99 protein-coding genes and 1 pseudogene (2 of these 100 running past the window's edge) are annotated in these 115,343 nt (G+C 53.1%); 46 read left to right on the top strand and 54 right to left on the bottom strand.

The features are described 5' to 3' along the window. Positions 1-874, bottom strand: the 5' portion of a protein-coding gene (locus Q3O59_RS06730; RefSeq protein ID WP_305944843.1) for an ATP-dependent 6-phosphofructokinase. Its footprint begins 122 nt before the window's first position; only the first 874 of its 996 coding nucleotides appear in the window; it begins with the start codon at positions 872-874; its stop codon lies beyond the left edge, outside the window. A 213-nt stretch (positions 875-1,087) separates the two neighbouring features. On the opposite strand from Q3O59_RS06730, the gene Q3O59_RS06725 reads away from it, so the two are divergent. Continuing rightward, positions 1,088-2,041, top strand: a complete 954-nt coding sequence (locus tag Q3O59_RS06725) for a DMT family transporter (protein ID WP_305944842.1) — start codon at positions 1,088-1,090, stop codon at positions 2,039-2,041. Between the two features lie 31 nt (positions 2,042-2,072). Here the strand turns inward: Q3O59_RS06725 and pyk are convergent, their stop codons facing one another. Both pyk and Q3O59_RS06715 read right to left on the bottom strand, forming a co-directional pair. Continuing rightward, positions 2,073-3,509 (bottom strand): pyruvate kinase, encoded by a 1,437-nt coding sequence (pyk, locus tag Q3O59_RS06720; RefSeq protein ID WP_305944841.1) that lies wholly within the window; start codon positions 3,507-3,509, stop codon positions 2,073-2,075. Between the two features lie 124 nt (positions 3,510-3,633). After that, positions 3,634-4,491, bottom strand: a complete 858-nt coding sequence (locus tag Q3O59_RS06715) for a MurR/RpiR family transcriptional regulator (RefSeq protein ID WP_305944840.1) — start codon at positions 4,489-4,491, stop codon at positions 3,634-3,636. Between the two features lie 262 nt (positions 4,492-4,753). On the opposite strand from Q3O59_RS06715, the gene zwf reads away from it, so the two are divergent. From zwf to Q3O59_RS06675, 8 genes are all read left to right on the top strand, one after another. Next, positions 4,754-6,220 carry a glucose-6-phosphate dehydrogenase gene (zwf, locus tag Q3O59_RS06710; RefSeq protein ID WP_305944839.1) on the top strand — a complete coding sequence of 489 codons (1,467 nt, stop codon included), beginning with the start codon at positions 4,754-4,756 and terminating at the stop codon, positions 6,218-6,220. Between the two features lie 9 nt (positions 6,221-6,229). Beyond that, a complete protein-coding gene (pgl, locus tag Q3O59_RS06705; RefSeq protein ID WP_305944838.1) occupies positions 6,230-6,916 on the top strand; it encodes a 6-phosphogluconolactonase in 687 nt (228 codons plus the stop codon). 9 nt (positions 6,917-6,925) lie between these two features. Beyond that, positions 6,926-8,776 (top strand): phosphogluconate dehydratase, encoded by a 1,851-nt coding sequence (edd, locus tag Q3O59_RS06700; protein ID WP_305944837.1) that lies wholly within the window; start codon positions 6,926-6,928, stop codon positions 8,774-8,776. Continuing rightward, positions 8,769-9,755, top strand: coding sequence for a glucokinase (locus Q3O59_RS06695; RefSeq protein WP_305944836.1), 987 nt, complete (start codon positions 8,769-8,771; stop codon positions 9,753-9,755). The genes edd and Q3O59_RS06695 overlap by 8 nt, the downstream gene beginning before the upstream one ends. A 5-nt stretch (positions 9,756-9,760) precedes the next feature. Continuing rightward, positions 9,761-10,414: a bifunctional 4-hydroxy-2-oxoglutarate aldolase/2-dehydro-3-deoxy-phosphogluconate aldolase gene (locus tag Q3O59_RS06690; RefSeq protein WP_305944835.1), complete on the top strand. Its 654-nt coding sequence runs from the start codon at positions 9,761-9,763 to the stop codon at positions 10,412-10,414. Positions 10,415-10,592: 178 nt separating this feature from the next. Next, entirely contained in the window at positions 10,593-11,438 is an 846-nt protein-coding gene (locus Q3O59_RS06685; protein ID WP_305944834.1) for an HDOD domain-containing protein, read from the top strand. 63 nt (positions 11,439-11,501) lie between these two features. Continuing rightward, complete coding sequence (locus Q3O59_RS06680; RefSeq protein ID WP_440132269.1) at positions 11,502-13,349, top strand: DUF885 domain-containing protein; 1,848 nt, start codon at positions 11,502-11,504, stop codon at positions 13,347-13,349. Positions 13,350-13,403: 54 nt separating this feature from the next. After that, the gene (locus Q3O59_RS06675) at positions 13,404-14,342 is read left to right on the top strand and encodes a glutaminase (RefSeq protein WP_305944832.1); all 939 of its coding nucleotides are present in this window, start codon (positions 13,404-13,406) and stop codon (positions 14,340-14,342) included. On the opposite strand, the gene Q3O59_RS06670 is transcribed toward Q3O59_RS06675, so the two are convergent. Then, positions 14,339-14,929 (bottom strand): hypothetical protein, encoded by a 591-nt coding sequence (locus Q3O59_RS06670; RefSeq protein ID WP_305944831.1) that lies wholly within the window; start codon positions 14,927-14,929, stop codon positions 14,339-14,341. The genes Q3O59_RS06675 and Q3O59_RS06670 overlap by 4 nt on opposite strands. Before the next feature lie 123 nt (positions 14,930-15,052). Here Q3O59_RS06670 and Q3O59_RS06665 point away from each other — a divergent pair, with 123 nt between their 5' ends. From Q3O59_RS06665 to Q3O59_RS06655, 3 genes are all read left to right on the top strand, one after another. Then, complete coding sequence (locus tag Q3O59_RS06665; RefSeq protein ID WP_305944830.1) at positions 15,053-16,063, top strand: endonuclease/exonuclease/phosphatase family protein; 1,011 nt, start codon at positions 15,053-15,055, stop codon at positions 16,061-16,063. Positions 16,064-16,142: 79 nt separating this feature from the next. Further along, positions 16,143-18,017 carry a propionyl-CoA synthetase gene (locus tag Q3O59_RS06660; RefSeq protein WP_305944829.1) on the top strand — a complete coding sequence of 625 codons (1,875 nt, stop codon included), beginning with the start codon at positions 16,143-16,145 and terminating at the stop codon, positions 18,015-18,017. Between the two features lie 96 nt (positions 18,018-18,113). Continuing rightward, entirely contained in the window at positions 18,114-18,620 is a 507-nt protein-coding gene (locus tag Q3O59_RS06655) for a DUF1543 domain-containing protein (protein WP_369812369.1), read from the top strand. Here the strand turns inward: Q3O59_RS06655 and ggt are convergent. From ggt to Q3O59_RS06640, 3 genes are all read right to left on the bottom strand, one after another. Then, entirely contained in the window at positions 18,575-20,317 is a 1,743-nt protein-coding gene (ggt, locus tag Q3O59_RS06650) for a gamma-glutamyltransferase (protein WP_305944828.1), read from the bottom strand. The two genes, Q3O59_RS06655 and ggt, sit on opposite strands and share 46 nt — an antisense overlap. A gap of 99 nt (positions 20,318-20,416) precedes the next feature. Continuing rightward, the gene (locus Q3O59_RS06645; protein ID WP_305944827.1) at positions 20,417-21,511 is read right to left on the bottom strand and encodes a rhomboid family intramembrane serine protease; all 1,095 of its coding nucleotides are present in this window, start codon (positions 21,509-21,511) and stop codon (positions 20,417-20,419) included. Further along, entirely contained in the window at positions 21,512-22,123 is a 612-nt protein-coding gene (locus tag Q3O59_RS06640) for a hypothetical protein (RefSeq protein WP_305944826.1), read from the bottom strand. 184 nt (positions 22,124-22,307) lie between these two features. Between Q3O59_RS06640 and Q3O59_RS06635 the strand changes: the two genes are divergently transcribed. Then, positions 22,308-23,660: an ABC1 kinase family protein gene (locus tag Q3O59_RS06635; RefSeq protein ID WP_305944825.1), complete on the top strand. Its 1,353-nt coding sequence runs from the start codon at positions 22,308-22,310 to the stop codon at positions 23,658-23,660. On the opposite strand, the gene Q3O59_RS06630 is transcribed toward Q3O59_RS06635, so the two are convergent. Further along, a complete protein-coding gene (locus Q3O59_RS06630) occupies positions 23,603-24,322 on the bottom strand; it encodes an SGNH/GDSL hydrolase family protein (RefSeq protein WP_305944824.1) in 720 nt (239 codons plus the stop codon). The genes Q3O59_RS06635 and Q3O59_RS06630 overlap by 58 nt on opposite strands. 230 nt (positions 24,323-24,552) lie before the next feature. Here Q3O59_RS06630 and Q3O59_RS06625 point away from each other — a divergent pair, with 230 nt between their 5' ends. Then, on the top strand, positions 24,553-25,203 hold the full coding sequence (locus tag Q3O59_RS06625) for a MarC family NAAT transporter (protein ID WP_305944823.1): 651 nt from the start codon (positions 24,553-24,555) through the stop codon (positions 25,201-25,203). Here the strand turns inward: Q3O59_RS06625 and ppk2 are convergent. Further along, positions 25,187-26,335: a polyphosphate kinase 2 gene (ppk2, locus tag Q3O59_RS06620; protein WP_305944822.1), complete on the bottom strand. Its 1,149-nt coding sequence runs from the start codon at positions 26,333-26,335 to the stop codon at positions 25,187-25,189. The genes Q3O59_RS06625 and ppk2 overlap by 17 nt on opposite strands. Positions 26,336-26,503: 168 nt before the next feature. Here ppk2 and Q3O59_RS06615 point away from each other — a divergent pair, with 168 nt between their 5' ends. The 5 genes from Q3O59_RS06615 to Q3O59_RS06595 all read left to right on the top strand — a co-directional run bounded on the left by Q3O59_RS06615 (position 26,504) and on the right by Q3O59_RS06595 (position 30,449). Next, positions 26,504-27,172, top strand: a complete 669-nt coding sequence (locus Q3O59_RS06615) for a substrate-binding periplasmic protein (protein ID WP_305944821.1) — start codon at positions 26,504-26,506, stop codon at positions 27,170-27,172. A 332-nt stretch (positions 27,173-27,504) separates the two neighbouring features. Then, positions 27,505-28,407: an alpha/beta fold hydrolase gene (locus tag Q3O59_RS06610; RefSeq protein WP_305944820.1), complete on the top strand. Its 903-nt coding sequence runs from the start codon at positions 27,505-27,507 to the stop codon at positions 28,405-28,407. Positions 28,408-28,413: 6 nt separating this feature from the next. Next, complete coding sequence (locus Q3O59_RS06605) at positions 28,414-28,932, top strand: RNA polymerase sigma factor (protein WP_305944819.1); 519 nt, start codon at positions 28,414-28,416, stop codon at positions 28,930-28,932. Further along, entirely contained in the window at positions 28,919-29,515 is a 597-nt protein-coding gene (locus Q3O59_RS06600; RefSeq protein ID WP_305944818.1) for a hypothetical protein, read from the top strand. Before Q3O59_RS06605 ends, Q3O59_RS06600 begins: the two co-directional genes overlap by 14 nt. A gap of 403 nt (positions 29,516-29,918) precedes the next feature. Then, positions 29,919-30,449: a CIA30 family protein gene (locus Q3O59_RS06595; protein ID WP_305944817.1), complete on the top strand. Its 531-nt coding sequence runs from the start codon at positions 29,919-29,921 to the stop codon at positions 30,447-30,449. 3 nt (positions 30,450-30,452) lie between these two features. Here the strand turns inward: Q3O59_RS06595 and Q3O59_RS06590 are convergent, their stop codons facing one another. From Q3O59_RS06590 to gyrA, 10 genes are all read right to left on the bottom strand, one after another. Continuing rightward, on the bottom strand, positions 30,453-32,177 hold the full coding sequence (locus Q3O59_RS06590) for a potassium/proton antiporter (RefSeq protein ID WP_305944816.1): 1,725 nt from the start codon (positions 32,175-32,177) through the stop codon (positions 30,453-30,455). A 24-nt stretch (positions 32,178-32,201) separates the two neighbouring features. Beyond that, positions 32,202-32,900, bottom strand: a complete 699-nt coding sequence (gene pyrF / locus Q3O59_RS06585; protein WP_305944815.1) for an orotidine-5'-phosphate decarboxylase — start codon at positions 32,898-32,900, stop codon at positions 32,202-32,204. A 9-nt stretch (positions 32,901-32,909) separates the two neighbouring features. Then, positions 32,910-34,049 (bottom strand): tetratricopeptide repeat protein, encoded by a 1,140-nt coding sequence (locus Q3O59_RS06580; RefSeq protein WP_305944814.1) that lies wholly within the window; start codon positions 34,047-34,049, stop codon positions 32,910-32,912. 3 nt (positions 34,050-34,052) lie between these two features. Beyond that, complete coding sequence (locus Q3O59_RS06575; RefSeq protein WP_305944813.1) at positions 34,053-34,295, bottom strand: lipopolysaccharide assembly protein LapA domain-containing protein; 243 nt, start codon at positions 34,293-34,295, stop codon at positions 34,053-34,055. A gap of 39 nt (positions 34,296-34,334) precedes the next feature. Further along, the gene (gene ihfB, locus Q3O59_RS06570; RefSeq protein WP_228590252.1) at positions 34,335-34,622 is read right to left on the bottom strand and encodes an integration host factor subunit beta; all 288 of its coding nucleotides are present in this window, start codon (positions 34,620-34,622) and stop codon (positions 34,335-34,337) included. A 61-nt stretch (positions 34,623-34,683) separates the two neighbouring features. Then, entirely contained in the window at positions 34,684-36,360 is a 1,677-nt protein-coding gene (gene rpsA / locus Q3O59_RS06565; protein WP_305944812.1) for a 30S ribosomal protein S1, read from the bottom strand. A gap of 100 nt (positions 36,361-36,460) precedes the next feature. Beyond that, positions 36,461-37,147 carry a (d)CMP kinase gene (gene cmk, locus Q3O59_RS06560; RefSeq protein WP_305944811.1) on the bottom strand — a complete coding sequence of 229 codons (687 nt, stop codon included), beginning with the start codon at positions 37,145-37,147 and terminating at the stop codon, positions 36,461-36,463. A gap of 138 nt (positions 37,148-37,285) precedes the next feature. After that, positions 37,286-38,566 carry a 3-phosphoshikimate 1-carboxyvinyltransferase gene (aroA, locus tag Q3O59_RS06555; RefSeq protein WP_305944810.1) on the bottom strand — a complete coding sequence of 427 codons (1,281 nt, stop codon included), beginning with the start codon at positions 38,564-38,566 and terminating at the stop codon, positions 37,286-37,288. Further along, positions 38,563-39,645, bottom strand: a complete 1,083-nt coding sequence (gene serC / locus Q3O59_RS06550; protein ID WP_305944809.1) for a 3-phosphoserine/phosphohydroxythreonine transaminase — start codon at positions 39,643-39,645, stop codon at positions 38,563-38,565. Before serC ends, aroA begins: the two co-directional genes overlap by 4 nt. A 69-nt stretch (positions 39,646-39,714) precedes the next feature. Further along, positions 39,715-42,342: a DNA topoisomerase (ATP-hydrolyzing) subunit A gene (gene gyrA, locus Q3O59_RS06545; protein ID WP_305944808.1), complete on the bottom strand. Its 2,628-nt coding sequence runs from the start codon at positions 42,340-42,342 to the stop codon at positions 39,715-39,717. Positions 42,343-42,548: 206 nt separating this feature from the next. Here gyrA and ubiG point away from each other — a divergent pair, with 206 nt between their 5' ends. The 4 genes from ubiG (at position 42,549) to yfaE (ending at position 47,333) form a co-directional block, all read left to right on the top strand. Then, entirely contained in the window at positions 42,549-43,274 is a 726-nt protein-coding gene (ubiG, locus tag Q3O59_RS06540) for a bifunctional 2-polyprenyl-6-hydroxyphenol methylase/3-demethylubiquinol 3-O-methyltransferase UbiG (protein ID WP_369812359.1), read from the top strand. A 323-nt stretch (positions 43,275-43,597) separates the two neighbouring features. Next, positions 43,598-45,877 carry a class 1a ribonucleoside-diphosphate reductase subunit alpha gene (gene nrdA, locus Q3O59_RS06535; protein WP_305944807.1) on the top strand — a complete coding sequence of 760 codons (2,280 nt, stop codon included), beginning with the start codon at positions 43,598-43,600 and terminating at the stop codon, positions 45,875-45,877. Positions 45,878-45,936: 59 nt separating this feature from the next. After that, positions 45,937-47,067: a class Ia ribonucleoside-diphosphate reductase subunit beta gene (nrdB, locus tag Q3O59_RS06530; protein WP_305944806.1), complete on the top strand. Its 1,131-nt coding sequence runs from the start codon at positions 45,937-45,939 to the stop codon at positions 47,065-47,067. An 11-nt stretch (positions 47,068-47,078) separates the two neighbouring features. Further along, positions 47,079-47,333 (top strand): class I ribonucleotide reductase maintenance protein YfaE, encoded by a 255-nt coding sequence (yfaE, locus tag Q3O59_RS06525; protein WP_305944805.1) that lies wholly within the window; start codon positions 47,079-47,081, stop codon positions 47,331-47,333. Between the two features lie 7 nt (positions 47,334-47,340). On the opposite strand, the gene Q3O59_RS06520 is transcribed toward yfaE, so the two are convergent. The 5 genes from Q3O59_RS06520 to Q3O59_RS06500 form a co-directional block, all read right to left on the bottom strand. Continuing rightward, positions 47,341-47,925 carry a YceI family protein gene (locus tag Q3O59_RS06520; RefSeq protein WP_305944804.1) on the bottom strand — a complete coding sequence of 195 codons (585 nt, stop codon included), beginning with the start codon at positions 47,923-47,925 and terminating at the stop codon, positions 47,341-47,343. A 135-nt stretch (positions 47,926-48,060) separates the two neighbouring features. Continuing rightward, a complete protein-coding gene (locus tag Q3O59_RS06515) occupies positions 48,061-49,839 on the bottom strand; it encodes a bifunctional metallophosphatase/5'-nucleotidase (protein WP_305944803.1) in 1,779 nt (592 codons plus the stop codon). 60 nt (positions 49,840-49,899) lie between these two features. Beyond that, positions 49,900-50,817 carry an oxygen-dependent tRNA uridine(34) hydroxylase TrhO gene (gene trhO, locus Q3O59_RS06510; protein WP_305944802.1) on the bottom strand — a complete coding sequence of 306 codons (918 nt, stop codon included), beginning with the start codon at positions 50,815-50,817 and terminating at the stop codon, positions 49,900-49,902. Positions 50,818-50,912: 95 nt separating this feature from the next. Further along, on the bottom strand, positions 50,913-51,437 hold the full coding sequence (locus tag Q3O59_RS06505) for a YaeQ family protein (protein WP_305944801.1): 525 nt from the start codon (positions 51,435-51,437) through the stop codon (positions 50,913-50,915). A gap of 84 nt (positions 51,438-51,521) precedes the next feature. Continuing rightward, the gene (locus Q3O59_RS06500) at positions 51,522-52,163 is read right to left on the bottom strand and encodes a LysE family translocator (protein WP_305944800.1); all 642 of its coding nucleotides are present in this window, start codon (positions 52,161-52,163) and stop codon (positions 51,522-51,524) included. Positions 52,164-52,352: 189 nt separating this feature from the next. On the opposite strand from Q3O59_RS06500, the gene Q3O59_RS06495 reads away from it, so the two are divergent. After that, the gene (locus Q3O59_RS06495; RefSeq protein ID WP_305944799.1) at positions 52,353-54,860 is read left to right on the top strand and encodes a TonB-dependent receptor; all 2,508 of its coding nucleotides are present in this window, start codon (positions 52,353-52,355) and stop codon (positions 54,858-54,860) included. A gap of 43 nt (positions 54,861-54,903) precedes the next feature. Here Q3O59_RS06495 and Q3O59_RS06490 read toward each other — a convergent pair whose 3' ends face one another. Continuing rightward, on the bottom strand, positions 54,904-55,467 hold the full coding sequence (locus Q3O59_RS06490; RefSeq protein WP_305944798.1) for a GNAT family N-acetyltransferase: 564 nt from the start codon (positions 55,465-55,467) through the stop codon (positions 54,904-54,906). Positions 55,468-55,672: 205 nt separating this feature from the next. On the opposite strand from Q3O59_RS06490, the gene Q3O59_RS06485 reads away from it, so the two are divergent. Next, positions 55,673-58,237, top strand: coding sequence for a TonB-dependent receptor plug domain-containing protein (locus tag Q3O59_RS06485; protein ID WP_305944797.1), 2,565 nt, complete (start codon positions 55,673-55,675; stop codon positions 58,235-58,237). Positions 58,238-58,298: 61 nt separating this feature from the next. Here the strand turns inward: Q3O59_RS06485 and Q3O59_RS06480 are convergent, their stop codons facing one another. From Q3O59_RS06480 to ribA, 3 genes are all read right to left on the bottom strand, one after another. Next, the gene (locus tag Q3O59_RS06480) at positions 58,299-58,670 is read right to left on the bottom strand and encodes a hypothetical protein (RefSeq protein ID WP_305944796.1); all 372 of its coding nucleotides are present in this window, start codon (positions 58,668-58,670) and stop codon (positions 58,299-58,301) included. An 84-nt stretch (positions 58,671-58,754) separates the two neighbouring features. Then, positions 58,755-61,793, bottom strand: coding sequence for a D-2-hydroxyglutarate dehydrogenase YdiJ (gene ydiJ / locus Q3O59_RS06475; RefSeq protein WP_305944795.1), 3,039 nt, complete (start codon positions 61,791-61,793; stop codon positions 58,755-58,757). 88 nt (positions 61,794-61,881) lie between these two features. Further along, positions 61,882-62,463: a GTP cyclohydrolase II gene (gene ribA, locus Q3O59_RS06470; RefSeq protein WP_305944794.1), complete on the bottom strand. Its 582-nt coding sequence runs from the start codon at positions 62,461-62,463 to the stop codon at positions 61,882-61,884. A 106-nt stretch (positions 62,464-62,569) separates the two neighbouring features. Here ribA and Q3O59_RS06465 point away from each other — a divergent pair, with 106 nt between their 5' ends. After that, a complete protein-coding gene (locus tag Q3O59_RS06465; protein ID WP_305944793.1) occupies positions 62,570-64,417 on the top strand; it encodes an ABC transporter ATP-binding protein in 1,848 nt (615 codons plus the stop codon). A gap of 78 nt (positions 64,418-64,495) precedes the next feature. Here the strand turns inward: Q3O59_RS06465 and Q3O59_RS06460 are convergent, their stop codons facing one another. Both Q3O59_RS06460 and ppsA read right to left on the bottom strand, forming a co-directional pair. After that, positions 64,496-66,037, bottom strand: coding sequence for an alanine/glycine:cation symporter family protein (locus Q3O59_RS06460; protein WP_305944792.1), 1,542 nt, complete (start codon positions 66,035-66,037; stop codon positions 64,496-64,498). A gap of 162 nt (positions 66,038-66,199) precedes the next feature. Then, on the bottom strand, positions 66,200-68,575 hold the full coding sequence (gene ppsA, locus Q3O59_RS06455; protein WP_305944791.1) for a phosphoenolpyruvate synthase: 2,376 nt from the start codon (positions 68,573-68,575) through the stop codon (positions 66,200-66,202). Between the two features lie 132 nt (positions 68,576-68,707). Between ppsA and ppsR the strand changes: the two genes are divergently transcribed. Further along, positions 68,708-69,517: a posphoenolpyruvate synthetase regulatory kinase/phosphorylase PpsR gene (ppsR, locus tag Q3O59_RS06450; protein ID WP_305944790.1), complete on the top strand. Its 810-nt coding sequence runs from the start codon at positions 68,708-68,710 to the stop codon at positions 69,515-69,517. Between the two features lie 60 nt (positions 69,518-69,577). On the opposite strand, the gene Q3O59_RS06445 is transcribed toward ppsR, so the two are convergent. Both Q3O59_RS06445 and Q3O59_RS06440 read right to left on the bottom strand, forming a co-directional pair. Beyond that, on the bottom strand, positions 69,578-70,927 hold the full coding sequence (locus Q3O59_RS06445; protein ID WP_305944789.1) for a class II 3-deoxy-7-phosphoheptulonate synthase: 1,350 nt from the start codon (positions 70,925-70,927) through the stop codon (positions 69,578-69,580). Between the two features lie 125 nt (positions 70,928-71,052). Beyond that, positions 71,053-71,529, bottom strand: a complete 477-nt coding sequence (locus Q3O59_RS06440) for a low molecular weight protein-tyrosine-phosphatase (RefSeq protein WP_305944788.1) — start codon at positions 71,527-71,529, stop codon at positions 71,053-71,055. A 167-nt stretch (positions 71,530-71,696) separates the two neighbouring features. Here Q3O59_RS06440 and Q3O59_RS06435 point away from each other — a divergent pair, with 167 nt between their 5' ends. Further along, positions 71,697-72,353, top strand: a complete 657-nt coding sequence (locus Q3O59_RS06435; RefSeq protein ID WP_305944787.1) for a response regulator transcription factor — start codon at positions 71,697-71,699, stop codon at positions 72,351-72,353. Between the two features lie 3 nt (positions 72,354-72,356). Here the strand turns inward: Q3O59_RS06435 and Q3O59_RS06430 are convergent, their stop codons facing one another. The 5 genes from Q3O59_RS06430 to Q3O59_RS06410 form a co-directional block, all read right to left on the bottom strand. After that, positions 72,357-73,136, bottom strand: coding sequence for a CsgG/HfaB family protein (locus Q3O59_RS06430; protein WP_228589591.1), 780 nt, complete (start codon positions 73,134-73,136; stop codon positions 72,357-72,359). Then, entirely contained in the window at positions 73,133-73,519 is a 387-nt protein-coding gene (locus Q3O59_RS06425) for a curli assembly protein CsgF (protein ID WP_228589592.1), read from the bottom strand. Before Q3O59_RS06425 ends, Q3O59_RS06430 begins: the two co-directional genes overlap by 4 nt. A gap of 3 nt (positions 73,520-73,522) precedes the next feature. Continuing rightward, the gene (locus Q3O59_RS06420; protein ID WP_369812368.1) at positions 73,523-73,885 is read right to left on the bottom strand and encodes a curli production assembly/transport protein CsgE; all 363 of its coding nucleotides are present in this window, start codon (positions 73,883-73,885) and stop codon (positions 73,523-73,525) included. Between the two features lie 70 nt (positions 73,886-73,955). Further along, positions 73,956-75,506, bottom strand: coding sequence for a hypothetical protein (locus Q3O59_RS06415; RefSeq protein ID WP_305944785.1), 1,551 nt, complete (start codon positions 75,504-75,506; stop codon positions 73,956-73,958). A gap of 59 nt (positions 75,507-75,565) precedes the next feature. Further along, positions 75,566-75,976 (bottom strand): curlin subunit CsgB, encoded by a 411-nt coding sequence (locus Q3O59_RS06410; RefSeq protein ID WP_305944784.1) that lies wholly within the window; start codon positions 75,974-75,976, stop codon positions 75,566-75,568. Between the two features lie 294 nt (positions 75,977-76,270). Between Q3O59_RS06410 and Q3O59_RS06405 the strand changes: the two genes are divergently transcribed. The 4 genes from Q3O59_RS06405 to Q3O59_RS06390 all read left to right on the top strand — a co-directional run bounded on the left by Q3O59_RS06405 (position 76,271) and on the right by Q3O59_RS06390 (position 82,669). Then, a complete protein-coding gene (locus tag Q3O59_RS06405; RefSeq protein WP_305944783.1) occupies positions 76,271-78,763 on the top strand; it encodes a S8 family serine peptidase in 2,493 nt (830 codons plus the stop codon). Positions 78,764-78,868: 105 nt separating this feature from the next. Next, positions 78,869-79,777, top strand: a complete 909-nt coding sequence (locus Q3O59_RS06400) for an AAA family ATPase (RefSeq protein WP_305944782.1) — start codon at positions 78,869-78,871, stop codon at positions 79,775-79,777. A gap of 13 nt (positions 79,778-79,790) precedes the next feature. Then, the gene (locus Q3O59_RS06395; protein ID WP_305944781.1) at positions 79,791-80,729 is read left to right on the top strand and encodes a DUF58 domain-containing protein; all 939 of its coding nucleotides are present in this window, start codon (positions 79,791-79,793) and stop codon (positions 80,727-80,729) included. Continuing rightward, positions 80,723-82,669 carry a transglutaminase TgpA family protein gene (locus Q3O59_RS06390; protein WP_305944780.1) on the top strand — a complete coding sequence of 649 codons (1,947 nt, stop codon included), beginning with the start codon at positions 80,723-80,725 and terminating at the stop codon, positions 82,667-82,669. Before Q3O59_RS06395 ends, Q3O59_RS06390 begins: the two co-directional genes overlap by 7 nt. 75 nt (positions 82,670-82,744) lie before the next feature. Here Q3O59_RS06390 and Q3O59_RS06385 read toward each other — a convergent pair whose 3' ends face one another. The 4 genes from Q3O59_RS06385 to Q3O59_RS06370 form a co-directional block, all read right to left on the bottom strand. Further along, positions 82,745-86,017: a S41 family peptidase gene (locus Q3O59_RS06385; protein WP_305944779.1), complete on the bottom strand. Its 3,273-nt coding sequence runs from the start codon at positions 86,015-86,017 to the stop codon at positions 82,745-82,747. Positions 86,018-86,214: 197 nt separating this feature from the next. Then, positions 86,215-87,405, bottom strand: a complete 1,191-nt coding sequence (purT, locus tag Q3O59_RS06380; RefSeq protein WP_305944778.1) for a formate-dependent phosphoribosylglycinamide formyltransferase — start codon at positions 87,403-87,405, stop codon at positions 86,215-86,217. Continuing rightward, complete coding sequence (gene gnd, locus Q3O59_RS06375) at positions 87,405-88,934, bottom strand: NADP-dependent phosphogluconate dehydrogenase (RefSeq protein ID WP_305944777.1); 1,530 nt, start codon at positions 88,932-88,934, stop codon at positions 87,405-87,407. Before gnd ends, purT begins: the two co-directional genes overlap by 1 nt. 197 nt (positions 88,935-89,131) lie before the next feature. Further along, entirely contained in the window at positions 89,132-89,965 is an 834-nt protein-coding gene (locus Q3O59_RS06370) for a hypothetical protein (protein WP_305944776.1), read from the bottom strand. A gap of 124 nt (positions 89,966-90,089) precedes the next feature. On the opposite strand from Q3O59_RS06370, the gene Q3O59_RS06365 reads away from it, so the two are divergent. Continuing rightward, positions 90,090-90,683 carry a hypothetical protein gene (locus tag Q3O59_RS06365; protein WP_305944775.1) on the top strand — a complete coding sequence of 198 codons (594 nt, stop codon included), beginning with the start codon at positions 90,090-90,092 and terminating at the stop codon, positions 90,681-90,683. Between the two features lie 154 nt (positions 90,684-90,837). Here Q3O59_RS06365 and Q3O59_RS06360 read toward each other — a convergent pair whose 3' ends face one another. The 12 genes and pseudogenes from Q3O59_RS06360 to malQ all read right to left on the bottom strand — a co-directional run bounded on the left by Q3O59_RS06360 (position 90,838) and on the right by malQ (position 103,046). After that, on the bottom strand, positions 90,838-91,497 hold the full coding sequence (locus tag Q3O59_RS06360) for a hypothetical protein (RefSeq protein ID WP_305944774.1): 660 nt from the start codon (positions 91,495-91,497) through the stop codon (positions 90,838-90,840). A gap of 5 nt (positions 91,498-91,502) precedes the next feature. Next, positions 91,503-91,743 (bottom strand): annotated as a pseudogene (locus tag Q3O59_RS06355) (type II toxin-antitoxin system RelE/ParE family toxin). Next, positions 91,740-92,012, bottom strand: a complete 273-nt coding sequence (locus Q3O59_RS06350; protein WP_305944773.1) for a CopG family ribbon-helix-helix protein — start codon at positions 92,010-92,012, stop codon at positions 91,740-91,742. Before Q3O59_RS06350 ends, Q3O59_RS06355 begins: the two are co-directional and overlap by 4 nt. Before the next feature lie 175 nt (positions 92,013-92,187). Then, positions 92,188-92,496 (bottom strand): type II toxin-antitoxin system RelE/ParE family toxin, encoded by a 309-nt coding sequence (locus Q3O59_RS06345; protein ID WP_305944772.1) that lies wholly within the window; start codon positions 92,494-92,496, stop codon positions 92,188-92,190. Continuing rightward, positions 92,484-92,741, bottom strand: a complete 258-nt coding sequence (locus Q3O59_RS06340) for a type II toxin-antitoxin system Phd/YefM family antitoxin (protein ID WP_000861987.1) — start codon at positions 92,739-92,741, stop codon at positions 92,484-92,486. The genes Q3O59_RS06345 and Q3O59_RS06340 overlap by 13 nt, the downstream gene beginning before the upstream one ends. A gap of 293 nt (positions 92,742-93,034) precedes the next feature. Continuing rightward, complete coding sequence (locus Q3O59_RS06335; RefSeq protein WP_305944771.1) at positions 93,035-93,547, bottom strand: GNAT family N-acetyltransferase; 513 nt, start codon at positions 93,545-93,547, stop codon at positions 93,035-93,037. 186 nt (positions 93,548-93,733) lie between these two features. Then, positions 93,734-94,267 carry a hypothetical protein gene (locus tag Q3O59_RS06330; protein WP_305944770.1) on the bottom strand — a complete coding sequence of 178 codons (534 nt, stop codon included), beginning with the start codon at positions 94,265-94,267 and terminating at the stop codon, positions 93,734-93,736. A gap of 97 nt (positions 94,268-94,364) precedes the next feature. Further along, positions 94,365-95,834 carry a P-loop ATPase, Sll1717 family gene (locus Q3O59_RS06325; RefSeq protein ID WP_305944769.1) on the bottom strand — a complete coding sequence of 490 codons (1,470 nt, stop codon included), beginning with the start codon at positions 95,832-95,834 and terminating at the stop codon, positions 94,365-94,367. Between the two features lie 99 nt (positions 95,835-95,933). Further along, positions 95,934-96,272, bottom strand: a complete 339-nt coding sequence (locus Q3O59_RS06320; protein WP_305944768.1) for a hypothetical protein — start codon at positions 96,270-96,272, stop codon at positions 95,934-95,936. 248 nt (positions 96,273-96,520) lie between these two features. After that, complete coding sequence (gene glgX / locus Q3O59_RS06315; protein ID WP_305944767.1) at positions 96,521-98,584, bottom strand: glycogen debranching protein GlgX; 2,064 nt, start codon at positions 98,582-98,584, stop codon at positions 96,521-96,523. Then, complete coding sequence (gene glgB / locus Q3O59_RS06310) at positions 98,581-100,776, bottom strand: 1,4-alpha-glucan branching protein GlgB (protein ID WP_305944766.1); 2,196 nt, start codon at positions 100,774-100,776, stop codon at positions 98,581-98,583. The genes glgX and glgB overlap by 4 nt, the downstream gene beginning before the upstream one ends. A gap of 77 nt (positions 100,777-100,853) precedes the next feature. Further along, positions 100,854-103,046, bottom strand: a complete 2,193-nt coding sequence (gene malQ, locus Q3O59_RS06305) for a 4-alpha-glucanotransferase (protein WP_305944765.1) — start codon at positions 103,044-103,046, stop codon at positions 100,854-100,856. Positions 103,047-103,218: 172 nt separating this feature from the next. Between malQ and gap the strand changes: the two genes are divergently transcribed. Continuing rightward, positions 103,219-104,223, top strand: a complete 1,005-nt coding sequence (gap, locus tag Q3O59_RS06300) for a type I glyceraldehyde-3-phosphate dehydrogenase (RefSeq protein ID WP_305944764.1) — start codon at positions 103,219-103,221, stop codon at positions 104,221-104,223. Positions 104,224-104,229: 6 nt separating this feature from the next. Next, on the top strand, positions 104,230-105,096 hold the full coding sequence (locus tag Q3O59_RS06295) for a D-hexose-6-phosphate mutarotase (RefSeq protein WP_305944763.1): 867 nt from the start codon (positions 104,230-104,232) through the stop codon (positions 105,094-105,096). Between the two features lie 53 nt (positions 105,097-105,149). On the opposite strand, the gene Q3O59_RS06290 is transcribed toward Q3O59_RS06295, so the two are convergent. After that, positions 105,150-105,515, bottom strand: a complete 366-nt coding sequence (locus tag Q3O59_RS06290; protein WP_305944762.1) for a hypothetical protein — start codon at positions 105,513-105,515, stop codon at positions 105,150-105,152. Positions 105,516-105,850: 335 nt separating this feature from the next. On the opposite strand from Q3O59_RS06290, the gene ccoN reads away from it, so the two are divergent. The 11 genes from ccoN to ttcA form a co-directional block, all read left to right on the top strand. Next, positions 105,851-107,281 carry a cytochrome-c oxidase, cbb3-type subunit I gene (gene ccoN, locus Q3O59_RS06285; protein ID WP_305944761.1) on the top strand — a complete coding sequence of 477 codons (1,431 nt, stop codon included), beginning with the start codon at positions 105,851-105,853 and terminating at the stop codon, positions 107,279-107,281. A 10-nt stretch (positions 107,282-107,291) separates the two neighbouring features. Further along, a complete protein-coding gene (gene ccoO / locus Q3O59_RS06280; protein ID WP_228590835.1) occupies positions 107,292-107,903 on the top strand; it encodes a cytochrome-c oxidase, cbb3-type subunit II in 612 nt (203 codons plus the stop codon). Between the two features lie 5 nt (positions 107,904-107,908). Then, positions 107,909-108,100, top strand: coding sequence for a cbb3-type cytochrome oxidase subunit 3 (locus tag Q3O59_RS06275; RefSeq protein ID WP_305944760.1), 192 nt, complete (start codon positions 107,909-107,911; stop codon positions 108,098-108,100). Beyond that, positions 108,093-109,073, top strand: a complete 981-nt coding sequence (gene ccoP / locus Q3O59_RS06270) for a cytochrome-c oxidase, cbb3-type subunit III (protein WP_305944759.1) — start codon at positions 108,093-108,095, stop codon at positions 109,071-109,073. The genes Q3O59_RS06275 and ccoP overlap by 8 nt, the downstream gene beginning before the upstream one ends. Before the next feature lie 66 nt (positions 109,074-109,139). Continuing rightward, positions 109,140-109,625, top strand: a complete 486-nt coding sequence (locus Q3O59_RS06265; protein ID WP_305944758.1) for a FixH family protein — start codon at positions 109,140-109,142, stop codon at positions 109,623-109,625. 6 nt (positions 109,626-109,631) lie between these two features. Then, positions 109,632-112,025, top strand: a complete 2,394-nt coding sequence (locus tag Q3O59_RS06260; protein WP_305944757.1) for a heavy metal translocating P-type ATPase — start codon at positions 109,632-109,634, stop codon at positions 112,023-112,025. Next, on the top strand, positions 112,022-112,237 hold the full coding sequence (gene ccoS / locus Q3O59_RS06255; RefSeq protein WP_305944756.1) for a cbb3-type cytochrome oxidase assembly protein CcoS: 216 nt from the start codon (positions 112,022-112,024) through the stop codon (positions 112,235-112,237). The genes Q3O59_RS06260 and ccoS overlap by 4 nt, the downstream gene beginning before the upstream one ends. Then, positions 112,224-112,901, top strand: coding sequence for a sulfite exporter TauE/SafE family protein (locus Q3O59_RS06250; protein WP_305944755.1), 678 nt, complete (start codon positions 112,224-112,226; stop codon positions 112,899-112,901). The genes ccoS and Q3O59_RS06250 overlap by 14 nt, the downstream gene beginning before the upstream one ends. Positions 112,902-112,935: 34 nt before the next feature. Continuing rightward, positions 112,936-113,652: a fumarate/nitrate reduction transcriptional regulator Fnr gene (gene fnr / locus Q3O59_RS06245; RefSeq protein ID WP_305944754.1), complete on the top strand. Its 717-nt coding sequence runs from the start codon at positions 112,936-112,938 to the stop codon at positions 113,650-113,652. A gap of 119 nt (positions 113,653-113,771) precedes the next feature. Beyond that, a complete protein-coding gene (gene uspE, locus Q3O59_RS06240) occupies positions 113,772-114,701 on the top strand; it encodes a universal stress protein UspE (protein ID WP_305944753.1) in 930 nt (309 codons plus the stop codon). Between the two features lie 104 nt (positions 114,702-114,805). After that, positions 114,806-115,343 carry the 5' portion of a tRNA 2-thiocytidine(32) synthetase TtcA gene (ttcA, locus tag Q3O59_RS06235; RefSeq protein ID WP_305944752.1) on the top strand. The gene runs 377 nt beyond the window's last position, so only the first 538 of its 915 coding nucleotides appear in the window; it begins with the start codon at positions 114,806-114,808; its stop codon lies beyond the right edge, outside the window.

Genomic DNA, 115,343 nt, shown 5'->3' with positions numbered 1-115,343 from the left:
AGTGCGCTCCTTTTAACAGTTGCTCCACTGCATAGGCTCCCAGCTTGGTTGCCAGAATGCGATCGGCGCCAATCGGTGAACCACCACGTTGGATATGGCCCAGTACACATGCCCGGCATTCAATGCCAATGGCTTTGGTGATGGCTTCGGCCAAAGCCGTGCTGCCACCGGGATAGCAATGTTCGGCCACCACCATGATGTAGCTGCTTTTGCCTTTCACCAGCTGGGCATTTTGAATCGGGCGAGTCACTCGCTCAAGATCGTCCGGGGTCAGTCGTCCCAGCTCTGGGCAGATAATTTGCTCGGCACCACTGGCAATGCCAGCCGACAGTGCGATAAAGCCGCTGTGCCGGCCCATTAACTCCACCAGGAAAATGCGCTCAAAGGCATCGGCGGTATCGCGAATTTTATCTATCGCATCCAAAGCAGTATCGATGGCGGTGGCGTAGCCGATGGTGGCGTCGGTACCATCGACATCGTTATCAATGGTACCGGGCAAGCCCAGGATTTGCCCGGAGTAATGCTGGGCAATGGCCAGAGCCCCTTTAAAGCTGCCATCCCCCCCAATAACCAACAAGGCATCGAGTTGCAGTTGCTGCAAGGTTTGTGCTGCCGCTTTGGGCCCTTGCTCTGTATGCATGGCGGGGCAACGGGCACTTTTTAAAATGGTGCCTCCCAGATGAATGATGTGTTGCACATGGTAGGGCAATAAGGTGCGGTATTCCCCCTCAATCAGGCCGTTGTAGCCATGCGAGAAACCGATGACGTCAATCTGATGGGCGGCGGCTGTCAGCACGATGGAGCGGATGCAGGCGTTCATACCCGGCGCATCGCCTCCTGAGGTGAGGATCCCAATACGACGAATGCTGCTCATGCTAACTCCTGATGTCTCGTTCATGCTGGCAGTATAGCAAAAGCAAACCTTGCTGGCTTGATCTGCCGCAAGTCGCATTAAAGCTACAGTTTACTGAAATTAAGCGACATTTTCTCTGCAATCAGCGACAATGGTAGGGTTTATACCTAAGTGACTTCTGAAACTCGCATCTTGAGGTTGCTTAGGTATATTTACCTAAAACAGGTTGCTGATATGCATCAGGTCTCTGGCCGTGCTTTGCTGGGTTTTAGCCTGGCTTTGACCACCGCCGTGTTGTGGGGCGTTTTGCCCATTGTATTGAAAGTCTTGCTGGATTTTCTAACCGCCAGCACCCTGACCGGTGTCCGCTTTTTAGTGGCGGCTTTGCTGGTAGGGCTTTGGTTACAGGCTCAGGGGCAATGGCCCAGATTGTCCTTGTTAAGCCGACAGGGGATCCTGCTGCTGCTCATTGCCATTGCTGGCTTACTGGCCAACTACCTGATGTACATGTCGGGCCTGAACTACTTGACTGCTGAAACCGGCCAGCTGTTGATCCAACTGGCGCCTTTTCTGATGATGCTGGGCGGCGTGTGGCTCTTTAAAGAGCGCTTGCAGTTGTGGCAAAAAGTTGGCGCCCTGGTACTGCTGATTGGTCTGCTGCTGTTTTTTAATGAGCGCCTTGTTCCCTTGCTTACCAGCGTCAGTGAAGAAAGCTGGGGGCTGCTGTTGATTATCGGGGCCGCAGTGACCTGGGCGGCCTATGCGCTGGCACAAAAGCAATTGTTGGTGCATTACAGCTCACAACAAATCATGGTGTTGATTTACTGCGCCGGTGCTTTGGTGTTTATGCCCTTGTCCGATTTGCAGCCGCTGTGGCATCTCTCGCTCTGGCACTGGCTGTTTTTGCTGTTCTGTTGCCTCAATACCGTGGTTGCCTACGGCGCTTTTGCCGAAGCATTGCACCACTGGGAAGCCTACAAAGTCAGTGCCGTACTGGCGATAACGCCTCTGGTGACCATTCTGGTTGCCAAAGGGCTGCATGCACTGCAACCCGACTGGCTAAGGCCGGAGCCACTGAATGGCTGGGCCATTCTGGGCGCTTGTCTGGTGGTGACGGGATCGATGATCACCGCCTTATCACCGCTTTGGCGTCAGTACTTCCATCGCAGCATAAAAAAAGCCACCTGAAGGTGGCTTATTAAATCGATGGGTCTAGCGGCTACTTAACCTGAACAATTTTGCAGGTATTGGACGCGCCTATGGTTTCCATCTGATCGCCATGGGTCAGAATCACCAGGTCGCCACTTTTTAGCTCAGCCTTGGATGCGATGCATTGAATGGCGCTGTTGGCCAGCTCTTGCGCCGGGATGGTCCGGGTATCAAAGAATGCCGGATAGACGCCCCGGTACAACGCCAGTTTGTTCAGCGTTTTTTCATGGCGAGACAGGGCATAGATGGGCTGGGTCGAGGTGATGCGCGACATCAGCTTGGCAGTGTACCCCGACTCCGTCAGAGCTATGATGGCTTTGATGCCTGGCAAGTGGTTGGCAGCATACATGGCCGACATGGCAACGGTTTCACTGACCTCACTGAAGGTTTCGTCGAGCCGGTGTTTGGATACTTTAATGCTGGGATGTTTCTCGGCACCAATACAGACCCGTGCCATGGCATCGACGGTTTCAGCAGGGTAGGCGCCAGCGGCGGTTTCTGCCGACAGCATCACCGCATCGGTGCCATCAAGCACCGCATTGGCCACATCCATCACCTCTGCCCGGGTTGGCATCGGGCTTTCGATCATCGATTCCATCATTTGTGTGGCGGTAATCACAATGCGATTTAATTGACGGCTACGGGCGATAATGCGTTTTTGCTGGCCGACCAATTCGGCATCGCCAATCTCAACCCCCAGATCGCCACGCGCGACCATCACAGCGTCGGAAGCCAGAATGATGTCATCCAGGGTAGCGTTATCAGCAACGGCTTCTGCCCGCTCAACTTTGGCCATAATGCGGGCCTCGGAGCCGGCTTCTTTCGCCAGTTCACGCGCCAGCCGCAAATCGTCACCACAGCGTGGGAAGGAAACCGCCAGGTAATCGACATCGATTTCCGCAGCCAGCTTGATGTCATTTTTGTCTTTTTCGGTCAGGGCAGGGGCGGTCAAGCCACCACCCTGGCGATTGATGCCTTTGTTATTGCTCAGCTTGCCAGCCACGGTGACTCGGGTATGCACTTTGCTGCCATCGACACCCGTGACTTGCAGTTGAATACGGCCATCGTCCAGCAACAGCACATCCCCTGGCTGAACATCCTGCGGCAGCTCTTTGTAGTCGATGCCGACCTGCTCAAGGGTACCGGCGCCCTTGGGTAAAGAGGCATCCAACGTAAAAGCTTGATCCTGTTGCAGTACCACAGCGCCATCGGCAAAGGTTGAGACACGAATTTTGGGGCCTTGCAAATCGCCGAGAATGGCGACATGGGTGCCGGTTTTGCTGGCAGCACTGCGTACCATGGATGCACGTTGCCGATGATCGTCGGCAGTGCCGTGCGAGAAGTTAAAGCGGAAAACCGTCGCGCCCTTGCGGATCAGTTGCTCAATGGCTGCTTCAGTATTGGTCGCCGGCCCCAGGGTGGCTACGATTTTAGTTCTTCTTGGCATCAATGGCTCCTGAATAGAAGAGGAAGGCTAGTGGTAACTAGTGTAATGTAATTTTATTACAGAATACAGCGTCGGTAGGAAAATAAATAACGACAGCAGACCACTGATCGGCTGTCGTTGTGGTTTAGGCTGGACTATCTTTCTTCTCAAAGCGAGAGCCACGCAGGCTGTCTTTGACCTTTTTCAGGTTTTCACGGAATTTAGAGCCACGCCGCAAGGTAAAGCCAGTGGCCAGAATATCAATCAGTACCAGCTGGGCGACCCGCGACGCCATTGGCATGTACATGTCGGTATCTTCCGGCACATCCAGTGACAGCACCAGGGTGCACTCGCGCGCCAGCGGGCTGTCGTACGCGGTCACCCCTATCACGGTGGCGTCGTTTTCACGGGCAATGGCCGCAATATCGCATAGATTTTTTGTGCGGCCGGTATGGCTGATGCATACTACGACATCGCCTTCCGCACTGTTAATGGCGGACATGCGCTGCATCACAATGTCATCGAAACAGACCACAGGCACATTGAAGCGAAAGAACTTATTCTGAGCATCGTGGGCCACCGACGCTGAGGCGCCAAGACCAAAGAAAGAAATCTTCTTGGCTTGTGTCAACACATCGACTGCCCGATTGATGGCATTGATGTCGACATTGTGGCGAGCGGAGTCCAGCGCTGCCATGGTGGACTCAAAGATTTTGGCGGTATAGGCCTCGGGCCCGTCTTCTTCTTCCACGTGCCGATTGACGTAAGGGGTGCCATTGGCCAGGCTCTGCGCCAAATGCAGTTTAAAGTCTGGGAAACCTTTGGTATCAAGCCGACGGCAAAAGCGATTGACCGTCGGCTCACTGACATCCGCCATCTTGGCCAGAGCAGCTATACTGCTATGAATGGTCGTTTGCGGATTAGCCAGGATCACTTCAGCGACTTTGCGTTCAGACTTACTGAAGTTGGCCACGCTATTTACTATTTTTTCAAGGACATTCATTCGATGCTTCCTGAGTAATCGACCTAACCGTCAATCGCGATGTAATGAATGTTGTTATACATCCAAAGCCGGTTACAGAAAAGTATTTATTTTACCACAGTTGTCGGCATAAAACCCATCTTAGCTGGTCAACTGCGGGTATAATAAAGTCACTTAAGCATATTTGTAATTAAATTACAATAAGTCGGGTTTACAACGGCAAAACGCTGCGCTAGTATGCGGCTGTTGTTGTAAAATTACATCTTTAGCATGGGACTCCATTATGTCATCTGCCGCAAAAGCCTGTGATCTTCTGTTGTTTGGCACCAAGGGCGATCTGGCTCGCCGTAAATTACTGCCTGCTTTGTATCAGTTGGAAAAAGCCGGATTAATGCACGATGACAGCCGGGTTGTTGGCATAGCAAGGGATGAGCTGGATCAAACCGCTTATCAGCAGTTGGTGCGGACCAACCTGGAAAAGTTTATTAAGAAAGAGCCCATTGATGAAGCTGTTTGGCAACGCTTTGAACAGCGGCTGCATTATGTTCAGCTGGACTTATCCTCCGCCAAAGCTTATCAGAAGCTCACCACTGTGGTGGATCCAACACAGCGCATACCGGTCAGTTATTTTGCGACTCCGCCGGCGCTGTTTCCATTAATTTGCGCGGGTCTGCACTCTGCAGGTCTGGCGGATGAGCCGGCACGTGTGGTACTGGAAAAACCCATTGGCCATGATCTGGAATCTTCGCGCCAAATCAATGAACAGGTTGCGCAGTACTTTGCCGAGTCTCAGGTGTATCGGATTGACCACTACCTGGGCAAAGAGACGGTGTTGAACCTGTTGGCACTGCGCTTTGCCAATGCCATTTTTGCCTCCAACTGGGATCACAATGCCATCGACCATGTGCAAATTACCGTGGCCGAAGAGGTTGGTGTCGAAGGGCGCTGGAGTTACTACGACGATGCCGGCCAGATGCGCGACATGGTGCAGAATCATTTGCTGCAAGTGTTAACGCTGATCGCGATGGAGCCGCCAGCCCGGCTGGATGCCGACAGCATTCGGGATGAAAAACTCAAGGTATTAAAAGCCTTGCGACCCATCGACATCAGCAATGTGCACGATAAAACCGTGCGTGGCCAGTACACAGGTGGCTATGTGGCCGGAGGCGCTGTGCCAGGCTACCTGGATGAAGAGGGCGCGCGCAGCAACAGCAGCACCGAGACTTTTGTTGCGATAAAAGTCGATATCGACAACTGGCGCTGGGCTGGTGTTCCCTTTTATTTGCGTACCGGCAAGCGGATGCCGGAAAAACGCAGCGAGGTGGTGATCAGCTTCAAGCCGCAGCCGCACAATATTTTCCACGAAACTTACAAACAGCTGCCCGCCAACAAACTGATTATTCGCCTGCAACCCGATGAAGGGGTCGAAGTGCAGGTGATGAACAAAATCCCGGGGCTGGGTGAGAGCATGCAATTGCGCCAGACCAAGCTTGATTTGAGCTTTGATGAAACCTTCAGTTCGAAGCGCATTGCCGATGCCTACGAGCGGCTGTTGCTCGAAGCCATGCTGGGCAATCAATACCTCTTCGTACGTCGTGATGAAGTCGAGCATGCCTGGCGCTGGGTTGATGGCATCCTTGATGCCTGGAAGGCCACTGGCGAGCCACCGAAAAGTTATCAGGCTGGCAGCTGGGGGCCGGTGTCGGCCATTTCATTGCTGGCCCGCGATGATCGCAACTGGGACGAATAGGAGCTTTTGATGCAATTTCACCGTTTTGAACACAGTGCCGCCCTGAATGCCGACTTTGCCGAGCGCTTGATTGCCATTTTATCCGAGGCGGTGGCAGAGCGTGGTCATGCCTTTTTGGCGGTCTCCGGTGGCCGTACGCCGCAGGCCTTGTTTGCTCAACTGGCTAGCACTGAGCTGCCCTGGCACAAAATCACCATTACCCTGGCCGATGATCGCTGGCTGCCAGCCGATGCCAAGGACAGCAATGAGCGACTGGTCAAATCGGTGTTGCTGCAAGACAAGGCCAGTCAGGCCAACTTTATCAGCCTGGTGACGGCGGATGCCAAAGCGGAGCAGGGGGCGGATACCATTGCGCAGCGTCTGGCAGCGGTGCCAACTTTTGATGCAGTGATACTGGGCATGGGCGAAGATGGCCATACCGCATCGCTGTTTCCCTGCAGCAAAGAACTGGCCGAAGGACTTAGCACAACGGCCGATGCGCTGGCTGTGAATCCAACCACAGCGCCTTATCAGCGGATGTCCTTGTCGAAACAGCGGCTGTTGAACAGCCGCCACCTTTTCTTGCATCTGGTCGGTCCCGCTAAATTGCCGGTACTGAACCAGGCCGTTGCCGGAGATGACGTCATGCAGATGCCAATCCGCGCTTTCTTACAGCAGCCTGGCGTCGATATCCAGGTGATGTTCGCTCCCGAATAGAGGTTATTTATGCATCCTGTCATTCAACGCGTTACCGATCGTATTGCCGCCAGAAGCGAGCACAGCCGGGCCGTTTATCTGCAGCGAATTGAAAAAGCCCGGCTAAAAGGCCCGCATCGTGGTTCCTTGTCGTGCGGCAACCTGGCGCATGGTTTTGCCGCTTGTGGCAAGGACGATAAGGCGGATCTGCGCAGCCTGACCAAAGCCAATATTGGCATTATTTCATCCTACAACGACATGCTCTCGGCGCATCAGCCTTACGAACATTATCCGGCTTTAATCAAAACTGCGACGCAGGAGGTTGGCAGTGTCGCCCAGTTTGCCGGCGGCGTCCCTGCGATGTGCGATGGCGTCACCCAGGGCCAGCCGGGGATGGAACTTAGTTTGATGAGCCGCGATATTATTGCGATGGCGGCGGCAGTTGGCTTATCCCACAACATGTTTGATGGCGGCCTGATGCTGGGGATCTGCGACAAGATTGTGCCCGGTTTGTTGATGGCCGCCTTTAGTTTTGGTCATTTGCCCTTTGTCTTTGTTCCGGCCGGGCCAATGCCGTCTGGTATCCCAAACAAAGAAAAAGCCCGGGTTCGTCAGTTGTTTGCTGAGGGCAAGGTGGGGAAAGAAGAGCTGCTGGAAGCCGAGTCTGCTTCTTACCATGCTGCTGGTACCTGTACCTTTTACGGCACCGCCAACTCCAATCAGCTGGTGGTTGAAATGATGGGCCTGCATTTGCCTGGTGCATCCTTCGTCAACCCAGGTACCGCCTTACGGGATGAGCTTACTAAGGCTGCAGCCCGTCAGGTGACCCGCTTAACGGATCTAGGCACCGATTACCAACCCATCGGCAAGCTGATCGATGTGAAGTCCATCGTCAATGGCCTGGTCGGGCTGTTGGCGACTGGCGGTTCAACCAATCACACCATGCACCTGATTGCCGTCGCACGTTCGGCCGGTTATCTGGTGAATTGGGATGATTTTGCTGAACTGTCCAGTGCCACACCACTGATCACCCGGATTTACCCCAATGGTCAGGCTGATATCAATCACTTTCAGCAAGCCGGTGGCATGGCCTACTTGATCCGAACCTTGCTGGATCATGGTTTGCTGCATGAGGATGTGCAAACCGTTGCTGGCTTTGGCTTACGTCGTTATACCCAGGTGCCTGAGCTGCTCGATGGCAAGCTGGTTTGGGTTGACGGACCTGAGCAATCGCTCGATAGCACAGTACTGACCTCAGTCGATAAACCATTCAAAAGCCATGGCGGCCTTGAGGTGCTGTCCGGCAACTTGGGCCGGGCTGTGATGAAAACCTCGGCACTGCGCGATGGCACCGAAGTCATTACCGCCCCGGCGGTGGTGTTCTCCAGCCAGCATCAGCTTGATACCGCTTTTAAAGCTGGAGAGTTGAATAAAGATTGCGTGGTGGTGGTGCGCTTTCAGGGCCCGAAAGCCATTGGTATGCCGGAGCTGCACAAGTTAACGCCACCACTGGGGGTGTTGCAAGACCGGGGCTTTAAAGTCGCTCTGGTGACCGATGGCCGGATGTCCGGTGCTTCTGGCAAGGTTCCAGCAGCCATACATGTCACGCCAGAGGCCGTTGAAGGCGGCCTGCTGGCCAAAGTGCAAGATGGTGATTTGATCAAAGTCGATGCTGAACAAGGTGTGTTGGAGCTGTTGGTGGATGCGGCTGAGCTGGCAAAACGTCCTCTTGCTGAGGTTGACCTGACCGAGAGCTATGCCGGCATGGGGCGTGAGCTTTTTAGCGGGTTACGGATGCAGTTGACGGGTGCAGAAGAGGGCGCTTGCGCTCTTTTTGCCAGTGAGCAGCACTTGCAATCAGATGGAGGCGAGCATGGCTGAAGCTAAGTACGCCATTGTTGCCGATATTGGCGGTACCAATGCCCGCTTTAGTCGGGTCAATCTGCAGGATCTGAGTCTCGATAAGGTGCAGGTATTTGCTTGCGCTGACTTTGCCAGCCTGGCTGATGCATTGCAGCACTACCGCGAACAGCAACAATTGCAATTGCTTCGGGATGTCGCCATTGCCATCGCCTGCCCAGTGCAAGGCGATGAGGTCCGGATGACCAACTTTCACTGGCAGTTCTCGATTCAGGCGATGAAACAGCAGTTGCAGCTTTCAACCTTGCTGGTGATGAATGATTTTACCGCCGTTGCCATGTGCTTGCCGGTGGTGCAGCAGGGGCAATCGGTGCAAATTGGTCAGGGCCAACCGCAACAAGGGAAGCCTATGGCGGTATTGGGTGCTGGCACCGGCCTGGGAGTCGGTCATTTGCTGCCCCTGACTAGTGGCCTCTATCTGCCATTGCCGGGTGAGGGTGGCCACACCGACTGGGCTCCTGTGACAGAGCAGGAGTGGGTCATTCATCAGTTTCTGGCCGCTAAATACGGTCATGTCTCACCAGAGCGCTTGTTATCCGGGCCCGGGCTGGAAGATCTCTATCTGGCCATTGCGGACTATCAGCAGCGTGAGGTGGAGCCTTTATCCGCCGCAGCCATTACCGCAGCGGCTGAACTAGGTGACGATGCAGTGGCCGTGGCCACGCTGGATCAGTTCTTTGCCAGCCTTGGCAGCTTAGCCGGCGATCTGGCGTTAACGCTCAGTACTGCTGGTGGCGTCTTTATTGGCGGTGGCATTGTCCCTCGTCTGTTGCCTTTGCTGGAGCGCAGTGCCTTTCGCAACCGTTTCGAGCAAAAAGGCCGTTTTCAGGCCTTTAACCAGGCGATTCCAACCTATGTGATCACGGCCGAGCAACCTGGCCTAACCGGTGCAGCTTTGTATCTGAAGCAAACCATGACTCAACAAACTCAGAGCGACTAACAATTATGGCATTTGAAAATTGGCAACTGGATCCAGCTACCTTGTTTGCGCAAGGCCCCGTGGTACCGGTGATCGTGATCAATGATTTAGCAGAAGCGGTTCCGATGGCAAAAGCACTGGTCGCTGGCGGTTTACGGGTACTGGAAGTCACCTTACGCACCCCGGTTGCGATGGATGCGATTCGGTTATTGAGCCAAGAGGTACCGGACGCTATTGTCGGGGCGGGTACCGTGACCTCGTCGGAGCAATTGCAGCAGGTCATCGATGCCGGTGCTCGTTTTGCCATTAGTCCTGGAATGACCCGGGAGCTGTTGCTGGCTGGACGGGAGTCCACCATTCCGCTGATTCCCGGGATTGCCAGCATCTCCGAGTTGATGGAGGGTCTGGACCTTGGCTACACTCATTTTAAATTCTTCCCGGCTGAAGCCGCCGGTGGCGTCAAAACGCTGAAGTCCATTCATGGTCCTTTCTCTGAAGTTCGTTTTTGCCCGACAGGTGGCATTAACGACAAAAACTTTCTCGAGTACTTGGCATTGCCAAATGTCTGCTGTGTAGGCGGTTCCTGGGTACTGCCAGCGGATGCCATTGCCGCAGGCGACTGGTCAAAAGTCACTCAGCTTTGTCAAGATGCGCTGGCACTGGCAGCACAGCGCTCGTAGCCCGGGGCCTTGCAGGCCCCTCAAGCCCAATTTTTTTATTTTCAACCCACCTCGAATTTTCACGGACCCGCTCTCGCCGGGTCTGTGCTAATCTGTTATTCTTCAAGTCTTTTCATCATTTTCCTGTCAGAAGACTATACTGAATAGCAGCTGGCCAACCAAAGCAGAGACTTGTTTGATGAACGCACTACAATACGCTGAAAATGTGACCGAGGTATTTGTTTTCCCAGATGCTTATTTGCGGGTCAAGCAACTGCTGGAGTCTGAGCGGGCCGACATGGATGAGGTGGCCGAGGTGATTCAGTTGGACCCTTCGCTTGCCAGCAAAATTTTAAAGCTGGCCAACAGTGCCATTTACAACTTACCGAAAAAAATCGATACCATCAGCAAAGCGCTGGTCGTGCTGGGTGGTGAGACCATCTACAATCTGGTGATAAGCTCAGCCGTTATCAGTGTAACAGAGCAAGTGCAAAACCCGGGCATCGACATGGACCGGTTCTGGGAGCAGAGTGTTCATACGGCGTTAATTGCCAGAGCCCTTGGCAACAAAGTGGCTCCGCGGCAAAGTGAACAGCTGTACGTGTCCGGCTTGCTGCACAATATTGGCGAGTTGGCGCTGTGCCAGCAAGATCCGGAACTGGCCAAAGCCTGCGCCGGGTACAGCCGGGAAGAAAAGCCCTGGCAGTGCCAACGTCGGGTGCTTGGCTTTACCTACGCCGAACTCAGCGCTGCCTTGCTGCGCCTGTGGCAGCTGCCGCCCAGCATCATTGAACCCATTGCTTTGCAGCATCAACCCGACAAACACTTGCGCCAACCTGCCGTCTTGTTACTGAACATTTCTTCTCGCCTGGCGCTTAGCAATGTGCAGCCTGACTTGTACAAGCAAGCCAACCTGTTGGACCCCTTTATTCTTGAGGTGCTAGGAATCATACAGCCAGACTTGCGCGCAGCCCTGGATTTCTGCAATAGTGAAGCACTCTATCTTCTTTCTGTGTTAAACCCCAAGGCCGGCATGTTGTATTAAGTGGTTGCAGGCGCTGGTTTACAGTGGACAGTGACAACTTACCTTAACAAGGAATTACTTATGCTGCGTCATACTTTGCTTGTCAGCTCGCTTGCTCTGTTGCTTGCTGGTTGCCAACCTGCACCACAGTCAGATGCATCGACTGCACCCGATTTTGCTCAGTTGCAACAGCAAGAAACGAAACGGCTGAACCAATGGTTTGATGCTCAGTACGAGCAACAACTGCAGTACAGCCCATTGATGCTAACTTTTTTGGGACGCAAAGACCGGCAGTTTGATGTCGATGACATGAGTCAGGCAGCGCAAGATGCGCAGTTGGCAAGAGCCGCTGCCAGTGTTAAAGAGTTGACCGAAAACTTCGACCGTTCGCTGCTTTCTGAAGAAGCGCAAACCTCTTATGACCTGTGGTTGCATCAGTACCAACAAATGGAAGCTGCGGCTGAATTTCGTCAGCATGGCTATTTGTTCAATCAAATGCAGGGTTTGCACAGCATGTTACCGCAAATCCTGATGAGTTTTCATCAGGTTGACAACGAAGAAGACATGCGGGCTTTTATTCAGCGGATTGAGGGGATCAGTGTCGCCATTCTTCAGGTTTTGGCCCAGGCTCGCATGAACAGCGAGCAAGGTATCAGAGCGCCTCGATTTGCCTATGAAGGCGTGATCGAGCAGGTTGAAAACTTACTTCGTGGTCAGCCCTTTGAATCCGATTCCGATGTGGATTCGCCGCTGTTGCAAAATTCACGTCAAAAAATAGCCAACTTACAGCAGCACGACAAATTGACGGATGAGCAGGCTCAGGCATTTAGCAGCCAGACTGAAGCAGCTTTAATCAGTTATTTTCAACCTGCCTATCAGGCATTGTTGGAGTGGCTGCAACAAGAGTCGGAACTTGCTCTGGTGAATCCTACCGGGGTCTCGCGTCATCCAGACGGTCTTTCCTACTACAACCATATGCTGCAGGTATCAACCACGACGACCATGACTGCCGATGAAATCCATCATTTAGGCTTAGAGGAAGTATCCCGCCTTACCGCAGAAATGGAAGCCATCCGTGAAAGTGTAGGCTTTGATGGTGACCTGCAGCAATTTTTTGAGTTTATCCGAACCGACGACCGCTTTTTTTACCCGGATACGGATGAAGGGCGTCAGGCGTACATTGATGATACCGAGGAGTTTTTAGCGTTTATCAATGAACGCTTGCCCGATTATTTCGGTATTTTACCCAAAGCTGATTTAGTGGTGAAGCGTGTAGAGCCCTTTAGGGAGCAACCTGGAGCGGCTCAACACTATTTCCCCGGCACACCGGATGGAAGCCGTCCTGGCATTTATTATGCCCATTTATCCGACATGCGGGCGATGCCAAAAAATGAAATGGAAGCCATTGCTTATCATGAAGGTAACCCTGGTCATCACATGCAAATCTCCATTGCCCAAGAGCTTGAGGGAATTCCGCGCTTCCGTACCCAGGTGAACTTTACTGTGTATGTGGAAGGCTGGGCCCTGTATGCCGAGCTGTTGGCCAAAGAGATGGGTGCTTACCAGGATCCATACTCCGACTTTGGTCGCTTGGTTACTGAAATTTGGCGAGCCGTCCGGTTGGTGGTGGATACAGGGCTGCATGCCAAGGGGTGGACGGAAGAAGAGGCCATTGCGTATTTTCAGCAGCATACCCCAATCCCATTGGAAGCCGTTCGTTCAGAAGTTCGGCGCTATTTGGTGATGCCTGGGCAGGCGACCTCGTATAAAATCGGCATGATTCGCATACAACAACTGCGCACCCAGGCTGAGCATGCCTTGGGGGATCGTTTCGACATCCGACAATTTCACGATACCATTCTCGGTGGCGGGGCCTTGCCTTTGGATCTGCTGGAGCGACGTGTCGAGCAGTGGATAGCGAGTCAGGTCTAACAAACTACTCTGTCTGGCCCACTCTGTGGGCCTGAGTTAATCTTTGGGAGTTAGATGGAAGGCACACCAAAACAACCCTCCAATTTATCGCTGCTGTTGCAAAGCCTGCTGGAGGAAGCTCTGCAGCTGCCGGAGCAGGGCAAAGTCGCCGATTACATCCCGGCGCTGGCAGCAGTCGACCCCGAGCAAACCGCCATAGCAGTCGCCACTCTGGATGGGCAGTTGCATACCGCCGGAGATGCGCAACAGCCTTTTTCCATCCAAAGTGTCTCGAAGATTTTTGGTCTGGTTCTGGCGATGAACCGGCTCGGTGATGCGCTTTGGCAGCGTGTTCATATGGAGCCTTCCGGTCAGCCATTTAATTCCATCGTGCAGCTGGAATGGGAGCATGGCATACCGCGCAATCCATTCATCAATGCCGGCGCTATTTTAATTGCCGATACCTTGGTCAGCCATTATTCGGCCAGCAAAGCAGCGCTGTTGACCTTTATCCGTAAACTGGCCGGAACTGAGCAGATCTGGGCCAATACCAGCGTTTATCACTCGGAAAAGGAGCATGGCAATCGCAATGCGGCTTTGGCTTATCTGATGAAAAGTTTTGACAATATTGAGGCTGAAGTACCGCAGGTACTGGATCATTACTTTTACCAATGTTCGGTAGAGATGAGCTGTCAGCAACTGGCCCGAAGCTTATTGTTTCTGGCCAACCGGGGAGAGGATCCGATCAACGGTCAAAGCGTCTGTTCCCGGCGTGATGCCCATCGTGTCAATGCCATTTTATCCACCAGTGGCATGTACGATCAGTCCGGTGAATTCGCGTTTACCGTCGGCTTACCGGCCAAAAGTGGTGTTGGCGGTGGTATTGCCGCCATCGTGCCGAATTACGGTGTAATAGCGGCCTGGAGCCCGGCACTGAATACCTTTGGCAACTCCTGCCGGGCGATGTTTCTGGTCACCCGGCTGGCAGAGCGCCTGGGCTTGTCGGTGTACTAGTCTTCGTAACCCCAGGGTGTGGGAGGTAAGTCCACCGGCTGCGTCAGATCAAAGTCCACCCGCAGTTCACGACCGGGACGGGTCAGACGGTAGGCAAAAAACTCACCGGGGTAAATGAACATATGCCAGGTATTGCCCACCGATTGAGGCGTGCGGCGGCGAATAAAGTCTTCTTTGGAAAAAGCATCGGCCGGGAATGACTGGGCATTGGGCCAGCCCGCATCGACGGTATGGCCACCGTACATGGTGGCGTCATCGTGGCTGCCGTCCGGCATCCGGTGATCGTGTTTTAACTGAATACCCGAACCGGTTTTGGTCAGGATCCAGGTGCGCGAATGGTTGTCACCCACATGAAAAGGGATTTCCAGCCGGTTTTCGCTGCAGCGCCGAACATGCATCACCAGGCGATTTTCCTGAAAGCTTTCAATGCCGGTAAAGTTGGCTTCGGTAACCCGGCCTTCAAAGGCCTGGCCGCAGTAGCGGGCAATGTGGTCAAAAAACTGATCCTGAGCCGGGATTGGCAGGCTTTGGGCGAATAGCTGGCTGCTGGCAACCAATGTCAGACTGACCGCAAGTTGTTTTACCATGGACGGACATTTCCTTTATAGTTAGAGTGACTTTTAGCGCATGGTACCCAGTCTGCAGCTGAGGTGCAAATGCTTGGTCAGGTGTTCAAGCGCTTTTCATTCATAGGATCCTTGGGTTCCATCATGTCGATTCCTTTTCGTATTGCCAGTGTTAATTTGCTGAACTACATCGAGCCGCCGCTTGCCAGCTACGAGTACGATGCCATCTACAGCCAGGCGCAGTGGCAGCAAAAGCAGCAGTGGCTGCAGCAGTTTATTGAGCATCAGCAGCCCGATATCATCGGTTTTCAGGAAGTCTTTAGCTGCGACACCCTGAAACAACAATTGCATACGCTGGGTTACCCGTATTTTGTTGTGGTGCAACAGCCTGAGCTGCTGGCCGATTACATCTACCATAAACCGGTGGTCGCTCTGGCATCCCGCTATGAAGTAACGTCCTGTGCGGCACTAAACGCAGATACCGCCTTGCTCAATGCAGCAGGCTTATCCGGTTTGCACTTTAGCCGGCAGCCTTTGCGGGCAACCATTCAGCTGCCGGTTTTCGGGGCGCTGGATTGCTGTGTGGTGCACTTGAAGTCGAAACGTCCCCAGTTGGATACTGCCTTATTGCAAGACGATCATGACAGTGCATTGCAGGCCGCTTTTGGCCGCTGGGCAGCAACGGTACAACGGGGAACCGAAGCGCACCTGTTGATGCATGCGCTCTACCAAAGGCGGCAGCAGCAGCGCTTACCACTGGTGTTGATGGGGGATCTAAACGATACCCTAAGCGAGTCCTCGCCTTTATCCATTCTTAGCGCTGCCGGCAATCTTTGGCAGCAGCAGGCTCAGGCCAATGGCCTGGTGGCACCGGCCTGGAATCCAATTCGCTTGCATGATGCATTTTTATTGGCGAATCAACAGCAAAACACCCCCAGTGCCGCGCGGCCCGCTACCCATTATTACGGCTCTAAAGGCTCGGTGCTGGATTACATCTTGTTGTCGGACGAATTTGATGGTCAACAGCCGGGGTGTCGGGCCGATGTGGTGCGTTACGCTACATTCGATAAACACTTGGTGCGGCCGGATTACAGCCTGGATGCTTACAGCAGTGACCATGCACCTGTGCTGGTGGAGTGTACGCCCATAGTCTAAGTTTCAAAGCCAAGATTCTGCAGTAAAGTAGCCTTACAACGTTTAAGGTTTCCCATCAGCAGATGGATGGAGCAAGGCTATGACAAGCTATCAAGCACACTATCAGACGGCGATGGCCGATCCCGAAACTTTTTGGCTGGAACAGGCGCAGCAGCTGCCCTGGTTTCAGCTGCCTGGCAAAGCTTTAGAGCAAGTATCCGCCAACCGCTACCGCTGGTTTGGCGATGGCAAGCTCAATTGCAGCTATCTGGCACTGGACCAGCATGTGGCCGCCGGCAGAGGCGGGCAAAGTGCGTTGATTTATGATTCGCCGGTCACCAACACTCAGCAATGCTACAGCTACAGCCAGCTGTTGCAGCAAGTTGAGCAATGCGCCGGAGCCATGCAGCAGCTTGGCGTGACCCAGGGCGATCGGGTGGTCATTTACATGCCGATGATCCCAGAAGCAGTGATTGCCATGCTGGCAGTGGCGCGGTTGGGCGCCATTCACTCAGTGGTGTTTGGTGGCTTTGCTGCCCACGAGCTGGCAATACGCATTGATGATGCCACCCCTAAGCTGATTATCAGCGCCAGTTGCGGCATTGAAGTCAGCAAGGTCATTCCTTACAAACCGCTGCTCGATAAAGCACTTGACCTGGCCTGCCATCAGCCACTGGCCACCTTGATTGTGCAGCGTTCGCAGCTAACCGCTGAATTGCAGCCGGGGCGCGATCACGACTGGCAGCAGGCTCTAACCAAGGCAAAACCGGCCGAAGCTGTGCCGGTCGCCAGCTGCCATCCGCTCTATATTTTGTACACCTCGGGCACTACAGGTAAGCCAAAAGGGGTGGTGCGCGATCACGGCGGTTATGCGGTGGCACTGAACTACAGCATGAGCGCAATCTACAATGTGCAAGTCGGCGATGTCTTTTTTGCCGCTTCCGATGTTGGCTGGGTGGTGGGGCACTCCTACATTGTCTATGGCCCTTTGATTGCGGGCTGTACCACAGTCTTGTACGAAGGCAAGCCAGTGATGACACCGGATGCTGGTGCTTTCTGGCGTTTGTGTCAGCAGTATCGGGCCAAGGTGTTGTTTGCCGCACCAACGGCGTTTCGGGCCATTCGTAAAGACGACCCCGAAGCTCAGCTGTTACAACACTACGATTTAACTGCGCTGGAATGCATCTTTATGGCTGGGGAACGACTGGATCCGGCGACGTACGACTGGACCACTGAAAAAACCGCTAAGCCCGTGGTTGATCACTGGTGGCAAACCGAGACCGGTTGGCCGATTTGTGCCAATTTGATGGGCATTGAGCCTTTGCCGGTCAAACCTGGTTCGTCCTCGGTGCCGGTGCCCGGTTTTTGCATTGAGGTGCTGGATGACGCGGGTAGGGCAGTGCCGGCCAATCAGCAAGGCAACATTGCCATTAAACTACCGCTGCCGCCAGGTTGCCTGCAAACCATCTGGGGCAATGATGAGCGCTTTGAAGCAGGTTACCTGAGTAACTTCCCAGGCTACTACAGCAGTGGGGATGGTGGTTACATTGATGAGGACGGGTATGTCTTTATCATGGGCCGCACCGACGATGTGATTAATGTGGCTGGTCATCGTTTATCAACCGGCGAAATGGAAGAGATCATTGCAAGGCATCCGGCGGTGGCTGAATGCTGCGTGATAGGCATTGCCGATGCATTAAAAGGCCAGTTGCCCTTTGGCCTGGTGATGGTGAAAAATGGCAGTCTCATTACACCAGAACAGTTGGAGCAGGAGCTGGTTGCCATGGTGCGTGAAGATATTGGCGCTGTGGCTTGCTTTAAGCAGGCTAAAATCGTGCAAAAACTGCCGAAAACCCGCTCCGGTAAAATTTTGCGTAAAGTACTGCGCGAGATAGCAGATGGTAAAACACCACAAGTGCCATCCACCATTGAAGACCCAGGCTGTCTGGACGAGATCCGAATGCATTTGCCATGAACTTCGCCACAGCTCTGTGCAATTGGCAGCGCATGCTTAACTGGCTATACTGCCGCAAAAACAACAGGGGACTGTGCTGTGGATTTATTTATGGTGATGCTCGGAGGCTCGCATCCAGGTGCCAACACCGAGCTGCATGATGTGGTCTTTGCGGCAGGTGAAACGCTGGAGCAAACTTACCCGCGGCTTCGACAGCTGTGGTTTGCAGAGCCTAAAGGGCTGCACATGGACGCCTGGATGCGGGTGCGTAACCTGGATGGATTTCAGCTGCAGCTGGTGCAAGAGCCGGTTCAGCAGGCATACAAGTTGTTCTTTTTAAACCTGGGTGGCTATCACGACGCCGTCTTTGGTGAGGACCATCGCTACTTGCTGGTGGTTGCCAAAGACAAAGCCGACGCCAAGCAAAAAGCCAAAGCCCGGCAGCTGGCCAGCTGGGACAAGCCCCATACCGACCATGTGTTTGCTGTCGATCAGTGCCTGCAGGTCAACCAGGTGGGAGACTACTTTGTACAGCTCACTCCAACCAGCCAGCCTGACGATCTACTGTTTGAAAATGTCTACATTGTACTGCCAAGCACCGATGTGGCGTCCGGCTCTGTCTGATTTGGCTCTTCTTTTACTTTCGCCGACTCAACCAACAGAGCCAGGCCACGTCCTCTGGGATCAGCGACGGCTGTGATGGTCTCTGCTGTGCGCTGAATAGCCTGGATATCACCCAGGCTCCAGCGCTGCAAATGCAGCCGATAGCCCATAGCGCCGAGTTGCTGCTGGACCTCGTTACTCAGCAGCTGGTAAGGTTCGATGGCGATTTGATCCTTAGGCAATAACTGATGGTGAAAACGCGGCGCCGCCACCGCATCTTCGAGCGACATACCGAAATCATACAGGTTGTTGATCACCTGAAAGACCGAGGTAAAAATGGTGGAGCCACCCGGAGTGCCAATCACCAACCGCACTTCGTTCTCTTGCACCAACAAGCTCGGCGTCATCGAGGACAACATCCGTTTCCCCGGTTCGATGGCATTGGCATCGCCACCCACCACTCCAAAGGCATTGGGCACCCCTGGTTTGATGGCAAAGTCATCCATTTCGTTATTCATTAAAAAACCCGCGCCTGAGACCACCACACCGCTGCCAAAATCCAGATTAAGGGTGTAAGTATTGGCCACCGCATTGCCGGCATGATCGACTATGGAAAAGTGTGTAGTTTGAGGGGACTCTAAACCGGGTAGGACATCTTCTGTGACGGAAATAGCCTTCGGGTTAATTTCACTGGCCCGACGCGCCAGGTAATCGGCCGCCAACAGTTGTTGCTGTGGTACCCGGGTAAATGCCGGATCGCCCAGGTAATCGGCTCTGTCGGCAAAGACCCGTTTTGAAATCTCGGCCAGTAAATGGACATACTGCGCCGAGTTATGGTCAACCCCTGCAAAGTCGTGCTGGCGATGCTGCTTTAAACTGAGCAACTGACTTAGCGCAATGCCGCCAGAGCTTGGCGGTGCCACCGTGATTAACTGATAAGCACGCCAGGGAAAAATCAGCGGTTCACGCCAAAGGGCCTGGTAACTGGCCAGATCCTCGAAACTTATCAAACCGCCACCACGCTGCATTTCTGCCACGATCAGCTCAGCCGTTTTCCCTTGGTAAAAATCGTCCGCTCCCTGCTCAGCAATACGGCCTAAGGTTGCTGCAAGCTCGGGTTGCTGAAATAACTCACCTGGGGTCATGCTGGCAAAGTAATCGGCAAAATTGGTTTTGCCTTGATAACGCTCCAGCGCACTACCACCGTATTGCTGCAAAGTCTCCGGCACCTTAAAACCGTGTTCTGCCAGCTCAATGGCCGGTTGCATTAAATCCGCCCAGGGCAGGGAGCCAAAACGTTGGTGCGCTTGCCACATGCCCATCACAGTACCGGGGACCCCGGATGCCAGGTGCCCGATCAAACTCAGATTATCAATCACCTGGCGATCATCATCCAGGTACATATCGCGGTACGATGCCGATGGCGCTGTTTCCCGGTAATCAAGATAATAAGGCTGCCCCTCAAACCAAATCACCATAAAGCCACCACCACCGATATTGCCGGCTTCAGGATAGGTCACCGCCAGACTAAAGGCGGTTGCGATGGCCGCATCGACGGCGTTGCCACCTTGCTGCAGAATACGCCTGGCCGTTTTTGCGCCATAGGCATCCGGGCTGGCAACGGCGGCCGTTTGTGGTGTCACAGCTGACAATGGTGCTGCCGCTGTGACAGCAGAAGTCCACCCAATAACGCAGCCAAACAAAGCAAGTTTTAACATCGATTCAGCCTTCGCAAAAAAGATTCTGCTTTATGTATACGCATTTTAGGCCAATTTCACCAGTCGACTTTTGGCGCAGTGCACAAGGATTTTTTGGAATCAGCGGAGAATCCGGGCCTCCGGCCGCTGCAGTAAACAAAGCAGTGGGTTGTTTTGCAGTACATGGTGCCGGTAAGAGTAACCAATCATTAAACCTGCGACAAAACCACCCAGATGAGCCCAGTAAGCAACCCCCATATCATCAAGTAACAAGCCGAAGATATTCATGGCTACCCAAAGGGCAAAGTACCAGCTTGGGGACAGCTTTTTTTGCCAGACAACAAACATAAAGGTCAGGCTGGCATGCCGGAACCAGAGTAAGTACATGCCAAACAAGCCAGCGACAGCACCACTGGCACCTACCATCAACAACTCTTGACCCACCATGACTCTGGCGGCTAATTCGACCAGTGCAGCCGCAATGCCACAGAGCAGATACAAGCCTAAAAACCGCCAACGGCCGAGGGCATCTTCCAGATTGTCACCGATGATCCATAGGAAATACATATTGCCAAACAAATGCCACAAACTGCCATGCAGGAACTGATAACTGATAAAGCCCCACCAGCTCTGGCCTTGCAAAATATCCATCGAAATAAAAGCAAAGTGACTAAAAACCCACTCTGTGTGGGCATTATTAAAGCCATACAGCAAATAAATAAGGCAATTCAATGCAACCAGCGACCAGGTCAGCCAGGGGGTTCGATGCGGCTTAATGTTGTATTCTTTTGGCATCTGTGTAAAAAACTGAAACAGCCAACTCTTGCGACACACCTTTTGGTTCAAAATGGCCAAGGCCTGCTGCAGTTTGGGTGCCGCCAATACCTGCCGGACATCCCCGCCATCAACCCAGCTACCGTTGCAATTGGGGCATGAATCGACCGTAACCAGGTACTCTTTCAGTAGATGGAACTGCTGCATTGGCACATCGCAACGGTGACAGTGGTATTGATGTTGCTTTAACGGCTCTGCAAAGCCTTGCCGCACACAGTAATCGTCAGTTAAACCGTGTTTGTGACGAATGGCCTCACTTAACTCTTCATCATCAAACCAGAGACCATCGCAATTCGGGCAATGATCCAGCTCCTGGCCATGCAATTCTATATGTTGTAAGGCCACCTGCGGGCATCGAGGGCAATAGAGAGTTGACGCCATTTAATTCACCTCCACATTATTCGCTTGCAACAGTGCCATCAGCTCCGCCAGATCTTGCTCAAACATCGGAAAAACAACCTGTTGCATATGCTGAATTTGTTGCTCCAGCAAGCCTGCGGCATAATTTCGACCATAGACATTCTGAGTGATTTTTTGCTGGATATCGTTCACCTGACGATAGAAAGCCCTGGACTCCCGTAACAGCTCAGGTGGCGTTTCCAGAGTGGCATTGGAAAACTGCATGCTCTGCCAGATAAACTGGTCCAACTGCAGGGCGTAACACTGAGCTGCCGAGCGGGTGCACGGCACCGACAACGACTCGATGTAGTCTTGCAGCAGCGCTACATTGTCTTCCAGCTCGTGGTGGAGTGACTTTCGTAAGTAATAATTATTTTTATCGCTTTGGATTTGTTCAAAATTAACCGCCTGCGCCAAGCCCTGTTGGCCAGCAAGGTAGACGCCTAGTACCGTGGCAATAATCATAAAAACCTGGCTAATCCAAAAACTTAGTGTTGACACCTCGCCTTGCTGCAATGGCAGCTTCTTGCGCAAACGCTGTTGCTGATCCATGGCGAGTTTGGTGGTGTTGGTCAGCGGATCCCTGTTGGCCATCTAACGTCCTTGATATTGTAAAAACTGCGGCAAAGGCTGTTTAAAGTATTAAAACATCGATTTTAACGATATTGTGACTTATGTTCAAATGGATACTCAAAGGGGATCAACCGAAACGATCAAGTGGGCTACTAGCTTGTCCATTCCGTACAACAGCTATCACAGAGCTCTAATAAGAGGTGTTATGTCTTCCAGTAGTAAAGTCCCAGCCGGACGGCTGGCACGTTTGGGCGGATTCGCCAGCTTAGCCGGTAAGTTGGCGGGTGGCATGTTGGCTGAAGGTGCTAAACGCCTGGCAAAAGGTGAGTCCGGTAGCCGGATGGAGTTGCTATTAACACCATCCAACCTAAAACGCGTAACCAGTCAGCTGGCACACATGCGTGGTGCGGCTATGAAGCTTGGGCAGTTGTTGTCGATGGATGCAGGGGATTTATTGCCCACGGAATTAGCCGATATGCTGGCCCGGTTGCGCGACAATGCCAATCCGATGCCTCCCAAACAGTTAGCAGCAGTGCTTAAAGCCGAGCTTGGCGAAGACTGGCAGCGTCATTTCGCCGATTTTACCTTCAAACCCATGGCTGCAGCCTCAATAGGTCAGGTGCATCGCGCCGAGCATGATAATGGCACACAACTCGCTGTTAAAGTGCAGTATCCAGGGGTTCGGCAAAGCATCAGCAGCGATGTGGATAATGCGGCAACCTTGCTGCGTATCAGCGGTTTGCTGCCTCAGGGCGTCGATTATCAAGCCTTGCTGAATGAAGCCAAAGTGCAGCTGAGCCGTGAAGCCGACTATCTGCAGGAAGCTGCTTTTATGATGCGGTTTCAACAAGCCCTTAGTGATTCACCAGATTTTTTGTTACCTACACCATGGATGGATTTATGCCGCCCGGGTGTGCTGGTGATGCACTATGTTGAAGGCGTGCCGGTAGAAAGCCTGCAGTCTCAGCCTCAAGCTTTGCGCGATAAGGTGGTGACACAACTTTTTAGCCTGCTGTTTCGTGAACTGTTTGAGTTTCAGTTGGTGCAAACTGACCCCAACTTTGCTAATTACCGCTACAACGAAGAAACAGAGCAACTGGTACTGCTGGATTTTGGTGCTTGTCGGGAATATATCCAGGCTTTTAGCGATGCGTATCGACAATTATTCGCAGCCAGCCTGCAGCACGATCAATCCGGCATGGATCAAGCACTTACCACCATTGGCTTTTTTAGTGAGCAGATTGCGTCAGAGCAACGTCTGCGGGTGCTGGAATTGGTGAAACTGGCCTGTGAGCCACTGCAGCAGGATGCTCCCTTTGATTTTGGCCAATCCGATCTGGCGTTGCGCCTTCGTGAAGCGGGCACGGCGCTTAGTTTTCAGCACAACTACTGGCATACACCACCAGCCGATGCCATTTTCCTGCACCGTAAAATTGGTGGCTTGTACTTGCTGGCTGCTCGATTAAAAGCCTGTGTCAATGTGCGCGCTTTATTGCAGCCTTATTTGCATTCAGGCTCAGGTACAACCATGGCATCGGCAACCAGGGCGGCCCAGTGACTGGCTCCAGCGGGAGATGGGTGAAAGCCATCCTCTGCCAGCATGCTGCGCTCAAGCACAGCAGGGGCGTTAACTAAGCTGGCTTTGGGCCAGTCGGCAAGCACCTGTTCCAGCTGCTGGTTCAGAGCACTGGCTTTTAATCCCAACCAATAATTCAGCGGTGCGGGCAGGGCGCCAAAATGTTGCATGGGCGGAATGGCTGACAACAACACCCTGGGGCCATCGAATCGATGCTCAATCAGTTGAAGCAGGGCGTTCATTCGTGCCCGGTAGCGCCTTGAGGGGCAAAGCTCGGTGACATCATTAACCCCGATAGAGACCACCACCCAGTCCAAAGTCGAGGCCGGCAAACCTTGAAGCTGCTGGTAGAGCTCAGCACTGTTGAGGCCGGTTGAGGCATGCAACTGCCAGCGCACTTCGGCTTGCCCGGCCAATCGGTTAACCAGCTGCCCTGCCAGTGCTTGCTGTTGCTGGGTGCAACCAACCCCGGCTGCCGCTGAGTCACCACAAATCAGTAAACGCAGCTTTTGTCCCTGCCCAAGAGTGCCAGCCCGATCACCGCAGGCCTCGGGTAAGCGCAGTGCTTGCTTGCGAACACGCCTGCCTTGCCACAATAGCAGCGGCCAACAACCGATAGCCAGTCCCCAAAATTTCCAATGCATGCTGATTACCCAACGTCTTGTTTATCGGGCATTCTAACAAAAAGCCCCCTTGCTTTAGTAGCTAAAGTCGATACAATCGGTAGAACAAATAACAATAGAACAAGGATTTAGGTATGAGTGAGCTGTTTTTTCTGGTGCCTGCAGTGATCCTGACCATCGGGCTGGTCATTCTGGTGCGTCGTTATCAGAAATAAGTACGAGGGCCAGCTGAAGTTAAGCCGGAGCCTGAGATGTTTGAACTGATCATTATTACCGTGGCAGCTTTGCTGCCGATTGTGAATCCATTCAGTACGGCGCCACTGTTTCTGGCAATAACAGAAGGGTACGATCAAAATACCCGCAATGAGCAGGCATTGCGTGGTGTGCTCTACATGATTGGTATTCTGACCACATTTTTGGTGGCAGGCAGCCTGATTATGAACTTCTTCGGCATCTCCTTGCCTGGAGTACGTATCGCTGGTGGCATTTTGATTGGCCGGGTCGCTTTTCGCATGCTGTATCCACCGGACATGGTCGACTTAACACCTGATGAAAAGCGGGAAAGCCGTAAAAAAGACGATATTTCATTTTTCCCGCTTGCCATGCCAAGCTTAAGCGGTCCCGGCTCCATTGCGGTGACCATCAGTCTGGCAACCTTGTCGACCAACTGGTGGCAATACCTGGCCATTTTTCTCGGCATCCTCGGTATTGCAGGCATTGTGTTGCTGACCTTACGGCTGGCAGGCCAGCTTCATGGCTTGCTCGGGGTGAATGGCACCCATGCCATGACCAAGATTATGGGCTTCTTGATGTTCTGCATTGCCATCCAGTTTATTGTTAATGGCATTACCGACCCCGAGTTATTGCAACTGTTTCGCAGTGGTCTTAGTCAGGACGCTTGATGCCATGGCTGGCTGCGGCCCGGCTGACGATCAGTGGGTCCAGCTTACCAAGGCGCCGAATGTCTTTGTTCGGGTAGTCGAATTGGCTGAGTACATAGCGCATCGCATTTAAGCGAGCACGCTTTTTGCAATCCGACTTTACCACTATCCAGGGAGATTCAGCCGTATCAGTGTGCAAAAACATTGCCTCCTTGGCTTGGGTGTACTGCTCCCATTTATCCAGCGAGGCCCGATCTACCGGACTTAATTTCCACTGCTTCAATGGATGGGACTCCCGCTCGACAAAGCGACGCCGTTGTTCTTCTTTGGTGACAGAAAACCAGAACTTAATCAAATGAATGCCTGAGCGCACCAGGTTGCGCTCAAAATCAGGTGCCTGGCGAATAAACTCGCGGTACTCTTCGTCACTGCAAAAATTCATCACCCGCTCAACCCCGGCCCGGTTGTACCAGGAGCGGTCAAACAACACAATTTCACCAGCGGTTGGCAAGTGCTGCACATAGCGCTGAAAGTACCATTGCCCCTTTTCTGCCAACGTCGGTTTATCCAAGGCCACTACCCGTGCACCCCGAGGGTTCAGGTGCTCCATAAAGCGCTTGATGGTACCACCTTTGCCCGCTGCGTCCCGTCCTTCGAACAGAATCACCACCCGGGCACCGGTTTCTTTGACAAAGTGCTGCAGCTTAAGCAGCTCAACTTGCAGGTTGTACTTTTGCTTTTCATAGCTTTTGCGACGTAAGCGGTTTTGGTAGGGGTAGGGGCTTTCTTGCCAATTTGGCTTAAGGGCTTCATCGGAAAGGCTATCCAGCTGAGCCGTTTTTGCAAACTCTTCGCGCAGCAGTACCTTTCGAAGTAGGGCCACATCATCCGGTGAGGCCCCTCCAACAATAGAATGCAGTTGAGCACTCAGGGTTTCTAAGGAGTGCTCATTATCCAGAGCATCACTTCGCTCTGAAATATCACGCAACACCACCTCCAGAGAAGCTTGTGCGCCACTGACTTTTTCTTTACTGCTTTCCTCTGCAATGGCTGCTGGAGACAGATCGGGCAGGGTATCGCCGGAGCTTACTTTTTGTCGCTCATTTTTTGTTGATTGCTTACTAGACAGATTAGGCACAACAGACTCCTTCATTTATCTGACTAAATTATAGAGCAATCCGCTAAATGGTTATTGATCAGGGTCAGAGTTATGCATTAGGCTATACTGATGCTTAGGCGTTGCGTTGCAATTGGATGGATTGTGCTGAGTACTGGACGCGTTCTTACTGCACTTGCTTTTATACTGCTACCTACAGGGAGTGTGGCCGCCAATGCAACTTTGATTTGGTGCTTAGGCCATTTACCCAATCGGGTGCAATACGAGTCCGACAAAGCACCCAGCGGGCCTGAAGTTGATTTAATGAAAGACTTTGCCGCCCGGGTTGGCATGACGCTGGAGTACACAGTGCCAACACCCATTCCCCGTTGTTTGCAGCAGCTACAGCGCGGCCAGGTCGATATTGTAGCAGGCTTGCTATTTACTGCTGAGCGCAATGAGTTGTTTTATTTGCTGCCTTACGATGCCGCAAGACCAGAGAGTTGGTTTATTCATAAAGACAACCCGATTGAACAAAATGACAATCTGCGTCTTACCTTTGTGGATGGCCGCATCTATTCTGCCAATCTGCAGGAGCGCTATGCAGCTGCCGGCTATCAGCTGCTAAACGCAGACAACCTGGATGATGGGCTGGCGATGCTGCTGTTTCAGGAAACCGATGTGCTAGTAGGCCCTGAGCACATAACTTTAGGCAGAATTGCCAGCAATCCACGCTTTCAACACACCCTTATCCTTGCGCCGCAAGACTACCAACCCAACTTTGAAGCCCATATTGCCATTTCCCGCACCGGGCGCTACGCCGGGCAAAAAGAGTTGTTTAGGCAAGTACTGGAACAAATGCGCGCCGAGGGACGGCATCGGTTGTATGAGTAGATAGCAATTAGCTTAAGAGAAAGCTGGTTGTGTTTATTGTTGCCTGCAAGATGCCGTGATGGTTGGGTGTTTTGCTGGCTGCAGTTAGCTATTTCTATCTCGGCTACTTTACGGTAATGCCGCCGTTCGACCCTGCAAATCCAACCAGTCATCTATCGCCTCTCATTTGTTTTTTTGGGACGATACCATGCCGCAGCAACGGAGCAACAACAGCTCCTAAAGAGTTGGCGGCCGATTCGCCCCCTAAAATATTTTTTCGGCAGGTGTAAGAAATTTTGCATCTCGGTACTAACTGTAGTGACAATTTCATCAAATCACAGAGGTTAGTAATTATGAAAAATAGCATTTTATACATCTATCCTATCTTTCTAGTGTTGCTTTTACTACTTGCCAGTGCTTCGTTCGCCTGTGCAGCAGAATCCAAAATAGAATTTAAAGTCGAAGTGAGCGGCAGCGGTAAACCGATCATCCTTATTCCCGGCTTGATTAGCAGTGGTGAAGTCTGGAATGAAACCGTTGCTGCACTTTCCGATTATCAAACCCATGTATTCACCATGCCCGGGTTTGCTGGTGTTCCAGCAATAATGAACGAGGAGCGCTATTTAACAGCGTTTAAACAAGGTATTGTGGGGTATATCGAGTACAACAAATTATCTGATGTGACACTCATCGGCCACAGTATGGGTGGCTTTCTCAGCTTATGGATTGCTGCAGATTCGCACCCTGCAATAGAAAAAATCATTGTCGTAGACGCACTTCCTTTCTTAGCCGCCGCTTGGAATCCCCAAGCACAAACCGGCTTTAATGAAGCATCTGCGCAACAATACTTGAACTCATTCTTAGAAATGGATGAAGAAGACGAGTATGCTGGACGATTGATGATGGCTCGAACCATGACGGCAGATCAGGCAAAATGGGAAATGCTTGCGAAATGGGCCCTAGACTCGGATCTTAGAACCGAAGCATGGGTCGTGACTGAAATGATGGGCATCGACCTGCAAAATGAAGTGGGCAACATTCAAGTTCCCGTGTTAGTAATGGGGGCATATCAGGAAAATCCGCAATTTCCCGCGTATACACTTGAACGTATGGAACAAATATATTCAGGTCAGTACCAGCAAGTATCGGACCTCCAGCTCAAAATTGCAGAAAACTCAGGACACTTCATTATGTATGACAAGCCAGAATGGATGATCGAGAAAATGCGTACCTTCCTGAGTAAGCAGAACCAATAGAAAATCATGAGCAAAAAAGAACAAGAAAGGCTTTTTGACCAAGTTATTCAAGCCAATAGGGGACGCTTGTATCGAATTTGCTATGCGTATTTGCATGACAAAAGAGAGGTTTCTGACTTATATCAAGAAATTTTGATGGGGATATGGATGTCCCTCAATCAGTTTCGGAAAGAATCAAGTGTTTCAACCTATGTGTACCGTATCGCTGTGAATACTGCCATTAAGTTTGCAACAAAAGCCGCAAAAGAGCCTAAAATGCAAGATGATTCAGTACTTGCTGAGCTTCCAGTAATTTCAGAAACACCAAGTTATGAACAAAAGGAACAGCGGCTCATGCAAATGCACACCTGTATACAACAGCTAAGCGACACAGATCGAATATTGATCTCACTGGTATTAGAAGACCTTTCTTACCAAGAAATAGCAGATATTCTCGGCATGACTATTAATTTGGTCGGTGTAAAAATTAACCGTGTTAAAAAACGTATTACGAAACTAATGGAGGTTCACTATGGACCCCTTTGAGCAATTTAAAAGTGATTGGAAAAATCAGGATGAAGCGGCAAACGTTGATTTAGAGTACTTGAAAAACAAAGCGCATGCTGAAATTAAACGTCAACAGCGAAAGCTTATTTTTGCCAACCTATTCACCTCTGTGGCTTTTGCAGCCGTATTTATTGTACTGGCTTGGATTTGGACCAGCATGCCAGAGCGCTCAACCTATTTTTATATCAGTCTCATCGCCATGAGCGTTCTTTTGCTCATTACCTTAATTGGTATTTGGGCTGGCGTTCAATTCAAGAACGAAAATGCATACCAATCACCCAAAGCCTATGTAAATCAACACTTAAAGAAACTCAAAATTCGCAAATTTATGCTTGAAAAATTCATGCCGGTCTATCTCGTACTCCTGCTAGGTACATTTTATTTGTATTACGCGGATATACTTAGCGGCGCATCCCCGCGGTTTATTTTGAGTGCTTACGGCATGACAACCGCTTACTTCGCGATAATGTATGCGTTCTCACGAAAGAAGCTACATAAGAAACTCAAAGAAATCGAGACCCTACGTGCAAAATTGCACCGCTGGAGGCAGGAGCTTGATTGAGTAAAGCGCTTGAAAAAGTTACACGGAATTATCGCCATATGAACTGATGCAGGCGCATCTGTTCACAGAGTCACGGCTAGTTGAAACTGCACATGGCTTTGATTGAAAGGCGTGATGAACGAGCGGAGGGTATTTGGGTTGTTAGCTTATCTGACTCAGGCATTTGATTTAACATAATATACATTATGAGATATTGCATTCATGTCTATCTCAGCCAATTCCTTAGCACATTTGGCTGCTTCTGAACTCATTGAGCCAAATCACGCTTAGCTTCGTATTGATCATAAATCGATTGGGATTTAAGTTAAAACGACAACGAGGCCTTGCTATGGCAACCTTGCTTCGAATCTGTTGTTTATGCACTTCATTGCTGTGCTTTGTCGCTCATGCAAACAGAGTTTCTATGCCCGAACATCAAAATATGCCTGGCACTGTTCAATTGAGCTTTGCCAAAGACTTTCAGCACGTCCAGCTGGTGCACGATACTGTGATGGGCGGACGTTCCAGCGGCGCTGTTCAGCCATTGGACGATGATGCTGCACTGCGTTTCAGTGGCCAGCTATCGCTGGCCAATAATGGTGGCTTTGCTTCGGTGCGCTTTAATTTAGCGGAGCCTTTAGCACCGCTGAATTATCAACGTATTTTGCTGCAATTGGCAGCCGATGGTCGCCGCTATCAATTGCGGTTAAAAACGCCTTTTATCCCCACGGGGGTCGCTTACGTCGCTGAATTTGATAGCCAGCAATCCAATCGTCATTACGAATTTCGCCCGGCAGATTTTGAAGGACGCTTTCGCGGACGACCTGTGCGAGGCTTACCGCCTCTGCGTTTTGCCGATATTGACCAGCTCAGCATTATGCTGGCTGACAGAACGAGCGGTGATTTTGAAATCCTGTTGTACAGCATTGAGTTCTCAGCCCTGCAATCCATCTAGGATTCAAGAGTCGCCAGGCTTGATACCAACTTGCTTGACCTTGCCGTCATCCGTCATTTGACGCACCGTTAAGATCAGTGAATCCAGCTTAACCTGATCGCCAACCACAACCCGGCGATGGAAACGCTCGGTGATGTAATCCGCCAATGTGATGCGGCTTTCGTGCTCAGGCAAACTAATGCTGTAAAACGCATCCAACTCATCCAGTGTAATATCGCCGTTCAGGACGAAATCACCAAAGAAGTCACTGTCCGTCAATGATCCTTTAGTTGGCGCACTGGCCAGCACAGCACTGATGGCCGAAACATCTTTTAACCGGCACAGCACCAACACACTGTCACCACATTGAAACACCGGCTCTTCACGGCTTTGTAGCCACTCGCCATGGCGAATAACTCCAAGAAAATCAGCAGATTGTGGAACCGTAAAGTCATGCCAGCACTTATCCAGCATCGGTGAGTCCGCGGTTAAGTCAAAAGCGATGACTTCAATTACCTCATTGCTAGCAATGGCATCAAGCGGCATGGTCTGATCCGGGCCGGACTCTTTCGGTACCTCCAGTTTTAGCCAACGGGCCACCGGTGAAATGGTCCAGCCCTGAAACACCAGCGAGACAATCACAATGACAAAAGCAACGTTGAAGTACAGATGCTCATCCGGCACGCCCGCCAGCCAGGGAAAAAGCGCCAGAATGATGGGCACAGCACCACGCAGCCCTACCCAGCTGATAAACAGCTGATCTTTAGCCGGAAAGTGAAAGGGAATAAGGCTTAGGAATACCGCCAGCGGCCGGGCGATGAAGATCAGCACTGCAGCAATCGCCAAGGCTGGTAGCAAATGTTCCAACAGCTGACTGGGCACCACCAACAAGCCCAGCATCAGGAACATCACAATCTGACTGAGCCAGGCCAGGCCATCATGCACCCGCAAAATATAGAGCACCTGGGGCAAGCGCGCATTGCCAACCAGATACCCCATCAAATACACCGCCAAAAAACCACTGCCTTCAAATTGCGTGGTCAGGGCAAAAACCGAGATGCAGCAAGCGACGGCCAGCAATGGGAAAAAGGCAAAACTGAGTGGCAGTTTGCGGCATAAAAACACAAACAGGCGCCCTGCTCCATAGCCAATGGCACCACCGATAATGGCCTGTTTTAAAAAGACGATCAGCACCGACCAATCAAGCGCAGTGTACTCAGCCAGAACCCCAACCAGGGTGACTGTCAGCATCACCGCCATCGGATCATTGCTGCCAGACTCGATTTCCAGCGTTGAAGCGACCCGCTCTTTGATCCGTATGCCACGCGACTGGAAAATGGAAAAAACTGCCGCAGCATCGGTGGAGCTAAGAATGGCGCCTAGCAGCAAGCCCTGCAGCCAGTGCAAGCCCAGCAACCAGGCAGCGGCGAGACCGGTAATGGTGCAAGTAACCACAACGCCCAGTGTTGCCAGCATGGCGGCTGGCGCCAGAGCAACCCGAAAACGCTCGGGATGGGTTCGCATGCCGCCATCAAACAAAATAATGACCAGAGCAATCGAGCCAATCAGAAAGGCAACTTGCGGGTTATTAAAGGTGATGCCAAGCAGGCCCTGTTCACCGGCCAGCATGCCGATGATCAGGAAAACCAACAGGATAGGAGCCCCAATACGGGCCGAAATAAGGGTAGCGACGATGCTGATTAAAAAGAGCGCACCGATCACCAGAATCGTCAGATTAATGGCTTCCACGCGTTAAGGCACCCTCCCCTGTGTTCAACTTAGCTCATTCAGTATAGCCTCTAGTGCCGCAGCCGGATCGGTGGCTTTGGTAATAGGACGGCCAATCACCATGTAATCGACGCCGGCGGCATTGGCCTGCGCCGGTGTCATGATTCGGCGCTGATCGTCCTGGCTGCTGCCAGCAGGACGGATCCCCGGTGTAACCAGTTTGAATCCCTGCCCCAATTGCTGCTTTAACATAGCGGCTTCATGCGCCGAGCACACCACACCATCCAGACCGCTGCTGTGCGCCAGGGACGCCAGCCGTTGCACCTGCTGCTCCGGTGTTTGCTGGATACCAAGCTCAAGTAAATCACTTTGTGCCATGCTGGTCAGCACGGTGACGCCAATCAACAAAGGTTTATCGGCACCAAAGCCTTCCAGGCTGTTCACTGCGGCTTCCATCATGCGGCGGCCACCACTGGCATGAACATTGACCATCCAGACACCAAGATCCGCCGCCGCCGCAACGGCTTTTGCCACGGTATTGGGTATGTCGTGAAATTTTAAGTCCAGAAACACATCAAAGCCCTGCTGGTGCAGGCGTTTGACAAAATCCGGGCCAAAATGGGTAAACATCTCTTTGCCAACTTTCAGGCGGCATAAGCCCGGATCCAATTGGCTGACAAAGTTTAAAGCGGCTTGCTGCTGGTCAAAATCCAGCGCAACCACCACCGGGTGGGTAGCAGACATGGCAACTCCTTAACGACCATCAATGCCACTGATTGGTTCCACCGTCTCCCAATGCTGGCAGGATGGGCACAACCAGTAGTGCTGCCGGGTTTTAAAACCACAATTGCGGCAGCTGTACAAAACTTTTTTATCCAGATAATTGGCGACCAGCTCAGTCACCGACTCCAGCGCATCCGCGCCTTGAGCTGTGCTTTGTTTACGCTGCTCAAGTAAGGTGCGGAACAGGCGAATATTTGGTTGTTGTTGCAGCTTATCGAGTAGCAATTGCTCAGCCGCTTTGTCCGACCCATGCTGCAACAGCCAGCCCGCTAACTCGATGTGGGCACTGATGTTGTTGTGCTTATGGCTCAATTGCGACAACAAGGAGTACCAGTCTTCATCCGATACCTGACAGCGTTTCGCCAATGGTAGAATATCGGCTGCCCACTGCGGCTTGTCATGCAAAATGGATTTGTATAAGGCAAATGCTTGTTTCGGCTGCTGATTGGCAAGCAACAGCTCTGCCAGCTCGAATCTGGGCCGTATTGCTTTGGGGTATTGCTCAGCCAGGCTTTGCAGCGCCTGACTGGCTCGGTCTTCCTCTTCTTGCTTTAATTGCTCGCAGCCGATGTTGGCCAACGCCAGCCGTAAGCTGTTTGAGCTTGTTGCAGCAACCGCATCCGTTAACTGCAAAGCTTTGCCCCATTCATGGGTGCTGATGTAAAGGGCAATCAAGTGCTTTAACGAAGCTTCTTGCAACGGCTCTTGCCGAACCAGCGGCACCAATAGTTTTTCTGCCCGATCGTACAGGCCTGCCGATTGGTAATCCTTAGCAAGCTCAAACTGGATCTGCCGGGCCTGAGATTTTGGCAGTTTCAGTTGATGCAGTTTTTCATGAATGCGGATGGCTTTGTCCCAGTCACCCCGCCGGCGAAATAAATTGGCCAGTGCCAGGTAGGTATCAATGGTGGCTGCTTCAATATCCAACAAATGCAGCAATTGCTCAATCGCTTTATCTTCCTGATCAGTCAGCAGAAAATTAAGGCCAGAGGATAAGTTTTTGGTGATGTTGGTGCGGTCTTTCAGTTCCTGATGTTTGACACTGTTTCGCCCCATAAACCAGCCATAGGCAGCGGCGACAGGCAGTAACAGAAACAGAAGCTCCAGCATGGATTAAGACGTCGAGGATGAGGGCTGCTTTCGCTTTTTAAAGCGGCGGCCTAAACGAAACAACAGCATCAGCACGATACCGCTGACCAAACCCAGAATTAAAAAAGAGACGGCAACATCGACCAGTCGCAGTTGGTATTGAACGAACAACAGATCCAATTCGACATGCTGCTGGTTTGCTGCACCAAATAAAAAGCCTGTCACCAGCACCAAAGCGATGACAAGGACATAAAGCAGATTAACCAAGGTTCACTCCGTAGAACGAGGGCTTTGCAGCAAAACGCATTAACGGATGTTGTCTTTTACCCGATCACGCAACTCTTTGCCTGGTTTAAAGTGTGGTACGTATTTACCGTCCAGGTCGACACGCTCACCCGTTTTTGGGTTGCGGCCAATGCGAGGGGCACGGTAATGCAGCGAAAAGCTGCCAAAACCACGAATTTCAATGCGCTCATTGACAGACAATGACTGCGCCATTTGCTCTAAAATTTCTTTGACCGATGACTCCATATCCTTGACCTGGATATGAGGAAAATCCGTTGCCATTTTCTCAATCAATTCAGATTTCGTCATACTAACTCCTAACGGTCATAATGTGGGCTGACCATACAGCCAGCCCACAGTCGCAGCCTAATTACTGATCTTTTTGAGCAGCTTTAAAGGCTTCCGCCATGGCATTGGCACCAAAGTCAGATTCTTCCTGCTTATTGATGCTATCCAGAGCTTCTTTTTCTTCCGCTTCGTCTTTCGCACGGATAGACAGGCTGATCACACGGTTCTTGCGATCCACACCCATCAGGCGCGCTTCAACTTCTTCTCCAACTTTCAGAGCTGAGGTTGCATCTTCGATGCGCTCACGAGCGATGTCTGATACACGGATGTAGCCTTCAACGCCACCTTCCAGTGCAACGGTTGCGCCTTTGGCGTCAACAGCAGTCACTTCACCTTTAACAATAGCACCTTTCTTGTTGTCAGCAAGGTAGTTATTGAATGGATCGTCATCCAGCTGCTTGATACCTAAAGAGATACGCTCGCGCTCTGGGTCAACTTGCAGGACCACAGCATGCACTTCGTCGCCTTTCTTGAATTCACGAACGGCTTCTTCGCCAGTCGCATTCCAGGAAATGTCAGACAAATGAACCAGGCCGTCGATACCACCGTCCAGACCGATGAAGATACCGAAGTCCGTGATGGACTTGATCTTACCGCTGACGCGATCGTTCTTGTTGAAGCCTTTAGCAAACTCTTCCCATGGGTTTGGCTTGCACTGTTTCAGGCCCAGAGAAATACGACGACGCTCTTCGTCGATTTCCAGTACCATCACTTCCACAGAGTCACCCAGGTTAACAACCTTGGATGGGTGGATGTTCTTGTTGGTCCAATCCATTTCAGACACGTGTACCAGACCTTCAACGCCTTCTTCGATTTCAACGAAGCAGCCGTAATCTGTCAGGTTGGTGACGCGACCAGTGATTTTGGCGCCTTCTGGGTAACGTGAAGCGATAGCCGCCCACGGATCTTCACCCATTTGCTTCAGGCCCAGAGAAACACGTTGCTTCTCACGGTCGAATTTCAATACTTTCACCGGGATTTCATCGCCAACATTGACGATTTCGCTTGGATGCTTCACGCGCTTCCAGGCCATATCGGTGATGTGCAGCAGGCCGTCAACGCCGCCCAGATCTACGAAAGCACCGTAGTCAGTCAGGTTCTTAACGATACCCTTAACTTCCATGCCCTCTTCCAGGTTTTCCAGCAGTTGCTCGCGCTCTGCGCTGTTCTCAGACTCGATCACGGCACGACGTGAAACCACCACGTTGTTGCGCTTCTGATCCAGCTTGATTACTTTGAATTCTAGCTCTTTGTTCTCCAGGTGCAGGGTGTCACGTACTGGACGGACATCAACCAGAGAACCAGGCAGGAATGCACGAATACCATCCACTTCAACCGTGAAGCCACCTTTCACTTTACCGGTGATCATACCGTGTACAGTTTCTTTGTCTTCACAGGCTTTTTCCAGACGCAGCCAGGACTCATGACGCTTGGCTTTTTCACGCGACAGCAGAGTTTCACCGAAGCCGTCTTCAATGGCATCCAGAGCCACATCGATGATATCACCGACATTGACTTCCAGCTCACCGCTGTTGTTCTTGAACTGCTCAACTGGGATGGCAGCTTCAGACTTCAGGCCTGCATCGACCATAACGACGTCTTTTAAAACAGCAACAACAGTGCCTTTAACAATGGCGCCTGGGCGAGTTTCGATGGCTTTGAGGCTTTCCTCAAATAATTGTGCAAAATTTTCAGTCATAGGTTAGTTTTCAACATGTTTGCTCCACATTACATCCTGTGCAGTGGGGTTACCAGTTTGTCCCGGCCGGTTCCGTGGCACGGGATTTTTCACTCAGTTATCAGACGAGTTTCAGCTTGCTTTGAGCATACTGATAGACTTCGTCCAACACCTGGGTAATGTCTTTATCCGAGGAATCCAGCACCAAGGCATCGGCTGCTGCCACCAAAGGCGCAGTGGCTCTGTTGGTATCGCGCTCGTCTCTTGCCTGGATATCGTTCAAAAGGTCGCCGATTTTAACATCGAAACCCTTATTTTTCAACTGCAAAAAGCGTCGTTCCGCCCGAACCTCGGCACTTGCCGTTAAAAATATTTTAACCTGGGCCTGAGGGAAGACCACTGTGCCCATATCCCGGCCATCGGCAACCAGGCCGGGGGCCTCTTTGAATGCCCGTTGACGGCGCAGCAAGGCTTCACGCACACGTGGCAAAGCCGCTACTTTTGAAGCCACAGCACCAACTTCCTCGGTACGGATGGTTGAACTGACATTTTCACCTTCCAGGATGATTCTTACCTCACCATCGTCATCGATGCTAAATTGCACATCAAGATGTGCCGCCAGCGGTTGGACCGCAGCTTCGTCTTCGGGATCGATTTGATGGTGAATGGCAGCAAGCGCCAATACCCGATAGATAGCACCACTGTCCAGAAAGTGCCACCCCAGTTTTTCTGCCAATAATCGGCTTAGGGTACCTTTACCGGAGCCACTTGGTCCATCAATGGTAATGACCGCAGCGTCTTGTTGCATTCAGGCCTCCAGGGACTAATCATAAAATTCAGCGGCATAGTATACAGCCTTTTGGGGCATATTGCCTGTGAAGTTTTTTCATCAAGCCACTTAGGCCCTGCCAGCAGGCAAGACCTAAGTAACTGAAATAAAGTTAAACTAACTTGAAAGTGACTGAAACAAAGTGAAGTAGTTTGGAAAGGTTTTGCGGGTACACTCTGGGTCTTCAATCGTCACTGGTGTGTCGCTGAGCGCTACCAGCGAAAAACACATCGCCATACGGTGATCATCGTAGGTGGCGATGCTGGCATGCTGCAGTTTGGCCGGAGGCGTAATCGTCAGGTAATCCTGACCTTCTTCCACCAGGGCTCCGACTTTTTTCAGCTCGGTTGCCATGGCCGCCAGTCGGTCGGTTTCTTTCACCCGCCAGTTGTAGACATTGCGGATACAAGTTGGCCCTTTGGCAAAGAGTGCCGTTGTGGCGATGGTCATGGCTGCATCCGGTATGGCGTTAAAATCCATATCAATGCCATGCAATTCGTTACGCGTTACCTGGATAAAGTCGTCTCCCCAATCGACATCCGCGCCCATTTTTTCAAGCGCATCGGCAAAATGAATATCGCCTTGCACCGCATGACGACCAATGCCGGTCACTTTGACCGTCCCACCGCGAATGGCAGCCGCCGCCAAAAAGTAGGAAGCCGAAGAAGCATCTCCTTCCACCAGGATGGTCCCCGGGCTTTGGTAACGCTGCTGGCCACGAATGGTAAAACGCTGGTAACGGTCGTTTTGAACACTGACACCAAAACGGGCCATCAGTGCCAGCGTAATATCAATGTATGGCTTGGAAACCAGCTCGCCAACGATTTCGATGGTGCTGTCGTTTTCCAGCATTGGCGCTATCATCAGCAAGGCCGTCAAAAACTGACTGGAGATGCTGCCATTGACCCGGGCCACACCGCCTGGCAGGGTCTGGCCACGGATGGTCAGCGGCGGAAAGCCCGGCTCTTTTTCGTAGTCGATGTCGGCTTGCCATTGCTGCAAGGCCTCGACCAGATGACCTATCGGACGCTCGTACATCCGTGGTTCACCTTTTAAATGGGCGGTGACCTCGGATGCCGCCAAGGCTGCCGTTAAAGGCCGCATTGCTGTGCCGGCATTGCCTAAGAAAAGTTCTACCGGCTCGGCACTTTTGAAAAAACCGGCCAGGCCGTTGACCAGGCACTCGGTCCGATCGGCGCTGAGCTGATAAGACACGCCGAGCTGCTTCAACGCCGTTAGCATGTGACGGATATCGTCGCTATCCAGCAAGTTGGTGATACGGGTTTCACCTTTTGCCAGTGCCGCCAGCAACAGCACCCGGTTGGAAATGCTTTTCGAACCCGGTAAGTGCACGGTGCCCTCGACCCGGGCGATGGGATTTAAAGTCAGGCTGTTCATCCGTGGCTCCGCTCAAAATCCTGCATAAATGCAATCAGGGCGTCAACGCCAGCCAATGGCATGGCATTGTAGATACTGGCCCGCATACCACCAACCAGGCGATGCCCTTTTAAAGCCAGCAAGCCGGCAACTTCCGCTTCTTTGACAAAGCGATCGTTTAAGGCATCGTCGGCCAACATAAAGGGCACATTCATCCAGGAGCGTACCGCCGGGTCGACATCATTGCGGTAAAAGGCACTTCGGTCGATATACTGATACAGACGCTCTGCCTTAGTCTGGTTGTGCTTCGCCATTGCATCCAGCCCCCCTTGCTGCTTCAACCATTGAAACACAAGGCCAGCCAGATACCAGGCAAAGGTTGGCGGGGTATTGAACATGCTGTCGTTTTTAGCGGTTAATGCGTAATCCATAATCGCCGGGATGGCTTTGTTGGCAGCACGTTCCAGCAAATCTTCACGCACGATGACCAGGGTCAGACCAGAAGGACCGATATTTTTCTGGGCGCCGGCATAAATCAAGCCGAAGCGGCTGACATCAATAGGCCGCGACAAGATGGTGGACGACAGATCGGCCACCAGCGGTACCTCGGTGTCAGGCAAGTCGGTAAATTCCAGGCCATCCACTGTCTCGTTCGGGCAAAAGTGCACATAATCGGCTTTGGGGTTGAGCGCCCACTCCGACGGATGCTGCAAACTGCGCAGCTCACCGACACGCTGACGAATGTCCAGGCTGCGGATACGGCCGAATTTGGCAGCCTCTTCGGCAGCTGCCTGAGACCAGGAGCCCGATACCAGATAATCGGCTTCGCCCGTCTGACTTAACAGGTTTAGTGGCACCGCAGAAAATTGCCCTCGACCACCGCCGTGCATGAAAAGCACCTTGTAATGATCCGGAATGCACAACAAGTCGCGCAAGTCTTGCTCTGCTTGTTCAGCAACGGCCATAAATGCCTTGCTGCGATGGCTTAACTCCATAACCGAGCAGCCGTGCTGCTGCCAGTTGATAAACTCAGCTTGTGCCTGCTGCATTACTTCGGCTGGCAACATTGCCGGGCCGGCACAAAAATTGTAAGTGGTCATGCTGTGTTTTTACTCCACACTCCTCGCCTGAAACAGAAACGAGCGCTAATGCGCTCGTTCACCTGAGTGTTATACCTGGTCGTTATCGGCCGCTTGATCCGGCGCACTGCCGGGTTCGGCCTGGTTGTCTGTGGCTACCTCACCATCCTCGGCGGGCAACTCTTGTTCTTCAATTTCGTCGATGCGCTGCACCCCAACCACTTGCTCATCGCCAGAGGTACGGATCAGGATCACGCCCTGAGTATTGCGCCCGACTTCAGAAACTTCCTGTACCCGGGTGCGAACCAGGGTACCTTTGTTCGAGATCAGCATGATTTCGTCGGATTCATTCACCTGAACCGCACCGACCACCATGCCGTTGCGCTCAGAGACTTTGATCGAGACCACCCCTTGGGTGGCACGGCTCTTGGCCGGATACTCGCTAAGCGCCGTTCGTTTGCCGTAGCCATTTTCCGTCACAGTCAGCACAGCTCCATCTCCTTGCGGAATAATGAGGGACACCACAGTGCCATTGTCACGCAGCTTGATGCCGCGAACACCGGTTGCAGTCCGCCCCATTGCGCGAACCTGGCCTTCATCAAAGCGCACCACTTTGCCATCATCTGAGAACAGCATAATCTCGCTGTTGCCATCGGTCAGACCAACACCAATCAGCTGATCACCTTCATTCAGGTTCACCGCAATGATGCCGCTGCTGCGTGGCCGTGAGTAATCGGTCAACGGGGTTTTCTTCACCGTGCCTTTGGCGGTGGCCATAAAGACAAACTTGCCTTCTTCGTACTCGCGGACCGGCAATATGGCGGTAATGCGCTCATCGGCCTCCAGAGGCAGCAAGTTGACGATTGGCTTGCCGCGAGAGATGCGGCTGGCCTGTGGCAACTGATACACTTTGAGCCAGTACAAGCGGCCCCGGTCAGAGAAACACAAAATGGTATCGTGGGTGCTGGCAACCAACAGCTGATCGACAAAGTCTTCATCTTTTACCTTGGTAGCGGCTTTGCCTTTACCACCACGACGCTGTGCTTCGTAATCGGTCAGAGGCTGATACTTGGCATAACCGAGGTGTGACAAGGTCACGACTACATCTTCTTCAGTGATGAGATCTTCTAAGTTGATATCCAGCTCGTTTTCCAGGATTTCTGTCCGACGGGCATCGCCGTATTGCTCTTTGGCGGCATTAAGCTCTTCGCAAATCACTTCCATCAAACGTTCAGAGCTGGCCAGGATATGCAGCAACTCGGCAATCAGCGCCAGTAGATCTTTGTACTCGGCCAGGATCTTTTCGTGCTCAAGACCGGTCAATTTGTGCAAGCGCAAATCCAAAATGGCCTGAGCTTGTTGCTCGGTAAGGAAGTAGTGGCCATCGCGAATGCCGTAATGCTCTTCCAACCATTCAGGGCGAGCGGCATCTTGCCCTGCCCGCTCTAGCATGGCACTGACACTGCCCAGCTGCCAGCTGCGCTCGGTCAGAGCCAGTTTGGCCTCGGCCGGGCTGGCAGATGTTTTGATTAACTCAATGATTTCATCGATGTTGGCCAGTGCAATGGCCAGGCCTTCTAAGATATGCGCCCGATCGCGTGCTTTGCGTAAGTCGTAAACGGTGCGGCGTGTCACCACCTCACGGCGGTGCAACACAAAGCACTCCAGCATCTCTTTCAGGCCCAGCAGTTTCGGCTGGCCCTGATCCAGTGCGACCATGTTGATGCCAAACACCGTTTGCATCTGGGTATTGGTGTAAAGGTGGTTGAGCAGCACATCGCTGGACTCACCACGCTTGAGTTCAATGACAATCCGCATGCCGTCTTTGTCGGATTCATCCCGCAGCGCCGAAATACCTTCGATGCGCTTTTCTTTCACCAGCTCAGCGATTTTTTCAATCAGCCGTGCTTTGTTCACCTGATACGGCAGCTCGTTGACAATAATGGTCTCGCGGCCAGTTTTTTCGTCGGTTTCAATCTCGGTACGAGCCCGGATGTACACTTTACCCCGACCGGTGCGGTAGGCTTCTTCAATGCCTTTGCGACCGTTAATAATGGCTGCAGTTGGGAAGTCTGGTCCCGGGATCAGTTGCATCAGCTCAGGGATGCTGATCTCAGGGTTGGCAATCAAGGCCAGACAGGCGTCAATCACTTCAGTTAAGTTGTGCGGCGGTATGTTGGTGGCCATACCGACGGCGATGCCTGAGGAGCCATTGATCAGCAAGTTCGGCAAACGGGTCGGCAGAACGCCTGGGATTTGCTCAGTGCCATCGTAGTTGGGCACAAAATCAACCGTCTCTTTGTCAAGGTCGGCTAAAAGCTCGTGGGCAATGCGTGCCATCCGTACTTCGGTGTAACGCATGGCCGCTGCTGAGTCACCATCGATGGAACCAAAGTTCCCCTGGCCATCGACCAACATGTAACGTAAGGAAAAAGGCTGCGCCATACGGACAATGGTGTCGTAGACCGCACTGTCACCGTGTGGGTGGTATTTACCGATGACGTCACCGACTACACGGGCCGATTTTTTGTAAGGTTTGTTCCAATCATTGCCCAGCTCTTTCATTGCGAACAGAACCCGGCGATGCACAGGCTTTAAGCCATCCCGCACATCCGGCAATGCCCGGCCGACAATGACGCTCATGGCGTAATCAAGGTAGGAGTTCTTAAGTTCGTCTTCTATATTGATGGGAACAATTTCTTTTGCCAGCTCTGTCATAATCGCGCTTTTTCCCTTAAATCATGGAGATAACCCGCATTTATCGCCGTTCTTAGTTGCGGGGCAACATCGGATTCTACCACAGAAAATTGCACTTGCCATGGCCCTTTGGCCCTGTTGACTGAAAAGTAAACGACGACCCGAGCTTTGCTTGCAGTGGACCGGCGTCGGCTTATAATAGCGAAAACTTCTAGGAGACCTGCCTGATGGCCGACAGCCCCACCCAGCACAGCAATGTTGATGCTGCTGAAATCGCTAAATTCAATGAAATCGCCACACGCTGGTGGGATCCGGATGGTGAATTTAAACCGCTGCATTTACTGAACCCGACCCGGCTTGGCTACATCAGCGATCAAGTGGGTGGTTTGTTCGGTAAGCAAGTCATTGATGTTGGCTGTGGTGGCGGTATCCTGGCGGAAAGCATGGCCCGGGTAGGTGCTGAGGTAACCGGCATTGATATGGCCGATGAAGCTCTGATGGTCGCCAGGCTGCACGCGCTGGAAGCGGGCCTGAAGGTTGATTACCAACAAAGCACAGCCGAAGACTTTGCCGCGCGCGCGCCAGGCCAATACGAACTGGTCACCTGCATGGAAATGCTGGAGCATGTACCCGAACCTGCTTCGGTCGTCCAGGCCTGTGCCAATTTGGTAGCGCCCGGCGGCACCGTGGTGTTTTCAACCATCAGCAAAAGCTGGAAAGCCTATGCCATGGCGATTGTCGGTGCCGAATATCTGTTGCAACTGGTGCCCAAAGGAACGCACGATTACAGCAAATTTATCCGCCCCTCGCAGCTGATGCGTTTTGCCGAGCAGGCTGGTCTTACCATTACCGCTGCCACTGGTCTGCATTTCAATCCGTTGACACATCACTTTAAGCTTGGGCCGGGCCTGGACGTCAACTACTTTGTGGTGGCAAAAAAACCATCAATCTGATGCTTATTTAACTGGTCAGACAGGCGAATAAGAATAGTTTTTTTCGCGTAAAAATAACTTGCATTTGGGCGAAGCCAGTCAGGCGTTGGCTTCGCTGCCTTCAATCGAAATACTGTAGCAAACCCCGTACCAAAACTGTGGTTTTTTCTGACTTGCAAAACCGGCAAATCCACACTATCTTGTGATCCAGTTAGCCGCCACCCCTATATATTGTGTATTGAAGCAGCAGTTCGGGGTGAAAAAACAACCGGGCTCAATCGTCTTTGCGAGAGCAATCAAAGCGGCAGCACCTTTAAACGGACGCAAAAAGTGGGTATTTCAGCATGACAACATTGTATGTGACGAAGCGGGATGGCAGTCGGGAGCCATTGGATCTGGATAAAATTCATCGGGTCATCACCTGGGCCGCTGAAGGATTGCAAAGTGTGTCGGTTTCACAAGTGGAGCTAAAGTCGCACATCCAGTTTTACGATGGCATCAAAACCGAGGATATCCACGAAACCATCATCAAGGCCGCAGCCGATCTGATTTCCAAAAGCACACCGGATTACCAGTACCTTGCTGCCCGTCTGGCCGTCTTTCACTTGCGTAAAAAAGCCTATGGTCGCTTTGAGCCGCCAGCCTTGTATGATCACATTGTGCGGATGGTTGAAAGCAGCCGTTACGATCAGCACCTGCTGCAGGACTACAGCAAAGCCGAAATTGAACAACTGGACAGCTTTATTGACCACAGCCGCGATTTAAATTTCAGCTATGCAGCGGTCAAACAGCTGGAAGGCAAATACCTGGTACAAAACCGGGTCACAGGCCAGATCTTTGAAAGTGCTCAGTTTCTGTACATGCTGGTCGCTGCTTGTTTGTTTGCCAATTACCCGAAAGACACCCGGCTGGGCTATGTCCGCCGTTTTTACGATGCCATTTCGTTGTTTAAACTGTCGTTGCCTACCCCGATTATGGCCGGTGTTCGCACCCCAACCCGCCAATTCAGTTCTTGCGTACTGATTGAGTGTGGTGACAGCCTGGACTCTATCAATGCTACGGCCAGTGCTATTGTGAAATACGTCAGCCAGCGTGCCGGTATCGGCATCAATGCCGGCCGTATTCGTGCACTCGGCAGCCCTATTCGTCATGGTGAAGCTTTCCATACCGGCTGTATTCCGTTTTACAAGCACTTCCAGACCGCGGTGAAAAGCTGCTCGCAAGGCGGCGTGCGCGGTGGTGCCGCAACCTTGTTCTACCCACTCTGGCATTTGGAAGTTGAATCCTTGCTGGTGCTGAAAAACAACCGTGGTGTCGAAGAGAACCGCGTGCGTCATCTGGATTACGGCGTGCAGTTCAACCGGCTGATGTACCAGCGTCTGATCAAAGACGGCTTCATTACCCTGTTCAGCCCATCGGATGTCCCAGGACTGTACGATGCGTTTTTTGAAGATCAGGAGAAGTTTGAACAGCTGTATGTGCAATACGAAGCCGATGACAGCATTCGTAAAAAGCGCATCAAAGCGGTCGAGTTGTTTACCCTCTTTATGCAGGAGCGCGCCAGTACCGGCCGTATTTACCTGCAGAATGTTGATCACTGCAACACCCACAGCCCCTTTGATCCGAAAGTAGCTCCGGTGCGTCAAAGCAACCTCTGCCTTGAGATTGCACTGCCCACCAAGCCGCTGCGCGATGTCAACGATGAAGAAGGTGAGATTGCGCTTTGTACCTTGTCGGCTTTCAACCTGGGTGCCCTGGACAACCTGGACGAGCTTGAAGAGCTGTCGGATTTGATCGTCCGAGCACTGGACAGCCTGCTGGATTACCAGGACTACCCTATCCCTGCAGCTCGCAATGCCACCATGGGACGTCGTACCTTGGGCGTTGGCGTGATCAACTACGCCTACTACCTGGCCAAAAATGGCGTGAAGTATTCGGATGGTTCGGCCAATGGTTTGACGCACCGCACCTTCGAAGCCATTCAGTACTACTTGCTGAAAGCCTCCATGCAACTGGCCAAAGAATTCGGTCCTTGCCCTAAGTTTAACGAGACCACCTACGCCCAAGGCATTATGCCAACCGACAGCTACAAAAAAGAACTCGATGCCGTCTGCAGCGAGCCGCTGCAACTGGATTGGGATCGTCTGCGTCAGGATGTGATGGCGTTCGGTTTGCGCAACTCTACTTTGTCGGCTCTGATGCCATCGGAGACGTCGTCGCAGATCTCCAATGCCACCAACGGCATTGAGCCACCACGCGGCCATGTCAGTGTCAAAGCCAGTAAAGATGGCATTCTAAAGCAGGTCGTACCCGAGTACGAGCGTTTAAAAGATCAGTACGAACTGCTGTGGGATATGCCTGGCAACGATGGCTACCTGTCGCTGGTCGGCATTATGCAGAAGTTTGTCGATCAGACCATTTCGGCCAATACCAATTACGATCCGAACCGCTTTGACGGCGGCCGGGTGCCGATGAAACTCTTGCTTAAAGATTTGCTGACGGCATACAAGCTCGGCGTCAAAACCCTGTATTACCACAACACCCGTGATGGAGCAGCCGATGCACAGGAAGACATTCCTGAAGCAGAAGACGATGGCTGCGCTGGCGGTGCCTGCAAAATTTAAGCTGCATGGCGGGCCTGATTGGCCCGCCTTTTTGATGGATTGAGGAAGAGAACCACGCCATGGCGTACACCACTTTTAATCGTGAGATTAACGATCAAATGAAAGAGCCGATGTTTTTCGGCAACCCTGTCAATGTCTCCCGTTACGATCAACAAAAATACCCGATTTTCGAAAAGCTGATCGAAAAACAACTGTCTTTTTTCTGGCGTCCGGAAGAAGTGGATGTCAGCAAAGACCGCATTGATTTTCAAAATTTGCCTGAGCACGAAAAACACATCTTTTTAAGCAACCTGAAATACCAAACCTTGCTGGATTCGGTGCAGGGGCGCTCGCCCAATGTCGCCTTGCTGCCGCTGGTGTCCTTGCCGGAGCTGGAAACCTGGATTGAAACCTGGGCCTTCAGTGAAACCATCCACAGCCGCAGCTACACCCACATCGTCCGCAACATCAGCGCCGAGCCGCACAAGGTGTTTGATGACATCATGCTCAATCAAAACATCATGGAGCGGGCTGAAGATGTAACGCGTTACTACGATGATTTGATTGATTCGTTTAATTTGTACAACCTGTGTGGCTCTGGCAGCCATACTGTCAATGGTCAGAGCAAAGCTGTCAGTCTGCGTGATTTAAAGAAGAAGCTTTACCTCTGCCTGATGTCGGTCAATGTGCTGGAAGCCATCCGCTTCTACGTCAGCTTCGCCTGCAGCTTTGCTTTTGCCGAGCGTGAGCTGATGGAAGGCAATGCCAAAATCATCAAGCTGATCGCCCGCGATGAAGCCTTGCACCTGACAGGTACCCAGCACATGCTGAACATCATTGCCGCCGGTGAAGACGATGCGGAAATGGGTGAGATTGCCAAAGAATGCGAACAAGACGCCATCGCTATTTTCCATAAAGCCGCCGAGCAGGAAAAAGCCTGGGCCGCCTATTTGTTCAAAGATGGCTCGATGATAGGGCTGAACAAAGACATCCTGTGTCAGTACGTTGAGTACATCACCAACATTCGGATGCATGCGATTGGATTGAAACCCATTTACCCGACCAATCAAAACCCCATTCCCTGGATCAACGCCTGGTTGGTATCGGACAACGTGCAGGTTGCGCCGCAGGAAGCTGAAATCAGCTCTTATCTGGTGGGACAGATTGACAACCAGGTCGACAGCAGTGACTTCGGTGATTTTGATCTGTGATTTAATGCCGCATGGCTAAAGTGCAGGTAAACGCTGAGCAAAGCCTGGAGTTTAGCAACCAGCCCAATCTGCTGATTGCGCTGGAGCAGGCCAGGTTCAGCGTGCACTATCAATGCCGCGAAGGCTATTGTGGCGCCTGTCGCTGCCACCTACGCTCCGGCCAAGTGCGTTATCTGCAAGAGCCCCTGGCCTTTGTCCGGCCAGGGGAGTTCTTGCCCTGTTGCAGCGTTCCGGTTGGAGATATTGCCATCGAGCTGCCGGGGTAACAGCCGTTTACTGACGGATCCCTTCCACAGTCAAGTCTAGATACACATGAGTCGCCGCTGGGCCAAGGTCATAATTAATCCCAAAGTCCCGCAATGCAAATTTAGTGGTCCCGGAAAAACCAGCCCGATGGCCGCCCCAGGGATCTGTGCCCTCGCCCATTTTTTCAGCATCAATCACCAGCGCCCTGGTGATGCCATTTAATGTCAGCTCACCATGCACAGCAAGGCGTCCATCGTCGGTTGCTTTAATTTGTGTGCTGCGAAAATGCGCTTCTGGATGGGCTGCTACATTCAAGAAATCCGCACTGCGCAGATGCTGATCACGCTCCTGATGGTTGCTGTCAATGCTGCTGGTATCAATGGTCAAGCCGATATGGGCAGTGGATAAATCCGCAGCATCGTAATGAAAGCTGCCAGTGAACTGATTAAAGCGGCCGTAAAGCCAGCTAAAACCAAGATGATTCACTCTAAACTGAATAAAGGCATGAGCACCTTCCGTATCAATATGATAATCAGCAGCCTGAGCGACACGAGGTGAAAAGCTCATTGCAGAGCCTAGCAGGATAACTGAAGCAACTAATGCAGCTTTCATCGAAATACTCCGTAATTTAAAAGACAGCATCAGTCTAGCCTACGGAAAAATAGACAAATAGTGCAAAATTAGAGGGTTTTCTTTCGATTTAGTCGCATCATCAGCCAGATCAATGACCGATGATGCGCACGGTTTTTATGGAAGTTTAATGCCTTGGGTGCTGTGCAAACTGGAGTCAGGACGCGATAACACCCCCTGCTCACGGGCAAAATCAATAAAAGCCTGAGCGTAATTAATGTAGGTGTCCTGATACCTATCCGCCGCCATCACCCGGCCAAAGGTTGCCCAGCCATCCTGACCGGAGGCAATAAAGCTGTTGGTCACGACCAGATACGATGTCTCGGGTTGCAACGGCTGCCACCGCCCTTCCCGCTTCACTTCAATAGCGCTTACCCGCTGATTTTTTGGCTTGGTCAGATCGACATCAAACCGAATGCCGGCGCCATGGGGGTAACCGCCGGTGGATGCACCCGGTGTGATCGAGTAATCAATGGCATCTTCCAGCACCTGCTTAATCTCATGTCCAAACATCTGCAAGTGGATCAAGGTATTGGAGAAAGGCAGCAGCTGATAGACCTGCGCAATGCTCAGTGGGCCGGCTGGCAGGTCGGTGCGGACACCACCGGCATTTTGCAAGGCAATATCGGCCTGGCGGCTTTGCTGCAAAAATGCCTGACTCACCACGAAATGCAAGTCGGACTGGTTGGCCGTGCCGCAGCTCTCTTCACGTGGCTCGCCGGGATCCATCCGGCACAAACGCTCTGGCAGGTAGGCAATGTGTTGTGCGGCCAGCTCATCAATACGGGTACTATAAAACTCCAGCAAAGATTGCAAAGCCGGATCCGGCTCAACCAGACTCAGGACCTCAGAGTCAGCAACAAATGCCAGCACCTCTTGCCGCTGCTTATCACTGAGTGGCTGTCCATCGCGGTTGAAATTATCGCCAATCAATAAATGCGGCCGGCCTTCACACCGTTTTACCCGATCCCCTTCAAAGTGTACGATAAGCTCCCCAACCACTTGTGAGTAATCTTTGCCCTGCACGATGCAGACAGGAGCACCGTCCAAATTGGTCACCACCGTCGGGTAGTCGCCGTCGGCGGTCAGGCCAATCGGCGCAAAGTCGCCCAATAGGCTGTGCGAATCGCCGCCGACGATCACATCGACTGCCGGTAATCGCTGCGCCAGCAGAATGTCGTTCAGGTAACCGTAGTGGGTCAACAGCACAAACTTGCCAATGCCTTGCTGCTGCAATTTTTCAATGTAATCACGGGCTGTTTCAAGCTCGTCTAAAAATGCGGTGGTTGGCAAAGGCTGGGACGATTGGCGGGTTTTCTGGGCGATGGTCAGGCCGATAATGGCGACCTGATGGCCGGCCACCTCCTGAATCACGAAGGGCTGAAACAGTTCCCAGTCATGGTTTGGAGCCAGAGGTGTGCCAACTTTGGGGCGAATGTTGGCCGATAGGATCGGGGTTTGACACTGCTCATCGTGCAGACTCTGAATAAAATGCGCCAGATGGGCATCGCCATCATCAAACTCATGATTGCCCAAGGTAAAAGCATCAAAGCAAACTTCGCGCATAAAGTGGGCATCGGCATCGCCCTGAAACAAGCTGTAGTAAAGATCGCCGGTAATGGCATCACCGGCATGCAAGCGGAGCAGCTCTGGATGGCGTTGTTGCAGCTGTTGCAATTTGCTGGCAACACGTGGAAAGCCACCGACCTCCACTTCCGTTGTCTGCCCTGCCAGCCGCAGTGATAACTGCTGCTTGGGCGCGAGGTTGGAGTGATGATCATTGATGTGGGCAATAACCAGGGTTAAATCCTCCGCTTGCTGAGGCTCTGTCGGCAATTGGGTGCATCCGGCCAGCGGCAACAACAAGCAAAGATAAAGCAAACGAGAAGGTAGCATAGCCTATCCAATAAAAAGGCCAGCATCAGGCTGGCCGTGTGACACTATGATGACAGTAAATTATGGCTCAATTTTACCGTCACGAATATGTTTTTCACCGCGAGCTTTGGCCAATTGCACTTGTTTTTGTCGCTCAGCAAAGGCCGCTTTTTGCTCCGGGCTGGTTTTATCGTGGCAATGCGGGCAACTTAAGCCTTTGATGTAATGCTCAGACTGCATGTCTTGCTGCGACAACGGCATCCGACAAGCATAGCACTGGTCATAACTGCCCTGCTCCAGGCCGTGCTTCACCGCGACCCGCTGGTCAAAGACAAAACACTCGCCTTGCCACAGACTCTGCTCGGCAGGGACCTCTTCCAGGTATTTTAAAATACCACCATCCAGATGGTAGACCTCATCAAACCCCTGCTCTTTCAAATAAGCCGTCGACTTTTCACAGCGGATGCCACCGGTACAAAACATCGCCACTTTTTTATGCCTGGCTGGATTCAGATTGTTGGCAGCCCACTCTGGAAACTCCCGAAACGAGGTGGTATTTGGATTGACGGCATTTTGAAAGGTGCCAATAGCCACTTCGTAATCGTTGCGGGTGTCTATCACTATGGTATCCGGATCGCTGATTAATCGGTTCCAATCCTCACCTTTGACGTAGGTGCCGACGATGTGTTGCGGGTCGACATCCGGTACCCCCATGGTGACAATTTCTTTTTTCAGCTTGACCTTGGTGCGGTAAAAGGCAGGCTCTTCGGCAAAGGATTCCTTGTAGCTTAACCCATCAAAACGACCTTCTGCGGTAAGCCAGGCTTGCACCGCGTCAATACCGGCTCTGGAGCCACATATGGTGCCATTAATGCCTTCTTCGGCCAGCAACAAAGTGCCTTTCACCTGGTTTTCTACCAGCAGTTGATACAGCTTATCGCGCAGCTGTTGATAATCGGGTAAACGGACAAATTTATACAGGGCAGCAACAACGTACATAATCAACCTTCTGTGCTTGGCTGGATCGCAAATCCAGTGCAACTAACTGAGGGCGGCGATTATAGCGCTTTTTCCCCGACAGGCAAAGGCAGGCTTTAATGCGCGTGCTGACAATGAACAGACAACTCCAGGTGCTGGTCGCCATCGGTCAGCAGAATGCTGTCTTCCTCCCGCCAGACACTGAGTTCCATGTGAGGTTTGAACATGTCGCACAGTTGCAACAATTGTTCAGGCTGCACCACACAGCAGGATGCTTTGCGCTGATAGTGACCTTGTTGAAATTGCTGCTGTTCCTCCGGGCTTAAAAACAGCAGCACCTGCTCCGACAGATGGCAAGCACGGCGCAGGTATTTCTCTTCCAATAAGTCCACGCTGGCCCAAAGTTGAAAGTGTTGTTGCTCGTCCTGTACATAAAGATCAGGATCTTTGCCACGCCGGTGCTGAGGTGCCATCTCAGCGTTTTGTTCATAAAGGCTCAGCCAGGCCAATACCCTGCGGGCAAAATGCTCAGCGGGCTCTTCCGGGTAAGGCGACAAATAGTGGCGTTGCTGCGCAAAATGATGATGCTCTGCGCAGCTGTAATTCAAATCCAGTTTGATGACTTTGGCATTCATCAACATGGGGTTTGCTCCTTAACGCCTTTACCTCTGTATCGGCTACTAGGGTTTAGACTCTAGTGCCCACTATTATGGATTTAGCAACAGCTATAGATTCAACAACAGCTGCCAAATCAGATGCAAAGCCAGTGCCAACAGTAGCAGGCCCATGGCGCGATCAAACCAGTAGCCTTTCAGCAATAAAAAACCGCGCACCCGAGACTGGGTTAACAAAAAAGATAGCAAACAAAACCACAAGGTGGTAGCCACCGCCATGTAACCACCATAAAACAGCTTGATGCCAAGTGAGGTTTCCGACGAAATCACTACCGCAAAGAGTGACAGAAAAAACAGGGTTGCTTTGGGATTCAGGCCATTGGTGATAAAGCCGGTTACTAAGGCTTTTCGCCTGGGTAACGACGGCTCGACCTGTTCTTTGGCCATGGCTTCAGCCGGAGACACCGGCTGAGAGCGCAGCGCCTGAATACCCAAATAGCTCAAATAAAGTGCGGCCAACACGCTAAAACTCAGGTAAAGCCAAGGCGTGGTTTGAATCAACAAACCAATACCGACCAGAGAATAGGTGACATGCAACAGAATCCCCAAGCCAATGCCACAACTGGCGGCCAGCGCCGCTTCTTTGCCAAAACGAACAGCGTAACGCAGCACGATGGCAAAGTCCGGCCCCGGGCTGGCTACCGCCATCAGATGCACCGTGGCAATCAGTAAAAATTCCGACCAAAAGCTCATAACCAGACCCTAAACAAAGTGAGCCGGCATTGTAGCTGTTGGCATTTGTTCAGACAAACCCTTGCTACTTTATCGAATAAATCAGTGCATTCAGCGGTTTTACCAAGGGACGCTAGCAGTTCTTCTTGCAGCAGCCCATAGAAACTGTAAAATGTTATAACATCACAAGAGCAACTTAAGGGAAAACCAATGCGCCAAGCGAGATCCTTTTTTAAACCTTCAGCCCTCGCCCTGATGATTGCCTGCAGCTTTTCAGCGCAAGCGTCTGCTGGCCAAGCCATTACAGGTGTTGTTAAAAACGCTCAAGGCGAGCCAGTTCGTAACGCCCGCATTCATGTGCATGGCCGCCAGCAGTACATTTTTACCGATGCGCAAGGCCAGTTCCGTTTATCAGCACCAGCCAATGCCGAGCTGCACATCACAGCACCAGGCTTTGACGGTCAGTACATTCAAATCGCCGACCCTGCCAGTCCTCTGGCCATCACCATGCAACCTGGCGGCCAAATTGAACGCATCATTGTCTCGGCTTCAGGCATCCATAAATACAACCTGGATATGGCTACACCGGTGTCGGTTTTGACTGGCGAGCAATTGTCGCGCCGCACAGAGCCGACCATTGGCGAAACTCTGAAAAAACAACCTGGCGTGCATGCCAACTACTTTGGCCCTGTCGCTTCAAGCCCGGTGATCCGCGGCCTGGATGGCCCGCGCGTGCGCATTTTGAACAATGGTCTGGATACCGGCGATGTGTCACGTACTGGGCCTGACCACGCCATCATGGCCGATGCGCTGACCACTGAGCAAATCGAAGTCTTGCGTGGCCCGGCCACCTTGCTGTACGGCAGCGGCGCCATCGGCGGTGTGGTCAATGTGGTGGACAACCGGATCCCTCGGCAACTGCGCCCGGAAGCCGATACGGTGGTAGAAACCCGTTTTAACTCTGTGTCCGACGAAAAAGCCATTGCCGTCAATCACGATGGCAGCCGCAACCAAGTCGCCTGGCATCTGGATGGGCTGCATCGTCACGCCGATGATTACAAGGTACCGCATTTTACCAACAGCGATGGCGAGCACAGCGATCACATCGACAACAGCTGGGTAGAAACCACCAGCCTGAATGCCGGTGTCAGCTACATTGGCAGCCGAGGTTTACTGGGCTTTCATGCCGGTCGCACCGAGTCGGAGTATGGCATTCCCGGGCACGACCATGCACATGGCCATGATGGTCATGATGACCACGACGATCATGGTCACGACCACGGCCATGATCACGGTCACAGCAGTGATCACGGCCATCATGATGACGACGTTTTTGCCAAAGCCCGGCAGAATCGCTTTAATCTGGCTGGTGAAATCTACGATCCGCTGGCAGGTATTGAAACCATTGCCCTAAACCTTGGCTACACCGATTACGAGCACAGCGAAATTGAAGATGGTCATGTTGCGACCTTTTTCAGTAGCAAAACTCTGGAATCCCGGTTAACCGTCGAACATGAACCTCTTGCTGGCTGGCATGGGATCTTTGGCTATCACTTGCTGCGCAATGATTACAAAGCATCCGGCGAAGAAGCCTTTACTCCCAATACCGAAACCACCAGCCATGCTCTCTTTGTGCTGGAAGAAAAACGCTTTGGAGACTTGACCCTGCAGCTGGGTGGCCGCCTGGAGCGGGTGAAATACCACGCCGATGGCATTGAGTTTGGTCATCAGGACCATGATCACAGCCACAGCCATTCTCATGGTCATGACCACGACGATCACGAGCATGTAGAGGCCAGCTTTACCGCGTCCAGCTTATCGGCCGGTGTGGTATGGGAGTTCCAACCGGGCTTCTCCTGGGCTTTTGCTGCCAGCCGCTCTGAACGCGCCCCGGGTGCATCTGAGCTGTATGCCAACGGCGCGCACCTGGCAACCGGAACCTACGAGCTCGGCTTGGCGTATGTTTTTGATCATCACGATGGCGACATTGAGCCCAACCGGGATCGCTTTTACAAAGAAGTGGCCAATAACTTTGATCTGACCTTCCGCAAATTCGATGGCAATCTCAGTTTTACCTACAACTTCTTTTACAACAGAGTGAACAACTACATCTATCTGACAGATACCGGTCTGAGCATGGACGATCTGGGTGGTCATGGCCATGACCATGGCCACTCGCATGATCACGGTCACTCTCACGACCATGGCCATGATCATGGACACTCGCATGATCATGGTCATTCGCACGACCATGGGCATCATGATAGCTTCCCGGTACTGCAATACCGGCAGGATAATGCCATCCTGTATGGTTTTGAGTTTGAAATGGGTTATTACCTGGATCAGGCGCAGTCGCTGCACTTATTTGCCGATCAGGTCCGGGCCAAAGTCCGCGGTGGCGACGACCTACCCCGTATTCCACCGATGAAACTGGGTGCCGAGTACCGTTATCAAGCGCAAAACTGGAGTGGTGAAATTGGCCTAACCCGTTATGCCAAACAAAACCGGGTCAGCTCGCTGGAAAGCCGTACTTCAGGCTACACCATGCTGGATGCCACCCTGAGCTACTTCTTCGATGTCAATGACGTTGAGATGACGGCCTTTATCCGGGGCACCAACCTGACCAATCGGCTTGGTTTTGTCCACAGCTCCTTTATCAAAGACGATGCGCCTTTACCAGGCCGTGCTATTACTCTGGGCTTGCGTGCCCGCTTCTGATAGCATTTGAGCATCCGCCAACGGCCTCCTTTGTGAGGCCGTTTTATTGTTCGAAGGTCAATACCATTTCTGCCGCAGTGCAGTGGCACGCCTCGCCGCAGACCGGGCAATCGTAGCCCGCGCTTTGGCGCGATAACGCCAGCCACTTATCCGGATGCACGGCCAACAGCTTGCCGCCAGCACGGCTGAAGTACCGCACCGCACTGTTGCCTGGGCTTTGCATCCACAAGTGCGCCAACCCCGCCAATGCGCCTTGTCGTTTCAACACCTCAATGGAGGCGCGCAACATACGGCTGCCAATGCCCTGCCCCTGATACGCCGGATCTACCGCCACCGACTTAAAGTACGCCATTTGCTCCGCTGGTACCGGCCAGAGTTTGGTACTGCACCAGTGATCGGGCTGCCAGTTGCCGGGGGCAAAGCTAAGCCGGTAACCCACTAAGGTTGCATCCTGATAGACCACAAAGTTTGCATTCAAGCCCGAAGCAAGCCCAAGCTTTGCCATTTCTGACAAGCCATCGGCACTGAGGTAGCCAGCCCCATGCACGCTGTTTGCCAGGGCCAACAAAGCCGCCGCATCCTCGCTCTGGTAAGGCTTTAGCTGCATTCATTCATCCTTTTCATTGTTCATCAAAACCAATAGTAGCAGATCTGAATAAACAACCGATGTCTATACCCATAACAGGAAAACTCGACCAAATGCCATTATTACGGGATAGACAAGTTAATTTAAATCACCTATGTTAACTACGGGAATAACAATAACAAGCCCACATCACAACAATGAATCAATGAAACCAGGAAGAACAACTATGAAAACAAAAAACTACAGTCGTTTGTCGACTTGCATTCGTTGCGCCCTAGCCGGCGTGACCACCCTGGCCCTGAGCAGTCCGGTCTGGGCCGATGCCGATGACAGTGCGGAGGCAGCACAACAAGAGCGGGTTGAGCGCATTGCCGTAGTCGGTAGCCGTTCAGCCCCCCGCTCAGTGGCTGACTCGCCAGTACCTGTGGATATTATCGGTGGCGACGAGCTGATGAAAACCGGCAGCACCGACATGCTGAATATGATGACAACCACAGTACCATCGATGAATGTTCACTCCCACCCGATCAGCGATGCCGCTACCTTGATTCGCCCAATGAACCTGCGAGGCTTGTCTTCCGACAGTACTCTTATCTTAGTGAATGGCAAACGTCGCCACCGCTCGGCGGTGATTACCATGCTGGGCGGCGGTTTGAATGATGGTGCTCAGGGCCCTGATATTTCGGCTATTCCTGGCTCTGCTATTAAACAAATTGAAATTCTGCGGGACGGCGCTGCGGCCCAATACGGCTCGGATGCCATTGCCGGTGTGGTTAACTTTGTACTCAATGACCGGGACGAAGGTGGCTACATTGAAGTGCGCCGCGGCGAATTCTATCAGGGCGATGGCACCTCCAATGAAGTCAGTGCCAATATCGGTATGCCGCTAACGGATGCTGGTTTTTTTAATGTCAGCGCCCAGTACAAATCGTCCGACCCAACCAGCCGCAGTGTGCAGCGTGGCGATGCATTGCAACACATTGCCGATGGCAACCCCAATATCCTGGAACCAGCAGTGCAAATCTGGGGCTCGCCAAAAATCAGTGATGACATTGCCATCTTTGCCAATGCAGGCCTGGACTTAGGCAATGGCCATGAAGCTTACTTATTTGGTAATTACTCGGATCGGGATGTGCTCGGTGGCTTTTACTACCGTGATCCCTATACCCGCGGTGGTGTTTTCTCCAACGATGGTGGCGAAACCCTGATTGTTGCCAATACCAATCCAGCTTTGGGCACTTGCCCGACGGTCTCTTTGGATGATACAAGCTTTACCGCAGTCAACAGTCAGGTGCAAAACTTACCTGCGCACTGTTTTACCTTCTTTTCCATGTTCCCCGGTGGCTTTACCCCCAACTTTGGTGGCAGCATCACCGACACTTCTCTGGTTGGCGGCACCAAAGGAGAATTTTTATCCGGCTTCTTAGCCGGTACCATGTACGACTTCAGTGCCACTGTTGGCCGCAGCGAGTCCAGCTTTAGCATCGTCAATACCGTCAATGCTTCCTTAGGCCCGGATACACCAACAGAATTTGAGCCTGGCCGTTACATCCAGTTGGAAAAGCACTTTAATGCCGATTTTTACCGCTTTGTCCCGGTCGGTCTGTATGAAGATTTAGCCGTTGCCGGGGGTTTGCAATGGTCGCAGGAAAGTTTTGAAATTGTGGCCGGTGATGTCGCCTCCTGGGAAATTGGTCCCTACATTAATGATGGTTTAAGCATTGGCTCCAATGGTTTCCCAGGCTTTAAGCCAGACGATGCCGGTGTCTATACCCGGAATCACTGGGCAGCCTATGTGGATGTTGAAGCCGAGTTTACCGAGCATTTCCTGGCTGGTTTCGCGCTGCGGCATGAAAACTACGCAACCTTTGGCACCACCACCAATTACAAGTTGACCGGTCAATACCGTCTGACCGATGATTTGGCCATTCGCGGCTCAACCAGCACCGGCTTTAGAGCCCCTACAGTGGGTCAAGCCAATATCAGTAATGTCCGGACTGCCGTTGCCGAAGGCGAGCTGGTGGATATCGCGCTGTTATCCCCGACCAATCCGGTGTCGCAACTCTTTGGTGCCAGTGAACTGACTCCAGAAACTTCAACCAGTTATGCTTTCGGTGTGGTTTACTCCGGTTTTGACTTTTTCATGACCGCAGATATGTACCGCATTGATGTGGATGACCGAATCAGTCAGTCTGCTGAAATCCCCATTACCGAGGCTGAAAAAGAGCAGCTACGCGCTTCGGGCATTCGTGGGGTCGATTCTTTGTCGTTAATTTCGTTCTATACCAACGACTTCTCTACCCGCACTACAGGTCTGGATGTGGTGATGAACTACGGTGCCAACTTACTGAATGGCCGCTCAACCTTTAGCCTGGCCTACAACTGGAATAAAACCGAAGTCACCAAGTTTTCCGATATTACCGGAGCTTTCAAGGTGTCACGCTTGGAAAAAGACTTGCCACGTCATCGTGCAACCCTGGGCTGGAATCAGCAATGGAACGATGTGTCGATGTTTGTACGTGGTAACTACTTTGGCAGCTTCCAGGGCGTTCATGCTGACTCTGATGGCCTGAACGTGGATGCTTCAGCAAAAGTGACCTTCGATGTTGAGGTCAATTACGCGATCAACGATGCATTTTCAGTTGCAGTCGGTGCGCAGAATGTCTTTGACACCAAACCCGAGCGTTTGCCTGCAGACATGCAACGCATTCTGGGTGCAAAGTACTTTGAGACCTCGCCTATGGGGATTAATGGGGGTTACTGGTATGTCCGGGGCCGTTACAGCTTCTAAGCTGAGTCCTGTTTGAAAAAAAGCCTCCACCTGGAGGCTTTTGTTATTCACAACTTGGGTATCAGACTTCAATATTGATGGTGGTACCGACGCGCTCACCCAATAAGTTCAGGTTACCGGTAGGCTCAGCCTCTTCTTGCTCGGGCTGCTCTGAAGCACGAATGATGCCACTAAATTGCTGTTCCAGCCGTTCCAGCAACTCGGTTGGTGGCAAGCTGGACCGGGCCAGTTCAGCGCGGTTTTGCGCCTGACCAGACTCCAGCTCCAACTCACGGGCGGTTTGCGCCATATCCCGCGCTTCTTTACGCTTTTCATCGGCTTGTGTTTTCAGCTGCTCGGCTTCGCGCTCAGCTTGTTCGGCAACCCGCAGTGCCATTTGCTGTTTCAGCTCTGCAAAAGCTGCAGAAGTCACCGAATTGGTTGCGCTGATCATCTGGCCCCCTCACCGGCCTGAGACTGCCCGGTACATACTCTATTACTGTTTTAGTATAGGTGAAAATACCATGATGTTCAAAATTCAACCAATCGCTTGCAACAGCTGCTGCAGCGGATGTTTCGGCTTAGAGCCGGCCAGTCGCTTGACCTGGCTACGACACGAAAAGCCAGTGACCAACACCTGATCAACGCCAAACTGCTGCAACGGCGCTTGCCAGCTCATGGCAAACAAAGCTTTGCTGTTTTCCAGGTTTTGCTGTTCGTGACCATAAGTTCCCGCCATGCCGCAGCAGCCAACAGAGACAGGCTTTAATTCCAAACCGGCTTGGCTAAAAATCTGCTGCCAGCTCTGCTCGGTCTTGGGCAGTGCCGTTTTCTCGGTGCAATGCGCCAACAAGGCAAAGCTGCCCTGCTGTTTTGCCGTTGGAATAGGTTGCTGAGCCAACCACTCATGGAACAAATCGACCTGGTAGTTGCCACGCTTGTCGCCAAGCAACTTTCGGTACTCATCGCGGTACACCAGCACCAGCGAGGCATCCAGCCCCAGCATGGGCACTTCAAATTGATGCAGCTGGTTCAAAAAGTCGGACGCTTTGCTGGCTGTTTTGACAAAATCGCGTAAAAAACCTTTCACATGCTGGGGTTTGCCATTGGGCAAAAATGGCAGCAGCATCGGGGTTTTGCCCAACTTTTCCAGCAGACTCAGTGCATCTTCCACCAATTCGGCTTCGTAGAAGCTGGTAAATGGATCCTGCACCAACAGCACCATGCGGGAACGCTCATCAGCGTTTGCTTGCTGCAAACGGTTCAGGTCAAAGGTATATCGCTGCTGCAAGCGGTTGGCAAGGCTGGGCTCAGACAACAGCGGCGTATCGACATAACCGACGGTGGCGGCTAATGAGCGCTGTACCCAATTGCGACGTAAAAACCAATTGACCAGCGCTGGTGCTTTCGCCAGCCAGGGCGCCGTCCGCTCGATGTTGGCCACAATGTAGTCTTTAGCCGGTCGCAGGTAGCGGCCATGGTACAACTGCAAAAAGCGGGCACGAAACGAAGGCACATCGACATTGATAGGACACTGGCTGGCGCAGGCTTTGCACGCCAGGCAGCCATCCATCGCCTCTTTCACCTCGTGCGAAAAGTCGGCTTCCCCCTGCCTCGCGGCCCAGCTGTTCTTGAGTCGCTGCCAAAAGTTGACACCAGCCGCCCCGTGCTGCAAACGTTGCTCCGTGGCCAGGATATCCACCCCCTGCACTTCGGCCAACCGCAACCATTCGCGCATCAGCCCGGCCCGTCCTTTCGGGCTGTGGCGGCGATCCTTAGTGACCTTGCTGGACGGGCACATCGGCGAGTTGGCATCAAAATTAAAGCACAAGCCATTGCCATTGCAGTTAAGGCTGCTGTCAAAGCTTTCCTTCACCGCCACCGGAATTTGCCGGTCAAACCAGGCCCGTTTCGGGCCATCGACACTGACCAGGCTGTCGGCACTTTGCAGTGGCGTGCAAATTTTACCGGGATTGACTCTGTTGTAAGGATCAAAGGCCCCTTTTATCTTGCGCAGTTCATTAAACAGCGTCTCGCCGAAAAATTCCGGCCCGTATTCACTGCGGTAGCCTTTGCCATGCTCACCCCACATCAAACCGCCGTATTTGGCGGTTAGGGCCACCACCTGATCGGAGATGCTGCGCATGAGTTTTTCCTGCTCAGGATCGCACAGGTCTAAAGCCGGCCGTACATGCAAAACACCGGCATCAACATGACCAAACATGCCATAATGCAGGCCCTGTGCATCGAGCAGCCGGCGAAATTCCAGTATAAAGTCGGCCAGTTTTTCAGGCGGAACCGCCGTATCCTCGGCAAAGGCAATCGGCTTCTGGCTGCCTGGCGTATTGCCAAGCAAACCGACCGCTTTTTTGCGCATGGCGTAAATATGGCCAATGGCCGTGGTGTCGTAGGTCAGCTGATAGCCGATAATTCCGTGCTCGCCGTTGGCCATGGCAGCATCCAGCCGCTCGGTCAAGGCGGCAATTTTCTGCTCTATATCGGCCTGATCTTCGCTGTTGTACTCCACCATATTGAGCCCCTGCATGGTTTTGCCAGGGACATCGGTGATGAGCTCTTCTACCTGCTGCCAGATAATGTCGTTGCGTGCCAGATCCAGCACCTTACTGTCGACCGTTTCGACCGAGGTCGCTTGCGCTGCCACCAAAAATGGGGCATTGCGCAGCGCGCTTTCAAAGCTGTCGTACTTGATGTTCAGCAGGCATTTGTGGCGCGCTATCGGCGTAATCGACAGTTTGGCTTCGGTAACAAAGCCCAAAGAGCCTTCAGAGCCGGTAATAATGCGTGACAAATCAAACTCGGTCAGATCGTCATTGAACACATGCTCCAGATCGTAGCCGGTTAAAAAGCGGTTTAAACGGGGAAAGGTTTGCAAAATCTGCGGCCGAAAATCGCGGCAGCTGGTCAGCACCTGACGATAGATCTGGCCAATGGTCCCCCCCTGACTGGCCTTTTTCTCGGCTTCCACCACCGGCTCCTTGCTGGTTTTCAGCACCGAGCCGTCCATCAAGACGGTGGTCAGAGCCAGGGTGTGATCGCTGGTTTTACCGTAGACCAAGGAGCCCTGACCGGAGGCATCGGTGTTGATCATGCCGCCAATGGTGGCCCGGTTCGATGTGGATAAGTCTGGTGCAAAAAAGAAGCCGTATGGCTTCAGAAAGGCATTAAGCTGATCTTTAATGACACCACTTTGCACCCGCACCCAACGCTCTTCAACATTGATTTCCAAAATAGCGCGCAAATGGCGGGACAAATCAACCACCAGATGCTCGGTCAGGGATTGGCCATTGGTGCCGGTGCCACCACCGCGCGGGCTGAACTTTAAATGACGAAAGCTGGAGGTTTGCGCCAGGCTGGTCAACAGCACCACATCCTCGCTGTGCTTTGGCAGCAACACCGCCTGAGGCAAGCTTTGATAGACGCTGTTATCGGTGGCAACCGCCAGCCGACTGCCATAGCTGGTTTCGATATCGCCGGCAAAGCCAGCGGTGCGCAAGGCCTGACAAAAAGCGCGGACACTGGGATCCAGTGCGGCTTCAGGAGCAAAATTTGGGATCATAATGCAAGCGTTATCAGTTCGGATGGTGACCCGCAGTATACCATCAACTGCGGGCTTTTATTAACACCCGAAAGGCTTTCGGCTGCTCTTAAGGCATATGGCCCAGTTTGGCCGCCTTGGTCGCCAGGTAGCGATGGCTGTGTGCCGTGGTTTTCACCCGGTGTTGCACCCGCTCTAACACATTGACACCGGCTTCGCGCAACGCTTTCAATTTGCGCGGGTTGTTGGTGAGCAAACGCAACTGGCCGATACCCAGCAAGCGCAGCATTTCAACCGCAATGTCGTACTCGCGCATATCTGGCAAAAAACCAAGAATTTCATTTGCTTCCACGGTATCCAGGCCTTTATCCTGCTCGGCATAGGCGCGAATTTTATTGATCAAGCCAATACCGCGTCCTTCCTGACGCAGGTACAAAATGGCTCCGCGACCCTCTTTGGCAATTTTTTGCATCGCAGCTTCCAACTGCGGTCCGCAATCGCAGCGCAGGCTGAATAGTGCATCCCCAGTCAGGCATTCGGAGTGGACCCGGGCCAACACCGGCTCGTCAGTGCTAACATCGCCCAACGTCAAAGCCACATGCTCTTTGCCATCCGGGGCTTCGAAGCCATGCAATTTAAATTCAGCAAAAGGAGTCGGTAACAAGGTAGAAGCAACCAGTTTCAGGGACATGTCAGCTCTCAAGACAAAATCGAACGGCGCTATACTAGCACAAAGTGACCCTTTTTATCCTCCACTGCGTTAAAATAGCGAGCCCAGTTGGTAAGAGAATAGCCCGATGCTTGGATGGTTTGAACGCCTGACCCGCCCTTTTCCACCGCAAGAGCCGCAGCAACCGCCTAAAGGCCTGGTGGCTTTCTGCCGTCATTACACCCGGGGCATGGAAGTCTCCTTGCTGGTAATGGCGCTGCTGTCGGCAGTCACCGCCGTGCTGGAAGTGATGCTGTTTAGTTTTATGGGGCAGTTGGTGGACTTTCTGGTGGGGCAAGAGCCCGAAACTTTGTTGCAGCAGGAAGGGCGCACCTTGTTGTGGATGGCAGCCGTCACTGTCATTTTACTGCCGCTGCTGGCTTTTTTGCATTCTGCGGTGGTGCATCAAACCTTATTGGGCAATTATCCAATGTCCATCCGCTGGCTATCGCACCGCTATTTGCTGCGCCAAAGCCTGAGCTTTTACCAGAATGATTTTGCCGGCCGCATTGCCACCAAGGTAATGCAAACATCTCTGGCCGTGCGTGAAACCGTAATGAAACTGCTGAATGTGATGGTCTATGTGCTGGTGTACTTTGGCGCCATGCTGTATTTCGTCGCCGCCTCCGATCCACGACTGATGTTACCGATGCTGGTCTGGCTGGCTTGCTACATTGGTTTGCAGTTTTACTTTGTCCCCCGCTTAAAAGACGTTGCCAGCCGCCAGGCGGATGCCCGCTCCGAAATGACCGGCCGCATCGTTGACAGCTATACCAACATTGCCACCGTGAAGTTGTTTTCGCACACGCAGCGTGAAGAAAGCTACGCCAAAGACAGCATGGCAATTTTTTTAAAGCCGGTGTACCAACAAATGCGCTTGGCTACCTGGCTTAATGTCTCGGTGCAAAGCCTGAACTACCTGTTGGTATTTTGCATTGCGGCCTTGTCAATCTGGCTGTGGAGCTTAAGTGCCATCAGTGTCGGCGCCATCGCCATTGCCGTTAGTCTGGCATTGCGGTTAAACGGCATGGCGCAATGGATCATGTGGGAAGTCAGCAGCTTGTTCGAAAACATCGGTACAGTCGCCGATGGCGTCGCTACCCTGGCACAGCCAGCTTCGGTGCAGGACAGCCCAAATGCAGCAGATTTGCAGGTTACTGCCGGCAGCATTGAATTTAAACAAGTAAGTTTTAACTACGACAAAGTCGCCGATAGCAGCAGCCGGCCAGCGGTGTTGGACCAACTGGACCTGAAAATAGCGCCGGGCGAAAAAGTGGGCCTGGTTGGCCGTTCCGGTGCCGGTAAGTCCACCCTGGTTAACCTGTTGCTGCGTTTTTACGATCTGGAATCTGGCCAGATTCTCATCGACGGCCAGGATATCCGGCAGCTGCGACAGGACAGTTTAAGGCAGCAGATCGCCATGGTGACTCAGGATACCTCCTTACTGCATCGTTCGGTGCGGGACAACATCAGTTATGGCAAACCCGACGCCAGCGAGCAGGACATTCTGCGCGCGGCCGAGCAAGCTGAGGCATTGGACTTTATTGCTGAACTGACCGATCCCAAGGGCAATGTCGGGCTGGATGCTCAAGTAGGCGAGCGTGGTGTCAAGTTATCCGGTGGCCAACGTCAGCGCATCGCCATTGCCCGGGTGCTGCTGAAAAATGCGCCCATCCTGATTCTGGACGAGGCCACCTCGGCACTGGACTCCGAAGTTGAAGCCGCCATTCAGGCCAGTCTGAACAAACTTATGGCAGGCAAAACCGTCATTGCCATTGCCCACCGCTTGTCCACCATTGCCGCCATGGACCGTTTGATTGTGCTGGACGCCGGCAAGATTGTTGAACAAGGCAGCCATAGTGAGCTGATTGCCAGTGGCGGCATCTATGCGCAGCTGTGGGCACATCAAACCGGTGGTTTTATTGGGGTTGATTAGGACCACGACCGAAAAAGCAATGGGTTATAAAAAAAGCCCCTGATTTGCAGGGGCTTTTTTGTGGGTCCTTGTCAGCTATCAGGACTCGCTGGTTTTCGCATCCGGCTGTTCGGCAGCACTCTTAGCGGCTTGCTGACGCTTGGCCAGTCGCTGCTCCCAGAAGGTCGCATTTTTAATACCCAGTTTGACCGGATCGAAGGTGATATCGCCACCCGCTTTTTGCTGCTGCTCGTAATCACGCAGGCACAAAATAGCCGGTTTGGCGACAAAGAAAATCGCCAGGATACCGACAATGTTGATCCAAGCCATCAGACCGACGCCAATATCGCCAATGTCCCAGATGTAACCGGCCGCATTGACCATGCCGTAGGACACCATCGCCATAATCACAATTTTTACCAGCACCAGAGGGATGTTGAACTTAAAGTAACGGTTCAGGTAGGCCACATTGGTTTCAGCGATGTAGTAGTACGCCAGAATGGTGGTAAAGGCGAAGAAGAACAAGGCCACACCGACAAAGCCCTGACCAAAGTTGCCAAAGACACTGAACAGCGCCATCTGAGTAAAGGCAGGCGAACCGATTTCTGTTGCTGCATCAATGTTCTGCACAATAAAGCTGCCATCGGTCAGCTCACCAACCACATTGTATTGTTGGGTAATTAAGATCATCAAGGCGGTGGCGGTACAAACGAACAAGGTATCGACATAGACCGAAAAGGCCTGCACCAAACCTTGCTGTGCCGGGTGGTCCACCTCGGCGGCAGAGGCCGCATGGGGCCCAGTGCCCTGGCCGGCTTCATTGGAGTAGATCCCCCGCTTCACGCCCCAGCCAATGGCAGCACCGAAGCCTGCTTGCGCCGTGAAGGCATCGCTGATGATCAGAGCAAAAATGCCGGGCACCTTGTCCATGTTTAAAAACACAATGATCAAGGCCATCACAATGTAGCCCAGTGCCATAAAGGGCACCACGATTTGGGTGAAGTTGGCAATGCGCTTGATACCACCAAAAATGATGAAAGCCAATACAATCAGAATCACCGCAAGGGCAACCAATTTATTGGTACCGACTTCACCAAAGCTGGTCACCACCATGTTGCCATCGCCAAAGACCTGCGTGAAAGCGTTGCCAACCGCATTGGCCTGCACACCTGGCAAGAAAACACCGCAGGCAATGATGGCCGAAAGTGCAAACAGCACCGCCAACCATTTTTGGCCCAGACAGCGCTCAAAATAATAGGCCGGACCACCGCGGTACTGGCCATCTTCCTCTACTTTGTAGATTTGACCCAGCGTTGATTCGGCATAGGCGGTGCTGGCACCTAAAAAGGCCACCACCCACATCCAGAAAATGGCGCCCGGGCCACCAAAACCGATAGCGGCAGCGACACCGGCAATGTTACCAACCCCGACCCGCCCCGATAACGAGACCGCCAGAGCTTGAAAGGATGAGATCCCTTTGGAGGAGGCGTTGCCACTAAAGAGCAACTTGCACATTTCTTTAAAATGGCGGACCTGAGCAAAGCGCGTCAGGACCGAGTAAAAAAGCCCGGCCCCAAGACACAAATAAATCAAGGCATCACTCCAAATGACGCCATTGACTGAGCTGACGAAAGCTTCCATGAGATTCCCCTGAAAACAGTGATTATTGTTATGGATCCGGCTGCACCAAAAAACCAAACAGCCGGGGTCGTACTGAGCCTTACTCTGCCACAGAACCGGCCTTTGTACCAGTTCCATCAAAAGTCAGGGCGCTTAAAGCGCCCTGAAAACGAAGACTTAGCTTTAATTGCCGTATTTGTCGGCCAGATAAAGCCAGGTTTCCACCACGGTATCCGGGTTCAAGGACACACTGTCGATGCCCTCCTCCATCAACCAGGCAGCAAAATCATCGTGATCGGATGGCCCCTGACCGCAAATGCCAACGTACTTGCCCTCGGCTTTACAGGCGCGGATCGCCATCGACAACAGCTGCTTAATAGCAGGGTTGCGCTCATCAAACAGATGGGCAATCAAGCCGCTGTCTCTGTCCAGCCCCAGGGTCAACTGAGTTAAATCGTTCGAGCCAATGGAAAAACCATCAAAGTACTGCAAAAACTCTTTCGCCAGCAGCGCATTGGAAGGCAATTCACACATCATGATCAAGCGCAGACCATTGTCGCCCCGTTTCAGGCCGTGTGCGGCTAACAGCTCCGTCACTGCCTTGGCTTCTTCTAAAGTGCGAACAAAAGGAATCATCACCTCAATGTTGGTAAAGCCCATGCTGTTGCGAACCCGCTTCAAGGCTTCGACTTCCAGTGCAAAGCAATCACGGAAATCCTCGGAAATGTAGCGCGACGCCCCACGGAAACCAATCATCGGGTTTTCTTCGTGCGGCTCGTAGCGGCGTCCGCCAATTAAGTTGGCGTACTCATTGGATTTAAAGTCGGACATCCGCACAATGACCTTTTCCGGCGCAAAGGCACAGGCCAAGGTCGCAATGCCTTCGGTCAGCTTGGCAATGTAGAACTCGGTCGGGCTGCTGTAGCCGGCGATCACCTGATCGATGCTGGCTTTGGTGTCGGCATCTTGTTGCTGGTAGTTGATCAGGGCCTTGGGGTGGACCCCTATCATCCGGTTGATAATAAACTCCAACCGGGCCAGGCCGACACCTGCATTGGGCAGCCTGGAAAAGGCAAAGGCCCGCTCCGGGTTGCCAACATTCATCATCACCTTCATCGCCAAATCCGGCATGCTGTCGACGCTGGTTTGCACCCGTTTAAAGTCCAGTAAGCCCTGATAGACAAAGCCGGTGTCGCCCTCGGCACAGGAGACGGTCACTTCGGCGCCATCGGCGATTTTATCGGTGGCATCGCCGCAACCGACTACGGCCGGAATGCCCAGCTCACGGGCAATGATGGCGGCATGGCAGGTGCGACCACCGCGGTTGGTGACAATGGCTGAGGCCCGTTTCATAATCGGCTCCCAATCCGGATCCGTCATGTCGGTTACCAGCACATCGCCCGGCTGAATCTGATCCATCTGCTCGATGCCCGCCAGCACCCGGGCAACGCCCGAGCCAATGCGCTGACCAATGGCCCGACCTTCCACCAACAGGGGGCCGCTTTCATTCAACTGAAAACGCTCCAGCCGGGTTTGGTCTTCGCGACTGCGCACGGTTTCCGGACGCGCTTGCACAATGTACAGCTGACCATCGACGCCATCTTTGGCCCATTCGATGTCCATCGGCCGTTGGTAATGCTGCTCAATGATGATGGCCTGATGAGCCAGTTGCTCGATTTCGGAGTCGGTCAACGAAAAGTGCCGGCGCTGCTCGGCCGGTACATCTTCAACCAGTACCTGCTTGCCATGGCCTTGCTCGCTCGAGTACACCATCTGCACCAGTTTGCTGCCGAGGTTGCGCTTGACCACCGCTGGACGGCCCGCCAACAGCGTTGGTTTGTGCACATAGAACTCATCGGGGTTGACCGCGCCCTGCACCACCATCTCCCCCAGGCCAAAGGACGAGGTAACAAAGACCACATCGTCAAAGCCAGACTCGGTATCCAGCGTAAACATCACGCCAGAGGATGCACAATCGGAGCGCACCATCCGCTGGACGCCAGCCGATAAGGCAACGCCGCGGTGATCGTAGCCCTGATGCACCCGATACGAAATGGCTCTGTCATTAAACAAAGAAGCAAAGACATGCTTAATGGCAACAATAACGGCATCGTAGCCACGGACATTCAAAAAGGTTTCTTGCTGACCGGCAAAAGATGCATCCGGCATGTCTTCGGCGGTGGCAGACGAGCGCACGGCAAAAGAGATATCTTGCTGCTCATCGGGATGCAGTTGCAAATATGCCGCGCGAATGGCTTGCTCAAAGGCGGCATGAAAAGGGGTATCGATAATCCATTGGCGAATTTCGGCACCAGCGACCGCCAGGGCCTGGACATCATCGATATTCAGGCTGTCGAGGCGCTGATAAATGCGCTCATTTAAACCGCTTTGCTCCAAAAACTCATTAAACGCATCGGCAGTGGTGGCAAAACCACCGGGTACCTGCACACCGGCATTGGCGAGATTGCTGATCATTTCCCCCAAGGACGCATTTTTGCCTCCCACCTGACCAACATCCTGCATGCCAAGATCCTGATACCAACTGATGTAGTTCTGCACTGTCATTCTCCATGATTTGTAGCAAGCCTGGTAAACTTACCATTTGGGTTACAAATTTGATTTTACACTCTGAGCAAAGGCAAATAAACTGTTGAGATTGGTCATTTTTGACAATTAACGCAAGGAATCCCTGTGCGGACTGCATTTTATATCTCCGATGGCACCGCCATCACCTCCGAAGTGTTTGGCCATGCGCTGCTGTCGCTGTTCCCAGCAGAGTTTGAGCATGTCACCATTCCCTTCATCGAGACCCTGGCGCAAGCGGAGCAAATGAAACGGGTGATCAACGACCGTTTTGACGCCTCAGGTGAGCGCCCACTGGTCTTTCAAACCTTTGTCGATGAAGCGTTGCGCGATGTGATTCGAAGCAGCGAAGGGGTCTGTTACGACTTTCTCGACACCTTTGTCCCTTCGGTGCAAAAAGAGCTGGCCATGGGACCGGTGCCGAAAACACACCGCACCCACAGCATGCATGAGAAAACCTACGACTACCGCATTGATGCGGTCAACTATGCGCTGGCCAACGACGATGGTGCCAACATGAAGGATTTTGACAAGGCCGATATCATTTTGATTGGCGTCAGTCGTTCCGGCAAAACACCGACCAGCCTCTATCTGGCCCTGCAGTATGGCATCAAAGCCGCCAACTACCCCTTTGTCGATGAAGACATGGATAGATTGCGGTTGCCAGAGGTGCTAAAGCGCAATAAAAACAAATTGTTTGGCTTAACCATCAGTGCTGAGCGCTTAAGCGATATCCGCCAGCAGCGCCGTGCCAACAGCCGCTATGCGTCTTTGGCGCAGTGCCGGTTGGAGTTGAACGAAGTGGAGCAACTGTATCGGCGGGAGCAGATCCCGTTTTTAAATTCGTCGCAGTTGTCCATCGAAGAAATGGCCGCCAAGATTATGGCTATGACCGGCTTGAAGCGGCAACGTCATTGAACACTTCAAAAGCAAAAAAGCGCTGGATTGCCAGCGCTTTTGTTTTAAATGAGTTCGCCTTTACACCGAACCGGTACGCAGACTGTCAGCAATCAAAAATGCCAGCTCCAACACCTGATCTGAATTTAGCCGCGGATCGCACTGAGTAAAGTAACGCTGGGCTAGATCCTGCTCACTTAAGCCGTAAGCTCCACCGGTACACTCCGTCACGTGCTCACCGGTCATTTCCAGATGGATACCACCGGCATGACTGCCTTCGGCCTGATGCACGGCAAAGAACTGCCGGATTTCGCGCAAAATGGCTTCAAAGTCACGGGTTTTGTAATTGTTGCTGGCTTTAACCGTATTGCCATGCATCGGATCCGAGCTCCAGACCACCTTCCGCCCTTCACGCTGCACCCGGCGAACCAGCTCTGGCAACTTATCGGCCAGCTTGTCGGCACCCATGCGGGTAATCAGGGTCAAACGACCGGCTTTGTTGTCCGGGTTCAGGGCATCAATCAGACGAATCAGTTCATCAGCATCCATGCCAGGACCAATTTTAACGCCTACCGGATTGTGGATACCGCGGAAAAACTCGATGTGCGCATGGTCCAACTGTCGGGTACGCTCCCCAATCCACACCATATGGGCTGAGCAATCGTACCAATCACCGGTTAACGAGTCGCGCCGGGTCAAGGCTTCCTCGTAATTGAGCAGCAAGGCTTCATGCGAGGTGTAAAGCTGGGTTTCACGGATGGAAGGTGCCGTTTGCGAGGTAATGCCGCACACCTCCATAAAACGCAGTGCTTCCTGGATCCGCTGCGAAATGTCCTGATAGCGCTCTTTTAAAGGGTTGCTCTCAACAAAGCTCATATTCCAGCGGTTGACCTGATGCAAATCGGCCAGGCCGCCCTGGGCAAATGCTCGTAACAGGTTCAGCGAAGCCGCAGAGTGGTGGTAAGCGGTCACCAAGCGATTGGGATCAGGCTCACGCGCTTCCTTGGTAAACTCCGAGGAGTTGATGATATCCCCCCGGTAGCTGGGTAAGCTGACCCCATCGATGGTTTCTAGATCGCTCGAGCGCGGCTTGGCATACTGACCTGCCATCCGGGCTACTTTAACCACCGGGCTGCGACCAGCAAAGGTCAACACCACCGCCATTTGCAGCAAGACCTTAAAGGTATCGCGTATTTTAGGTGCATGAAAGTCGGCAAAACTCTCCGCACAATCGCCACCCTGCAACAAAAATGCTTCGCCGTTGGCGACCTGTGCCAACTGACTAAAGAGATCCCGGGTTTCCTGGGCAAACACCAACGGTGGGTACTTTTGCAATTGTTGTTCAATCTGGCTGACCAGGGCTTGATCCTGGTAGCTGGGCTGCTGCTGGATTGGAAAGGATCTCCAGCTCTGCGGCGTCCACTCTTTCACGTCATTATCCTCATCAATACAGGCTTGGTTCCTGGCTACAAGGTAAGTTTATTACGGGATAAAAGCAATCTTTACGGCTAAATAAAGTAGTAATCCAGCAAAATGGCTTACTTGAAGTAATTAAATTACGAAACAGAGTTTATCTCAGTGACTAAGTGCTCGATCAGTGCAGTGGAGCCCTGCTCAATCAAATCAAGCACCAACTCAAAGCCCCGCAGCCCACCATAATAAGGATCCGGCACTTCACTTTGTTTATCAAACTCAGGGTGGCAGCATAAAAATAATGCCAGCTTATGCTGATGCTCAGCCGGGCAGCACTGCTGCAAATCCAACAAGTTCTGTTGATCCATCGCATAAATGCGATCGTAATAGCGAAAATCATCGGTTTTGACCGCACGGGCATGAATGCCTTTAAAGTGGTACCCCCGCGCTTCTGCAGCTGCAACAGAGCGTTTATCGGGTAAGGCCCCCTGATGATAAGCACTGGTACCGGCCGATTCAACTTCGACAGAGAGTCCCGCTTGCATGGCTTTTGTTCGAAAGACTGCATGCGCCGTTGGGGAACGGCAGATATTTCCTAAACAGACAAAGAGTAGTTTCACAACAGAGCACCAGACAACAACTGAGATAGGTTATAGTACCATGCGATGTGCGCTATTAAACACCAGCTCTGGCTGCAAAGTGGCAAAATAATCGCAACAACAGCTTGCAAAAACTAATACATAAGTGCAGTATGAAGAAGGTTAAATAGTAGTTTTGGATTAGATGGATGGATGCATTTAGTCGCCTCATTGTGCTTACTGAGCGTGAACAACCCTCAAACCTCGCTTTATTAGCAGAATCAGTCCACATTAAAGTGGAACAACTGAGTCGCACAGACTTTGATCCCAGAAGTGTTCGGCCTAATTGCCTGGTGGCCTTTCCTTATATCGGACGCCAATTGGGAAAGCGTGGTGTTCCTGACGAGCTGATGCAGTACATGGCCAAAGGACCTGTCATGATCTATCAGGCAGAGCGAAGCTTGGTCGACGCCAGTTTTGCACTCAATATTGGCTTACGGGGGGTTGTTTATCGGGATGAGCAGCTGGATCGGGTGCTCAACGCATTGAAAACCGTGATGGCGGGTGAGCTGTACTACCCCCGCACCTTGATGTCCAGTTTGGTGGATGAGTTTTTACAACAGAGATTCCAGCAAGGCTTTGACTCGGAGGCGCTCACTGCCATTCAACTGTTAACGCGGCAGGAAAAACGGATCATTCAGCTGGTCGCCGATGGGGCGCGCAATAAAGAAATTGCCTCGGCACTCAATATCAGCGCCCACACGGTTAAGGCACATTTGTCCTCTATTTTTCGAAAAACCAAATCACGAAACAGAGTGGAATTGCTGCGTTGGATCCAGCAATCCCCCACTTCACATCCGGCTTAACCACTAGACCGCTGTAGCTGAGTTGGCTGCAGCGCCGGGGCGCCAAAAGCCGCGCTCTACGCCCTTTTCAATCAGATCGACCACAGCAGTCTCCATCGCCTGGCGCACGGAAAACTGTACCGGCTCATTGGTGGAGAAGCCGGTTTCCATCTCAGCCAAACGATTCACGGCTACGTAACGAAACAAGCCGGCCCGCATTTCATGCGAAAACACTTTTTTGGTTGCCGAAACTGACAGCAGTACCTGACCTGTATGCACATCAATGGCTCTTAAATACACCGTAACCTGATCTTCACGAAACAGCTCAGAGGCACCAATCCCAAAGTACTCGACACCGAAGCCGCCGGTGGTCAGGTTGGTTTCATAGCTGATAATACCGCCTTCAAACAACAAGCGGGCTTCACGCAAAGGAGGCAACTCCTGGCCAGAGCGGCTCGAACCATGGATTTTCCGCTCCGTCAGCAAGTTTTGCAGCCCTTCCCGCTCCAACGGAGCAAACCAGCCTGTATCCAGCATAATTTGCGTCATCATCGAGGTTCCGCCCTGCGTGACAGCCGTTGAGAAACTGGAAACATTGGCCTGAGGCTTGTATTGACCGGTTTGATCACGAAACGCGTAAATGGAAACCGGAATTGGGTGTTGCGGCCTGGGTTTCTCCCACAGCTGCTGCATCATGGCACTTGGTTGATCAACCGTCGCCGGAGTTAAATGAAAACGGGGCTTAGGCGCTGCGGAGCAGCCTACAACTAAAACCAGGCTCATCGCCATCATCCACTGCTTCATGGCCTGCCACCTATGCTTGGAATGGTTAAAATAGTAACTTCACCGGTAATTTGATTGGTTATTTCTACCTGAATGCTGCCATCGGCGCCGGTGGTCACATTGACTAAAAACTCACCGGTATCGTAAATACCATCCACCAGATCGCCATCTGCAATACGACGGGTTAAGGTGTTGATAATATTGCGCTCCAGGGCTTCACGGAACCGGTCAACAAAATTCTTTTCCGCCCGGGACGGTTGATGAATTTGGGCTTTTTGCAATAAAAAAGAGCCATTCAGTGGATTGCCACCAAAGCTTGGGTTAATCGGGGTATACACCAACTCCGTGCTATGGGCAGACCCCATAGCCAGAGTTAAGAATAACAACTTATACTTCATGGTCATTCCTTACATAAAGGGATCAGTCGTACCGCCCAACAAGCGATCTGCCTGAATACGTGCCAACTCGGTCAGACTGGTGATAACCGCTTGCTCCGCCGATTCCTTGACATCGTTGTAGCGCCGGCCAAAGTAAGTCTGATAAATACGTTGATCATTCATTTCCACCCAGAGCACAGTACCTGCCTGCGGATACACTTGTTCATAGATAACCACAGTGACATTTTCGGTATGCGGGATATCTCGCCAATAGCCTGCATAATAGAAAACGAAATCTTTGCCAAAACGGGTAATGGTTCTATCCAACACCAGGCCCCCAAGAGTGATATCCCGGGAAGCTGCTGGAGTGCTTACTAACAGCAAAAATGCCATCAATAGAGTTGAAATGATCTTCATAAGGCATAAAAGGCGGCCGAAGCCGCCTCACTCATAACGTCAATAATTAGTGTTGTATCACAGTGGCGGTGTTAAAGTCACCTACCTGAGTGACCGACATGATGTTGCCGGCACCGGATTGTGAACCCATCACCAGGTTATCATTGCCCATCTGGCTGATGGAAACCTGACCAGCATCGCCATTTTGCACGAAGGAAGGACCACTAACACCAGTTACCCAGTTGCCGTCACCCAGCTGGTTAATCAGCATCATGTTGTCGCTGCCAGCCAACAACACATCAATCAGGTTAAAATCGCCCTGTTGCTGTGCGCTGAAGGTCTGACTGAACACCACCGAGTCGCTGGTCGCAATCACTTCGTTAAAGTCACCGTTTTGATCGATGGAGAAATGGCTATCCGCCCCCATAAACTCAACGTAAGCAAAGTTTTCAACACCCTCTTGCGTGATTTCAATCAGGTTATCAAAACCCATCTCAACATTGCCAAGCGCGAAGTTTTCCACACCGTCTTGCTCAATGACAATGGTGTTGTTGTAGCCATAGGCCGCAGCGCCGGCATAGTTGAAATCACCATTAGTATTAATAAAGGCTTGGTTCATGCCGCCATCCAGCACAACCTCACCAACATTCTGATTGCCATTCTGGTAGATTTCGATGTCGTGACCATCGCCGAAGGTTGCAAAGAAGGCAACGTTGCCGGTACCATCCTGAATCACATCCACCAGGTTGTCATTACCTGTGATACCAATAGGAGCGTCGACCAGGTTGCCAGTACCGGTTTGATCAACCCAAACCACATTGTCTTCACCGGCTAAAGGCTCAAGGATGAAACGGTTTTGACTGCCATCCTGATAAACATCGACCGCATTACCAGCACCACTGACATCGAAGGCAATGAAGATGTTGTCATTACCGTATTGTTGCATGTAGAAAGTATTGTCATCGCCATTGACGCCGACAACGCCGCCGACATTGCCATCGCCATATTGCTCAACTTCCATGATGTTGCCATCACCAACCAGCTGGAACATACCGGACTCGTTATCGTTGCCGTGCTGCACGCTGAACAATTCGTTTCCGTTGCCAATAAAACCAGCATTGGTCCAGTTGGCATCACCTAGCTGATCCATTTCAACAAAGTTCGCATCGCCACTTAACACAATGGTCGCCTGGTTTTGATCGCCATCCTGAAACACAGCCGCGTCGTTCATATCACCACTGATGGCGATCTCAGCAACGTTCCAGAAACCGTCCTGCGTGACGGTAGCGGTATTTTCGCTTCCAGCTAAGTCAACAAAAGCAATGTGCCAATCGTCTTGCTGTTCGATACGAATCCAGTTGTCATCGCCAGTGCTGAAAGCATAAGCTTCATGCCAAACACCATCCTGACGAACTTGGGTGTCATTCAACTCACCAGTCTGCTCAACAATGGCAAGATTGATACTACCGCTTTGCTCAACCAGGGCTTCATTGCCCTCCAGAGCACCAGCGGCAGAGGTTTGCAACACAATGGCTTCATTATCTGCCAATGCTGTTCCGCTGAACGCCAGTGCTATCGCCATTCCCAAAAGGTGTTTACGTGAGTTTTTAATACGCATAGTTGTACTCCAGATTTATTATTGTACTTACTTCCACTTCAGTTACTCAGGATGCCGATTCAGTACTGCACTATCGACAGCTCAGCATGGTTCCCTATTTGCTCGATACTAAAACCAGACCCACCGTATTGATGGACCTGGATAAGGTTAAAATCGCCTTGTTGCAACACATTGATGTCATTAAAGTCACCAAGCTGTTGGATTCGGGCTTCATTGCCAATCCCTTGCTGGCGAAGCACCAACTGATTCATGTAGCCCGACTGCTGCAACAAAGCCACATTGGCCTGACCCAGCTGCTCAACCAACATGACGTTGAAAGAACCGCGCTGCTCAAGCGCAACATGGTTGGCAAGTTGTTGGCGCTCCAGTAAGGATGCCAGCGGTAATGGCAACTCGCTGGCATCAGCAATGGCGCTGAAGCCAGCGGCTATGGCAACCAATAAAAGAGATATCCGGCTAAATGTTAACAAAGCAAACCACCCATTGCATTTTTAAGACCAAACTAAACTATAAGATTCTGTGGTTAGTTCAATAAGATGAAAGAGTTATTTTTATCGGTAAAAAATAAAAATTGAAGATAATCTTCAGCCGCTAAAACAACCATTTACAGCAACTCCATTTACAACTACCCCCACTCATGAACTAGTAATAAAGTACTATATTTATTTTCAAGTTGTTTTTTTAAAGATGAATTATGTTATTGATTACGGGTGCTTAATATAAGTGCAATTATTTAACTATAATGACAATAAGGTACACATCTTATGCGACAACTCAAAAAATTGACCCTGGCAGTCGCTGCTGCCCTGGTTGCTGGAAGTGTAATGGCTGCGCCACAACAAGCAGCTGATGATTCCATTCTCGTCGTATTTAAACCTGGTACAGGTAAAGCAGAGCGTGAAATGGTGATGCGCCGCTCTGGTGTTTCGTTACGGGAACTGGACGCCCAAGGTCGTGACGTTCGAATGAAGCATGTTGCCGATGGCCGCATTGCCAAAGTCCGAATTCCTCAAGGCGTCGACCGCGATTATCTGATTAAAAAGTTAAGTCGCCACCCGGCCATTGAGCTGGCTGAGCCGAACTACATGGTGCAGTCGCTGGCTTCTCCACTGAGTCCAAATGATCCACGTTTTAATGAGTTATGGGGCTTGCACAACACCGGCCAAAGCGGTGGTACACCGGGTGCCGATATCAGCGCGCTCGAGGCCTGGGAAGTCACCACTGGTAGCCGTGACATCATTATCGGTGTGATTGATACCGGTATGGATTACAACCACCCTGATCTGATCGCCAACCGTTGGGAAAATGATGGCAGCTATCCTGGTCATCAGTTTGGTTGGTCAACACTGAACTCAAGCGGCGACCCAATGGACAGCGGCAGCCACGGTACGCACGTTGCCGGTACCATTGGTGCTGTCGGTGACAATGGTGTTGGCGTGGTGGGTGTTAGCTGGAATGTAACCCTGATCCCTTGTCAGTTCCTGGGTGCCGGTGGCGGCTCTACGGCCGGTGCCATTGAGTGTATCAGCTACTTTACTGATCTGAAGCTCAATCATGGTGTTGATGTCAAAGCAACCAACAACTCCTGGGGTGGCGGTGGCTTTTCTGAAGCTTTAAAATTGGCCATTGAAGATGGTGGCGACGCTGGCATTCTGTTCATTGCTGCTGCAGGCAACGATGCCCGGAACGCGGATCAATTCCCGATGTATCCGGCAGCCTACGACTCAGACATCATTGTGTCCGTAGCGTCAACCGACCGTAATGACAACTTGTCAGGTTTCTCAAACTTCGGTCTGGAAAGTGTTGACCTGGGTGCACCAGGCTCAGCGATTTTGTCCACCGTGCCAGGCGCCAGCTACGCGACCTTCAACGGCACCTCGATGGCCGCTCCTCATGTGGCTGGTGCAGCGGCTTTGGTCTGGTCACTGGATCCAGGCATTTCAGCACTGGAAATGAAAGACATCCTGATGCAATCCGGTGATGCCATCTCTGCGTTGGATGGCCGTACCGTTTCTGGCAAGCGCTTAAATGTTGCGCGTGCGCTGGAAGAGGCTGATCCAGCACCTGGTTTCCGCATGAGCCTGGATCCTCGTAACCAGGACATCGTGGCCGGAGATCAAACCAGCTTTGCCTTGTCCTTTAGCTCTGTTGCTGACTGGAACGATGAAATTCTGCTCTCTGTCGAGTCCACACCAGCATTGGCTGGCGTGAGCCTCTCTTCCGAGCAGGCTTACCCGGGAGATACCGTCTCTCTGATGGTGGATACCACGGCCGATACGGCATGGGGCAGCTATCAATTCCTGGTGACGGCCACCGATGCAGCAACGGGTGAGCTGGTTCGTCAAACCACAGCAAACCTGAACGTCACGCCGCAGGGCCTGGTGGACTTCCCATACGAGAATACCACCCCGATCTCCATTCCGGATAACGATCCTAGCGGCATTGAAAGCGTGATCTCTGTCGGTCAGGCCGGCGCGGTCTTTGGCACCGAGGTTGGTGTCAACATTACCCACACCTGGCGTGGCGACTTGATTGTTCGCTTAACCTCGCCGGAAGGCACCGTTCATACCCTGCACAACCGGACAGGTGGCAGCGCCGATGATCTGATCCAGAGCTGGCAGCTGGATACCTTCAACGGTGAAAGCATGCAAGGCGACTGGACCTTGTTTGTCTCTGATAACGCGGCGCTGGATACCGGCACCCTGAACCACTGGAACCTGACATTGACGGCTCTGCCAGATGGCGATGTGGTGGATCCAGATCCAGAAGCTCCGGAAGCAGGCTTTAGCTTCAGCGCTTCTGGTTTGTTGGTTGATTTCACCGACCAAAGCAGCGAAGGTGACGACATCATCGTCAGCTGGGACTGGGATTTCGGTGACGGCAACAGCTCCACTGAGCAAAACCCGTCGCACCTCTATGCGGCATCAGGCAGCTACCAGGTGAACTTAACAGTCACCGATGGCCTGGGGTTAACCGGCTCGAGCAGCCAGACGGTTACCGTATCAGATGCCATCAGCAACATTGACTTGTGGATCCAACGTGCGCAACAAGCCCGTACCGGTTCCAGCATTGTTGATTTGCGCTGGAGTGGTGCTGAAGGTCGGGTCGACCTGTACCGCAATGGCAGCAAAGTTGCGACTCTGGAAAACGACGAGCGCTACCGTGATCGCTTCAACACCACAGCCGATCACGTGGTGTATCAGCTGTGTGCAGAAGGCACAGAGCAATGCTCGGCAGAAGTTGTGGCACAGTTTTAATTCAGCCCTGACTTTTTAATGCAGGCGGCCGCTTCAGGCCGCCTTTTTTATTGCCGCAGAACTTGCTATCTTAAGCTAAGAGAAGCACTTTTCTAAGGAGTTGATGTGCTTGCAGACTTTCAGGCAATTGAGCAGCATCTAAACCGGATTATTCTTGGCAAAGAGTCCCAAATCAAACTGGCACTCTGCTGCCTGCTGGCCAGAGGCCACCTGCTGCTGGAAGACTTGCCAGGCATGGGCAAAACCACTCTGGCCCATGCGTTGGCCGATAGCCTGAGCTTGTCGTACCGACGGGTGCAATTTACCAGCGATTTGCTGCCAGGTGATCTGTTGGGAATGAACATCTACGACAGCCGCTCCCATCAGTTCAGCTTCCAACCCGGCCCGGTCTTTACCCATTTGTTGCTGGCGGATGAAATCAACCGCGCCAGTCCGAAAACCCAAAGTGCGCTGTTAGAAGCGATGGAGGAGCAACAAGTGTCGGTGGATGGCGATACCCGGCCACTGCCATCCCCTTACTTTGTGATTGCCACGCAGAACCCACTGGATCAGTCCGGTACCTCAGCCTTGCCTGAGTCGCAACTGGATCGCTTCCTGATGCGCCTGTCCCTCGGCTTTCCCGACAGAGCGGCAGAGTTTGAGCTGCTGGACCAGGATCGCGGCCAGTCCCGCCTCAGCCTGCTGCAACAGCAGCTCAGTCTGGAGCAACTCAAAGCCCTGCAAGACAAGGTACCTCACGTCAAGGCGTCAGAGCCTTTGATCCATTACCTGTTGGATCTGGTTGGGCACAGCAGAGAGCACCCCGATACCTTGCCGTTGTCACCAAGGGCCGCCAAAGCCATCTTGCAAGCCGCCAAAGCCTGGGCTTTGCTGCAAGGCCGTGATTACGTGCGGGCCGAGGATGTGCAAACCGTGTTCCCGGCGGTTGCTGAGCACCGGCTGGATCCAAAATCCCATGCTGCCAACTGCCACTGGAGCCAATTGCTGCTGCGGGAAACACCGTGCTCGATCTAAAGGCCTGATGTCGATGAAACGGCTTCAACGCTATCGCCAGCAAGTTCAGCGCTTGATGCAGCGCTGGCTGGCAAAGAAATTCAACAGCGCGTCCAGCTTTCAGCTCAATCACGCCACCCTGCTGGTGTTCCCAACCCGCTATGGCTTTTGGTTTGTGCTGTTGATTGTGCTGCTGTACCTGCTAGGTACCAACTACCAGAACAACCTGATTCTCCTGCTGGGCTACCTGCTGCTCAGTGTTTTTGTGCTCAGCATCTGGTTTGCCTGGCGCAATCTGGCCGGCCTGTGTATCGAGCTGCAGCCACCGGAGCCAATCCATGCCGGCCAGAGCCTGCAGCTGAATCTTCGCCTGAGCAGCCGCCATGGTTTTCAGGCGTTAAAGCTCAGCTGCCACAACAGCAGCACTGTGCTTAGCAATCAGCAGCAAGCCGCGCTGCGCTGGACAGAGCCAAAACGTGGTCACTATCAGACCGGGGTGCTGACCATTGCCAGCGATTACCCGCTTGGTCTGATACGCTGCTGGAGTTACTTGCCGGCCGAGCTCAGCTACTGGGTCTACCCGGCCCCGCTGCCACCGCAGCAACCAGCGCACGGTGCGGCACAAACCGAAGATCAGCAACAGCAGCTTGCTTCGTCCTTGCCAGAGCAGCTTAAAAACTACCAACCAGGCGATCCCATCAAGCGACTGCACTGGAAACGACTGGCCCGCCAACCCGATCATCCGGTGGTCCGGGTGGCCGAGCAGAGTTTTCAGGCCGATCCCCGTTGGCTGGAGGTGCCGCCGCTGCAAGGGGCTGCGCTGGAGCAATGCCTGTCCGAAGTCTGTTATCAGCTGCTGGCGCTGGAGTCCAAAGGTCAGCCTTATGGCTTGCGCACGCCAAAAGGACAACTCGAACCCGCACTGGGCCCACTTCACCTGCAGCAATGTTTGCAAAGGCTGGCACTATGCTGAGCCAGCAACGTTTCTTTTTACTGGCACCGGCATTGCAATGCCTGCTGATTTTGTTGCTGCTACCAGCCTGGCAGTGGTGGAGTCTGACGCTGTTTTTGCTGCTGAATCTGCTGGCATTTTTGCAAGCGATGGACAAGTTGCCGGTGCTGAGCCTGCGCGCTGTCAACCTGATTGCCGCCGCCATAGCGCTGGGCTTTGTACTCAGCCTCAGGCAACTTGGCGCAATGAATTTCCTGATGCATATCTTGCTGCTGTCGGCTCTGCTGCGCTTGCTGGCCCTGTCACGCCAAAGTGAAGCCCGGCAGCTGGTCTGGGTGCAGTACTTTGTGCTGGGGTGTTGCTTCTTGTTTCATCAGTCGATGACGATGGCGGCCTTAATTTTTACCGCCACGGCGATGAACTTGCTATTGCAGTACCTGCTGTTTGCCGAGCGCTGGCCCAGCACGCAGCAACTAAAAGCTGACAGCCGGTTTTTACTGCTGTTAATCCCATTGTGGCTGGGGCTGTTTTTACTCTTCCCCCGCTTGGCACCCTTATGGCAACTGCCCAACTCCCAGCAAGCCATCACCGGTCTGGCCAATGAGATTGAGCCTGGCACCATCGAGCAGCTGGTGCAAAGCAATGCCACAGCCTTTCGGGTTCGTTTTGATGAAGGGCCGCCGGCGGAGTCTGAGCGCTACTGGCGGGCCAAGGTGTTTGAACGTTTTGATGGCCGCCGTTGGTCGGTGCACCCGGATTTTCACCGCCGTGCCAGAGCCCAGTCTCCAGCCGAAGTCCAGAGCGATACGCTGAGTTATCAAGTGATCGCAGAGCCCAGCTTTCAGCGCAGCGTTTTCAGCCTTGGCATGCCGCTGCAGTGGAGTGCAGAGCTCGAGGCACTGCCAGCCGGCTTGCTGAGGCATCAGCGACCCATCAGTCAGCGCATCAGCTATCAGCTGCAAAGCAGCTTGCAGCCCGTTGCTGTCAGTGATAACGCGGAAGTCCACTGGAATTCGATGACCGGAAATCACAATCCGCGCAGTCAGGAGTTTGCCGATGCGCTGGCAGCCCAGGCGCCCTCGCCCCATGCGATGGCCGAAGCCATCTTGCAGCATTTTCGTCACCAAGAATTCTACTACACGCTCAGGCCGCCGCCGTTAGGACGGCACAGTGTCGATGATTTTTTGTTTGGCAGTCGGGCCGGCTTTTGCAGTCATTATGCTTCCGCCACCGCCTTATTGCTGCGCCAGGCCGGGATCCCAGCCCGGGTGGTCGGGGGCTATTTAGGCGGTGACTGGTACCCCGAGCAGCAGTACTTGCTGGTGCGGCAACGCGATGCCCATGCCTGGGTGGAGTACCTGGTGGATGGCGTCTGGCACCCACTGGATCCGACAGCAGCCATTGCACCAGAGCGGGTGCTGGATGGGCTCGACGGCGCCTTGCCGGATGAGGACCGCTTTTTATTGGGTCAGGGCTTCTTTGGGCAACTGCCGCTGTTGGGGCAGCTGCGGTTGCAATTGATGCATCTGGATTACTACTGGTCGGTGTGGGTGCTGGGTTTTAACCAGCAACGCCAGGATGCGCTCTGGTCGAGCATCAAAGCCTTTTGGCAGCGCTGGCTGTACCCACTGTTGGCCGCTTGCTTATTGCTGCTTGTCACCAGCACAGCCTTGTGGCTGTGGCGACGCTGGCGGCGGCATCAGCCTGCTGGCCTTTCGGCTCGCTTGCTGCTGGCCATCCCTGCCCTCAGGCACAAAGCCAATGCAGACAGCTACCAACAGGCCTTGGTGCAACTGGCTGCTCAAGCGCCTGAACAAGCAGCCTTGCTGATGCAGATCAATCAGCTGTACGAGCGCAGCGTTTTTGCTGAGGATGAGCAGGCCGCAACCAAGCTGATTCAGTTGCTCAAGCAACAGCGCAAAACCCTGGCCCGGCTGAGGCTTACAGCGCAATCTAGCTAGTTTCCAGCCTGAAACAGCATTCCCCTTCCAAGCACTGCCTTGCTGCCCACCAAACCGGTGGACAGCGTTCAGCCGTTAAGGGCGGATATCGGCCGCCGGGCCCGGACGCAGCGGCTCTGCTTTAAGCGCCGGTACCGGCTCTTGCTGCAGCTTGCCACGCAGGTAATCGATGGCAAAATTCAGCTGTGCATCCTCGCCGCGGAAGGTCGCTACCGGCATATTGCGTACTGTGTAGTCCGGTTCAACACCATGGCCTTCAATGATGTAACGCCCGTCCATCGCAAACTGCGGCGTTTCGGACACCCGGGCAACACCGCGATCGGTCAGCAGATTGCGCCCGGTTAACCAGACACCGGCGCCGGCGGTGCGCATGCCCACCAAAGGCCCAAGCTCCAGCGCTTTTACCCCTGCGGCAAAGGTTTCACCGTCGGAGTACGTCAGTTGATCGGTCAACACCACCAGATGACCGCGGAAGGTCTGCTGCATATTGGTGTAAGCCCCACCCTGGGTCGGTTGCCAGAAAGCCCAGGCCCGGCGTAGCAGCTTTTCAATGATCCAGCTGTCGATGTTGCCACCACGGTTGCGGCGCACATCGATAATCAGCCCCTCCTTATCGATGTTGGCATAGAACTCGCGGGCAAAGTTGGCGATGTCATTCGGTCCCATCGCATAAAGATGCAGGTAGCCAAAACGACGTTCAGAAGCCTCGGCCACTTTGGCCGCGTTGTGTTGCACCCAGTCCAGATAACGCAGCTGATGATCGCGCCCGGCATTGACCGGGACCACCACAGCTTGCAACCGCTCGCGGCCCCGCGTCAGATCCAGCAGCACCTGATGCCCAACCTGATTGCGCAGCAGCTGCTGCACCTCGGCCTGATTGCGTACCTGGCGGCCATTGACGTGGGTTATCACATCGCCATTGCGGGCATTGACCCCAGGCTGTGCCAGTGGGCCCAACTGCGCAGGCAGGTCTGGATCGGTGCGGTAAATGTGAGCGATCCGCACGCCACCGCTGCTGGTTTCAAGCCGCGCGCCCAGACTGGCCGCCGCTGGTGTTGGCCTTTGCCCCGGGTACTCACCGCCTCGCACCTGAGAGTGCAAGGCGTCCAGCTCACCCATCATCTGCGCCAGCACATCGTCCAGTTCGTGCCGATCCGAAACCCGTTTCACCAGCGGTAAATAACGGGCTTTGGCATCCTGCCAGTCCAGACCGCGCATGGCGGTATCGAAGAAGAACTCGCGCTGCATCAACCAGGCATCGCGGAACATTTGCCGCCACTCGTCTTTAGGCTCCAGCGCCAGCTGCCATTGCCGGCTGTTTAATAGCTGGTCGGATAAATCGGCCGGCTCGCGATCGCCGATGTCCACCACGTACATTGGGCCGACGCCATTGCCCTGGTGCTTGCGTAAAAACAGCTGTTTGCCATCTCTGGATACCTGATAATCGGCGATGGCGGCGCCGTACTGCTCGATTTTCGGATTGCGATTGGTGATTTTAACCAGGTTAAGATTGGGGCTGCTGCCCGCATCGTAACTCCAGTCCCGCACAAAGAGACGGCTTTCGGTAACCGTGAGCTGTTGGTAATTGCCCGGCTCTACCGGCACCTGCCACAAGCGCTCGGAGAGCCCCTGCCAATCTACCCGGGCCGGAGCGGTTGCGCGCCGTCCCCGTCGTGGCGTTTCTACGCTTTCGATCACCGCCGCCGGTAACTCGGTTGGCGGCTGAAATGGAAAGACGGCATCTTCTTTCAGACTGAGCGCAAAAATCTGGCTGCGGCGATCGAACATCGGCCCCAGGTTGCGATCCCCCCAGGGGTGGCCAGGCGTCGCGCGGAAGTGACGGTTTGATAAGAAGTACAACCATTGCCCGTCCGGGCTAAAGGACGGTGAGAAGGATTCAAATTTGTCGCTGGTCACCAACTGGTATTTTTGCTCTGCCAGCGAGTACAACAGCACCTGACTGCGCTCTTGCCGGGTGGCAATGGTGGTGACGGCCAGCAACTCGCTGTCGTGCGACCAGACGATGTCGGCAAATGGCGCTAAACCGACTCCACCGCTGTATGCCAGCCGGTTTTCCTGGGTTTGCAGATTCAACAGCCAAAGATTGCCAGCCTTGTCGTCATGAGCCAGCCAGTTGCCATCCGGCGATAACGCCAGGCGCCAGCGAAAGCCACTGCCATCGCTGGTCAGTTGTTTGGCATCGTCACGGCCATCGGCGGCATAACGCCAGATCTCCAGCTCACCACTCTGATCGCTGATGGCATACACCCAGCGGCCGTCGTGACTCAAAATGGCTTCCCGCACCCGGCTGTCAGACGGGGTGGCAATTTCCACCAGCCGGGCCGGCGACTTGGCGGCAATGGCCACCTTGCCGCGGGCGGTTAACACCACCTGATCGCCAAAACCGGCGTAATGGGCACTGGTCAGGTAGTTCAGCGGCTGATCGAGCCAGCGTTCGCGTTGATGTGGCCGGTCCGACTGAATGCTAAGCGGCAACAGCCGATCTTCCCCACTGGCAAGGTCCAGCAACTGAATGTCGGCGCCGAGCTGATAAACTATGCGGCCCTGATTCAAATACGCCTGACGCACCTGCCAGTCTTGGTGGTCGGTCAGCTGACGTGCGTCGCTGCCATCCAGCCGGGTCGACCAAATGTTCGGATTGCCGCTCTGGTCGCTGACAAAATACAGCCGATCTTGCCACAGCATCGGGTGGCGAATGGAGCCCTGATGCTCTGCACTTAGCAGCTCGGCCTCCGCCGCTCCCAAGCGATAGCGCCATAACTCGCCCAAAGCACCGCCGCGGTAGGTGCGGGCGTTGTCGCCGGTCACCTGCAAACCATGCTGCACAAAGTACAACCACTCACCGGCCGGATCCAGCACCCCTTCAATCGCATCGGCCACCGGCAAGGTGGTGGTCTGCAAGCTGGTCGGATCCACGGTTTTCAGCAACCAGAAATTGGCCGGCCCCGCCACCTGATCGGTGCTGTACAGCAGCTGTCCATCGGCGGTCCAGCCCTGCAGCCGCACCCTGCTGTTTTCAAAAGTTACGCGTTTGGCCACCCCACCCGCGGCGGGTTTGACATAGACCTCCGGCGTCTGCTCGTAACTGGCAACAAAGGCTAACCAGTTTCCATCGGGCGACAAGCGGCCCTGAATTTCTTCACTCGGATGGGTGGTCAGGCGCTGGCCGCGCAGTTCATTCAGATTGGCCTGCCAAATGGCGCCTTCGGAGGTAAAGATCAACTGGTCCTGTTGCAGCGATGGAGCCCTGAAATAGCCATCGGCCGCCAGGCTAACCGGACTGATGGCCGCAGCCACGGCAAAAGCGAGCAAAGTTTTCTTCAGCATAATGAATTCAATTGTTATTAAAGCGTAAAGCTACGCTAGCAGAATCGTGCGGGCATGGCCAGATGCCTTGCGGTGCATCTGCATTTTTTGTGGCTAAACAGCGCTGATCAGGCGATAAAAAAAGCCAGCGGCATCAGCGGCTGGCTTGTTGGTCGGGCTGAGCTGTCAGCCATAGGGTTCAGCCTTGGAGCTCAGACTTAACCGTACAACCGGGTCTGGATGGCTGCTGCGCTCTGGCAGGCCTTAGCAATGGCTGTTTCGATGTCATCGGCCAGCGCCAGCGCTACGCCCATCCGGCGTTTGCCCTGCACTTCCGGTTTGCCAAAAAGGCGCAGCTCGGTATCGGGTTCCGCCAAAGCCTCCGCCAGCCCCTGATACCGGATGTCCTCACTCTGGCCTTCCACCAAGAGCACAGCCGACGCGGCCGGGCCGTACTGGCGAATGTGCGGAATCGGCAAGCCCAAAATGGCGCGGGCATGCAAAGCAAACTCACTGTACTGCTGCGAAATTAAGGTCACCAGGCCGGTATCGTGCGGCCGTGGCGAGACTTCGCTGAACCAGACGTCGTCGCCCTTGATAAAGAGCTCAACACCAAAGATGCCATGGCCGCCGAGGGCCTGCACCACCTGACGGGCAAACTGACGGGATTTTTCCAGGGCCGCTTCCGACATCGCCTGCGGTTGCCAGCTTTCGCGGTAATCGCCATCTTCCTGGCGGTGCCCAATCGGCTGACAAAACTGAATGCCACTGACCGATTGCACCGTCAGCAGGGTGATTTCGTAATCAAAATCAACAAAGCCTTCCACGATGACATGGCCTTTGCCGGCCCGGCCACCTTCCTGGGCATAGGCCCAGGCGCGGTCCAGATCGGCGTCGCTTTTCACTACGGTCTGGCCTTTGCCGGAAGAGGACATAATGGGCTTGACCACACAGGGGTAACCAATGGCAGCAACAGCGGCATCAAAGCTGGCGCGGTCCTGGGCAAAGCGATACGCCGAAGTCGGTAGTTTGAGCTCTTCAGCAGCCAACCGGCGGATCCCTTCGCGGTTCATCGTCAGGTTGGCAGCACGGGCGCTGGGCACCACGGTAAAACCGGCTTGCTCCAGTTCAATCAATTCGGTGGTGGCAATGGCTTCCAGCTCCGGCACAATAAAGGTCGGCTTTTCTTTGATCACCAGTTGGCGCAACGCGGCGTTATTCAGCATTGAAATCACCACCGCCTTATCGGCCACCTGCATGGCCGGGGCATTGGGGTAGCGATCCACCGCTATGACTTCGCAGCCGTAGCGTTTTAGCTCAATGCACAGCTCTTTGCCCAGCTCACCGCTGCCCAGCAACAACACCTTGGTGGCACTGGCCGTGCCGGGGGTTCCCAGAGTTACAGACATTATTTGATCCTCGTCATCGGCCGGCCAGCATCGCTCCACAGCACATGGAAGCTTTTGCCTTTGGGCTGGTCGGTACGCTCAAAGGTATGGGCACCGAAGAAGTCACGCTGCCCTTGCAGCAGGTTGGCAGGCAACACCGCTGTGCGGTAAGCATCGTAATAACTGAGCGCCGAGCTCAGCGCCGGTACCGGAATGCCGGCCAGGGTGGCATTGGCCACGGCCTGACGCCAGTGCTGCTGGAAACCGGAAATTTGCTTGGCAAAAAACGGGTCGACCAGCAGGTTGGCCAGCTCTTCATTGCGCTGGTAGGCTTCGGTGATGGATTGCAAAAACACCGCCCGGATAATGCAGCCAGCCCGCCAGATTTTGGCGATTTCGGCAAAGTTCAGCTCCCAGCCCTGCTCTGCGGCAGCGGTTTTCATCAAATGAAACCCTTGCGCATAGACGCAGACTTTGGCGCAGTAGAGCGCATCGTGCAGCGCCTCGACCCGGGCTTGCTTTTGGGCATCGTCCAGCAATTGCGGGCTAGGCCCGGCCAGCACGCTGGAGGCTTTGACCCGCTCGGCTTTTAATGCCGACAAAGAGCGGGCATAAACGGCTTCAGCAATGCTCGGTGCCGGGCTGCCCAGCTGCAAACTGCTGACCGCGGTCCAAAGACCGGTGCCTTTTTGGCCTGCTTTATCCAGAATCACATCCACCAGCGGCAAGCCGGTTTCGGAGTCGCTGGTGGCCAGCACTTCGGCACTGATTTCCATCAGATAGCTGTTTAAAATGCCTTGATTCCAGGCTTTAAAGACACCGGCAATGTCCTGTGGATTCATATCCAGTTGATCGCGCATCACCTGGTAGGCTTCGCAGATCAGCTGCATGTCGGCGTATTCAATGCCGTTGTGCACCATTTTGACGTAATGACCGGAGCCGGTTGGGCCAATGTAGGTTGCACAAGGTTCGCCTTCTTTGACCGGCTGGCCGGGGATTTTGCGCTCGATGGGTTTGCCGCTGGCCGGATCGACCTTGGCAGCAATCGCCTGCCACACCGGCTTGATGCGGGTCCAGGCGTAAGGATCGCCGCTTGGCATCAGCGAGGGGCCAAAGCGGGCCCCTTCTTCGCCGCCAGAGACGGCGGTGCTAAAGAAGATAAACTTGCCTTCGTAGGACTTTTCGCGCTCGACGGTGTCGGTCCAGAGGCTGTTGCCGGTATCGACCACGATGTCGTCGGCCTGAATGCCGGCATCGATCAGTTTGTGGCAGATGTCATCAACCGGTTTACCGGCTGGCACCGACAGTACGATCAGGTGCGGCGCACTCAGCCGCCCCAGAAGTTCGGTGTAGGAACTGCAAGCCACCACCCGGGGGGCTTGGTTGCCACGCTCGGCGGCATCCTGCGCCAACAAGGCTTCCAGACGCTGATGGTCCAGATCAAAGGCAGCAACCCGGTAGCCGTTGTCGGCCAGATTAAGGATAAGGTTTTTACCCATAACGCCGGCTCCAACAAAGCCGATATCGCACAGACTCACTGATTCTGACATGAAGTGTCCTAATTCACCGAAGGAAATCGGCGCGAAGTATAGCAAGTTCGTGGGATAAATGCAGTCTTCGTCTTTGGCCAATGCCCGGATGGCTGGTTCCTATGACGTCTTGCCTGGCAGTTGTTGCCAAGGAGCAAGCTCAGCACCAGGCGCATGGGACAAGCCCCCTGCCCGGTGCTCGCGTTCACCTTGGCGCTCTATGGGTAAAACACCGCGTCCATTTCACGTTCCAGCTCCGCCAGCCTTTCCTCTTGCCCCAGATAATAGCCCACCTGAATCATCAGATAGACGCCGGGCTCTGGCTCCACAATACGGCCGTCAATCTGTTCGATAAACTGAACGTCAAATTGAGCTTCAAGCTCTGTACGTTTTGCAACCAAAATCTGCTCCAGCCCTTCGGTAGAGCGGGCAGCCGCCATTGCAGGCAAGGCAACATGCCCATCCCGTCGTTCGCTTTGAACCCCCAAAGCACCCAGCAGCTGAAGAAACTCAGCATCCGTCGCTGGCATCAGGCTCGTCACAAGCTGCCGGCTTTTTTCAATCGCTTGCTTGAAAGGATCCGACTCAGGCTCGGTGGCTTTCACCTGCGCTTCGCTGTACAGGGTGTCGGGTACACGGCCAGATGGGCCACCGCCTTCGCCGGTAGGCCCAACACGGGTGTCATAAAACTCAATGGAAATATGCGCCGGTGGTCGTCGCATGCTGGCAATAAAAGCCGCATCGACTAATCGTTCAAGCTGGCTTTGGCTAAAGCCCAGACGATCGCCCGACAAAGCCAACGCCATGGCGATGACCTGGTAAGCTCCATCCTGACGAACCGGCCCCATCAAGGCACCAATTTCATCATCGGCCAGTTCGGTGTTGCTGTCGGTGTTGTAAAACCGAACGCCCAGGTATTCGGGCTCAACCCGAATATTGGCACCAACAGCACGGCTGAAAATCTCGTCTGCGCTGGCGCCCTGAATCAAGAGTTCAGCCAGATCCAAGGCTGTTGGCTGCTGCGCCTGAGTGGAAGAAAATGGGCTGAACATAGCCGCACAGAATACTACAGAAGCTAGTGTGATGATTTTCAAAACGTATTTACCCTTGCACTTGTAGGGGGTATATGTAACATATTGCGCCAACAGAGTCCTCCCTTTCGATCAAGGATGAACCATGCAGTCTCTTATGCGCGTTAGCTTGCTGCTTGCTAGCATTTCTTTCATCGCGGCCTGTGCCAACTACCCCCTTGGCATGACCGAAGACGAGTGGAACCAACTGTCACCACAACAGCAGCTTGATGCGCGTGAGCGCCAGGCTCGGTTAGATCAGGCCGAACAAGCACAACGGGCAAAGGCGGCAAGGCACAGAGCCGAGCTGGAGCGTGCAGAGCAGCAACGTTATCAAGAGATGATGGCAAATGCCAGGCCTGGTGACATCGTTCAGTGTGTGTTGCAAGACGGCGAAGGCTACTATGGCGGCAGTTGGCGGGCCGCCGAATCGGTTGGCTTTTCGTTGCTGCGGGATTACACCCAAACAGTGAGCATCGCTGAGCAAGGCCGGCCGACCCGCAGTGTCGCCACCGAAATGACCTACAACGGTGCCAACATCCGAGTGTGCCGTCCCAACAACCGTGATTGCGTGAATCTTGCAGCGACACAAAATCAGTTGCGAAGTGGTGTCTCAAAAAGCATTCAGGTCAATCGTGCGATTCGTGGCACACTGTACTGCGATATGCCAAACCACGACAGGGTGCGATACCGTCTTTAGGGCTTGTAGTTGGCTCGTAGTTTGTCTAAAGCAGTGGTGGTAAATCTGACTCAGCAAGGCTTAGGCTGATGGCATCAAGTCCAGATTTAACGGGAGGATCGGCACCCAGTTATGCCTGGCCTGTTCAAGCTCCTTGATAATAGGCGCAACGGAGTTACTTTGCTGGTGATGGTAATAAACGCTCTATTGTCGCCCTGTGCGCCAACAGGTTTGCGGCTGTCGTCTGCATTTGCCTTATTTTGTTTAAGTCTGGCCAGCTGACACGGCCTTTGCTGATGCTTAATCGAACTGCCAGGCTAAGCGCCGCTGTCATTAGGTTGAAACGTTCAGTCACTGAGACATCAGCGGCACTAAAGCCTAGCCTGCTGGCGCTACGGTCGCTGAAAAAGTAACTGGTGGCGCTGACAACGGTGTCTGGTGGAATATAGCCTTGCGCGATGTCATCACAGAGTCCCAGCAGGCCTTGCAACAACTGATGGGTTAATTTGCGCTGCATTGTGCGACCCAACCGATGCCGGCGAAGTAAAGTGAGATAATCGTACAAGGTGCCGGCATGCAACTGCAGGCCTTTGTCTGAACGGGTCACAAAAAGCGTTGTTGAGTAATACACAAAGCGACCGTTTAAGCGGTAAAGCGGTGTTAATAGCAAGCTTTCAAGTACAGGAATCAGCGGCAGTAACAGCAGCGCAGCCACGAGCCAGGCAATGCCTTTGGGCAACAGTAAAAATGGCAGCAGCACCACCACAGCAAAGATTAAGCCGCCGGCGACGGCCTGCAGCATGGCTTTATAGTTTTCTGTTCTTTTTGTCCGCATAAAGTCTATCGTTCACCCTCAAAGCCATGCCACACTCGGAGAATAATGATGGCACTGACATGAACTGAATATCGAACGACGTATTTTCCGAAAACCATATCTCGAACAGAGTCAGGCACCGGTGCCATTTGAACTGGCGCACCCATTTTGGGGAATTCTGGCTGCCGCCGACGGGCTGTGCACCGCAACGAACTCCCTAAGACGTTTCAAATCGTCAATGGCTTCGACGGTGTAAACCAGCTTCACTTACCTGACCTCGGCGCATCTTGCTCGTTTTCAGATCCCCAGCTATTAAGCCAACTGTGAACCTCGCTGGCATCAACAACCTTGCCTTGAGCAGCAGACTCCATTGCCTCTAACGTTTGTTTCCAGCGCTCTTGCTCAAGCTGCTGCTTTTCTATGTATTCCAACAACGCCTGGTTGATAACCCAGCCTTTGCTGCGGTGCAGCCTGCTGGCGATTGCTTCCAGATGCTGTTCAACTTCTGCTTGAAGGCGGACTGTGGTGACGCTCATGACTGTGACCCTCGCGTTGAACGACTACAATGTATTACAGCATAATCTTCAAGGGTGAGCAAAAAATTTAGCGCCCAAATATAGCGCGGAAGACGCAGCGGGTTGACGTCGCAGCCAGCGTTTTTTGCTGGCGATAAAATTTGTTTATTAGCGCGGGTGTGTCAGCCGTTTTTTACTATACCAACTGTTTCATTAGCATAAACCGACGCAAATCTCGCTCCGCACGCATAACAAAAAGAATATGAACCTTTTCATCATCATTCTTGTAGAAAACACGGCACGGACTTATAACGACTTCACGATAATTGAGGTGTTCTAGTTCTGATGGGACGCGCCCAGAATCTGGAAAATCGGCCAAAGGTTCAACTTTTGTAAAAACTGTTTGCACCAGTTGTTTAGCAGCTACGACATTTTCAAGTGCAATGTATTCAGCAATATCATTCAGATCGGATAGAGCTGGCTCCGTCCAAATTATTTCAACCATTTTGACATTCTGTCCTTAGCATCTTGATGGCTGACCACTTTGCCATCCGCTAGAGCTCGTTCGCCACGAGCAATGCCTTCAAGGATCGCTAAACGATTTTGCATAAATTCATAATCATCCACATCAATAAGGTAAGCTGACGGCTTTCCGTGCTCAGTTATCAATACTGGCTCTTTCGTATCATGAAGATCGGCAAGGATCTTGGTGGCCTGCCGTTTTAGTGATGTCACGAGTTCTACTTTCATTTGAGCTGCTCCAAAGAAACACCAAAGTGATACTATTCTATCACTCTGAGCATAGCAAGCTTTCAAACGGGCTAAAACCCACCACAAACGCGAACAACTTGTTGTGAGTCGAGCGTCCAACGAGCACGTTTTTGATAGCAATTGTTCTGCTTATTTTTCAACGATGCGCTCTGCCGTTTTGAATTCGAAAATGCTGATTCACATGGCGCTCTGCTGCAAAGCGTCAGCCTGTGGGGGTTGCTCAGCCTTAGTATAGAAGATGGATGGACCGGCAAAACAAATACTGCACTGCGTCAGGCCGCATGGTTCAGTGGCAACTGCATGCTTTGCACCACCAATGCGGAGTCTGGCTGCAAGGCTTGCTGCTTGCTTGCAGCTTGAAACCCATACCGATGGTACAAGCCAACAGCAGCGCTGTTGGTTGTGGTCACCGACAACTGAAGCGATTTGCACTGCTTCGCTAGCGCCCAGGCTTTTAGTTCATCCAGCAATGCAATGGCAATCCCCTTGCCTCTGGCTTTGGGCGCTACCCACATTTGGTAAATGTGGGCCACATCCTTATTAGCTGGGATCAGCCCCCATGCTAAAGCGACCATTTCCTGGTTCATGTCTACGACCAAAGGCAGGGATAAGGCCCCATCGGATGTTGAATTCAGCAGCGAAGCCCAATCCGCGTCTGGCAGCAACAGCGCTTGCTGGTAGGTTAAGCCAAAGGCATCCGGTGACTCTTGCAAAGAAGCCAGCCGGATCTGTTTGTACAAGGGCCAGTCTTTGGGCTTCAGAACGCGTATGTTGAATTGACTCATTAGTTGACCTTGTTGCTGCAGCAAAGCAAGATAAGGGGCCGCAGCCCCTTTAGGCTGGCTTAACAGAGTAGAGCCAAAATTTTGTTCTGACCCCGAATTTAATTTTCAAAATCGATCAAAATTTTTATCTGACCCCGAATTTAAAAATTTTTATCTGACCCCGAATTTAGAGTGGGCTCATATGTGTTAGCTGATGAACTTAATTACAATGCCCACTGTAAACAACGATACGACCGACAATAGTATTGAAAGCAGCAGCATGTAAAACATAACCTTTTGGTTCTTTTCTATTCTGGTTAGCCACATCGTAAATTTACGCTCAGCCTCCTCAGATATAAATGAGCCCCGACCTGCAACCCCTTGACTAAATAAATTTATACCAGTACCGCCAATAGCAAAGGTAAAAATAAAAGTGAGCAATAATATGTACTGTTTGAATAATATAAGGTCACTAAAATCAGTTACAGTAAGTTGCCTGCCACACTCACGCATTGCCATATCGAACTCACACCCGTGCTGGACATACACACCAATCATGCTTTGAAGTTCAGTTAACGGAACAAGCATGAAAGCCGCCAGATAAATTAGCAAACCACCCCAAGCTAAACAGTCATATCGACTTACCTTTTTAGATGACGCAACTCCAATAATAGGAATCAAACCAGCAACAAGGTAAACAATGAATAGCGCTACGACTTTATTTAATGCTACAGCTTCCATGATTCTCTCTTTCAGCTAACGCTTAAATTTGTGGCGGCAACTGCAAAGCGACGAAGGAGCGTAGCAGTTGACGTCCAACAACATTTTCTTGTTAGATTCAACCATGCGTGGACAGTTTGTTTCGAAAGGCAGGATGCACATCGAATGTTGCTGACTTTGGATTGAAAAAATTTTCATCCTCGTATGTTAGAAATCTTTTTTTATCCTTACCTATTACTTGCCTTAAGAAACCACACTTATGTAGAAACTTAACAGTATCTACTGAGTTAAGGTATCTATCGTCGGAAAGACTAAATATCTTTTGGTCATCTTCGGTCTCATCGAAATGCTTTATTAGTTTTTGATGAGATGCTTTCCATGAGCGATCAGTTGCTCCTGCGCTACTTAGAATGCAAGCGTCTATATTGGTATATGTTTTTGAATGCTCGCCTACCAAATCGCTCAATTTCCAATCGCTGAACTCTCTCGAGGCAGATATGATTGAATCATATGGAACGGGAATGTTTTTTGAACGAGACTTTTCTATAGCCAAGCGACAAAATTGCAAAAACTCTCTTGGTCTTGAAAAAGTTCTATCAATTACATACTTACTCGCCCAAATCCATTTGCCAGACTTAAAATTAACTTTTTCCGGAAAAATCAATTTCCAAAGATCATCAAACTCATTTAGAGTTGATGGTTTTTTTCTATCGAAATATACAGCAACTCGAGTAGCCAACAGCTTCTTTAGACTGTAATTGTTATCATCAACCCAGCTAATTCTTGTTATTTCACTTCTTGAGTCGAAAAGATCACTGCCCTTTGAAATTTCGTCGAATATATCATTCCTCAGAAATGAAACCAATTTCAAGTTATTAAAATCTCTCTTTAGTTGCCTCATTGATAGGATGAGGCCTCTAAGCCATGAGTTCATCTCCTTATTGTTTTTCCATGGCTCATCGAGATTATCAAACAAAACAAAGAATTCATTTTTGGATACAGCAGATTCAATTTCTTCTTTTACTTTTTTTAGGTCAGGTGAATTCATGACTGAAAATAGCTCTGAGAAGTTGATATTAAAACCAACCTCCATATCTCCAGCTTTCGCCTTCAAATTTGCATCACCAAACACCTTAAAAATAGATTTTGTAAACCTTACTGCAAATGAATCATCAACCTTTCCGTTTTCTTTGAGATACTTTTTTAGTTCTGGAGTTTCTGTTTTTTCAATTATAGCCAGAGATAACTCGGAAATTATGAAATCCTTCCAAACTAGTGCGTATTTAAAATCCTCATCCAAAGATATATCCATATATTTTTGGACGTTTTGTTTTATCTGTACATAGTCTTCACCCTTCGGGGAAACTGAAACGACAATTTTCCCAGCACGTGGGAGTTCTTTCCCTAGTATTGAGAACAAAGAAGACTTACCTGCCCCTTTCCTTCCAAGAACTAGCTCTTTGTTTCCAGAGTATATTTCTTGGTACTGTTTTGTTTTTACGAAATACTTCTCAAGATTTGAATCTTCTTGAGCCCTGTCCTTACCGAAAAGCTCATCAAGATCCAAACTCTCTCTTAATAGATTCATGTGTGTCTTACTCTCCTTTGAATCTAACGCCCGCAGCACGCGCGGCTTTGTAGTGAAGGCGCAGCCGCAGCGGAAAAGCCGTCGCTGTGCCTGCGATTGTTAAGCATTTTTCCAGTAATACTTTCCGCGATGAATTTCATAGCCCACGCCACGATATTGAAAGGCGACTGAATCCACGCCAATTTTTGGTGGGGGCATCCCCTCGACGCGGGAAATTGGAATCAAATCAGCTACCGGAGCAGCCCCATAAATGCCCAACCATCCGCCCTCACCGTTATACCCAAACCAAGACGGTGTTTGGCAATGAGGACACCGATAATAATTCCATTGCCAAAAGTCCCACTGCGGCACGTTCGAAGCCCACTCAGTAATACTCAGAACGGTCTCAAACTCAATTTCTTTAGCACAACATGGGGCTTGCAAAGTCTTGATCTCCATTAGCTGGTGCCATCGTGCTTAACAGCTTAATAGTTTGGAAAATCCCTTCTTTCCCCACGGGATTTTCCCTTCTATCTTTTTCCTATCCACTTAATCTAGCGAACCCACCTCACTAAATCAACAACTTAATAACAAAGCAGAGAGTGTATGGTGAGAAAAGCAGGGATTTTCCTTGCAAGTAACTGGATCACAGAAGTTTAACCAACCACTGGTAATCGATCCACCTTTTGGCAGTTGCTTAGCGCCACTCACTCAGCGCTAAGCAACTGCCACAAAGAAACACTAAAAGCAGGTTGTTGGTACTGGCCGTGGAGCTGGTTGGGGGCTTGCAGCAGGCCTTTGTTGTGGGCGGTGTCGAACAACTGGCACCAGTCCCCTGCTGGCAGTTGAATGGGTTGCGCCTGCTGGGCGGCATTAAACACAAACAGCAAAGTCTCGCCGCTGCGGGTGTTTTGAATGCTGAACAAGCAGCAGGAGCGCTCCGGATCGTGCCAGTCGTGGCTTTGTTTCAGCTCACCGCTTGGCAGGTACCACTGCACCTGGTGCTTATCGCCATGCAGTTGGTAGTGCTCGTCCAGCAACGACAACTGCTGCAAGCAGGAAAAGCGCTTACGCAGCGCCATCATTTGCTGCACAAACTGCAAAAAGTCTTTCTGATCGCTGTCCAGTTGCCAGTGCAGCCAGCTGATGTCGTTGTCCTGGCAGTAGGCGTTGTTGTTGCCCCGCTGGCTGTGGCTTAGCTCGTCCCCGCCCAGCCAGTGGATCATGCCCTGGCTGAGCAGCAAGGTCGCCACCAGGTTGCGTTTGTGCTGGTAGCGCGCCGCCACCACCGCCGGATCCCGGCTTGGGCCTTCAACCCCATGGTTGCTGCTGAGGTTGTGGCCATGGCCGTCGCGGTTTTCCTCGCCGTTAAGCCAATTGTGCTTTTGCTGGTAACTGACCAAATCCTGCAAGGTATAGCCATCGTGGTAGCAGAGGTAGTTGACGCTGCAACTGCTGGGCATCCGGTGTTTTTGGAAGATATCGCGCGAGCCCAGCAGCCGGGTGGTAAATTCCGCTAGGGTGCCTTTATTGCCCCGCCAAAAGGCGCGAAAGCTGTCGCGGCATTTGTCGTTCAGCTCGGCCCAATGAGCCGGGAACTGGCCCAGATGGTAGCCAAAGGGGCCGACGTCCCAGGGCTCGGCAATCAGCTTGGCGCTGGAAATCACCGGATCCTGGGCAATGATTTGAAAAAAAGCCGCATAAGGATTAAAGCGCTTGTGCTCACGGCCCAGCGTCACCGCCAAATCGAAGCGAAAGCCATCGACCTGCATCTCGGTCAGCCAGTAGCGCAACGCATCCATCACCAATTGCTGGGTGGCGGCATGCGCCAGATTCAGGGTATTGCCGCAGCCGGTAAAATTGCAGTAACTCTGGTAATCGGTGACATCGGCATGGTTGTGAAACAGATAGTACTGCCGGTTGGCCAGGCCGCGGAAGCTCAGCACCGGGCCATCGTCGCCCGCTTCGGCACTGTGGTTAAAGACCACATCCAGAATGACCTCGATGCCATGCTGGTGAAAGGTGCGCACCATGGTCTTAAATTCCTGCACCGCATCGCGCTGTTGGTAGCGCGGATCGGGCGCGAAGAAATTGACCGGGTTGTAGCCCCAGTAATTGGTCAGTTTCAGCGCTTCGAGCCTCGGCTCGCTCATAAAGCTGGCCACCGGCAACAACTGAATGCTGGTGACGCCCAGCTTGGTTAGATGCGCAATAATGGCCGGGTGGCACAGCCCCAGATAGGTACCGCGTAACTCCTCCGGCACCTCCGGGTGCAGCATGGTCAGGCCCTTAACGTGGGCTTCGTAAATCAGGGTTTGCTCGGCGGGGATCTGCGGCTTGGTTACCCCTTGCCAGTCAAAGGGTGCATCGCAAAGCACCCCTTTGCTGATAAAAAGCGGGCTTTTTTGCTGGTACAAATGCGCCTGAAAGCGCTGCGGCCGGTTCAGCTGTTTGCAGTAGGGATCGATCAGCAGGCGCTCAGCATCAAAATAATGGCCGTCCTGCGGCCGGTGGCTGCCCGCTGCGGCCAGGGCGTACAGGGTGCCTTGCTCAATGCCGCTCACGCTCAGATGCCAGACATCGCCGGTGCGGCCAGTAAAGGCCAGCTCGGCAATCGGCTCTTCGGTATCGGGCTGAAACAGCCAGAGCGTCAGCGCCTCGGCTTCCGGGGCGTACACGGCAAAGTTCCAGCGACCATCGCTGTCCCGGCTTGGGCCCAGCGGTCTGGGCCGGCCATGAGACAGTTTCAGCAACGGCACCTGCAGGCTCATGCCGGACTCCGGCGTCGCAGGTAGAGGGTGGCCAGCGGCGGTATAGCCAGCACCAGACTGGCATCCTGGCCCTGATGCGGTGTTGCGCTGGCCTGCAAGTGGCTGCCAACATCAAAGTTGCTGCCCCAGTAGTACTGGCTATCGGTATTCAGAATCACCTCGTAGTCTCCTGCCGCGGCCACACCCAGCTGGTATTGGTTACGCGGAACCGGAGTAAAGTTGCAGACCACATAGACCCGCTCCCCGGCGCTGTCTTGCCGGTAAAAGCTTAGCACCGAATGCTCGGCATCGGTGTGATCCAGCCAGCCAAAACCAGCCGGATCGTAATCCAACTGATGCAAGGGGCGCTGCTCCCGGTAGCGGTGGTTCAGATCGCGAAACAGCTGCTGCACGCCGCGGTGTTTGTCAAATTCGAGCAGGTGCCAGTCCAGACTGCGCTGATGGCTCCATTCGGCCGCCTGCGCCAGCTCCATGCCCATAAAGTGCAGCTTTTTGCCCGGATGGGCAAACATGTAAGCAATGTAGGCCCGGACATTGGCGGCTTGCTGCCATTCGTCGCCCGGCATCTTGTGCAGCAGGCTGCCCTTGCCGTGCACCACTTCATCGTGCGACAGCGACAGCACAAAGTTCTCGTTGTAGTGATAGACCATGGCAAAGGTCAGGTCGTCGTGGTGAAACTTGCGGTAAGCCGGATCCTTGTGCATGTAGCGCAGGCTGTCGTTCATCCAGCCCATGTTCCATTTAAAGCCAAAACCAAGGCCTCCCTGATCGACCGGCCGGGACACCCCGGCAAAGGAGGTGGACTCCTCGGCGATGGTCAGCGCCTGCGGGAAATGGCGGTAAATTTCGGTATTCAGCCACTGCAACAGACTGATGGCCTCGTAGTTGTGGTTGCCGCCATCGACATTGGGCACCCACTCGCCGGCTTTGCGCGAGTAATCCCAGTACAGCATCGAAGCGACTGCATCGACCCGGATGCCATCAATGTGAAAGTGTTCGAACCAGTACAGGGCGCTGGCCAGCAAAAACTGCCGCACTGTGTCTTTGCCAAAATCGTAAATGCAGGAATTCCAGTCCGGGTGCCAGCCACGGCGCGGATCTTCGTACTCGTACAAGGCGCTGCCGTCAAAACGGGCCAGACCATGGCCATCGTCCGGGAAATGGGCCGGCACCCAATCCAGAATGACGCCGATCCCGGCCTGATGGCAGGCGTCGATCAGGGCTTTAAATTCATCCGGGCTGCCAAACCGTGAGCTGGGGGCAAAAAGCCCAACCGGCTGATAACCCCAGGAGCCATCAAAAGGATGCTCCATCACCGGCAACAGCTCCAGATGGGTGTAGCCCATTTGGAGCAAGTAAGGGATCAGCTGCTCTTTCAGCTCAAGGTAACTGAGTGGCTGGTTGTCCTCGTCGCGCCGCCAGGAGCCCAGATGCACCTCGTAAATGCTGATGGGTGCCTGATACGGCGAAGCGGCTTTGCGCTCGCGCCATGCCTGATCTTGCCAAGAGTACTGACCGTGATCGTACACCCGCGAGGCATGGGAAGGATACTGATCGGCAAAAAAGCCCAGCGGATCGGCCTTGTGCGGCAGCAGATGCCCCCGGCTGTCTTTAATTTCGTATTTGTAGCGCACGCCAACATCCAGCTCTGGCATCACCAGCACCCAGTGGCCACAATCGGTTTTTTGCATTGGATGACGGCGACCGTCCCAATGGTTCATGTCGCCTATCAGGCTGACACTGCTGGCGTTGGGGGCATAGACCGCAAAACGGATGGCATTGAGCGTTGTTTTGCCGCTTTCGAGCCGGATGCGCTGCGCGCCCAGCTGACGGTACAGGTTTTGTGGCTCCGTGTGCACAAAGTGCACCGCATGATAAGCCTGCTGCTGGAATTGGTAGGGGTCGAACAACTCCTGCCAGCCCTCGGCATAGCGCACCCGCAAGCGGTAGAGGCTGGTTTTGCGTTTACGCGGCAAACAGAGCTCAAACAAGCCCGGCAGCTCGGCGCTTGGCGCGCACTGGCCCAGCAGTTTACCACTTTGCTGCTCGATGACTTCAACCTGGCTGGCATCGGGCAGATAACAACGAATCAGCCAGCCTTTTTGCTTCCCTGCCACCAGATTTGGCTGCCAGCCCAGCAAGGCAAAAGGCTGGGCACAACGTACTGCCGCTAAATCGTCCGCTTTTGTCATCCTGTATCCTTTGTATTGATTGTTATCCATCCTGACACGGCCTCCGCGCCGTTTCGCGGAGCCTGTGCCTGCTAGGGCTAACTGTACAGCCAGTCGCGTCTGGCCTGAGTAAGTTGCTGCATCAAATCCTGCTGGGCCGGGTCCTGCTGCCAGTGCTCCAGCGTCTGGCTGAGCTTGCGGCGCCAGTTCGGGTATTCGTCGCTGGTTCCAGGCACATTGACCGGCTGGGTCATCTGCATCCAGTCTTCCAGTTGCAAACTCAGCAGCTGGCTGTGACCTTTGGCCAGATGCAGTTGCAAGGCCCGGGCCAGCACCGGCTCCATCCCAACCTGCTCGACCTGACGCGGGTAATCGGTAGGTAGCGCGCCATGACCATGCAAGGAGTCTAAGATCCGCTGCTTGTTGCGGTGACGCTGTTCAAACAATTGCTGCAACTGCGCTTCATCCGGGTACAGACCCAGCTGCTGGCCCAGTTTTAAATCATCGCAGTGCCAAAAGCCAATCAGCGTCGGTAAATCGTGGGTGCAAAGCGTGGCCAGCGCCTGCTCCGGGTAATGCGCCGGTGAAATAAAACCACCATCCTGAGCTTGCTCAAAGAAAAACACCCGGTAGGAATACACGCCATGCTGAGTCAGCAAATCGCGGATCCCATCCGGCACGGTGCCAAGATCCTCGCCAATCACCACCACCTGCTGGCGCTGGCTTTCCAGCGCCAGGATCCCCAGCAAATCCATAATGGGGTAATAGACATAGGCCCCGCCACGGGCATCGGCAGCACTGTTGGGCACCCACCACAACCGCAGCAGCGCCATCACATGATCGATGCGCAGTGCACCAGCATGCTGCATATTGCTCCGTAACAGGTCAATAAAAGGCCGGTAACCCTGCTGAAAGAGCTGCCAGGGCGACATCGGCGGCAAGCCCCAGTTTTGGCCTTGTGGTCCCAGCGGATCCGGTGGCGCCCCAACGCTGGCATCGCGGCAATACAAGTCGGGGTTGGCCCAGATCTCCATCGAGGCCTCACTGACGCCCACCGCCAGATCGCGGTAAATGCCCAGCAGCATCCCGGCCTCTTTGGCCACCGCCTGAGCCCTGGCCAACTGCTGGTCGGCGCAAAATTGCAAATAGCAGTAAAAATCCAGCGCTTCGGCATGCTGCTTGCGAAAGGCCTTCACTGCAGCGGAATCGGGCCGGCGGTAGTCTTCTGGCCAATTGGGCCAGCCCCAGTGCTGCGGGTCCTGCTGGTACAGCTCGGCATGAAGCGCATCGTACAGCGCTTGCTGCTGCAAGCTTTCGCCACCGTCGTCTTTAAAACGGCTGTAGTCGGCTTGCAAGGCTGCATCGCCGTGCTGGCAAAACCACTGATGCAGCAGCTTCAGTACCGGCAATTTCAGCGCCATCACGGCGCTGTAATCGACCCAGTCGCGGCTGCGCTGTTCCTTGAGTTGCTGCTGAAAGTCTGCACGACCAACCCACTGCTGGCACTCAACAGACTGCTGATAACCGGGCATGGCCGTCACATCCAGGTAGCTGCAATTGAGCCAGCGACGCGACGACGGGCTGTAGGGACTGGCATGCTCCGGCATCGCCGGATAAAGCGCATGAATGGGGTTTAAGCCAACAAAGTCCGCGCCTTGCTTTGCCAGCACACGGAGCAGCTGCTGCAAATCGGTAAAATCGCCAATGCCCCAGTTGCGCTCTGAGCGCAGCCCATACAGCTGAATGCTGACGCCCCACTGCTTTTGCTCGGCAAAGGTCCTGGGCTGGTAGCACTGGGCTGGCGTGACAATCAGCGACTGCTCGCAGCGCAGCGCCGCCGGGCTGGTAATGCGCAACCGATGATAACCAAGCGGCAGGTGCTGCGGCAAGGCATGCTGGTACAGATGAAATTCCTGCTCCTGCTGCTGCACCACCTGCAGCAATTCGCCATCCACGGGGGTCAGCGAAAAGGGCTGCTGCTTGCCATCCTCGGTGATCAGATTCAGCGAAATCGGTTCGTTGGCCTGACTCAGGGCTAAACGCAGCTCCAGATGCAGCGGCTGATCCTGTTGCTGCACCGACACCGGCAACAAGGGCTGCTGCCACCAGCGGGCTTGTTGCTGCTGAATGGAAGCGGTCAGACTGTCTTCATCCGAGCAATCCAGCCCCAGGGCCGTTAATAAGGCAAGTTGGCTGCTGTCCTCCACCTGCTGTGGCTGGCCATAGGCGTCGGTGTAACTGCTTTCAATGCCGGCAAACTCCAGTGCCTGTTGCATCAGCGCTTTGTTCATGGCGTTGGTCCTGTGTTTGTTTTTTAGCTTTTGCTATGCTGAGAATACCTTGAAATCGGGCTTTTTGCGTTATTTAATTACAAGAATTCGTATGCAGATGCATTTATCGCTTGAGTATTTCGCAAATTAATGTAATTTTACTACAAAATTCCATTTGACCAAGGGGTGTTTTATGACCATTCGTGTAGCTATCAACGGTTTTGGCCGTATCGGCCGTAATATTTTACGGGCTTTGTATGAAACGAATAAGTCGTACGATATTAAAATCGTCGCCATCAATGATTTAGGCGATGCCGCCATCAATGCCCACTTACTGAAGTATGACACAGCTCACGGCATCTTTCCGGCCCAGGTTGAACATTCCGACAGCGCCATCTTTGTCAATCAGGACGAAATCCGCACTTTAAGCGAGCGCAACCCGGCCAACTTGCCCTGGAAAGAGCTGCAGGTCGATGTGGTGCTCGAATGCACCGGCCTCTTTACCGATCGCAGCAGCGCTGGCGCTCACCTGGAAGCCGGGGCTAAAAAAGTCATTATCTCGGCACCGGCCAAGAATGTCGACGCCACCATTGTTTATGGCGTCAACCATGACATCATCACCCCGGACATGACCATTATCTCCAACGCCTCCTGCACCACCAACTGTCTGGCGCCCATCGCCAAACCCTTGAACGATGCACTGGGCATTGAGTCCGGCCTGATGACCACCATTCATGCCTACACCAACGACCAGCGTTTAAGCGACGTTTACCACACCGATGTGCGCCGCGCCCGGGCTGCTGCCATGTCGATGATCCCAACCAAAACCGGCGCCGCTGCGGCTGTTGGTTTGGTGGTGCCAGAGCTGCAAGGCAAGTTTGATGGCCTGGCCGTGCGGGTGCCGACCCTGAACGTGTCGCTGGTTGACCTGTGCTTTATTGCCGGTCGCACCACCACGGTCGACGAAGTGAATGACATTATTCGTCAAGCGGCGGCCACAGCACCCTTGAGCGAAGCGCTGATGGTCAATGATCTGCCGTTGGTGTCGGTTGATTTTAACCACAACCCGATGTCATCCATCTTTGATGCCAGCGAAACCCGGGTCAATCGCCGCCTGGTCAAAGTGATGTCCTGGTACGACAACGAGTGGGGTTTCAGCAACCGGATGCTGGACAACACCGTTCAAATGATGCAGTAAGCCCCAATGCCCTGCCGCATTGAAGCCATCACCGGCTTTGCCCACTTAAGCACCCTGCCTTGCTACCGTTTGCAGGCAGGTGCGGCTAGTGCGGTGATCAGCCTGTATGGCGCTCAGGTGTTGTCCTACCAACCGGTCCCGGCAGACGAGCGCTTGTGGCTGTCGCCCATGGCCAGTTGGCAGGGCAAAGCCATCCGCGGTGGCATTCCCATCTGCTGGCCCTGGTTTGGCCCGGCCGATCCGGCGCAGATTACCGATGCCGCGGCTCAGCCCAGCCATGGTTTGGCCCGTACCCGGCTGTGGCAGCTTCACAGTCAGGAATGCCGTGACGACAGTGCCCTGCTCTGCCTGCACAGTCATTTCAGCGATTTGCCGCAGACAGATTTGCAGCAGATAGCTGTGCCGCACCGCAAGCCGGTCGAGCTGCAATTGCAGCTGCGGCTGAGTGCTGAGGCGCTGGAAATCACCCTGCGCTGCGATGAGGCCATCTATCAGCAGGCCGCCTTGCACAGTTACTTTCGTTGTCAGGATCCGGCTCAGCTAAAAGTGCATGGGCTTGGCCCGCGGTATGATGACAAAGTCACTGCCAGCACGGTACAAAAGGCCGGCCAACCGGCTGTGCTTCTTGGTGAAACCGACCGCATCTACCGCCAACCGGCAACCACTTTGCGTTTGCAAGATGGCGCCACTGAACTCAAGCTGCAGCAACAAGGCCATGACAGCGCCATTTTGTGGAACCCGGGTGCTGATAAAAGCCAGGCACTGGCCGATGTCCCGAACGAGGGTTATCTGGATTTTGTCTGTGTTGAAAGTGCGCGTTTGACCCCTAAGCCAGCGCCCTTGCAGCTGGTGCAGCGCCTGCTGCCGCGCTGAGTCTTGCAGCAAGCTTCAAAGCGTTAGACTCTTCAGCCCTTGACTCTTCAGCTTTAGCGCCAACTGCTTTGAAAGCCTGCCCGAATCAGCTGCTCAGTGCCATCGGCTGCAGTGAGCCGCAGCAGCAGCTGCCACTGCATTTGGGGATCGGTACAAGCGCCCAGCAAAAATTCAGCCTGCCACTTCCCTTCACTCAGCTTTTCAAAACGCACGGGGATCCGCCCCATGTACATGGAGACGCCGCTGATCTCACCAGTTATGGCAGCAAAACTTTGCTCCGAGCTCAGTCGCAGCCGCAACAAAGATTCCACCGGAACATGGGCAGGATTTATAGTAAGCCGCAGCCCTGTGCTATCATAAAGCAACTGTTCGCTGTCATCGAGCGGCTCCTTTGGCTGGCAGCCAGTCAAAAGCAGCATAAAAAAAACCAGGGGCGGCCACCACAGCCATGAAAAAGTGCGCATGAAACCAGCCAGACCTCAGCATCATCATAAGGGCAGACAGTGTACCCTGAATGCGGTAAAACAACCAAAGACCGACGCGACTTGTTTACTTTGTAAACAAGGACTTTGTTCTAAATCATAAAAGCTGCGGATTCGGCTTTCTTTTGCAAAGTGAACTCTTTATCATCCGCAGGCAGAATAACCCGGAGTGGGTACATTGCAGTGACGCAACGACCGACTCCGGCTATAAAAAAAGCGCCACTTACCAAAGTGGATTCTGTATAACCAGCGAAACTGCAGTGGAACTCGATATGAGCCAGACTAAATCGTTAGAAGTTGACTACAACTATAGCGTTGTCCGTCTCTTTACCCTTGCCACCATCTTATGGGGCATTGTGGGTATGGCGGTAGGTGTACTTCTTGCAGCCCAATTGTATTGGCCTGCGCTGAACTTTGACATTCCTTGGTTGACCTATAGTCGACTTCGTCCCCTTCATACCAATGCCGTGATTTTTGCCTTCGGCACCAGTGCCTTGATGGCAACGGCCTACTATGTGGTGCAGCGAACTTGTCAGGTACGCTTATTTGCCGAAAAACTGGCGATGTTCACCTTTTGGGGCTGGCAAACGGTGATCGTGCTGGCGGCCATTACCCTGCCGCTGGGCATTACCCAGTCCAAAGAGTACGCTGAGCTGGAGTGGCCAATTGCCATTTTGATTGCCATCGTCTGGGTTGCCTTTGCGGTGGTGTTCTTTGGTACCCTGGTCAAGCGTAAAACCAGCCACATCTATGTGGCCAACTGGTTCTACGGCGCCTTTATCATTACCGTCGCAGTGCTGCACATCGTCAACAACATGGTGATCCCGGTGTCCCTGTGGAAGTCGTACTCCATCTATTCTGGCGCTGTGGATGCGATGATCCAGTGGTGGTACGGCCACAATGCAGTAGGCTTCCTGCTGACAGCAGGCTTCCTGGGTATGATGTATTACTTCGTTCCGAAGCAAGCCGGTCGCCCGGTTTATTCTTACCGTTTGTCCATTGTGCACTTCTGGGCGCTGATTGGTCTGTACATCTGGGCCGGCCCGCACCACTTGCACTACACCGCCTTGCCGGACTGGACTCAGTCGCTGGGCATGGTGATGTCGGTTATTCTGTTTGTTCCAAGCTGGGGTGGCATGATCAACGGCATCATGACCTTGTCCGGTGCCTGGCATAAACTGAAAACCGACCCTATTCTGCGTTTCCTGATTGTGTCGCTGTCTTTCTACGGCATGTCGACCTTTGAAGGCCCGATGATGGCCATTAAATCGGTCAATGCCTTATCGCACTACACCGACTGGACCGTAGGCCACGTGCACTCCGGTGCTTTGGGCTGGGTTGCGATGATTTCCATCGGTGCCATGTATTACCTGGTTCCTGCCCTCTTTAACCAAGGCCGGATGTACAGCATCCAATTGATCAACACCCACTTCTGGCTGCACACCATTGGCGTGGTGCTTTACATCGTGGCCATGTGGATCTCCGGTATTATGCAGGGCATGATGTGGCGCGCAGTCAACACCGACGGCACCCTGACTTACAGCTTTGTTGAAAGCGTCGAGGCGTCCATGCCGTTTTACCTGATGCGTTTTGTTGGTGGTGTCTTCGTGTTGGCCGGGATGTTTGTGATGGCGTACAACGTCTACAAAACCCTGCGTGCAGAGAACCACTCCCTGAAGCCTGTTGCTGAAGCTGTGGCCTGAGGAGCGAATAATGTCGAATAAAAATCATCACGAAAAAATTGAAAAAAGCGTTGGCTTGCTGGGAATTTTCACCATCATCGCCATCAGCTTCGGAACCCTGGTGCAAATCACGCCGCTGATGTACCTGGAAGAAACCACCACTCCGGTGCACGGCTTACGCCCTTACACAGCACTGGAAATGGAAGGCCGTGACATTTACATCCGCGAAGGCTGCAACAACTGCCACAGCCAGATGATCCGCCCATTCCGCTCAGAGGTGGAGCGCTATGGTCACTACTCGGTGGCCGGTGAGCATGTCTGGGAGCACCCGCATTTATGGGGTTCCAAACGGACAGGGCCGGATCTGGCTCGGGTCGGCGGACGCTACAGCGATGACTGGCACTATGCCCACATGATGGACCCACGCTCGGTGGTGCCACAGTCCAATATGCCGGCCTACCCCTGGTTGGCCGACCGGGTACTGGATGGCCGCCATACTGCGCGCAAACTGGAGGTGTTCCGTATGCTGGGCGTGCCTTACACCGACGAGGACATTGCAGGAGCAGCTGATGCCGTTCGTGGTAAAACTGAAATGGAAGCCCTGATTGCTTACCTGCAATCCTTGGGCACGCACCTGAAGTAACGGCTATGGAAACAGCAACCTTAATGCATACCGTCCTTACTGTCCTCTTATTTGTGGGCTTTGTTGGCCTGGTGATCTGGGCCTACAGCAAAGGAAGGAAGAAAGACTTTGACGAGGCGGCAAACCTGGTGTTTGACGACGAGCCAAAGCCAGCAAAGCCATCGCAAAAACAACAACAGGAGTCCGATCATGAGTAGCTTCTGGAGCGCTTGGATCATTATTTTTACACTGGTTACTCTGGTAATTTGTTTTGTTTTGCTTACCTGGAACCTGAAAAACTACGTCGGTGTTAGCGAAGACGAGACCACCGGCCATGAACACGACGGCATCTCAGAGCTGAACAACCCGCTGCCAAAGTGGTGGACTTACATGTTCTACGCCACTCTGGCCTGGGGCTTGTTGTACCTGGCCGCCTACCCTGGTCTTGGCAATTACCAAGGCTTTTTAAAGTGGACCAGTTCCAACCAGGGCATTTTGTCGCTGGAAGAGTCGGAGCAAGCGGTGATTGCCGCCCGTGAAGCGGGTCTCAATGTGCAGCTTGACCGCGAGATGACCCGCGCTGATGAAGTCTATGGCCCGGTGTTCCGCCAGTTTGCTGAGCGCGATGTGCTGGATCTGGCCTACGATGAAGATGCCCTGCGCATTGGTCAGCGTTTGTTCCTGCAAAACTGTGCTCAGTGTCATGGCTCGGATGCCCGCGGCCAACGCGGCTTTCCGAACCTGACCAACAACGATTGGCAGTGGGGCGGCACACCGGACAAAATCCGCGAAACCTTGCTGTATGGCCGTAAAGCCGCCATGCCAGGTTTCAAAGATGCGCTGGGCGAGCAAGGCGTTCGCGAAATGACGGCTTATGTGCTGAGCTTGTCGGGTCGTACCGTCAATCAGCGCGATGCCGAAGCCGGCAAAGCACAGTTTGGCATGTGCGCAGCCTGCCACGGCATTGATGGCAAAGGCAGTGTGGCGCACAACCTGCCCTTTGGCGCGCCAAACCTGACCAACAACATCTGGCTGTACGGTGGTTCAGCGGCCGATATTACCGAAACGCTGGTGCAGGGCCGCTTTGGTGAAATGCCAGCCTTCCGCCATACTCTGGGTGAGGACAAGGTGCATATTCTGACCGCCTACGTGTATCGGCTGTCCAACCCTGAGCCGCCGAAACAAAACTGATTTTGGTCCCTTTTTCAGGTTAGAATAAACCCCGGCTGCGGGGTTTATTTTTACGAGGATTCTTCGATGCAACTGGATACACAACCCTGGTACAAGCAACTCTGGCCCTGGATCCTGATCCTGATCCCACTGGTCGCCTTTATCCGAGGTGGCTGGGCCTTTCATGTGATGCTGCAGAACCAACCGGAAATGGTGGTCGATGATTACTACCGTGAAGGCCGCACCATCAACAACCGGCTGGAGCTGTACCGCGAAGCCGCGCTGCGTAACCTGGAAGCCCATGTGCTGGTAATTGGCAACAGAGCCGTAGTGCGTTTTGCCGAAAATGCGGTGCTGGATGAAACCCTGCATCTGGACTTTCATCACACCACCTTAGGGGCGCACGATTTTGAGGTGGTGGCCGAGCGCAGCGGCGAACTGTTGTATGTCGCTACCCTGCCCCATACCCCCAGTGGACGCTTTCGTCTGGTGGTGTCGGATGACAGCAAAGAGTGGCGCTTGCGCGTGACCCTGGACGTGCCGACCGAGCAAGAAGTCAGGTTAGGCTACTAACCCCCGATGTCGTCCAGTATGCCTGCCGAGCGCTGCTTTCACTGCCATGAGCCGGTCCTGACCGGCCAAAACTTTGTGCTGGAATTTGAAGCACAAACACGCACCTTTTGTTGTGCCGGCTGCCATGCGGTGGCCGACACCATTATTCAGCAAGGGCTGGGCGATTATTACCGCTTCCGCACCGAGCCAGCCACCAAAGCCGACGCCATGCCGGCGGATCTGGCCGAGGAGCTGGCCAGCTTTGACAGCCCTGACGTGTTGGCCGATCTGGCCAGTCAGGAAGGCGAACAGCACAGCATCGAATTGTCGATAAGTGGCATCAGTTGCGCCGCCTGCGCCTGGTTGATTGAACGTCGCTTAAAACAGTTGCCGGGTCTTGCCAGCATCAGTGTCAATTCCGGCACCCAACGTGCCTTAATCAGCTGGCAGCCTGAGCGGCTTAAGCTCAGTCAGATTTTGCAGCAGATCGCGCAGCTTGGCTATCAGGCCAGTCCCTTTGCCGCCGATGAAGAAGAACACCTCTACAAAGCCGAACTGGGCCGCTACTTAAAACGACTGGCGGTGTCCGGCATTCTTTCCTTGCAAGTGATGATGCTGGCCGTGGCGCTGTATTTTGGCGAATGGACTGGCATCGACCCTGAGCATCAGGATTACCTGCGCTGGATCAGCATGCTGCTGACCACTCCGGTGGCTTTTTATGCCGCCCTGCCCTTTGTTACCAGCGCCTGGCGCAGCATCGTCAACCGCAAAATGAACATGGATGTGCCGGTGAGTCTGGCCATCTACTACACCTACTTTGCCTCGGCTTATGCCACCCTGACTGAAAGCGGTGAAGTCTATTTTGAGTCGGTCTGCATGTTTGTGTTTTTCCTGCAGCTCGGCAAATTCTTTGAATACCGGGCCAGGGCCAAGGCCCGCGATGCCACCAGCAATCTGTTAAAAATTATGCCGGTAACCGCCACCCAGCTGATTGATGGTCAGCCACAAAGCACCTCGGCCAGGCGGTTGCAACCGGGCGATTGCATTTTGGTCAAAGCCGGTGAAACCCTGCCGGCCGACGGTGACGTCATAGCCGGTACCAGCAGCGTCGATGAATCGATGCTAACCGGCGAGTACCAGCCCATTGCCAAAGGATGCGGCAGCTCAGTGCTGGCAGGCAGCGTCAATCACGATGGCGTCCTGCAAGTGCAGGTGACTCAGCCACTGGCACTATCGCGGCTGGGCCAGATCATTCAGTTGCAACAAGCAACCCTCAACCAAAAGCCCAAACTGGCGGAAAAAACCGACGAGCTGGCGCAGTACTTTGTCGAACGGCTGCTGCTGATTGCTCTGGCCACCTTTTTGGTCTGGTTTTTCTGGATCGATGCCGGCCGGGCTTTTTGGGTCACCTTGTCGGTACTGGTGGCCACCTGCCCCTGCGCACTGGCGCTGGCCACCCCGACGGCCATCACCTGCTCGCTGGCGCAGCTCAACCGCAAGCACATTTTAATTAAAAACAATCAGGTGCTGGACCAGTTGCCCAAGCTCAGCCAAATCGTCTTTGATAAAACCGGCACCTTAACTCAGGGCCGTTTTAGCGTGCATCAGGTGCAGTTGTTTCAACCCGACTGGCGCAAAGAGCAGCTGCTGAACCTGGTGGCCAATCTGGAGCGTCACTCCGAACACCCGATAGGCAAAGCTTTCCAGCCCTGGCTGACCGAGGAGCTGCCGCTTGACGATGTGCAGATCCACATTGGTGCCGGTATTTCCGGTCGCTATCAGCAGCAGGAGCTTCGGGTGGGCAATGCCGATTTCTGTCAGCTTAGCGCAGCGCCGGATGCGATGGTCTATGTCTGCTTAAACCAGCAGCTGCTGGCGGCCATTGAGCTGGAAGACGAAATCCGGCCCGAGGTTCCCGCTTTGCTTCGCCAGTTAAAGCAGCGCGGCTTTACCCTTGGCTTGCTAACCGGGGACAGCTCGCAGCAGGCCGACCGGGTGGCATCCGAACTTGGTTTTGACTGGCTGGAAAAAGGCTGCAGCCCAGAGCGCAAGGTGGCCGTGCTTCAGCAGTTAAAACAGGACTCTGAACAGCTGATGATGGTCGGCGATGGCATCAATGACAGTGCCTGCTTTCATGCCGCCGATGTCTCTGTCACCCTGCAAGGTGGCACCGATCTGGCCAAGAACCAGGCCGATGTGCTGATTTTACGCAACGATTTAAGCTTGCTGCAAACTTTGTTGGCGGGCGGTGAGCAAACGGCACGGACCATTCGACAAAACCTCGCCTGGTCGGTAGGCTACAACCTGATAATTATTCCACTGGCGGTGGTGGGACTGGTGACGCCCTACATCGCGGTGCTGGGGATGTCCTTCAGCTCGGTACTGGTGGTGTCCAACTCATTGAGGTTGCTGAAATCATGAGTGTGATTTATGTACTGATCCCAATTGCGGTGTTGTTCGTGATGGTGGGACTGGTTATTTTCTTCTGGGCGGTGCGCAACAAACAATTCGAAGATTTGGATAAACAAGGCTTTAGCATCTTATTTGATGAGGAGCCAACGCCCCCGACCGAGCAAGCCAACAAGCCTAAGGGCAGCCCCTCAGAAAACAAGGCATCGAATGATCCCAGCTGATTTGGCAGCGGCCCTGCTGATTGGTCTGGTTGGCAGCAGTCACTGCCTGGTGATGTGCGGTGGCATCGTGGCGGCCTTGCAATTGTCGATGCCGGGCATCTCCAGCCGCCGGCGCTTGTTGTTTCAACTGCTGCTTAGCCTGGGCCGCTTGACCAGCTACGCTTTTTTCGGCGCTTTGGTCGGCTATTTTGGCGTGGTTGCCTTGCAACTAACCGGTGCCTCCATGCTGTGGTTGCGCCTGCTGGCCGGTTGTTTGCTGATCACCATGGCGCTTTACATTGCCAGAATCTCAACATTACTGCTGTATCTGGAGCGAGTTGGCCAACACCTATGGCGACGCATTCAGCCGTTCAGCAGTCGGTTGGTACCGCTGAATACGCCGCTAAAAGCCTTCGGCTATGGTTTATGCTGGGGCTGGCTGCCCTGCGGCCTGGTGTACAGCACCCTGAGCTGGAGCCTGGCCAGTGGCAGTGCCCTGGCAGGCGCTGGCATTATGCTGGCCTTTGGTCTTGGCACCTTGCCAGCTATTTTACTGACCGCCACTCTGGCCGAGCGGCTCAATCAGTTAAAGCAGCAACTCTGGTTTCGCTACGGCACGGCGTCTTTGCTGGCAGCTTACGGTTTTTATACGGTTTATCTTGCCTTGGCGCGGCTAGTTTTTTAAGCTATCACCATTACAGCTACAAAATGGATGTCGTATGGCGCACTCATCAATCAACTGCCAGGATTGTGGCTTCAGCCAGCTTTGCTTGCCTTTTACCCTCAATGACAACGAGCTGGACACGCTCGATGACATCATTCAACGCAAAAAGCCGCTGCACAAAGGCGATTACCTCTATGAGGCTGGCCGGCCTTTCCAGGCGCTGTATGCCATTCGCACCGGCTCCTTTAAAACCTTTACCCTGACCGAGCAAGGTGAAGAACAAATCACCGGCTTTCATTTGCCAGGGGATGTGCTGGGGTTTGAAGCCATCAACACCGAGCAGCATGTCAGTTATGCCCAGGCGCTGGAAACCGCCATGGTCTGTGAAATCCCTTACAACAACCTTGAGCAACTGCTGGGACAGCTCCCCAAGCTGCGCCAGCAATTAATGCGCTTGATGAGTCAGGATATTTCTGCCGATCAGCAACTGATGCTGTTGCTCAACCGCAAAAATGCCGAAGAAAAGCTGGCTGCCTTCTTAACCAATCTGGCGCAGCGCTTTCATAGCCGCGGCTTTTCCGGCAAAGAGTTCCGTCTGACCATGACGCGTGGTGAAATTGGCAACTACCTGGGGTTAACGGTCGAAACCATCAGCCGCTTGCTGGGGCGCTTTCACAAAGAAACCCTGATCCATGTCGATGGCAAGTTTATTACCATCAAAAATCAGCAGGCGCTGGCGGCATTAGGCGGCATGGCCGGTATCGCCAGCTAGGGCAGAAACAGAAAGCAATTTATTCGCTTTCTGTTTGATGCACCGCATGTTTTTGACTCGGCAAGCTCCTTTTTTTTGTCTACACTGATAGTCAGGCAAAGCACCAAAGGAGCGTTCCCGTGTCCAAACCTCAACACATCATGGTGGTGATTGATCCCACCACCGAGCAGCAAAAGGCGTTAAACCGTGCCGTCGAGTATGCCCGTTATCAAGATTGCAGCTTAACCGCCTTCCTGTCGATTTACGATTTCTCTTACGAAATGACCACCATGCTGTCCGGCGAAGAGCGGGAGTCGATGCGTCAGGCGGTGATCAAGGACCGCGAGCTGTGGATCAGTGAACTGGTTGCCCCTTATCGCGACAAAGGCCTGGTGATCGATATTCATGTCGAATGGCACAACCGCCCCTTCGAAGCCATCGTCAAAGCCGTGCTGGATGAAGGCTACGACATGGTGGTTAAAGGCACTCACGATCACGATGTGCTGAAATCGATGATTTTTACCCCGACCGACTGGCACATTCTGCGCAAGTGCCCCTGCCCGGTGTTGCTGGTAAAAGACCACGACTGGCCAGAAGGCGGCAACGTGCTGGTGGCCGTCAATGCCGGCAGCGAGCAGGATTACCACAAATCGCTCAACAGCCGCTTAATCAACAAAGCCAAAGCTGTCGCTGGTATGCTGTCTGCCGACATCCATCTGGTCAATGCCTACCCCGGCACCCCGGTCAACATTGCTATTGAGATCCCGGAGTTTAACCCGGACGAATACAACAGCACCATGAAGCGCCATCATCTGGATGCGGTCAAAGAGCTGGCGGCTCAGCATGGCATTGGTGACAACCATACCCATGTGCTGGAAGGCATGCCGGAAGATGTGATCCCCAAAGTTGCCCGCGAGCTGGACGCTGAAATGGTGCTGATTGGCACCATAGGCCGGACCGGCTTCTCCGCGGCCATCATTGGCAACACCGCCGAGCATGTGATTGATCGACTGGACTGCGATGTGCTGGCGTTAAAGCCGGAGGACTTTGTCAGTCCATTGGATAAATAACACTGCAACCCCGTCTGTACCCAATGCATTTTGACAGACGACGGGTCTATGGAAACGGCGCTTGATCCGCTATACTAGGCGCCGTTTTTCTATCGGGTGGTGTTATGTCGCATTCTGCTCAAGCCAAAGCTCAATACAGCCTCAACAAACTGCACAAAAAGCTGCGCCGTGGCGTCGGCCAGGCCATCGCCGATTTCAACATGATTGAAGCCGGTGACAAAGTCATGGTCTGCTTGTCTGGCGGCAAAGACAGTTATACCTTGCTCGATATTCTGCTGAACATGCAGCTGTCAGCGCCGATTGATTTTTCCATTGTCGCTGTCAATCTGGATCAAAAGCAGCCGGGCTTTCCGGCAGAGGTTTTGCCGAATTACCTGAGCCAGCTGGGCGTCGATTTTCAGATTGTCACCGAAGACACCTACGCCATCGTCAAAGAAAAGATCCCGGAAGGCAAAACCACCTGTTCGCTCTGCTCCCGCTTGCGTCGTGGCATTTTGTACCGCACGGCCAAAGAGCTGGGTGCCACTAAAATTGCCCTGGGCCACCACCGTGATGACATGCTGGAGACTTTATTCCTGAACATGTTCTATGGTGGCAAGATGAAATCGATGCCACCCAAGCTGCTGAGCGACAACGGCGAGC

The sequence above is a fragment of the Alkalimonas delamerensis genome (assembly GCF_030717955.1).
Lineage (GTDB): Bacteria > Pseudomonadota > Gammaproteobacteria > Enterobacterales > Alteromonadaceae > Alkalimonas > Alkalimonas delamerensis.
This window is presented reverse-complemented; position numbering and strand designations above follow the sequence as displayed.

What these genes read in the sequence shown, in the direction of transcription:
- Q3O59_RS06630 (WP_305944824.1), bottom strand. Translation starts at nt 24,322, where the DNA reads ATGCATTGGAAATTTTGGGGACTGGCTATCGGTTGTTGGCCGCTGCTA.
- pgl (WP_305944838.1), top strand. Translation starts at nt 6,230, where the DNA reads ATGCAATTTCACCGTTTTGAACACAGTGCCGCCCTGAATGCCGACTTT.
- Q3O59_RS06335 (WP_305944771.1), bottom strand. Translation starts at nt 93,547, where the DNA reads ATGAGTCAATTCAACATACGCGTTCTGAAGCCCAAAGACTGGCCCTTG.
- glgX (WP_305944767.1), bottom strand. Translation starts at nt 98,584, where the DNA reads ATGAGCCTGCAGGTGCCGTTGCTGAAACTGTCTCATGGCCGGCCCAGA.
- Q3O59_RS06505 (WP_305944801.1), bottom strand. Translation starts at nt 51,437, where the DNA reads ATGTTGATGAATGCCAAAGTCATCAAACTGGATTTGAATTACAGCTGC.
- Q3O59_RS06435 (WP_305944787.1), top strand. Translation starts at nt 71,697, where the DNA reads ATGGATGCATTTAGTCGCCTCATTGTGCTTACTGAGCGTGAACAACCC.
- ihfB (WP_228590252.1), bottom strand. Translation starts at nt 34,622, where the DNA reads ATGACGAAATCTGAATTGATTGAGAAAATGGCAACGGATTTTCCTCAT.
- Q3O59_RS06275 (WP_305944760.1), top strand. Translation starts at nt 107,909, where the DNA reads ATGGAAACAGCAACCTTAATGCATACCGTCCTTACTGTCCTCTTATTT.
- Q3O59_RS06690 (WP_305944835.1), top strand. Translation starts at nt 9,761, where the DNA reads ATGGCATTTGAAAATTGGCAACTGGATCCAGCTACCTTGTTTGCGCAA.
- glgB (WP_305944766.1), bottom strand. Translation starts at nt 100,776, where the DNA reads ATGACAAAAGCGGACGATTTAGCGGCAGTACGTTGTGCCCAGCCTTTT.
- Q3O59_RS06665 (WP_305944830.1), top strand. Translation starts at nt 15,053, where the DNA reads ATGTCGATTCCTTTTCGTATTGCCAGTGTTAATTTGCTGAACTACATC.
- Q3O59_RS06500 (WP_305944800.1), bottom strand. Translation starts at nt 52,163, where the DNA reads ATGAGCTTTTGGTCGGAATTTTTACTGATTGCCACGGTGCATCTGATG.
- Q3O59_RS06670 (WP_305944831.1), bottom strand. Translation starts at nt 14,929, where the DNA reads ATGGTAAAACAACTTGCGGTCAGTCTGACATTGGTTGCCAGCAGCCAG.
- Q3O59_RS06725 (WP_305944842.1), top strand. Translation starts at nt 1,088, where the DNA reads ATGCATCAGGTCTCTGGCCGTGCTTTGCTGGGTTTTAGCCTGGCTTTG.
- Q3O59_RS06330 (WP_305944770.1), bottom strand. Translation starts at nt 94,267, where the DNA reads ATGGAAGCTGTAGCATTAAATAAAGTCGTAGCGCTATTCATTGTTTAC.
- nrdA (WP_305944807.1), top strand. Translation starts at nt 43,598, where the DNA reads ATGACAACATTGTATGTGACGAAGCGGGATGGCAGTCGGGAGCCATTG.
- Q3O59_RS06360 (WP_305944774.1), bottom strand. Translation starts at nt 91,497, where the DNA reads ATGCGGACAAAAAGAACAGAAAACTATAAAGCCATGCTGCAGGCCGTC.
- Q3O59_RS06655 (WP_369812369.1), top strand. Translation starts at nt 18,114, where the DNA reads ATGCTCGGAGGCTCGCATCCAGGTGCCAACACCGAGCTGCATGATGTG.
- Q3O59_RS06715 (WP_305944840.1), bottom strand. Translation starts at nt 4,491, where the DNA reads ATGAATGTCCTTGAAAAAATAGTAAATAGCGTGGCCAACTTCAGTAAG.
- rpsA (WP_305944812.1), bottom strand. Translation starts at nt 36,360, where the DNA reads ATGACTGAAAATTTTGCACAATTATTTGAGGAAAGCCTCAAAGCCATC.
- Q3O59_RS06600 (WP_305944818.1), top strand. Translation starts at nt 28,919, where the DNA reads ATGGACCCCTTTGAGCAATTTAAAAGTGATTGGAAAAATCAGGATGAA.
- gap (WP_305944764.1), top strand. Translation starts at nt 103,219, where the DNA reads ATGACCATTCGTGTAGCTATCAACGGTTTTGGCCGTATCGGCCGTAAT.
- Q3O59_RS06635 (WP_305944825.1), top strand. Translation starts at nt 22,308, where the DNA reads ATGTCTTCCAGTAGTAAAGTCCCAGCCGGACGGCTGGCACGTTTGGGC.
- cmk (WP_305944811.1), bottom strand. Translation starts at nt 37,147, where the DNA reads ATGCAACAAGACGCTGCGGTCATTACCATTGATGGACCAAGTGGCTCC.
- aroA (WP_305944810.1), bottom strand. Translation starts at nt 38,566, where the DNA reads ATGAACAGCCTGACTTTAAATCCCATCGCCCGGGTCGAGGGCACCGTG.
- yfaE (WP_305944805.1), top strand. Translation starts at nt 47,079, where the DNA reads ATGGCTAAAGTGCAGGTAAACGCTGAGCAAAGCCTGGAGTTTAGCAAC.
- Q3O59_RS06350 (WP_305944773.1), bottom strand. Translation starts at nt 92,012, where the DNA reads ATGAGCGTCACCACAGTCCGCCTTCAAGCAGAAGTTGAACAGCATCTG.
- Q3O59_RS06595 (WP_305944817.1), top strand. Translation starts at nt 29,919, where the DNA reads ATGCCCGAACATCAAAATATGCCTGGCACTGTTCAATTGAGCTTTGCC.
- ydiJ (WP_305944795.1), bottom strand. Translation starts at nt 61,793, where the DNA reads ATGATCCCAAATTTTGCTCCTGAAGCCGCACTGGATCCCAGTGTCCGC.
- Q3O59_RS06265 (WP_305944758.1), top strand. Translation starts at nt 109,140, where the DNA reads ATGCAACTGGATACACAACCCTGGTACAAGCAACTCTGGCCCTGGATC.
- zwf (WP_305944839.1), top strand. Translation starts at nt 4,754, where the DNA reads ATGTCATCTGCCGCAAAAGCCTGTGATCTTCTGTTGTTTGGCACCAAG.
- Q3O59_RS06370 (WP_305944776.1), bottom strand. Translation starts at nt 89,965, where the DNA reads ATGTTCAGCCCATTTTCTTCCACTCAGGCGCAGCAGCCAACAGCCTTG.
- ggt (WP_305944828.1), bottom strand. Translation starts at nt 20,317, where the DNA reads ATGTTAAAACTTGCTTTGTTTGGCTGCGTTATTGGGTGGACTTCTGCT.
- gyrA (WP_305944808.1), bottom strand. Translation starts at nt 42,342, where the DNA reads ATGACAGAGCTGGCAAAAGAAATTGTTCCCATCAATATAGAAGACGAA.
- trhO (WP_305944802.1), bottom strand. Translation starts at nt 50,817, where the DNA reads ATGTACGTTGTTGCTGCCCTGTATAAATTTGTCCGTTTACCCGATTAT.
- pyk (WP_305944841.1), bottom strand. Translation starts at nt 3,509, where the DNA reads ATGCCAAGAAGAACTAAAATCGTAGCCACCCTGGGGCCGGCGACCAAT.
- ubiG (WP_369812359.1), top strand. Translation starts at nt 42,549, where the DNA reads ATGGCCGACAGCCCCACCCAGCACAGCAATGTTGATGCTGCTGAAATC.
- ribA (WP_305944794.1), bottom strand. Translation starts at nt 62,463, where the DNA reads ATGTCCCTGAAACTGGTTGCTTCTACCTTGTTACCGACTCCTTTTGCT.
- Q3O59_RS06320 (WP_305944768.1), bottom strand. Translation starts at nt 96,272, where the DNA reads ATGGAGATCAAGACTTTGCAAGCCCCATGTTGTGCTAAAGAAATTGAG.
- ccoO (WP_228590835.1), top strand. Translation starts at nt 107,292, where the DNA reads ATGTCGAATAAAAATCATCACGAAAAAATTGAAAAAAGCGTTGGCTTG.
- Q3O59_RS06640 (WP_305944826.1), bottom strand. Translation starts at nt 22,123, where the DNA reads ATGGCCAACAGGGATCCGCTGACCAACACCACCAAACTCGCCATGGAT.
- Q3O59_RS06415 (WP_305944785.1), bottom strand. Translation starts at nt 75,506, where the DNA reads ATGCGTATTAAAAACTCACGTAAACACCTTTTGGGAATGGCGATAGCA.
- Q3O59_RS06325 (WP_305944769.1), bottom strand. Translation starts at nt 95,834, where the DNA reads ATGAATCTATTAAGAGAGAGTTTGGATCTTGATGAGCTTTTCGGTAAG.
- Q3O59_RS06295 (WP_305944763.1), top strand. Translation starts at nt 104,230, where the DNA reads ATGCCCTGCCGCATTGAAGCCATCACCGGCTTTGCCCACTTAAGCACC.
- purT (WP_305944778.1), bottom strand. Translation starts at nt 87,405, where the DNA reads ATGTCTGTAACTCTGGGAACCCCCGGCACGGCCAGTGCCACCAAGGTG.
- Q3O59_RS06395 (WP_305944781.1), top strand. Translation starts at nt 79,791, where the DNA reads ATGAAACGGCTTCAACGCTATCGCCAGCAAGTTCAGCGCTTGATGCAG.
- Q3O59_RS06520 (WP_305944804.1), bottom strand. Translation starts at nt 47,925, where the DNA reads ATGAAAGCTGCATTAGTTGCTTCAGTTATCCTGCTAGGCTCTGCAATG.
- Q3O59_RS06250 (WP_305944755.1), top strand. Translation starts at nt 112,224, where the DNA reads ATGATCCCAGCTGATTTGGCAGCGGCCCTGCTGATTGGTCTGGTTGGC.
- gnd (WP_305944777.1), bottom strand. Translation starts at nt 88,934, where the DNA reads ATGTCAGAATCAGTGAGTCTGTGCGATATCGGCTTTGTTGGAGCCGGC.
- Q3O59_RS06645 (WP_305944827.1), bottom strand. Translation starts at nt 21,511, where the DNA reads ATGGCGTCAACTCTCTATTGCCCTCGATGCCCGCAGGTGGCCTTACAA.
- edd (WP_305944837.1), top strand. Translation starts at nt 6,926, where the DNA reads ATGCATCCTGTCATTCAACGCGTTACCGATCGTATTGCCGCCAGAAGC.
- serC (WP_305944809.1), bottom strand. Translation starts at nt 39,645, where the DNA reads ATGACCACTTACAATTTTTGTGCCGGCCCGGCAATGTTGCCAGCCGAA.
- fnr (WP_305944754.1), top strand. Translation starts at nt 112,936, where the DNA reads ATGGCGCACTCATCAATCAACTGCCAGGATTGTGGCTTCAGCCAGCTT.
- Q3O59_RS06660 (WP_305944829.1), top strand. Translation starts at nt 16,143, where the DNA reads ATGACAAGCTATCAAGCACACTATCAGACGGCGATGGCCGATCCCGAA.
- Q3O59_RS06625 (WP_305944823.1), top strand. Translation starts at nt 24,553, where the DNA reads ATGTTTGAACTGATCATTATTACCGTGGCAGCTTTGCTGCCGATTGTG.
- Q3O59_RS06430 (WP_228589591.1), bottom strand. Translation starts at nt 73,136, where the DNA reads ATGAAGCAGTGGATGATGGCGATGAGCCTGGTTTTAGTTGTAGGCTGC.
- Q3O59_RS06480 (WP_305944796.1), bottom strand. Translation starts at nt 58,670, where the DNA reads ATGATCAGCGCAACCAATTCGGTGACTTCTGCAGCTTTTGCAGAGCTG.
- Q3O59_RS06405 (WP_305944783.1), top strand. Translation starts at nt 76,271, where the DNA reads ATGCGACAACTCAAAAAATTGACCCTGGCAGTCGCTGCTGCCCTGGTT.
- Q3O59_RS06605 (WP_305944819.1), top strand. Translation starts at nt 28,414, where the DNA reads ATGAGCAAAAAAGAACAAGAAAGGCTTTTTGACCAAGTTATTCAAGCC.
- Q3O59_RS06580 (WP_305944814.1), bottom strand. Translation starts at nt 34,049, where the DNA reads ATGCTGGAGCTTCTGTTTCTGTTACTGCCTGTCGCCGCTGCCTATGGC.
- Q3O59_RS06695 (WP_305944836.1), top strand. Translation starts at nt 8,769, where the DNA reads ATGGCTGAAGCTAAGTACGCCATTGTTGCCGATATTGGCGGTACCAAT.
- Q3O59_RS06515 (WP_305944803.1), bottom strand. Translation starts at nt 49,839, where the DNA reads ATGCTACCTTCTCGTTTGCTTTATCTTTGCTTGTTGTTGCCGCTGGCC.
- Q3O59_RS06385 (WP_305944779.1), bottom strand. Translation starts at nt 86,017, where the DNA reads ATGCTGAAGAAAACTTTGCTCGCTTTTGCCGTGGCTGCGGCCATCAGT.
- ppk2 (WP_305944822.1), bottom strand. Translation starts at nt 26,335, where the DNA reads ATGAAGGAGTCTGTTGTGCCTAATCTGTCTAGTAAGCAATCAACAAAA.
- Q3O59_RS06685 (WP_305944834.1), top strand. Translation starts at nt 10,593, where the DNA reads ATGAACGCACTACAATACGCTGAAAATGTGACCGAGGTATTTGTTTTC.
- Q3O59_RS06465 (WP_305944793.1), top strand. Translation starts at nt 62,570, where the DNA reads ATGCTTGGATGGTTTGAACGCCTGACCCGCCCTTTTCCACCGCAAGAG.
- Q3O59_RS06390 (WP_305944780.1), top strand. Translation starts at nt 80,723, where the DNA reads ATGCTGAGCCAGCAACGTTTCTTTTTACTGGCACCGGCATTGCAATGC.
- Q3O59_RS06260 (WP_305944757.1), top strand. Translation starts at nt 109,632, where the DNA reads ATGTCGTCCAGTATGCCTGCCGAGCGCTGCTTTCACTGCCATGAGCCG.
- ccoN (WP_305944761.1), top strand. Translation starts at nt 105,851, where the DNA reads ATGAGCCAGACTAAATCGTTAGAAGTTGACTACAACTATAGCGTTGTC.
- Q3O59_RS06290 (WP_305944762.1), bottom strand. Translation starts at nt 105,515, where the DNA reads ATGCTGCTTTTGACTGGCTGCCAGCCAAAGGAGCCGCTCGATGACAGC.
- Q3O59_RS06345 (WP_305944772.1), bottom strand. Translation starts at nt 92,496, where the DNA reads ATGGTTGAAATAATTTGGACGGAGCCAGCTCTATCCGATCTGAATGAT.
- Q3O59_RS06420 (WP_369812368.1), bottom strand. Translation starts at nt 73,885, where the DNA reads ATGGCATTTTTGCTGTTAGTAAGCACTCCAGCAGCTTCCCGGGATATC.
- nrdB (WP_305944806.1), top strand. Translation starts at nt 45,937, where the DNA reads ATGGCGTACACCACTTTTAATCGTGAGATTAACGATCAAATGAAAGAG.
- Q3O59_RS06610 (WP_305944820.1), top strand. Translation starts at nt 27,505, where the DNA reads ATGAAAAATAGCATTTTATACATCTATCCTATCTTTCTAGTGTTGCTT.
- Q3O59_RS06490 (WP_305944798.1), bottom strand. Translation starts at nt 55,467, where the DNA reads ATGCAGCTAAAGCCTTACCAGAGCGAGGATGCGGCGGCTTTGTTGGCC.
- malQ (WP_305944765.1), bottom strand. Translation starts at nt 103,046, where the DNA reads ATGAACAAAGCGCTGATGCAACAGGCACTGGAGTTTGCCGGCATTGAA.
- Q3O59_RS06485 (WP_305944797.1), top strand. Translation starts at nt 55,673, where the DNA reads ATGAAAACAAAAAACTACAGTCGTTTGTCGACTTGCATTCGTTGCGCC.
- ccoP (WP_305944759.1), top strand. Translation starts at nt 108,093, where the DNA reads ATGAGTAGCTTCTGGAGCGCTTGGATCATTATTTTTACACTGGTTACT.
- Q3O59_RS06340 (WP_000861987.1), bottom strand. Translation starts at nt 92,741, where the DNA reads ATGAAAGTAGAACTCGTGACATCACTAAAACGGCAGGCCACCAAGATC.
- Q3O59_RS06425 (WP_228589592.1), bottom strand. Translation starts at nt 73,519, where the DNA reads ATGACCATGAAGTATAAGTTGTTATTCTTAACTCTGGCTATGGGGTCT.
- pyrF (WP_305944815.1), bottom strand. Translation starts at nt 32,900, where the DNA reads ATGTCTGCTACCCACCCGGTGGTGGTTGCGCTGGATTTTGACCAGCAG.
- Q3O59_RS06495 (WP_305944799.1), top strand. Translation starts at nt 52,353, where the DNA reads ATGCGCCAAGCGAGATCCTTTTTTAAACCTTCAGCCCTCGCCCTGATG.
- ccoS (WP_305944756.1), top strand. Translation starts at nt 112,022, where the DNA reads ATGAGTGTGATTTATGTACTGATCCCAATTGCGGTGTTGTTCGTGATG.
- Q3O59_RS06675 (WP_305944832.1), top strand. Translation starts at nt 13,404, where the DNA reads ATGGAAGGCACACCAAAACAACCCTCCAATTTATCGCTGCTGTTGCAA.
- Q3O59_RS06460 (WP_305944792.1), bottom strand. Translation starts at nt 66,037, where the DNA reads ATGGAAGCTTTCGTCAGCTCAGTCAATGGCGTCATTTGGAGTGATGCC.
- Q3O59_RS06365 (WP_305944775.1), top strand. Translation starts at nt 90,090, where the DNA reads ATGCAGTCTCTTATGCGCGTTAGCTTGCTGCTTGCTAGCATTTCTTTC.